The sequence below is a fragment of the Pseudomonas sp. PDM10 genome (assembly GCF_014852295.1).
Lineage (GTDB): Bacteria > Pseudomonadota > Gammaproteobacteria > Pseudomonadales > Pseudomonadaceae > Aquipseudomonas.
On the sequence record NZ_JACVBJ010000006.1, the window covers coordinates 287,660 to 403,002 of the forward strand.

Genomic DNA, 115,343 nt, shown 5'->3' on the forward strand with positions numbered 1-115,343 from the left:
AACACCGAGTTGGTCTCCGAGCTGAACACGGCCATCGACGGTATTCGCGCCAGCGGCGAGTACCAGAAGATTTCAGAGAAGTACTTCAAGTCTGATATCTACGGCGACTGATCAACCGCATCGCCAGCAGGCTGGCTCCCACAGTTGAATGCATTCCAATGGGCCAGCCTGTGAATGCATTCCAAAGTGGGAGCCAGCCTGCTGGCGATACGGTCGCGGAATCATGCAAATCTCTGGAAATAACCCGAAGTTAATCCCTTCTTAACCGGCTCGTCGTCTATTCCCCGATACCCCGCTGCGCGCGCCGGACTCTCAAAGGTCAGGGCCAGCGTGTAGACTTCTGGGCAATCGATATTTAGAAGGGAAACGCAATGAGCGAGGAAACGATGCGGTTGGGCCGTGAACGGCGCTATCTGGTGTTGCTGGGCATCATCTGCCTGGCGCTGATCGGTGGCGCGCTGTACATGCAAATTGTTCTGGGTGAAGCGCCATGCCCGCTGTGCATCCTGCAACGTTATGCGTTGCTGCTGATCGCGCTCTTCGCGTTCATCGGTGCGGCCATGCGCACCCGCCGCAGCATCACGGTATTTGAAACCCTGGTGGTGATCTGCGCCCTGGCAGGCGTCGGGGTGGCCGGGCATCACGTCTATACCCAGTTCTATCCGGCGGTCAGCTGCGGCATCGATGTACTGCAACCGATTGTCGACGGTTTGCCACTGGCGAAGATCTTCCCGCTGGGCTTCCAGGTCGACGGCTTTTGCTCCACGCCGTATCCGCCGATTCTCGGTCTGTCGCTTGCACAGTGGGCGCTGCTAGCCTTTGTGCTGGTCGTGGTGCTGGTGCCGCTGCTCACGTTGCGTAACCGTAAAGCGCTGCGCTGAAGTCCTCCGGCGCATCGCTGCCACACAAAAAACGCCCCGGCCCTCGTTGAGGGGGCCGGGGCGTTTTGCATTTCAGGGCACGGGTGAAATGACCTTGATGCGCGACAAGTCTGGGTGCGGCACGTGTGCGACATGTTGTCACAGCGGGAGTGTCGCAAGGCATTTCAGCGCGCCGAATTGGTACATGACTACGCAACAAAATCGGCCTGGTTCAGTGTCCGGCAACTTCAGTCTCAAAAATCCCGAACAGGCAGTTTTAACAGGTCCTGGCGAATTGGCGAAGCCCTTGTCACATGGGGGCTTTGGCAGGGTCGAAGGAGGGTGCAAAGCCTTCGATACTGTCTGAACTGCCTAAGGTAGACCTACAATTTTTGGTGTTTTTGTTGAGAATGAATTTCGATACCATGGCGCACTTTTACAAATACCGTTAATGATTGTTGCTGGAATGGATAAAAATTATTTCGGGATGAGACATGGTTTATAAAACGTTACATATCTACAATCGCCCGCACTGAATTCCCGGCACTGCTCATCCCTGAGCAGGAATAGGGCGTCGAGAGGCTCTTTGGCTTCATGCGACTCCCAGGTGTCGGTGCCTTCCAACTATCCGCACCAAATGGAATTGGTCTGTAACAAGGCCTTTGACCACGAATTCGAATAAGAACTCAACGCTGGCCCAGGATTTGTCGAACAGCGTCTGACGCGCGACGGGCAGCCACTTATTCAATCCAAGAAAAATGCCAACCCTTGGCAGGGTGAAGTGTTGGCGATCAAAACCCAACTGCATTGCGCAAGCTGCTTTAGAGGTCGTGAGATGAGTAAAAACAGGTACCCCAGACTACTAGGCTTATTGCCGCTGATCGGCACGTTGCTGCTGTCAGGCTGCAACATGACCTTGCTCGATCCCAAGGGCCAGGTCGGCCTGGACGAGCGAAACCTGATCATCACCGCAACGCTGCTGATGCTGTTGGTCGTGGTTCCGGTCATCATCATGACCTTCCTGTTCGCCTGGAAATACCGCGCGTCCAACACCGACGCCGTCTACACGCCGAAATGGTCGCACTCCACCAAGATCGAAATCGCGGTGTGGGCTGTTCCAGTGCTGATCATCATTGCCCTGGGTTATGTCACCTACAAGTCGACCCACGCGCTGGATCCTTACAAGCCGCTGGAATCCGACGTCAAGCCGATCACCATTGAAGTCGTCGCGCTGGACTGGAAGTGGATGTTCATCTATCCGGAGCAAGGCATCGCCACCGTCAACAAGATCGTGTTCCCGGCGCACACGCCGATCAACTTCAAGATCACTTCCGACTCCGTGATGAACTCGTTCTTCATCCCGGCCCTGGGCGGCCAGATCTACGCGATGGCCGGCATGCAGACCAAACTGCACCTGATCGCCAACCAGAACGCTGAAATGGACGGTATCTCCGCCAACTACAGCGGCGCTGGTTTCACCGGCATGAAATTCAAAGCTATCGCCACCTCTCAGGAAGATTTCGACGCCTGGGTCAGCGAAGTCAAAAAGGCACCTAAACAGCTTGAAAAAGCTGAATACGAAGCCCTTTCCAAGCCAAGCCAGAACAACCCAGTCGAGCTCTACTCCTCGGTCACGCCGAACCTGTTCCAGATCATCGTCGACAAGTACGAAGGTATGAATCCGGGCAAGCCGATGCACCACGAGAAGAAAGAGCACGAAATGGCCGCCATGGAAGGGATGGACATGAGTTCGCATTCAGCTGCCGGGGCAGAGGAGTAAACGATGTTTGGTAAATTAAGTTGGGAAGCGGTCCCGTTCCACGAACCGATCGTGATGATAACCATCGCCATGATCGCGATCGGTGGTCTGGCGCTGTTCGCTGCAATCACCTATTTCAAGAAGTGGACCTACCTGTGGTCCGAGTGGCTGACCTCGGTCGACCACAAGAAAATCGGCGTGATGTACATCGTCGTTGCCATGGTCATGCTGCTGCGTGGCTTTGCCGACGCCATCATGATGCGTACCCAGTTGGCCATGGCCACCGAGGGTTCGCCTGGCTACCTGCCGCCTGAACACTATGACCAGATCTTCACCGCTCACGGTGTGATCATGATCATCTTCATGGCGATGCCATTCTTCACCGGCCTGATGAACCTTGCAGTGCCGCTGCAGATCGGCGCACGTGACGTTGCCTTCCCGTTCCTGAACTCCCTGAGCTTCTGGCTGCTGGTGTCGGGCGTGGTGCTGATCAACCTGTCCCTGGGCGTCGGCGAATTCGCCAAGACCGGTTGGGTTGCCTATCCGCCGCTGTCGGGCCTGCAATACAGCCCGGGCGTGGGGATGGATTACTACATCTGGGCGCTACAGCTATCCGGTCTGGGTACGACGCTGACGGGGGTCAACTTCCTGGCCACCGTGCTGAAAATGCGTACCCCGGGCATGAAGCTGATGGACATGCCGATCTTCACCTGGACCTGCACCTGGGCCAACGTCCTGATCGTGGCTTCGTTCCCGATCCTGACCGCTACCCTGGCACTGCTGACGCTTGACCGTTACATGGATTTCCACATTTTCACCAATGAACTTGGTGGCAATCCGATGATGTACGTCAACCTGTTCTGGGCCTGGGGTCACCCCGAGGTTTACATCCTGATTCTGCCGGCGTTCGGGATCTTCTCTGAAGTCATCTCGACCTTCACCGGCAAGCGTCTGTTCGGCCACCACTCGATGGTCTACGCATCGGGCGCGATCTCGATCCTGGGCTTCATGGTCTGGCTGCACCACTTCTTCACCATGGGTTCGGGTGCCAGCGTCAACGCCTTCTTCGGTCTGGCGACGATGCTGATTTCGATCCCGACGGGGGTGAAGCTATTCAACTGGCTGTTCACCATCTACCAAGGGCGTCTGCGTTTCACCAGCCAGGTTCTGTGGACCCTGGGCTTCATGGTGACTTTCGCCATCGGCGGCATGACCGGCGTACTGCTGGCCATCCCGGGTGCGGACTTCGTCCTGCACAACAGCCTGTTCGTGATCGCTCACTTCCACAACGTGATCATCGGCGGCGCGGTATTCGGCTACATCGCAGGCTTTGGCTTCTACTTCCCTAAAGCGTTCGGCTTCAAGCTGCACGAAGGTTGGGGCAAGGCAGCGTTCTGGTTCTGGATCTCGGGCTTCTTCGTCGCGTTCATGCCGCTCTATGCACTGGGCTTCATGGGCATGACCCGTCGTCTGAACGCCACCACCAACCCTGAGTGGGTACCGTACCTGTACGTTGCCATGTTCGGTGCGGTGATGATCGCTGCGGGTATCGCCTGCCAGCTGATCCAGCTCTACGTGAGTATCCGTGACCGCAAGCTGCCGCAGAACATGTGCGAGCACGGCGACCCGTGGAATGCCCACACTCTGGAATGGTCGACCTCCTCGCCACCACCGTTCTACAACTTTGCCGTACTGCCAAAAGCAGAAGGCATCGACCCGTTCACCGAAGCCAAGGAAAACGGCACCGCGTACAAGGCTCCGGCCAAGTACGAGCCGATCCACATGCCAAACAACACCGCCACCGGTGTGGTCATGGGTGCTCTGTTGACTGTGTTCGGTTTCGCGATGATCTGGCACATCTGGTGGTTGGCCATCGTTGGCCTGGTTGGCACCGTGGGCTACTTCGTGATCCACGCTGCCCGCGATGATCAGGGCTATATGGTGCCGGTCGACGTGATCGAGCGCATCGAAGCCGAGCAGCACAAGCGTCTGGTAGCGGCCGGGAAAGTTCCAGCCACCGCCACCCGTGTTGAAACCTCGTTGGAACAGGCTTAAACCATGTCGAACTTAGTGACCACTGCTGGACACGCCCATGGCACGGACCATGGGCACGACGACCATCACCACGACTCGGGCGAGATGACCGTATTCGGTTTCTGGCTCTACCTGATGACCGACTGCATTCTGTTTGCGTCGATCTTCGCGGCGTACGCGGTACTGGTTAACAACGTAGCGGGTGGCCCGTCGGGCCACGACATCTTCGAACTGCCGTACGTACTGGGCGAAACCGCTCTGCTGCTGTTCAGTTCGATCACCTACGGCTTCGCCATGCTGGCGTTGTTCAAGGGCAAGAAGAGCCAGGTACTGGGCTGGCTGGGCATGACCTTCCTGTTCGGCGCCGGCTTCATCGGCATGGAGATCAACGAGTTCCACATGCTGATCTCCGAGGGCTTCGGTCCTAACCGCAGCGGCTTCCTGTCCGGGTTCTTCACCCTGGTCGGCACCCACGGTCTGCACGTGACCAGCGGTCTGATCTGGATGGCGATCATGATGTACCAGGTGCAGAAAAACGGCCTGACGGCGACCAACAAGACCCGTCTGAGCTGCCTGAGCCTGTTCTGGCACTTCCTGGACGTGGTGTGGATCTGCGTATTCACCGTTGTTTATCTGATGGGGACTATGTAAATGGCTAACGCTCATTCCCACGATAGCCACGACGCCAGCCACGGCAGCGTCAAGTCTTACGCTATCGGTTTCATCCTGTCGGTGATCCTGACCGTCATTCCTTTCGGCCTGGTGATGTACCCATCGCTGCCGAAAGCCCTGACCCTGTGGATCGTACTGGCCTTCGCAGTGATCCAGGTGCTGGTGCACCTGGTGTACTTCCTCCACCTGGACCGCTCCGCTGCCCAGCGTAACAACGTGATCGCGTTTGTCTTCGCTGCACTGGTCATTGTCCTGTTGGTAGGCCTGTCGCTGTGGATCATGTTCAGCATCCACAACAACATGATGGCGCACTGAGGAAAGTCCGGATGTCCTTTAAGCACTTTATCCAAATCACCAAACCGGGGATCATTTTCGGTAACGTGCTTTCTGTGGCAGGCGGATTTTTCCTGGCCTCGAAAGGGCATGTCGATCTGGCCATTTTCCTGGCCGCCATGATCGGCACGTCGCTGGTGGTGGCTTCCGGTTGCGTGTTCAACAACTGCATCGACCGCGACATCGACCTTAAGATGGAACGCACCAAAAACCGGGCGCTGGTCCAGGGCCTGATCTCCCTGAAACTGGCCCTGGTGTTTGCGACCGTCCTGGGTGTTTTTGGCGTTGCACTGTTGTACAAAGTGGCCAACCCGTTGGCCGCGTTGTTCGCGGTGATCGGCTTTGTCATCTACGTCGGCTTCTACAGCCTGTACCTCAAGCGCAAGTCGGTTCACGGCACGCTGGTGGGCAGTCTGTCGGGCGCCATGCCGCCGGTGATTGGCTACGTCGCTGTGACGAACAGCTTCGACATGGCCGCACTGACGTTGCTGGTGATGTTCAGCCTGTGGCAGATGCCGCATTCCTACGCCATCGCAATCTTCCGCTTCAACGATTACCTGGCTGCATCGATTCCGGTGTTGCCGGTGAAGCGCGGGATTGAAGTGGCGAAGAAGCACATCCTGCTCTACATCCTGGCGTTCCTCGTGGCGACCTTGATGCTGACCTTCAGCGGCTACGCCGGCATGAGCTACCTCGCCGTCGCCGCGGCCATGGGCATGTACTGGTTGTACATGGCCTGGACCGGTTACAAGGCAGTGGATGACACGGTCTGGGCACGCAAGCTGTTCGTGTTCTCGATCTTCACCATTACCGCGTTGAGCGTGATGATGTCGCTGGACTTTAAAGTGCCGAGTGAGCTGTTGCTGACGTACGCGCCTTAAGGTTTAGAGCTGCAAAGAAAAGCCCCGCCTTCGAGAGAAGCGCGGGGCTTTTTATTGGGTGTGCTCTGGTGGACCGAGTTGCCCCATTCGCGAGCAGGCTCGCTCCCACATTGGATCTGCGTTGCCGCCATTTATGAGTACGACGCTGAACCCCTGTGGGAGCGAGCCTGCTCGCGAAGGCCGCACCGCGGTTTATTCGAAAGAAAACTCAGCTACCGAGCCACCGGAAAAACCGCTCACGCACCTGGCTGTTATCGCTATGCGCCACGTTGAAACGCAGGAAGTGGCTAGCGTCCGGCGCTTTGCTGAATCCAAGGGACATCAATTTGATCCAAACTGATTTTCATAGGCCAGCCCCGGAATCGCGATCTTTGGGCTAATCTGTCAAAAAAAATGGATCCAATTTTTGATCGAGGGGGGAGAGATGACTGAACACATGACCTGTGATGAACGATTCATCGCGCTGGCAAAAGAGGTCGGTTACGACATCTACGGTGAGAATACGGCCGGCGGGCATTACGCGCTGTTGGTGCGGCATCACGATCAGCTTTACATCAGCGGTCTGGTGCCGCGGATGAATGGTGAAATTCAGTATCCGGGCAGGGTAGGCCTGGATCTGACGCTGACAGATGCACAGAACGCTGCCCGCATCAGTGCGTTGCGCGGTCTGGCATTGATTGTTGATTCCATCGGTTCGCTGGACAAAATCAAGTCGCTATTGCGCGTCACGGTATACATAAAGTCCACCGCGGATTTTGTCGATTTGAGCGAAGTGGCCAACGGTGCGTCGGACGTTTTCAGTCATGTACTGGGCGATGCCGGTAAACATACACGAACTACGATCGGCGTTTATCAACTGCCCAAAGACGCAGCCATTGAAGTTGACATGATCGTGGCGATACGGCCATCAACGCTCTAACGATGAACCAGGAGGTAATAGAAAGGCCCGCGCTGAATCTCAGTGCGGGCCTTTCAGTCATCGATGGCGTGTATTACTGCGCGGCGATGCTGTAGCCATCGAACGCGGTTTGCTGCTGAAGCGCGGTGATGATGTTCTTGCGGTTAACCGCTTGTTCGGCCCCGGCATTGTCCAGGAAGGTCTCGCTTTCCAGCTCCGCTTCTTCACCTTCGCCGACGAAGGTGAAGCCCAGGAACTCCAGCGCTTCACGGTCAACGTTCAGTCGCGAACGCGGGGTGCGCAGCGGCAACGTCACGCTGATGCCGTCTTTGCTGATGGTGAACACTTCGACATCTTTCTTGGCGCGAGCCGCTTTGCTTTTGCCACTGCTTGGGTTGCTGATGGCCTGGTGGGTCTGGTTCAGCACTTTCAGTGCGAGGCCATAGACCAACTCCTGAAATGCCGGGTCGTCCTTGAAGCTGGAGAGAATCCGGCTGATCGGGAATTTGCTGCTCAAGTCTTCCAGGGCTGCAATGTCGGCAGCCTCGGCGTCCTTGAGCTGCTTGAGTTCGCCCATCAATTCGTAGGCTTTATCGTCGTCGAAGCTGTCGTGAGCCTGGCGAATCGCGGCGCGCAGCTCGCGAATCTGGTCGCTTTCCCGGGTGGACTGGAAAGCGTCCAAGACCATCTCGCTGATGGTCTTGGCCTGGGGCACGTGCTGTGAAAGATTGATGGAGTTTTCGTATTCCGCTTTGGACGACAAGGTGACTACGGATTCAGCGGTATTGGAATCGGACATTGAAATTTCACTACTTCTTTTAACTTGGGTGGAGGCGAGAAAGCTCTGGGCCTTTTCAGGCCGCCTAATCTATTGGACCGAGGCGGCGTTGTCACGGATGAACAGGCGGCTGGTCATCATTTTTGGCACAGCGGCTTTTAACTGGCGGCTATTGGGGGGCGTTTTGCCTGAAGTGTCAGCAGCAGCCGATAAAGTTTCAATGCCCGACCGCTGATCAGTCCACAGACAAAGCCGGAAGCCGACGCCTTGAGCAGCGACATCTCAAGGGTGGCGGCCATTTCCGGGTGAACGTCATCCTGGTAGCCGAAGTAATAGTTCACCGCAAAAAACAGCAGATACAGCACCAGTGTTTTTGCTGTGCCCGGCACGATCAGGCCGGTTTGCGGATCATCCAGCTCGATGCCCTTGCGTGGGAAAATCAGCAACGCCGCGAGGCTGCCCAGGATGACGGCGGCCAACCAGCAACTGACCGATAGCTGCGGATTCAGCGTCAGATTCAGCGAATACAGGGACCAGCCCAGCAAGATCGGCGCTGTGACGAGCAATGAAGTTTTGCTTTCACGGGTCGGGGACAGGGCTTTGATGCCGTAGTAGCACAGCAGCAGAAATATCGCGTAAACCCACAATGGGGTGTTTTGCAGGGTATTGAGCATCGCGCAGCATCCTTGCCGAAATGGGAACCGGGATATTAGCCGTTGTTGTGGCCCAGGCAGTCGACTATTTTCCCAGCGAATTCAGATTCATCGACCGAACCGCCAATTGCTCAGCCGTTTGCTGATCCACCGGCAACGAAAAGCGGAAGGTCGCGCCGCGTCCGGGAACGTCAATCAGCTGGATCTCGCGGCCGTGCAATTGCAGGATCCGGTGCACGATCCGCAACCCCAGTCCGCCATCACGCCGTGCGCCGCCAATGTTGAATGGGCGCAGGAACAGACCTTCGCGCAGTTCGGCGGCAATGCCGGGGCCGGTGTCGCTGACGGTGACTTCGATAAACGGTCCTTGAGGACGCAGGGCGAGCTCGATTTCTCCTCCTGGCGGGGTGTGGCGCAGGGCGTTGTCGAACAGGTTGGTGAGCACCCGCTCGATCAATCCAAGGTCGGCGCAGGCCGCCGAAACATTGGGGGCAAAGGTGGCTTTCAGTTCGACCTGGCGCGCCTCGGCCGTCAGTTCGAATTTCTGGAAAATATCCTGCACCAGATCGGTCAGCGAGAAACGCTCCAGCACCGGTTGCACGAAGCCATGTTCCAGGCGCACCAGTTCCAGCAGCGATTGCGCCAGACCACCCACCTTGCGGCTTTGATCCAGCGCGATGCCCAGGTAACGGCGGCGGTCGGCGGGTGACAACGTGGTGTCCTTGAGCGACAAGGTTTCCAGGTAACCGTGCAGCGAGGCCAGAGGTGTGCGCAGGTCGTGGGAGATATTGGCCACCAGTTCGCGGCGTTCCTGATCCTGGCGGGTCAATGAACGCCATTGCTCACCGAGGCGCGCCTGCATCTGTCGGAAGGTCGCGTCGAGTATGGCAATTTCATCGTGGCTGGCGGCTTTTTCCACCGGGACGGATGCCGGCGGCGTTACCGGAGCACCATCAATGTCGAACCGGCTGACGGTTTCGGTCAAACGGCGCAAAGGTCGGGTGATGAGGGCGAATGCGGTGAGACCGGCAATCAGGCACAGCAACGCCACCAGCCCGATGGACAACAGCGCGGTATTCAGGGCAGCGCTGGTGGCGCCGCGTTCGGCGAAGCGGTCGTGCTCCTCGCTCAGCAGCACCACATAGAGATAACCCACCTGTTTGCCATTGACCTGCAATGGCGCGGCGCTGAACACTTTGCGGCCATCGACGCTACGCGGATCGTCGCCGAGAACCGGCAGGGCATCGCCCTTGAGCAGACGCTGGATCGGCGCCAGATCGACCCGCTCCCGGCGTATCCGACCCTCGGGCGCAGCACTGCCGACAATCCGGCCCTCGGGGTCGAGCAGATAGACCTCGACACTGGGATTGACCAGCATCAGTTGGCTGAACAGGTCGCGCACGGCGTCGGGCATCAGGCCTTTGGTGTCCATCAGCACGGTGTCATGGGCGATGTGCCGGGCCAGGTCCCGCGACAACCCTTGCACCACTTCCAGCTCATGCATCTTGTTGGACCGCACCTGCATCCAGGCCGACGTGCCGCAGCACACCAGCAGCAACACGGCGAACACCAGCGACAGGCGCTGAGTCAGGGTCAGTCTCACGGTTGTTCCTCCCTGGCCGCGAACTTGTAGCCGCGTCCCCACACCGTGAGGATGCGTGCCGGTTGCGCCGGATCGGCTTCGATCTTTGCCCGCAGGCGGTTGATGTGAGTGTTGACCGTGTGCTCGTAGCCTTCATGGCTGTAGCCCCAGACGGCGTTGAGCAGGTCCATGCGCGAGAACACTTTGCCGGGCTGACGGGCGAAGAAATACAACAGGTCGAACTCCCGTGGGGTGAGGTCGAGGCGGCGACCGTCAAGGGACACATCACGCGTGATCGGGTCGATGGAGAGGCCGTCCATGATCAGGCTGCCAGCGTCCATTTTCAGGTTGCGGGCCATGGCGTCGACCCGTCGCAACAACGCTTTGACCCGGGCCACCAGTTCGAGCATCGAAAAGGGTTTGGCCAGGTAATCGTCGGCGCCGAGTTCGAGCCCGAGAATCCGGTGCACTTCGCTGGAGCGCGCACTGGTAATGATGATCGGTGTGTAGCGGGCCATGGCGCGGGCGCGGCGGCAGATTTCCAGGCCGTCGACGCCGGGCAGCATCAGATCGAGGATCAGTGCGTCCCAGCTTCCTTGCTGCAGCAGGCGCATGCCTTCATCGCCGTCGGCGCAATGCACCACCTCGAACTGCTCATCGCGTAGATGCAGGCAGATAAGGTCGGCGATATGCAGGTCGTCCTCGACCACGAGGACGCGTTTGGTCTGTTCCATCAAGCTCAATCCTTCGGCGCAATGAGCGCATTGTGCGGGTTTTCCGGGGCCTGAGTTATCACGAATTGTTTAACTTCTCGTGAGGATTTGGCGATCAACCCAAGCCTAGGCTGTGTTCCATGACAGGCACCTGGAATTTTCGGAGACGACCATGTTTTCACGGCGACAGTTTCTCGTAGCAAGCGGCGGGCTAGGCGCTGCAGCCCTGGTCATCGGTGTATTGCCAAAATTTGCCGCCAGTTCTGCGCTGGTCAGTGACGCCAGCGCGGCGGAGGTGTTCGAGGTGACTCACAGCGACAGCGAATGGCGCGCCATGCTCAGCGCCGAGCAGTACGAAATCCTGCGCGAAGAGGGCACCGAACGGGCCTACAGCAGCCCGCTGAACAACGAGCACCGTGACGGTACGTTTGCCTGTGCCGGTTGCGACCTGCCGCTGTTTTCTTCCGCAACCAAGTTCGACAGCCGCACCGGTTGGCCGAGCTTCTGGGCACCGCTGGACAAGGCTGTGGCCACTCGTCAGGACCGCTCCTTCGGGGTACTGCGTGAAGAAGTCCACTGCCGGCGTTGTGGCGGTCATTTGGGCCATGTCTTCGACGATGGGCCCAAACCCACCGGTCTGCGTTATTGCATGAACGGCCTGGCGATGACTTTTGTGCCGCAGGCGACTTGATCCGCGGGTACTCCCTTTTACTCACTTTTGCAGGTCGATGTTATGTGGCTTCTGGTCCTCGCTTATCTCGGTGGTGTGCTGACGATTGTCAGCCCGTGCATCCTGCCGGTGCTGCCCTTTGTCTTCGCTCGCACCGGGCAGCCGTTCATGAAGAGCGGGTTGCCGCTATTGGCGGGCATGGCGCTGACCTTTGCACTTGTCGCTTCGCTGGCAGCGGTGGGCGGCGGTTGGGTGGTGCAAGTTAATCAGTACGGTCGCTGGCTCGCATTGCTGTTCGTTGCACTGTTCGGGCTGACGCTGTTGCTGCCTCAATTGGCGGAGCGTCTGACCCGGCCACTGGTGGCGGCCGGCAGCCGGTTATCGGAAGTCGCGGGCGCCGATGCACGGCCGCGTCCCGGCGCTTCGTTCCTGATCGGCGTCGCCACGGGCCTGCTCTGGGCTCCGTGCGCCGGGCCGATTCTGGGGCTGTTGCTGACTGGCGCCGCGTTGCAAGGGGCGAGCATCGCAACCACCTTGTTATTGCTGGCCTACGCCGCGGGTGCCGCAACCTCCCTCGCGGTGGCGCTGTTGCTGGGCGGTAAAGTCTTCGCGGCGATGAAGCGTTCCATCGGCGCTGGCGAGTGGCTGCGTCGAGGTCTGGGCGCCGCAATGCTGGCCGGTGTCGCGGCGATCGCCCTGGGGCTCGACACCGGGATTCTGGCGCGGATTTCGACGGCGTCCACCGGTGGTATCGAGCAGGCTTTGGTGGGACGGCTGGCCGGCCAATCACCGAACGTTAGCGGGGCGATGATGGCGCAGGTTCCAGCCTCGGGGAGTGCAATGAAAGCGGCTGACAAAGCGCCGGGCGCACTGCCGATTGAGGGCAACCTTCCACCGCTGGACGGCGCGGTGCAATGGCTCAACTCACCACCCCTCACCGCGCAGGCCTTGAAAGGCAAAGTCGTGCTGGTGGATTTCTGGACTTACTCCTGCATCAACTGCCTGCGCTCGCTGCCTTATGTGAAGGCTTGGGCCGAGAAGTACCGCGATCAGGGATTGGTGGTGATTGGCGTCCATGCGCCCGAGTTTGCTTTCGAACGAGACGTAGGCAATGTCACCAAAGCGATGAAGGACCTGGGCATCAACTACCCGGTGGCCATCGATAATGACTTCAAGGTCTGGCGAGCTTTCAACAACCAATACTGGCCGGCCCACTATTTTGCCGATGCTCAAGGTCGCATTCGTTATCACCATTTTGGTGAGGGCGAGTACGCCGAATCGGAACGGGTGATCCAGCAACTGCTGCGCGAAGCAGGTGCCGCGAAGGTCGCGGACGGTCTGATCAATGCCAGCGCCGAGGGTGTTCAACTGGCCCCGGACATGACCGAAGTGCAATCACCGGAAACCTATGTCGGCTACCAGCGTGCCGAGCATTTCGTGCCTGAAACCAGCCTGGTGCCGGACAAGGTGTCGGCCTATAGCGCTCCATCGCAATTAGCACTCAACGACTGGAGCCTGGACGGTCAATGGAATGTCGGCCCGGAACGGGCGACTTCAAGCGCGCCGGCCAGTCGCATCGTCTACCGCTTCCATGCCCGCGATCTGCACCTGGTGCTGGGGCCTGGCGCTGACCATAAACCGGTGCGCTTCAAAGTGTTGGTTGACGGAAAAGTCCCCGGCGATGCCCACGGCACTGACGTGGCGCCCGACGGCAGCGGTAGTGTGACTGCACAACGCTTGTACCAATTGGTGCGCCAAACCGGCGGCGTAACGGATCGGACCTTCAGCATCGAGTTTCTCGATCCCGGAGTGTCGGCGTATGCGTTTACGTTCGGTTGATCGTCATTCCATTCATTCAGGAATCAGCCTCATGAAAACCCTATTCACCTGGCGTCGCACCCTGTTGGGCCTGGCCGCTGCCGGCGTCATCGGCCAATGCCTGGCGTTCTCCTTCGGTGCGGCAGAAGACGCGGTCATCATTCCTCCACCCACCCTCGACGAAACCACCCAGGCCGACAGCGAAAGGGCGGTCTTTGCCGGCGGTTGTTTCTGGGGCGTCCAGGGTGTGTTCCAGCATGTCAAAGGGGTGAAGAAAGCGGTCTCCGGTTACGCCGGCGGCGCAGCCAACACTGCTCAGTACGAGCGGGTCAGCAGTGGCGATACCGGTCATGCGGAATCCGTCGAAGTCACCTTCGACCCCCGTCAGGTCAGCTACGGCACCTTGCTGCAAATCTACTTCTCGGTGGCTCACAACCCTACCGAACTCAACCGTCAGGGACCTGACAGCGGCACTCAGTATCGCTCGGCGCTTTTCCCGGAAAACAGCGATCAGCAACGCATCGCCCAGTCCTACATCGCCCAACTCGGCGCCGCCCATTCGTTCAATAAACCCATTGTCACCAAGCTGGAAACCTACAACGGTTTCTACCCGGCCGAGGAGGAACATCAGGACTTTCTGACCGAGCACCCGACCTATCCGTACATTGTGATCAACGATTTGCCGAAGGTCGCGCAGCTGAAAAAGCTTTATCCAGATCGGTATCAGGAGAAACCGGTATTAGTGAAGACCGGGTCATAGCGCGACGGGATATGGCAGGCGCCTTGATCAGGGATTTTCCTCCAGGCGTTTGCCCATCTCGAAGGCTCGCATTTCATAGCCCAACTCTTCGTACAGTCGAAGTGCCGGTGCATTGAATGCCCAGACGGTTAGACGCAGGTCCACAGCGTTGTGTTCGATGGCCCAGGTTTGAGCGCACTGCATCAACGCTCGTCCAATGCCTTGGCCCCGAATACGTTCATCAACACAGACCGAACCGACCCTGGCGATCCGCTGAGGTTGCATCAGCGGGCTGCTGAACTGAGTGACTTGCACGGTGATGAATCCAATCGTTCTACCTGCTTGTTCAGCGATAAAGGTCGCCTGATTCTCACCGTCGATGTACGGCCGCCAATGGGTACTGTCGCGCGCGAAATTCTCAGTTGCAGGCGCATAAGTATCCGGCCGCTGTTGATGGTGAAGACTGTTGAGTTGCTGACCCAGTTCGCAAATGGCGAGTAGATCGTCCGGTGTAGCCCGGCGATAGAGGAGGGGGGAAGTCATTGGCTTTCCTTGGCACATCTTGTTTCAGTTAAGGAGTGTTTGGCTATTTACGACGCGGGCGCTCCATCGCAATGGTCGACGTTTCAAAACCCAGGCTTGAAAAGAAATCCGAAGCGCCTTCCCGGCCTGCTCGCAGAGTCCAGGTAATGTCGGTGTTCTCGCCCATGACATGTTCAACCAACGCGCGCCCGATACCTTCACGTCGATGTTGTCCACAGACAACGACCATCGACAGATAACCGTTTGATAGGCCGTCCGTGATGCCTCGGGCAAAACCGATAATCCGGGAGTCCTTCATAGCAAGGGCTGTGCGTTGGGAGTTAGCGATCAACTGCGCAAAATGCTCAGCGGAACCTGTGCGGTGAGCCCATCCGTTCTGCCCCAGAAAAAGGCGTACAGACTCTACTTCCGAGGGCAGTACATCGCGAACATGCAAGGCATTGTTCATCCGGAAATCACATTCTTGCCCGCGATCTTCGACCGATACAGCGCCTGATCGGCCCTGGCCAGCAATCCGGTCTTTTGTTCTTCTTCAAAGCGCTGAACCACGCCAAAACTCATGGTCACTTGAAAGTCCCCCACTGGCAGCAGGCTTGCGAGGCCATGGCGGATGCGTTCGGCGAGGGTTCGGGCGTCGGCGAGTGGTGTATTGGGCAGGATCAGGATGAACTCGTCGCCACCCCAGCGTGCGAGCAGATTGCCCTCGCGTACGCAGTGCTTCACGCTCTCGACCACCTGCACCAATGCTGCATCGCCCAGCGCGTGGCCATAGTGATCGTTGATGTTCTTGAAGTCGTCGATGTCCATGGCGATCAACGACAGCGGTTGTCGAAAGCGTTCGGCGCGATCGCATTCCTGAGGCAGGGCTTTTTCCAGAAGATAGCGATTGGCGATTGAGGTCAGAGCGTCGGTTTCCGCCAGTTTGCGGTTTTCTTCGAGTTGGATTTGCAGTTGCTGATTGACGCGAGACAACTCTCGGGTGCGTTCTTCAACGATCGCTTCAAGGGATTGGTTGCGTCGCTCAAGCGCTTCGTACAGGCGCTTCTTGTCGTCGATGCTGCGGTGCGCGCCGACCATTCGCGCCACCGAGCCGTCGGCATTGCGTGCCAATACGTAGCCACGGTCTTCGATCCAGGTATAGCTGCCATCCTGCATGCGGCAGCGATACTCGGCCTGATAGCCAGGGGCGCGCTGATTCAGGTAGTCATCGAACAGCGCCATGACCTGTGGGTAATCGTCGGGATGGATCACGTTTTCCCAGGTCAACACGTTGTTATTCAGGGAATGAGGTGGGTAGCCGAGCATCTCGTACCACCGGGGGTTGCGATAGACGAACCCTGTGTTGGCGTTCCAGTCCCAGATGCCGTCGCTGACCAGTTCCAGAATGGTGTGCAGCATGTCTTCATTCAAATCCGACAGATTGAACTTCAACGGCTCGATATTCGACGCCTCACCCATCTTCGCACTCCCTGTCGCCCTGATAGCTACGTGACCCGCACGTCGAGGAGATTAGTCGATGGGGTATTCGGTCGGCTAGTGCTTGCCCCATCTCTGCAAGGCAAAGTCGACGAAACTACGCAGTTTTGGCAAACGGTAACGATCCTGGGCATACATCAGGTTCATCGGTCGGCTTGGCGGCAAGTAATTCTGCATCAAAGCCACTAGTTTTCCGTCCTTGAGATCCTGCTCCATCAACGCATCAGGCAGCACCACGATGCCCATACCGGTTCGCGCCGCTTGATGCAGTCCTGCCGAACTGTTGATCAACATCGGCCCATTGACCGCTACCGCCAATTCTCCCTCGGGACCGGTCAGGCGCCAGTGCTTTTCCACCGACTGCCAGTCATCCCCGGCCGGATAGGCAAAGGACAGGCAATCATGGTGTTGCAGATCATCAGGTTTTTCCGGTGTGCCTTTGCGCGCCAAATACTCCGGTGATGCACACATGGTCAGGCTGTAGTCGAGGAGTGGACGGGCGATCAGGTGGGTCTCCTCGGTATTGCCCAGGCGAAACGCCACGTCGAAACCGTTTTCGAGCAGGGCCGGACGGCGGTTGGTGAGGACCACATCCAATTTGACGCGTGGACACAGCAGGGCGAATTCACTCAGGGCCGGTGCCAGTTTTTCGCTGCCGAACGTCAGCGGCGCGGTGATGCGCAGGGTTCCACTCGGCTCGTCGAGGGCCTGCTCGGCCAACCGTTCGGAATCGGCCACCAGCCCCAGCACTTCAAGGCAACGCTGGTAATAAGCGGTGCCGAACTCCGTTAACCGCTGGCGTCGCGTTGTACGGTTGAGCAGGCGCACACCCAGGCGTTGCTCCAGGGCTCGCAGGTGATTGCCGACCATAGTGGTGGACATTTCGCACTGCAAAGCGGCAGCGGTCATGCTGCCGGTTTCCACCACCCTGACGTAAACGGTCATTGCCTGGAATAAATCCATTATCAAGCCCAGCTTTAAAATGATTGAAGTGTTGCAGCGTTTATCCAGCTCAGGTGGCTAACCATACTGCAAAAACACCGACTATTGATGGAGCTTGATGTCATGACCGCCGCCTGCCTGATGACCACTTACCAACCTTTGGCCTTGAGTTTCAGCAAGGGCCTGGGCACACGCCTGTGGGATCAGGCCGGTCGTGAATACCTGGACGCGGTGGCGGGCGTGGCAGTGACTAACGTCGGTCACTCCCATCCGAAAATCGTCTCGGCCATCAGCGAGCAGGCGGGGTTGCTGTTGCACACTTCCAACCTCTACAGCATCGATTGGCAACAGCGGCTGGCGCAGAAACTGACGCAATTGGCGGGCATGGAGCGAGCGTTCTTCAACAACTCCGGTGCCGAAGCCAACGAGACCGCGCTGAAACTTGCACGGTTGTACGGTTGGCACAAAGGCATCGAACAACCGCTGGTGGTGGTCATGGAGAACGCCTTTCACGGCCGCACTCTGGGCACCTTGTCCGCCAGTGATGGCCCTGCCGTGCGCCTGGGCTTCAACGAGTTGCCGGGGGACTTTGTCAAAGTGCCATTCGGCGACCTCAAGGCGTTGGACAAGGTGCAGCAAGCCCACGGCCCGCGCATCGTGGCGATCCTGATGGAGCCGATTCAGGGTGAAAGCGGAGTCCAAATGGCCCCACCCGGTTACCTGAAAGCTATTCGCGAACGCTGCACTCGGCACGCGTGGCTGCTGATGCTCGACGAAATCCAGACCGGCATCGGCCGCACCGGCCAGTGGTTTGCCTTTCAGCACGAAGGCATCGTTCCGGACGTCATGACCTTGGCCAAAGGCCTGGGCAACGGTATTCCCATTGGCGCCTGCCTGGCCCGGGGCAAAGCCGCCGACCTCTTCACCCCCGGCAGTCACGGCAGCACCTTCGGCGGCAATCCACTGGCCTGCCGGGTCGGTTGCACCGTGCTGGAGATCGTCGAAGAACAAGGGCTGCTGGAAAACGCCAAACTTCAGGGCGAGCGTTTGCTCGCCAGATTGCGCATCGAATTGGCGGACGACCCGAACATCCTGGAGATCCGCGGCCAGGGTTTAATGATTGGAATCGAACTCAAACAGCCGATTCGCGACCTGACCCTGATCGCCGCACGGGACCACGGCTTGCTGATCAACGTGACACGGGGCAAAACCATTCGCTTGCTGCCGCCGCTGACGATTGATGAGCGGGAAGTGGAGATGATTGTCAGAGGGGTTTGCCGGGCGGTGAAAGCGGCCTGATACGCCATTGATCGTTTGATCGTTCCCACGCTCCGCGTGGGAATGCAGCCCAGGACGCTCCGCGTCCCAAAAAGCGTGACGCAGAGCGTCACAAGAGGCATTCCCACGCAGAGCGTGGGAACGATCGATCTCTTTGTAGGGGCAGCCCTCGGCTTCTCCTACAGAATCGGGGTCTCCGTTTGTATCATTGGTTTCCGAGCGCTGGTTGTTCCTGCCCGCAAGTTATCGATCGAATTGAGCAGACGCTTCGCATTGGCTTTCGATTTTAGAAGGTAGGCGGTTTCATCGTCTGATTTGGAATTGGCCACAGAGCTCTTTCCAATGCATTCGGGACTATCTGTTTGGTTGACTGTGCGCATCGTATTCTCCGCATTCGATAGGTATTCAGTATCCATCGACTTCCCAAAAGACGTTTCCGTGATCGATGTAATCCCGATCTGATTTACTCGACATCCCCCGGCCCCCAAGTTTTTTGATCGTGCCCATGCTCCGAGTGGGAATGCTCGATGGTGAAATGCACACAGCCTAGGCATCGGCTCGGTGTCATACGGACGCAAACGGCCGCTCCCCCAAACTCTCCACCAAACGAACCAGATAACCGTCCGGATCCTGCACCAGAAATTCGCGTTGGCCGACTTCTACCGCATCGGCGCGATACCAGACATCAGCGCAAGGACGAAACAACGGCCATTCAAAGTCGGCCAGACGCTGGAGTATCGGCTCGACAACGTCGACCGTGATCTGAAAGTTTATGCCTCGGCCAAACGGCGCTTGCAGTACGCCGGTCATCCACTGGCTTTCGGCCGGGTCGTATTGCTCCAGCATGATCTGAACGCCGTTTTGATCGAGGTAGGCAAAACCGACTTCGGGGCGCTCATAGGCGATTTGAAAACCGATCAGGGATGTCCAGAAGTGAAGGCTTTTCTTGATGTCCGTGACCATTAATTCGGGGACTAATTTGCTCCGTGCAAACATACGTATCCTTGGTAAACAGTGTGAGTTAGTTGGCTTGTTTCGCGAAAGTTGTGATTTCGGTTCGATCCCTGAGCTTGAGTTTCGAACCGCCAAACCCTTCGAACAGTTGCTGATGCGGGGCAAATCCACTGGAATCTTCGCGCATACGATAGCTGCCGGCCCAGTCGAGCAACGCAATCAACAACTCGTCATTCTTGTCTCGCTGCGCCTCTCGCTGACGAACATTGGCAACACATTCCTCATCTTCAACGCACAGCCAGATCAGTGCTGTCGCCCGAGGCAAGAGTTCGCTGATGATCCAGCCGTAAACGCCTTCGATCACCCAGCGCTCTTCACTGGCCATCACCCGTGCCATGCCCAGCGCCTCGGCACGGGGGCGGGCGATGCTGTGTTCGTCGGACAACCAGTGAATCGAATCGAGATCGACCCACGGCACTTGCAGGTGCTTGGCCAGTCGTTCGGCCAGCCAGCTTTTGCCGGAACCGGAGTTGCCGATGATCAGGGTTCGGGTGAGGTTCATGAGCGACACCGATCACGTAAGGGGGCCGTTAACCGATCGTTCCCACGCTCTGCGTGGGAATGCAGCCCGGGACGCTCCGCGTCCCTTTCGAGAGTTGGAACGCGGAGCGTCCCTTGAGGCATTCCCACGCAGAGCGTGGGAACGATCAACGATCAGCCTTCAGCGTTCAGTCTTCGCTGTCAGGCGCAACCATCCGCGTCTTCGGCGAGCCGTTTGAGTTGTGCTGATAGATCTCCTGCGGCTGTCCTTTTTCATTAAAGAACACTTGCCCGATCCCCGCCGAATTCCACAGCCGTTCACCTGCTTCAGCATGTTCCGGGACATGGGGAACAATGCGCATACGTCGGCGTTTGGTCAGCCAGTTCAGCGGCGAGCGCGGCGAGTAGAGCCAGCGGTTGAGGCGGTCGAACCACTCCAGCAGCGCGGGCGGGAACTCGTTTTTGATGCCGCTGCTGGTGATCTGCCAGATGCGCGGGCCGGCCTTGCGGTGTCGGATCAGTACTTCGTAGACGAAGGAATAATGCACATCGCCCGACAGCACCACGTAGTTACCCGGCGTGCGCGAGTGTCGGAAAATGTTCAGGATCACCTGCGCCGCACCACGATGGGCCATCCAGTTTTCGGCGTCCACCAGCAGGGGATAACCGCACCAGCTGAAAACACGCTGCACGGTTTCGATCAGTTTGACGCCGAAGATCGGCGCCGGTGAAACGATGATGGCCGAAGGGTGATCGAGCAGCTCCTGTTGCAGTTCGCTGAGGGCTTCCCAGTCCAGCAGACCCGACGGTTGCTTGAGGTTCATCTCGCTGCGCCAGCGCCGGGTGCGGGTGTCGAGTACGACGATGGCCGGGCTGGTGGGCAGCACGTAATGCCAGTTCTGAAATCTCAGCAGTTCGTCAATCAGCTCGTCCTGAATGTCACTGTCGAGGTAGCGGTCATGCCCGGTGGCGCTCAATCCGACAGCCTTCTTCAGCACAGCGCCGAACGCATCCGGGTTGTTGCCCCAGCCTTGGCACAGCATATAAGCAAGCAGTGCGTTGCCGATGATGCGCCTGGAGAACGGATGGCCGTAGGCCGTTTCCTCCCATTGCGCGGAAAGATTCCAGTCATCGGTAATATCGTGATCGTCGAAAATCATCAGGCACGGCAGGTGCGCGAGTGCTCGGGCGACGCCTCCGAGACCGGCCTTGAAGCCATCGATGCGCGTCTGCTCAAGGGTATAACGCTCGCGTCTTGCAGGTGTCAGCGCCGGCGGTTGCGGGGCGATCAATGTCCAGGGTGTCGGCGACCAGACCAGCAGGTACATGGCCATGACTTCGGCGAACGTCACCAGATGGTTGTCGGCACTGCTGCTGGTGAAAATCGGCTTACGCGCCCCACCGAAAAATCGCTCGCGCAGGGTTTCGTTGCTCTCCAGCGCCGGTAACAAATCCGCACGATGGTAGTAGCTGGCGGGGTGCTCGTAGAGCTTGGCGCTGTCGCTGACTACCGCGCCTTCGAGGTGCTCTTCGAACAGCCCCAAGCGTTTGATCAAGGCATGGATGGCTCGCAGCATCGGCCCCGCGACATCGTCGGCATACACCTGATCGCCGCTCATCATCAACAGCGCCGGGCGTTTGTGTACATCCGGCTCGGCTTCCAGCAAACGATCGACGCACAGCAAACCGTCCGGGGCTGGGTGGTGAGGTTTGCGGCAAGAGCCGTGCAGTAGATGATCGGCCTTTTTACGCAGGACGAAGTTGGGGCAACGGGCGTCTCCGTACAGCAAGTGCGGGGCCCAATCGGCGATGCCTGTGCCTGCGTCGTCAATCAACAGGTCGTATTCGATTAACGTGTCGCAGGGCAGGGCGGCGTCCAGCGACACATCGATCAAATGAACAAAAGCCTGGGTGCCCACCGCAATGACTGTGCACTGACTCGCGTCGAGGTGGATCGCGTCGCGATCTTGCAGACGCAACGTCAGCGACAACGCCCGCGACCCCACCAGCCACATCACCAGCCGCGTGGGCTCCAGACGCCGCAACAGCGGCCCGACCAGGACAGGTGGCAGGGATTGGTGATTGTCAGGCAGCGGCAAAGACATGGACATCCGGGTTTCTGGAACAGAGAAGCGCGCGATGATAACGCAGCTGACGTCAATGAATGGCAACGGGCTCGAATCTGACAGTCAAGGCAACTGCTCGCTGCCCGCCGTCATTACATCGGTCTCGCCATTGGCCACAAGCCAGCGAAACAAGTCTGTCACGGACACCGTGTGGCTACGCTCGATCCATCGCACCAGCGCCGGGCCATAGTGTTCGGTGTAGCGGCTGAGCACCAGATGGCGACAGTCCTCTGACAGGCGCAGGGTAATTTCCCGACAGTGCAGAGTGGCCGGGTCGTGCTGGATGACCCGTTGTTGCAGCGTCAGGCTATTGCCTTCAGAAACCATCGGCCGGTGCTCCTGTGCATTGATGTTTGGTTGTCTGCGCCGAGCCTTGTTTGCCATCGGCGACGTAAGCGGCACGATGCTCGGCGACCACGTTGCGTAACGCGCTGTAGTAGTCCGGCAGTTTTTGCAGGCTATCGGTCAGCGGTAAGGCTTCTGCGCGGCCATCGACGAAGCCACCGACCGTGCTGATCGTGGCCAAGGTGTCCACGGTGTCGCTGTTGCTGCCAAACGGATCGACCACAAAACCGAGCACGCGGCCGACGGCGTCGCGGCTGTTGGAAGTGCCGAGCAAAGGCAGTTCGACGATCGGCCCGTTGCCGATGCCCCACACGCCGAACGTCTGGCCGAAGTCCGCGTCGTGACGCGGAATGCCGGCCATGCCGGAGACGTCGATCAAGCCCACCACACCGACCGTGGTGTTGAGCACGAAACGCCCCAGCGTATTGGCCGAGCGCATCGGGTTGCCTTGCAGCAGGTCATTGATGAATACCTTGGGCTCGCCGAAGTTCGCCACAAAGTTATGCACACCGGTCTGGAAAAAATCTGGCGAGTAGCGATAGCCGCGAGCGACCGGCGCCAGGGCATAGTCATCGACCACCCGATTGAACGCGAAGACCCCGCGATTGAACGGTTCGGCGGGGTCGTTCACCGAATAGGCGATGTCGGCGCAACTCACATCGGTGGACGGCGGCTGACTGCTGCAACCCGCCAACCCGGCGGCCAACACGGCAATCGAGGTGTTGCGGGTCAGCCAGGGAGCACAATTGAAAGGCAACATGGACGCGATTCTCGGGAGGAATTCGCCGAGATGCTGGGGCCCAAGCCTTGCGCAAAGATGTCTGGTTTATTGCGTCGCTGACGCTTTATTGCAGGATTGAAATAAATGACGCGCAGCCGTGAATGGTTTTAGATGGCGGTTCCATTCGCCCCTTAAGTGACCTTCGGTGAACAGCCTTTTAATTGTGGACGACGACCTTGAGGTTCTCGATCTACTGAAAAAATTCTTTGAGCAGCACGGCTACAGCGTCGAAGTCGCCACCGACGGCGCATCGCTGTGGGCGGCCATCGAGCGACAGCTGCCAGACCTGATCATTCTTGACGTGATGTTGCCCGGGGACAGTGGGCTGATCCTGTGCCAGCAACTGCGGATTCGATACGCAATACCGGTGATCATGCTCACCGCCATGGGTGAACTCAGTGATCGGGTCGTCGGCCTGGAACTTGGCGCCGACGATTACCTGACCAAACCCTTCGACGCCCGTGAGCTGCTGGCCCGAGTGCGCGCCGTGCTGCGCCGCGTGGACGAGCGCCGTCCGGTATTGCAGGAACGGCCACGGCCGCTGATCGACTTCGCCGACTGGCACCTGGACGTCACCCGTCGTGAACTGCGCTCGCCGGACAACGTGATGATTCCGCTGTCGGCCGGTGAGTTTGACTTGCTGCTGGTCTTCGTCGAACATCCCCAGCGCATTCTCACCCGCGAGCAATTGCTGGACCTGGCGCGTGGGCATTGTCATGAGGCATTCGATCGCAGCATCGACGTTCAAGTCAGCCGCCTGCGACGCAAACTCGAGTCCGACACCAAACGGCCGGCGATGATTCGTACCGTGCGCAATGGCGGTTACCTGTTCACGCCCAGCGTGACGCGGCGATGATCGGGTTGAAGCGGATACGCGCCCGAGACTGGCCGCAAGATACGGTGGCGCGCTGGATCGCGTTGACGATCATCCTGGCCATGCTCATTTCACTGGCGCTCAATGGGCTGTTTATCCAACTGGCCGGCGTGTGGGCGCGTCCGCCGCTGACCGAAACCGGCTTGCTGGAAAAAGCCGCTGCCATCACCCGTGTCGTCGAGGCCGCCCCGGCGCCCCTGCGCAACTCATTGGCGCAAGCCGCCAGCGAGAACGGCTTCACCGTCAGTTGGCATCCTGATAGGCACGATCTCAATTTGCCAGCCGTGGAAGATCCGAAGTCCGGCATCGGCTCGACCATTCTGCAGCCCATGCTCAAAACCCCTGACCGGCGCATCGAAGCCTATGAACCGGCCGACTGGACGGAACACACGGCGGAGGCGCATTACGCGCTGCTGATCGAGCTATCGGATTCGACATGGCTGATGTTCTCCGCGCCCTCGCGCAGTTGGGGGCTCGACGAAACGCCACGCTACCTGATCGTGATCCTGCTGGTGCTGATCTCCACCGCACTGGTCGCACTGATCGCCACCCGGCGCCTTGCCACACCGTTGCAGCACTTTGCCGAAGGTGCCCGACGCTTCGGCGTGGACTTCCGCGCACCGCCGATCGAACCGCTCGGCCCCCACGAAATCCGCCAGGCGATTCTCGCGTTCAATGCCATGCAGGCCCAGTTGCAGCACTTCATCCGCGACCGCACGCAAATGCTCGCCGCCATCTCCCACGACCTGCGCGCGCCCCTGACGCGGATGCGCTTGCGGGGGGAATTCATTGAAGACAGCGAGCAACAGCAGCGCTTGTTTCGTGACGTGGATGAAATGCAGGCGATGATCAACTCGGCGCTGGAGTTCTTCCGCGATGATGCGCGGCTTGAGCCGGCGACCCAGTTTGATCTGGCGGAACTGCTGCAAACGTTGCTGGATGATTATCGGGATCAGGGCGTCGAGATTGCTTTCAGTGGGCCGCTGCGGTGGGTGTATTTCGGGCGACCGTTGGGGCTTAAGCGGGTGATGACCAATCTGCTGGATAACGCGATCAAGTACGGCAGTGAGCCGGCGATTGAACTGATCCCCGGAGCTGGCGAGGTGAGGATCAACGTGCTGGATCGTGGGCCGGGGATTGCGGATGCCAGCCTTGAACAAGTGTTCGTGCCGTTCTTCCGGTTGGAAGGCTCGCGGAACAAAAGTACTGGGGGCGTTGGTTTGGGGTTGTCGGCGGCGCGGGCGATTGTGCTGGAACACGGAGGCGAGCTGACACTGCGCAATCGGTCGACGGGTGGGTTGGAGGCGTTGGTGGTGTTGCCGGTGCATCCGGGTTGAGGATTCGGACTACCACGGGACCGATGCTGATGAGTAGCCCTTGTGGGAGCGAGCCTGCTCGCGAAAGCGGAGTGTCAGGCGCCATATCGGTCGACTGACACTCCCTCATCGCGAGCAGGCTCACTCCCACAGGGTTTTTCGGTCAGGCTCAGGATCGTGTGAACCTAAGCCTCCCAACCCGCCCCACTGACCGCCGCTTGCGCCAGTGGATGCAAGTCTGCCCCTTGATGCTCCGTCTGCCAGGCCAGCAATTCCTTGCGCATGCCGGGCGTCCAGTACAGCTGCAGGTGATTACGCACGCCGAGCACGGCCTGTTGCTGGTCCGGTTCGCTGGCGAAGTACTGGGCGATCTGGTTGACCATTTTGATCAGGTTTTCAGTGCTCATCGGCGTACCTCGGCTTTTGCTCCGGCGGCGCGTGCCTGGCGGCGTTCGTCGAGCAGGCGTTGTTGGTTATCACTGAATTCCTGATAGCGTTTTTGCCACTCGGAAGGGTGGTAGACGCGGCTGACTTCCACGGCAGTTACCTTGTACTCCGGACAGTTGGTGGCCCAGTCGGAGTTGTCGGTGGTGATCACGTTGGCCCCCGATTCAGGGAAGTGGAACGTGGTGTACACCACGCCCGGGGCGACCCGTTCGGTGACCCGCGCACGCAGCACGGTCTGGCCGGCGCGGCTGCCGATACCGACCCAGTCGCCTTCGTTGATGCCACGGCTCTCGGCGTCGGTCGGGTGGATTTCCAGACGGTCTTCGTCGTGCCAGGCGACGTTGTCGGTACGCCGTGTCTGAGCGCCGACGTTGTACTGGCTGAGGATGCGTCCGGTGGTCAGCAGCAGCGGATAGCGATTGTTGACCTTCTCCTCGGTGGGCACGTAGCCGGTGAGCATGAAGCGCCCCTTGCCGCGCACGAATTCCTCGATGTGCATGGTCGGCGTGCCGTCCGGTGCCGCGGCGTTGCATGGCCATTGCAGGCTGCCGTGGCGGTCCAGTTCGGCGTAGCTGACGTTGGTGAAGGTCGGCGTCAGGCTGGCGATTTCATCCATGATTTCTGATGGATGCTGGTAGTTCATCGGGTAGCCCAGAGCGTTGGCCAGGGCCACGGTGCCTTCCCAGTCGGCCTTGCCGCCCAGAGGGTCCATGACCTTGCGCACCCGGGAAATGCGTCGCTCGGCGTTGGTGAAGGTGCCGTCTTTTTCCAGGAACGAGCTGCCCGGCAGGAACACGTGGGCGAACTTGGCGGTTTCGTTGAGGAAAATGTCCTGCACCACGATGCATTCCATGGCGGACAGGGCTGCGGTGACGTGCTGGGTATTCGGGTCGCTCTGGGCGATGTCTTCACCCTGGCAATACAAGCCCTTGAAGCTACCGCTCAACGCCGCCTCGAACATGTTGGGAATGCGCAGGCCCGGGTCGGGTTGCAGGGTGACATTCCAGGCTTGTTCGAATTCTGCGCGAACGACCTCGTTGGAGATGTGGCGGTAACCGGGCAGTTCGTGGGGGAAGGAGCCCATGTCGCAGGAGCCCTGAACATTGTTCTGCCCACGCAACGGGTTCACGCCCACGCCTTCGCGGCCGATGTTGCCGGTGGCCATGGCCAGGTTGGCGATGCCCATGACCGCGGTGCTGCCTTGGCTGTGCTCGGTGACGCCCAGGCCGTAGTAGATCGCCGCATTGCCGCCGGTGGCATACAGGCGAGCGGCGGCGCGGATGTCGGCAGGGTCTACGCCGCAGATGGGGCCGAGGGCTTCCGGCGAGTTGTCCGCGCGGCTGACGAATTCGCGCCAGTGGGCGAATTCGTTGTCCTCGCAACGGGCGTCGATAAAGGCTTGGTTCAACAGGCCTTCGGTGACGATGACGTGGGCCAGGGCGTTGAGCATGGCGACGTTGGTGCCCGGGCGCAGGGCCAGGTGCAGTTCGGCGCGGGCATGCACCGAGTCCACCAGATCAATGCGTCGTGGGTCGATGACGATCAGTCGCGCACCTTCACGCAAGCGGCGTTTGAGCTGGGAGGCGAACACCGGGTGGGCGTCGCTGGGGTTGGCGCCCATCACCAGGATCACGTCGGCTTGCATCACCGAGTCGAAACTCTGGGTGCCGGCGGACTCGCCAAGGGTTTGTTTCAGGCCATAGCCGGTCGGCGAGTGGCAGACCCGCGCACAGGTGTCGACGTTGTTGTTGCCGAAGGCGGCGCGCACCAGTTTCTGCACCAGGTAGGTTTCTTCGTTGGTGCAACGGCTGGAGGTGATGCCACCAATGGAATCGCGACCATATTTTTGCTGCAGCCGACGGAATTCGCTGGCGGCATAGGTCACCGCTTCATCCCAGCTGACTTCCTGCCAAGGGTCGTTGATGTTTTTGCGGATCATCGGTTTGGTGATGCGATCCGGGTGGGTGGCGTAGCCCCAGGCAAAGCGTCCTTTGACGCAGGAATGGCCGTGGTTGGCCTGGCCATTCTTGTCTGGAACCATGCGCACCAACTGGTCGCCTTTCATCTCGGCGCGGAACGAGCAGCCCACGCCGCAATAGGCGCAAGTGGTGATCACGCTGCGTTCTGGCTGGCCCAACTCGACCACGCTTTTTTCCATCAGCGTCGCGGTAGGGCAGGCTTGCACACAGGCGCCGCAGGACACGCATTCCGAGTCGAGGAAGTTCTCGCCACCGGCGGCCTCGACCCGGGATTCGAAACCGCGCCCGGTAATGGTCAGGGCAAAAGTGCCCTGGGTTTCTTCGCAGGCACGCACGCAACGGTTGCAGACGATGCACTTGCTCGGGTCGTAATCGAAATACGGGTTGGAGGTGTCCTTCACGTCGGCCAGATGGTTGTCACCTTCGTAGCCGTAACGCACTTCTCGCAGGCCGACCTGGCCGGCAACGGTTTGCAGCTCGCAGTTGCCGTTCGCGGAGCAGGTCAGGCAGTCCAGCGGGTGATCGGAGATGTACAGCTCCATGACGTTGCGGCGCAGAGTCGCGAGTTTCGGCGTCTGGGTGTGCACGGTCATACCTTCGGTGACCGGCGTGGTGCAGGACGCGGGGTAGCCGCGCATGCCGTCGATCTCCACCAGGCACATGCGGCAGGAGCCGAAGGCTTCCAGGCTGTCGGTAGCACACAGTTTCGGAATCGTGGTGCCCAGCAGCGCGGCGGCGCGCATCACTGAGGTGCCTTCGGGCACGCTGATGGTGCGGCCGTCGATGTTCAGCGTAACTTGCACGTCGCTGTCGCGGGCAGGAGTGCCCAGGTCGATATCGGTTTTCGGGTCGAAGAGAGTAATCATTGGTCGGCCTCCGAGGATTGCAGACCGAAGTCGGCGGGGAAGTACTTGAGGGCGCTGGCCACCGGAAACGGGGCCATGCCGCCCAATGCACACAGCGAACCGTATTGCATCGTGTCGCACAGGTCCTTGAGGATGATCACCTGCTCTTCGCGACCGCTCTGGTCTGGCGCGGCGAGCAGGCGGTCGATCACCTCCACGCCCCGGGTCGAGCCGATGCGGCACGGCGTGCATTTGCCGCAGGATTCCTCGGCGCAAAACTGCATGGCGAAACGCGCCATTTGGGCCATGTCCACCGTGTCATCCGCCACCACCACACCACCGTGGCCGAGCATCGCGCCAATGGCGGCGAACGCTTCGTAATCCAGCGGCGTATCGAATTGCGACGGCGGCACCCACGTGCCGAGCGGGCCGCCTACCTGCGCGGCCTTCAGCGGCCGGCCACTGGCGGTGCCACCACCGTAGTCTTCCACCAGTTCGCGCAGAGTCAGGCCAAAGGCCCGTTCCACCAAACCACCCTGACGAATATTGCCCGCCAGCTGGAAAGGCATGGTGCCGAGGGAGCGGCCCATGCCGTAATCGCGATAGAACTGCGCACCCTTGGCCAGAATCAGCGGCACCGAGGCCAGCGTCAGCACGTTGTGCACCAGCGTCGGCAAACCGAATAGCCCTTGCAACGCAGGGATCGGCGGCTTGGCACGGACAATCCCGCGCTTGCCTTCGAGCGAGTCCAGCAGCGCGGTTTCCTCACCGCAGATGTACGCGCCGGCACCGACCCGCACTTCCATATCGAAGGCCAGGCCGCTGCCGCCGACATTGGCGCCGAGGTAACCGGCGGACCGGGCGATGTCCAACGCTTCGCGCAATGTGGCCACGGATTGTGGGTATTCCGAGCGCACATAGATGTAGCCGTAACTGGCGCCAACGGTGATGCCGGCAATGGCCATGCCTTCGATCAGCAGGAAGGGGTCGCCTTCCATCAACATGCGATCGGCGAAGGTGCCGGAGTCGCCTTCATCGGCGTTGCACACAATGTACTTCTGCGCAGCCAGGGTGGCGCGCACCGTGCGCCATTTGATCCCGGCCGGGAAAGCCGCGCCGCCACGGCCACGCAGGCCTGAATCGAACACTTCCGTCGCGGTCTGCTCGCCGCCCACTGCGATGGCCCGGGTCAAGCCCTCGAAGCCACCGTGGGCCCGGTAATCATCCAGGGACAACGGCCGGGTAATACCGGCGCGGGCGAACAGCAGGCGTTGTTGAGTCTTCAGATAAGGTAATTCTTCCACCAGGCCCAAGGCCAGTGGATGGGTGAACGGCTCGCTTTGCAGGGCTTCGAGCACGGAGGGCACATCGGCGGCGGTCAGCGGGCCGAAGCCGATCCGGCCTTGCGGACTGTCCACTTCCAGCAGCGGTTCCAGCCAGTACAGGCCGCGCGAACTGGTGCGCTGCAAGTCCAGCGGCAAGTTGCGTTCCTGGGCCTGAGTGGCAAGGGCCACGGCGACTTCATCGGCGCCCACGGCGCGGGCCAGAGAATCACAGGGCAGATAGAGGCGCGGCATCATGCGTCCTCCCGGCAAGCGTCGAGCAAGGCATCCAGACGCTCAGCGCTGAGCCGCGCATGCACTTGGCCATCCAGTTCCAGAGCGGGCGAGCAAGCGCAAGCACCGAGGCAATACACCGGACGCAAGCTGATGCTGCCATCGGCGCTACTACCGTGATCGTCCAGTTGCAGACGCTCGCGCAACTGCGCCGCAAGCTGCTCGGCGCCGCGACTCTTGCACGACTCGGCGCGGCACAGCCGCAGGATATGCCGGGCCGGCGGCGCGGTACGGAAGTCATGGTAAAAGCTGATCACCCCGCGAACCTCGGCCTGACTCAGGTTCAGCGCGTGGGCAATCTCGGGGACGGCCGCATCGGGGATGTAGCCGATGCCCTCCTGAATCTCATGAAGAATCGGCAACAGTGCGCCCGCAGAGCCCTTGTGGCGCTCCAGCACGCTGTTGACCATCGGCAATTGCAACATCTCATCAGGCATTCAGCATTCCTCACGGTCACGGACAAACCAGAGGGTTGTCGGTCGTCCGAAAGTGTCGGCTGCGGCACTCACACCACGTCACGGAATCGTGGCAATTTCAGGCCGTCGGCCAGGGCACCCTGAGCGGGTATCTTGTAGTGCCCGGCACGGTCTTCGCCGCACCTTTTATAGGGCATTGAGGCAGCTTGCCACGCTGCTTTTGATTCGACTGCACCAAAGCGACGTGTTCAGTTCTGCCTACGACTATCCATTAAGTCTAGATGAGTGTGCGGCCAGAGGCGGCGTCCCGGAATGGTCGGGGACTATGGGCAGCGCTATCGCGAATCATGCTTGAACCACCCCCAGCCCGCTGCTGATGCACCGCGCCGTTTGGATGACGTCATGGGCGGGTTGGAAATCAAAGAGGTGATCAAGTCGGGAGGGGAGGGGCTCAGTTGGCCACCCGTTTCCAGCGCTTGTGCCAAGCTGAAGGGGTGTTAACACCCCTGCCGCTCAGGCAACCCTCAGGAAGCCCATGACATGAAGCCCACTCATGCATCGCACGTCCGTCGAGAATTCTTCAAAGCCATCGGGTTCTACCTGCGCGTTGTCTGGCCGATCTTTTCTGTACTGATTCTTCTGATCGTGCTGTTCGGCCTCATCATCAGCTACCTGGAGGGCTGGGATCTTTTTGACGGCATCTATTTCGGCTTCGTGACCGGTTTGACCATCGGCTATGGAGAGCTCGTGCCGAAACTTGGCATCTCGCGGATTCTGGCGATTTTGCTGGGGTTCAACGGAGTGCTGATGACGGCGATATTTGCGGCGATCAGCGTTCGGGCGATTGAGGTTGCAGTGCGGGCGACGGGGCGGGAAGAGTCGGGTAAGCCGACGGCGTGAAGTTATGCTTGGTTGCGACTGGAAGGGGAGGACGTCATCGACTCCTGAAAATCCATGCGCGAGGGCGTGATGTTTACCAACAGGTTTGAAAGCCCCGAAAGAACTCGGGGCTAACAATGCCAGTCAATTCACCACCTACCCTGTAGGAGCAAAGCTTGCTCGCGAAAGCGCCAGACCTGCCAACATCAATGCTGAAGGCCCTGGCATCATCCTAAGCCGTCCGATCCCCCAGTCCCTCAGACTTCGCCTCCGCCCGCCTGGACGCCAGCTCATTGTCCCGATCCCGATTCAGCACCTTCACCGCATCATCCACCACCGCCTTGCTCATCGCCGTCAAATAATGCGCGGCCCAGGCGTGACGGTCGGTGTCTCTGTCATAGGCCGCTTCTTTGGTCAACGCCTTGGCGAGGAAGAGGAAATCAGATGCCATGGCCAACGCATCGCCGAGGGGGACGTTGCAGGTGACATGGAACAGCGCTTGATCCCCGCAGTAGATCGCGGGTGTAAGACCGATGGTCTTGAGTTCGGGTTGTTCGGTCATTGGCCACCTCCGATGAGGGAGAGGCGGTCGGGGAGGGCGTTACGCGATTGGGAATTGCGTAGAGGGGAAAGCCAAATTTTGTACGGATTGATGCTGCGCATTATCAGACTCCTTGATATATGGAGCTGCCACATTCGTTTCCACACGAATGGGTGACAGCTGTGCGCAGGGTGGAAAACCGGGAATCAAGGAAACCGGCACGCCCGAAGACGTCCCACGCACAGCCGCCATAACTCACGCCGCAGGCATAAAAAAAGCGCCGGCAGACGTGATGGGGGCGCTGTTGCGCCTTGAATTACACGGGTTTCCACACCCGGTCGCTGAATTGGCAGCGACGGTGGGAGGGTATCGTGCAGGCCTCGTTCCTGCAACCCTCGAAATAACGGGGTAATTATCTGGTGGATCATCTAACAAGCCCGGGTAATAAGGGCACGGCGGCCGGCCGCACTTGTGTCCAGAAACGCATTGAAACAGGTCAATACCATCTGTCTGCGGGTTACATATTTGCGCTTCGGGTCGTTGCGAATTTACCTCATAATCCCGCGCTCTTACGTCGGTAGCTCCGCTTCTCGACTAATCTGTAGTCGCTGCAACCCGACCTTAAATAGCCAAGGAGAAAGGCAATGTCAGATAACCGGAATCAGCGTCAGTCGAATGCATCTGCGAAGCATGTCCTCGAACGTTTGCCGGCCCCATCTGATATGCCTGCGACCCTATGAGCCAAGCCGCCTTAGTCAATCCAAGCCTGCTCACCTGGTCTCGTGAGCGCGCAGGTCTCTCCACTGAACAGGTTGCTAAAAAGCTTCCAGTGAAACCTGATCGAGTAGAGGAATGGGAGGCAGGCGAGACCAAGCCCACATTCCTTCAGGCTCAAAAGTGGGCGAGTCTCGCTCACATTCCTTTTGGCTTCTTGTTTCTTCAGCAGCCTCCCGTCGAACAACTGCCTTTACCTGATCTGCGGACTGTCGGTGGGATTGCGCCTCAACGCCCCAGTCTGGAGCTGTTGGACACCGTCAGGGATTCCATACGTAAGCAGGACTGGTATCTGGAGTATCTGCAACACCAGGAGCGTCAGCCGTTAGCATTTGTAGGTCGCTTCAATAGCCGATCTCAAGTCGCAGAGGTGGTAGACGATATCCGCCGAACTCTCGGTGTGAATCCTGACGCTGCTCGATTGGATTACGACAAATACAGCCGTGCCTTGATCGAGGCCGCAGAAGCGGCTGGCGTTCTGGTTATGCGCAGTGGCATTGCTCTAGGGAACACTCATCGAAAACTTGAAGTTAGTGAGTTTCGGGGTTTTGCCATCAGTAATGCCTACGCCCCCGTTGTATTCATCAACAGTTCCGACGCACCCACTGCCCGGCTGTTCACTTTGCTCCACGAACTGGCCCATATCTGGATTGGTAGCAGCGGAGTGTCCGACGGGAACACCGCGAATGGTCGAGACGAGGAACGATTCTGCAATGCAGTAGCAGGTGAGTTTCTCGCTCCCGAAGCCCAATTCCGCGCTCTGTGGAACGCTGATGTTAACTGGGAAGACAATCTAGCTCCGCTGGCGACGCGGTTTCATATCAGTAAATTGGCGATCGGTCGCCGCGCATTGGATCTTGGATATATAAACCAGGCCCAATACAGCACTTACTATCGAATGATTCTCAAGGCTTTCCAGGATGACAAAGGTGGAGCAGGTGACTATTACCGTAACGCCACCGCGAAAAACAGCCCTCGCCTAAGCAAGGCAGTGCTGACTGAAGCAATGAGTGGCCGGATGCTGCTACGCGAGGCGGGACATTTGCTCGGCGTGCAACCTGCCAAATTAAGGACTCTCGCCAACAAGATTACGGAATGAATCATTTACTCGACGCTAACACGCTGATCGAAGCAAAGAACCGTTACTACGGAATGGCTATCTGTCCTGGATTTTGGCAATGGTTACTACTTAAGAATAAAACATTGGCTTTAGCCAGCATTGCACCTGTCATGGATGAACTAACAAAAGGGCATGACGATCTGGCGGGTTGGGCGAAGGGCAATTCTGATTTCTTTCACTCCACCACTGATCAGGGTACTCAGCTGGCATTCACACAGGTTGCGGGACTTGTGGCAGATCAAGCGCATAAGATGAAAGTAGGCGCAATGGACGAGTTTTTAGCGGGTGCTGACCCGTGGTTAATTGCGAAAGCAATGACTACAGGGGCTACAGTCGTTACTCATGAAGTACTGAATCTCCATGCTAAACGGAAATTTATTATTCCCAATATTTGTCAGGAGCTTAATGTTCCTTTTTTGAATACGTTTGAGTTGTTGCATAGGCTTGAAGCAAGGTTTGTGTTGTCTGCTTGAAATAAGTAATTTGTACAAATATTTTGAAGTTATGGTTTTTACCTGAGTGGTCTGTGTGCTTTTCGCCTGATCCTCGCAGAGTTCTTGCCAACTCCTCATCAAGTGCGGAGGGATAAGGGAATGGAGGTTGTATTCATCATGGCTTAGCTGGCCGTGATGGTAACCGCCACTTCGGTTATTGAATATCTTTCAGATAGTCCCTGAGCGCGATCAAACGAGTATCAAGCTGATCCATCGAGTAGGAAGCACTGAAATCCGCTGCCAACCGATGCAGCTCACGGCCGAGGACCGTATCGACACCGCCGACGGTGTTCAACGCCAGACTCGCACATTCAGCCACTTTCCTCTGAATCGCCTCAACATCCCCCCTGCGCACCAGCAACCCAAAAACCTCCCGCTCATAATCACTCATCATCAGATCATCCCGCAGAATCGGGCTTGAATCTTCAGTCTCATAAGCGAGCTTGAGGCAGAACAGGGCGACGGTTTCCAGCAGCAGTTCCATAGGGAGAATCCTTGTGAAATGTTCCGCGTGTGTCGGCTGCGTGGAAGAACAGCAAGATCAAAAGATCGCAGCCTTCGGCAGCCCCTACACGGGCAGGGCGGCTTTTCTACAGACGAAAAAAAAGGCCTTGCAAAGCAAGACCTTTCTTAATTTTGGTGCCCCGAGGGAGACTCGAACTCCCACTTCTTGCGAAAACGGATTTTGAATCCGCCGCGTCTACCAATTCCGCCATCAGGGCTCAATGGCGGCGAAGTATAGAGATGAGATAACCGTCGGTCAATCAGGTACATGGAGAATTTTTGATATTTCCGCTAGACTTCCCGGCCCTGCTAGACGAACCCCATCATGCGCGTTGCTGACTTTACCTTCGAGCTCCCTGATTCGCTGATCGCCCGCCATCCTTTGGCCGAGCGTCGCAACAGTCGCCTGTTGACCCTTGATGGGGTCAGCGGCGCCCTGGCACACCGTCAATTCACTGATTTGCTTGAGCATTTGCGCCCGGGCGATTTGATGGTGTTCAACAATACCCGGGTGATTCCGGCGCGGCTGTTTGGCCAGAAGGCTTCCGGCGGCAAGCTGGAAATCCTGGTGGAACGGGTGCTGGACAGTCATCGCGTGCTGGCCCATGTGCGTTCCAGCAAGTCGCCCAAGCCGGGTTCGAAGATCCTGATTGATGGCGGTGGCGAAGCCGAAATGCTGGCGCGCCATGACGCGTTGTTTGAGTTGGGGTTCGCCGAAGAGGTGTTGCCGCTGCTCGACCGCGTCGGGCACATGCCGTTGCCTCCTTATATAGACCGCCCGGATGAAGGGTCGGACCGCGAGCGTTATCAGACGGTCTACGCCGAGCGCCTGGGCGCGGTGGCGGCGCCGACGGCGGGGCTGCATTTCGATCAGCCGCTGATGGAGGCGATTGCCGCCAAGGGCGTCGAGACGGCGTTCGTGACCTTGCACGTCGGCGCTGGCACGTTCCAGCCGGTGCGCGTCGAGAAGATTGAAGATCACCACATGCACAGCGAATGGCTGGAAGTCGGTCAGGATGTGGTCGATGCCGTCGAAGCCTGTCGCGCTCGCGGTGGTCGCGTGGTGGCCGTGGGGACCACCAGCGTGCGTTCTCTGGAAAGTGCCGCGCGCGATGGCGTGCTCAAGCCGTTCAGTGGCGACACCGACATCTTTATCTACCCGGGCCGGCCGTTTCATGTGGTCGATGCCCTGGTCACCAATTTCCATTTGCCTGAATCCACGCTGTTGATGCTGGTTTCGGCGTTTGCCGGTTATCCCGAAGCCATGGCCGCTTATAAAGCCGCCGTGGAGCATGAATACCGCTTTTTCAGCTACGGTGATGCGATGTTTATCACCCGTAACCCAGCACCACGTGGCCCTGAGGAAACAGAATGAGTCGCCAAAGTCGTATGTCGTTTGAGTTACTTGCTACCGACGGCAAGGCTCGTCGCGGTCGTTTGACCTTTCCACGCGGTACCGTAGAAACCCCGGCCTTCATGCCGGTGGGCACCTACGGCACGGTCAAGGGCATGTTGCCGCGGGATATCACCGCCACAGGCGCGGAAATCATTCTGGGCAACACCTTCCACTTGTGGCTGCGTCCTGGCACCGAAGTGATCAAGAAGCACGGCGACCTGCACGATTTCATGCAGTGGAAAGGCCCGATTCTGACTGACTCAGGCGGTTTCCAGGTGTTCAGCCTGGGCGCCATGCGCAAGATCAAGGAGGAGGGCGTAACCTTCGCTTCTCCTGTCGACGGCGCCAAAGTGTTCATGGGCCCGGAAGAGTCGATGCAGGTCCAGCGCGATCTTGGCTCGGACATCGTGATGATCTTTGACGAATGCACTCCGTACCCGGCTGATGAAGACGTCGCGCGGGTATCGATGGAGCTGTCGTTGCGTTGGGCCAAGCGTTCGAAAGAAGCCCATGGCGACAACACGGCGGCGCTGTTCGGCATCGTTCAGGGCGGTATGCACCAGGATTTGCGCATGCGCTCCCTGGAAGGCCTCGACAATATCGGCTTCGATGGCCTGGCCATTGGCGGTCTGTCGGTGGGCGAGCCGAAACACGAGATGATCAAGGTCCTGGATTACCTGCCGGGTCAGATGCCGGCTGACAAACCTCGTTACCTTATGGGCGTTGGCAAACCGGAAGATCTGGTTGAGGGTGTGCGCCGCGGTGTGGACATGTTCGATTGCGTGATGCCAACCCGTAATGCCCGCAATGGGCATCTGTTCATTGATACAGGCGTGCTGAAGATCCGTAACGCGTTCCATCGCCATGATGATTCGCCGCTGGATCCGACCTGCGATTGCTACACCTGCCAGAACTTCTCCCGTGCTTATCTGCACCATCTGGACAAGTGCGGCGAAATGCTGGGTAGCATGTTGAATACCATCCACAATTTGCGCCATTACCAGGTGCTTATGGCTGGTTTGCGCGAGGCTATTCAACAGGGTACATTGGCCGCCTTTGTCGATGCCTTCTACGCCAAACGCGGGTTACCTGTTCCGCCTTTGGACTGAGTTTTCTGACCCCAAGATTCAACATTTGCAACTGGAGTGCTAAATGAGCTTTTTTATCTCTAATGCCATGGCTGACGCTGCTGCACCTGCTGCAGGCCCAATGGGCGGCGGCTTTGAGTGGATTTTCCTGGTCGGTTTCCTGGTCATCTTCTACCTGATGATCTGGCGTCCACAGGCCAAGCGCGCCAAAGAGCAGAAGAACCTGCTGAGCAGCTTGCAGAAAGGCGACGAAGTTGTGACCACCGGTGGTATCGCCGGCAAGATCACTAAAGTGGCCGACGACTTCGTTGTTCTGGAAGTTTCCGACACCATCGAAATGAAGTTCCAGAAAGGCGCCATCGCCGCCACGCTGCCAAAAGGCACGCTAAAAGCGATCTAAGTTTCAACTTCTACTCAATCGACGGGGCGCGCAAGGCGCCCCGCGTCATAAGCGGGCGGCGTGATGCTGAACAAATACCCTCTGTGGAAATACATTCTGATCCTGGCGGTGCTGGCGGTCGGTCTGATTTATTCCGCTCCCAATCTATATCCTGATGACCCGGCCATTCAGGTCAGCGGTGCAAGCACTGCGCTGTTGGTCAATCAGGCTGATCTGGATCGTGTGAGCACAGCGCTCAAGGAATCCGGGATCAACGTCAAGGCTGCCACCCTGGCAGCAAACGGCAAGGGCGGTCTGATTCGTCTGACCAAGGCTGAAGATCAGCTACCTGCCAAGGACGTCGTGCGCAAGGCATTGGGTGATGACTACGTCGTTGCACTGAACCTGGCACAAACCACCCCGCAATGGCTGCGCAGCCTGGCCGCGCACCCGATGAAGCTGGGTCTGGACTTGTCCGGTGGTGTGCACTTCCTGCTGGAAGTGGACATGGACAAAGCCCTCGACGCTCGCTTGAAAGTGTACGAAGGCGATGTGAAGAGCCTGTTGCGTAAAGAGAAACTGCGCTATCGCAGCCTGCCGCAACTCAACGGTGCCATTCAGCTGGGCTTCACTGATGAAGCAGCCCGCGAACAAGCCCGTGCGCTGATCCGCAAGAGCTTCAACGATTTCGACATTGTTCCGGCCGACCTCAATGGCCAACCGGTACTGCGTCTGGCGATGACCCCGGCCAAGCTGGCGGAAATCCGTGAATACTCCATCAAGCAGAACTTGACCACGGTACGTAACCGCGTCAATGAGCTGGGTGTTGCCGAGCCAATCGTTCAGCGTCAGGGCGCCAACCGCATCGTGGTTGAGCTGCCGGGCGTGCAGGACACCGCCGAAGCCAAGCGTATCCTCGGCAAGACGGCCAACCTTGAGTTCCGTCTGGCCGCTGAGCCAGGTGCTTCGAAAGCCACTTCCGAAACTTTCGAGTTCCGTGAAGGCAAGCGTCCGCCAGCACAGATCGAGCGTGGCTTGATCATCACTGGCGACCAGGTGACTGACGCCAAGGCTGGCTTCGGCGAGCACGGCACGCCAGAAGTGAACATTCGTCTGGATGGCCACGGCGGCGAGCTGATGAGTCGTGCGACTCGCAGCAACGTCGGTCGCAGCATGGCAGTGATCTTTATCGAGCAACGTCCGGTTACCACTTACGTCAAGCAAGTGGTTAACGGCGTCGAGAAAGACGTGCCGGTCCAGACGTTCAAGGAAGAGAAAAAGATCATCAGCCTGGCGACCATCCAGTCGCCGCTGGGTGCTCAGTTCCGCATCACTGGCCTGAACGGTCAGGGCGAGTCGTCCGAACTGGCGCTGCTGCTGCGTGCCGGTGGTCTGGCTGCACCGATGTACTTCGCTGAAGAGCGCACCATTGGCCCGAGCCTGGGTGCCGACAACATCGTCAAAGGTATCGATGCATCGCTGTGGGGCATGCTGTTTGTCTCGCTGTTTATCATGGCCATCTACCGCTTCTTCGGCATCATCGCCACCGTTGCTCTGGCAGTGAACATGGTGCTGCTGCTGGCCCTGATGTCGCTGCTGGGTGCAACGCTGACCCTGCCGGGTATCGCCGGTATCGTGTTGACCATGGGTATGGCGGTCGACGCCAACGTTCTGATCTTCTCGCGGATACGTGAAGAGATCGCGGCGGGCATGACCGTACAACGGGCAATCAACGAAGGCTTCGGCCGGGCATTCACCGCGATTCTCGACGCCAACCTGACAACCTTGTTGGTCGGCGGGATTCTCTTTGCGATGGGCACCGGCCCGGTCAAAGGCTTCGCAGTGACCATGTCCCTCGGGATCTTTACCTCGATGTTCACGGCCATCATGGTGACCCGCGCGATGGTCAACCTGATCTTCGGCGGTCGTGACTTCAAGAAGTTGTGGATTTAAGGGGCTGCCATGTTACGTACAATCAACTTCATGGGCGTTCGCAACTTTGCGTTCGGCGTCACATTGTTCCTCACGGCATTGGCATTGTTCAGTGTCGCCACCAAGGGCATGAACTGGGGCCTGGACTTCACCGGCGGTACGCTCATCGAGCTGACCTACGAGCGTCCGGCCGACGTCACCAAGGTGCGTGAGCAGCTGGTTACATCGGGTTATCACGAGGCGATCGTTCAGAGCTTCGGTGCGACTACCGATTTGCTGGTGCGTATGCCAGGTGAAGACCCGCAGCTGGGTCATCAGGTGGCTGAAGCGCTGCTGAAGGTCGGCGGCGATAACCCGGCGACGGTCAAGCGCGTCGAATTCGTCGGCCCTCAGGTCGGTGAAGAGCTGCGCGACCAGGGCGGCCTCGGTATGCTGATGGCGCTCGGGGGCATCCTGATCTACCTGGCTTTCCGCTTTCAGTGGAAGTTCGCGGTCGGTGCCATCGTTTCGTTGATTCACGACGTGATCGTGACCGTCGGTATCCTGTCGTTCTTCCAGATCACCTTCGACCTGACGGTGCTGGCGGCGGTACTGGCGATTATCGGTTACTCGCTCAACGACACCATCGTGGTATTCGACCGGGTTCGTGAGAACTTCCGTGTGCTACGCAAGGCGTCCTTGATCGAGAACATCAACATCTCGACTACCCAGACCCTGCTGCGGACCATGGCGACTTCGATCTCCACCTTGCTGGCGATCGCGGCCCTGCTGTTCTTCGGTGGCGATAACCTGTTCGGCTTCTCGATTGCTCTGTTCATCGGTGTACTGGCGGGTACTTACTCGTCGATCTACATCGCCAACGTCGTGCTGATCTGGCTGAACCTGAGCACCGAGGATCTGATTCCTGCGGTGGCTACCGATAAGGAAGTTGACGACCGCCCATAACGGCTATCGTTTTCCAGCTGTTGGCCGAAAAGGCGCGAGTGTTGAACTCGCGCCTTTTTTTATGCTCCAAGGCTAGGAGAAGCGCGGGCATGTCCCGCATGTGATGGTCAGGAGGTTCATGTGAACAAGTCGATGCTGGTTGGTGCAGTATTGGGTGCTGTTGGTGTGACGGCCGGGGGTGCTGTTGCCACCTACAGCCTTGTTAAAAAAAGCAGCCCTGAGTATGCGCAAGTTCTAGCCGTTGAACCGGTCAAGACGCAAATCAAGACGCCACGTGAAGTATGCAAGGACGTTGCAGTAACCCGGCAAGCGCCGGTGAAAGATCAACACCAGATCGCCGGTACGGTGGTTGGTGCGCTGGCGGGTGGTCTGTTGGGTAATCAGATCGGTGGCGGTACTGGCAAGAAGATCGCCACAGTGGCCGGTGCGGTCGGCGGCGGTTATGCGGGTAACAAGGTGCAAGAAGGCATGCAGGAACGTGACACCTACACCACGACCCAAACTCGCTGCAATACGGTGAATGACATCAGTGACAAGGTCGTAGGTTACGACGTGCGTTATTCGCTGGATGGCAAGGAAGGCAAAGTGCGGATGGATCGCGATCCGGGTAATCAGATTCCGGTCGACAAGGAAGGCAAACTGATCCTGGGGCAGAACGAAGAGAACCGCTAAATATTCAGGTTTGAGAGTCAAAAAGAAGCACCCTGCGGGGTGCTTTTTTTGTGTCCGGGATTTGCGCGCACGCATCCCTGTAGGAGCAAGGCTTGCCCGCGATGCGGGCGGCGCGGTTTCTCAGCCGGGTTGCGGTGATGCAATCGCGAGCAAGCTTTGCTCCTACAGGGGGTAGGTTCAGGAATTGAGGGCATAAAAAAGCACCCCGGAGGGTGCTTTTTCTTTCGCTGGAAGCTTAGCGCTTCAGCGAGGCCGGCAGGTGCGGCTGAATGGCCGTCAGTACTGCTTTGAAGCATTTGGTGTTACCGGCAACAACATGGCCTTTCTCAAGGAAGTCGTGACCGCCGGTGAAGTCGCTCACCAAACCGCCGGCTTCCTGGATCAGCAGGGCGCCTGCAGCCATGTCCCATTCGGACAGGCCCGACTCCCAGAAGGCGTCGAAACGGCCGGCCGCTACGTAAGCCAGGTCCAGGCTCGCCGAGCCAGCGCGGCGGATGCCGGCAGTCTGGCCAACCAGGGCGCGGAACATGCCCAGGTAGTTGTCGAGGTTGTCCATCTGGTCATCGCGGAACGGGAAGCCGGTACCCAGCAGGGCGCCGTCCAGGCTTGTGCGGCCGCTGACGCGCAGGCGACGACCGTTCAGTTGGGCGCCGCGACCACGGCTGGCGGTGAATTCTTCCTGGCGAACCGGGTCCAGAACAACAGCGTGTTCCAGGCGACCGCGGTATTTGCAGGCGATGCTGACAGCGAAGTGAGGAATGCCGCGCAGGAAGTTGGTGGTGCCGTCCAGCGGATCGATGATCCACAGGTATTCTTCGCCTTCGCCGCTGCCCGGGTGCATGCCGGTTTCTTCACCGAGAATGCCGTGGGTAGGGTAGGCCTTGCGCAGCGCGTCGATGATTTTTTGCTCAGCGGCGCGATCCACCTCGGATACGTAATCCTTGGCGTCTTTTTCGTCGACCTTGATGGTATCCAGGCGCTCGATGGAGCGGAAGATCAATTCACTGGCGCTGCGGGCGGCGCGCAGCGCGATATTCAGCATGGGCTGCATGGATGTGTCACCTAAGGTTGTTAAAGAAAGCCGGGCATTCTATCAGAAAGTTTCTACAGGAGAAGGTCGGTGTTCGCTTTCATAGCTTAACGGTAGGTTGAGCTGTAAGATTCTGCTCCCCATTAAAGTGTTCGAGAGCGCCTCCCTTGCTGCAAAACATTCGTGTCGTCCTGGTCAATACCAGCCACCCCGGGAATATCGGCGGTGCTGCGCGTGCCATGAAGAACATGGGCCTGTCGCGGCTGGTGCTGGTCGAACCGCGGTTATTCCCGCATCACGAAGCCGATGCTCGTGCTTCCGGTGCCGGTGACATCCTTGAAAACGCGCAAGTCGTCGCCACCTTGGAAGATGCCTTGGTTGGCTGCAATCTGGTGCTCGGCACCAGTGCCCGTGACCGTCGCATTCCCTGGCCATTGCTCGATCCCCGCGAATGCGGCGTGAAAGTGGTCGAGGAGGCGGCGCAGGGTGCCGAGATTGCCTTGATCTTTGGTCGTGAAGATTCCGGCCTGACCAATGAAGAGCTGCAGCGATGTCATTATCACGTGCACATCCCCTCAGACCCTGAGTTCAGCTCGCTGAACCTTGGGGCAGCGGTGCAGGTGTTGAGTTATGAAGTGCGCATGTCCTGGCTGGCGGCCCAAGGCCAGCCGAGCAAGGTCGAGAAGGAAGAAGTGGCCTCCGTCAAAAGCGCTGAGCTGGCGACCATGGATGAGCTGGAGCGATTCTATGAGCATCTGGAGCAAACCCTGGTGGCCATTGAATTCCTCGACCCGGAAAAGCCACGGCACTTGATGGCGCGCCTGCGCCGGTTGTACGGACGTAGCTCGGTCAGTCGGGCGGAAATGAATATATTGCGTGGCATCCTCACGGAAACCCAGAAAGCGGCCCGTGGTGAGCTTCTTAAGCGGAAGGATTAAAAATGTTCGAGCGTTTGCGTGAAGATATCCAGAGTGTTTTCCATCGTGATCCGGCAGCGCGCAACGCCTTTGAAGTTCTGACGTGCTACCCGGGCATGCACGCCATCTGGATCCACCGCTTGTCGTCGGCCCTGTGGGGCATGGGCTGGAAGTGGCTGGCGCGGCTGGTGTCGAACTTCGGTCGCTGGTTGACCGGGATCGAGATCCATCCGGGCGCCAAGGTCGGTCGTCGCTTCTTTATCGACCATGGCATGGGCATCGTCATCGGTGAAACCGCTGAGATCGGTAATGACGTCACCCTTTATCAGGGTGTGACTTTGGGTGGCACCAGTTGGAACAAGGGCAAGCGCCACCCGACGCTTGAGGATGGCGTTGTGGTCGGGGCGGGGGCCAAGGTGCTTGGTCCGTTCACGGTTGGCGCTGGTGCCAAGGTCGGCTCCAACGCCGTGGTCACCAAGGCGGTTCCGCCCGGGGCGACGGTGGTGGGGATTCCGGGGCGGATCATCGTCAAGTCCGATGAAGAGCAGGACGCCAAGCGCAAGGCAATGGCCGAGAAGATTGGTTTCGATGCCTACGGTGTCGGTGAAGACATGCCGGACCCAGTGGCTCGAGCCATTAACCAGTTGCTCGATCATTTGCAGGCTGTAGATGGTCGACTTGAAGGGATGTGCGGGGCGCTGAAGGATCTGGGTAGCAATTACTGTGCGAAAGATCTGCCTGAACTGCGCGAAGAAGACTTTGCCTGTGTGAAGGACAAGGATCAGAGTCAGGCCAGCTAAACCGAGTCAACTTCATCGCGAGCAGGCTCGCTCCCACATTGGACTTGTGGTGTGTATGGGTTTCTTGTGGGAGTGAGCCTGCTCGCGAAGAGCGATAACGCGCATTTGCTGGCTGTACGCCGCCAGCCTTTGCTATGATGCGCCCGCTCTTTTGCGGGTAATCCCGAGTAAAGCACTAGGTCTTATAGTTGACTTAAATACTCGGGAATTGCATACTCGCCCCATTCCGAACTCCGTGGTAATTGTCCATGCGACTGACTACAAAAGGCCGATACGCCGTAACCGCCATGCTTGACCTGGCGTTGCACGCGCAGCACGGGCCGGTGTCCCTGGCCGATATCTCCGAGCGCCAAGGCATCTCCCTGTCCTACCTCGAACAGCTCTTCGCCAAATTGCGCCGCAGCAATCTGGTGTCCAGCGTCCGTGGTCCGGGCGGCGGCTATCAGCTGTCGCGCGACATGCAGGGCATTCAGGTCGCCCAGGTGATCGATGCGGTAAACGAATCGGTCGATGCAACCAAATGCCAGGGCCAGGGTGATTGCCATCAAGGCGACACCTGTCTGACCCACCACTTGTGGTGCGATCTGAGCCTGCAGATTCACGAATTTCTCAGCGGTATCAGCTTGGCTGACCTTGTCACTCGCCGTGAGGTACAAGAAGTAGCCCAGCGTCAGGATCAACGCCGTTGCAACAGCAAGGCGCCACGCCTGGACAAGATTGAAGCGTCCGCCGTCGAATGACAGCCAAAGAGCTAGCGGCACGCCAGCCAGCCTGATTTAGGAGATAGTCCATGAAATTGCCGATTTACCTTGATTACTCTGCGACCACCCCGGTTGATCCGCGTGTAGCGCAAAAAATGAGTGAATGCCTGCTGGTTGACGGAAACTTCGGTAACCCGGCGTCCCGTTCCCACGTGTTCGGCTGGAAAGCTGAAGAGTCCGTCGAAAACGCTCGTCGTCAGGTCGCTGACCTGGTCAACGCCGACCCGCGCGAAATCGTCTGGACCTCCGGTGCCACCGAGTCCGACAACCTGGCAATCAAGGGTGCGGCGCATTTCTATGCCACTAAAGGCAAGCACCTGATCACCACCAAGATTGAGCACAAGGCTGTCCTCGACACCATGCGCCAACTGGAGCGTGAAGGCTTCGAAGTTACCTACATCGAGCCTCGCACTGATGGTCTGGTCACCCCAGAGATGATCGAAGCGGCCCTGCGCGACGACACCATCCTGGTTTCGGTCATGCACGTGAACAACGAAATTGGCACCATCAACGACATCGCAGCCATCGGCGAACTGACCCGTTCCAAGGGCATCCTGTTCCACGTCGATGCTGCTCAGTCCACCGGCAAGGTCGAAATCGACCTGTCGAAGCTGAAAGTCGACCTGATGTCGTTCTCGGCTCATAAAACCTACGGCCCTAAAGGCATCGGCGCGCTGTACGTCAGCCGCAAGCCGCGTGTTCGCATCGAAGCGACCATGCACGGCGGCGGTCACGAACGTGGTATGCGTTCCGGCACCCTGGCGACCCACCAGATCGTCGGCATGGGCGAAGCCTTCCGTGTAGCCAAGGAAGACATGGTTGCCGAGAACATCCGCATCAAGGCCCTGAGTGACCGCTTCTTCAAGCAGGTCGAAGGCCTGGAAGAGCTGTACATCAACGGCAGCATGACCGCTCGTGTTCCGCACAACCTGAACCTGAGCTTCAACTACGTTGAAGGCGAGTCGCTGATCATGGCGCTCAAGGACCTGGCGGTTTCGTCCGGTTCGGCCTGCACCTCGGCTTCCCTTGAGCCTTCGTACGTACTGCGCGCCCTGGGCCGCAACGACGAACTGGCACACAGCTCGATTCGCTTCACCTTCGGCCGTTTCACCACCGAAGAAGAAATCGACTACGCCGCGCAGAAAGTCTGCGAGGCCGTTACCAAGCTGCGCACCCTGTCGCCGCTGTGGGACATGTACAAAGACGGTGTCGACATTTCGAAAATCGAGTGGGCGGCACACTGATTTCAAGTCGCCGCAAACCGGCCCTGTGAACCTTCGGGCGCAGGGCTTCAAGAGCGACTCTCTGATGAGTGAGGATTAAGAATCATGGCTTACAGCGAAAAGGTCATCGACCACTACGAGAACCCGCGCAACGTCGGCAAGATGGACGCGGAAGACCCTGATGTCGGCACCGGCATGGTCGGCGCTCCGGCGTGCGGCGACGTGATGCGTCTGCAGATCAAGGTCAACGAGCAAGGCATCATCGAAGACGCCAAGTTCAAGACCTATGGTTGCGGTTCGGCTATCGCCTCCAGCTCCCTGGCGACCGAGTGGATGAAAGGCAAGACTCTGGATGAAGCAGAGACCATCAAAAACACTCAGCTGGCTGAAGAACTGGCTCTGCCGCCAGTAAAAATTCACTGCTCCGTACTTGCTGAAGACGCTATCAAAGCGGCCGTTCGCGACTACAAGCAGAAGAAAGGCTTGATCTGACTTTCAGGTTTTGGCGACGAGTAAGGAGTCACCGATGGCTATCAGCATGACAGAAGCGGCTGCTCAACACGTGCGACGCTCCCTCAACGGGCGCGGCAAAGGTGAAGGGATTCGTCTGGGTGTTCGCACCACAGGCTGTTCCGGCCTTGCCTACGTGCTGGAGTTTGTCGACGAGGTGGTTGCAGAGGATCAGGTGTTCGAAAGTCACGGCGAGAAAGTGATCATCGACCCGAAAAGCCTGGCCTACCTGGACGGCACCGAACTCGATTTCGTCAAGGAAGGGTTGAACGAAGGCTTCAAGTTCAACAACCCCAACGTGCGCGGTGAATGTGGCTGCGGCGAAAGCTTCAATATCTGAGGCTGCTCGTGGGTACTCCTTGTCATTTCGCTTTATTTGAGCTGAAACCGAGCTTCCGTCTGGATCTCGATCAGTTGGCCACGCGCTACCGTGAGTTGGCGCGCGGTGTTCATCCGGACCGCTTTGCAGACGCTTCCGAGCGCGAGCAGCGGCTGGCGCTAGAGCAATCCGCGAGCCTCAACGAGGCCTACCAGACGCTCAAAAGTCCCCCAAAGCGCGCGCGTTACTTGCTCGCCATGGGCGGTCGCGAGCTGCCGCTGGAGGTCACGGTGCATGATCCGGAGTTTCTTCTGCAGCAGATGGAGCTGCGTGAAGAGCTCGAAGACCTGCAAGACAGCGCCGACCTGGCGGGTGTTGCAGTGTTCAAGCGTCGCCTGAAGACTGCGCAGGATGAACTGAACGAAAGCTTCGCGGCCTGTTGGGATGATGCAGCGCAACGTGAACAGGCCGAGCGCCTGATGCGACGCATGCAGTTCCTCGACAAGCTCACCTACGAAGTGCGCCAGTTAGAAGAGCGCCTCGACGATTAACCCAGTGCCGCTCCGGTCGCACGCCTGATATACAGATAAGTCCTGATAACGATGGCCCTACTGCAGATCGCCGAACCCGGCCAAAGTCCTCAACCGCACCAGCGTCGTCTGGCTGTGGGGATCGACTTGGGCACTACCAATTCGCTGGTCGCTGCGTTGCGCAGTGGTCTTTCCGAACCTCTGGCTGACGCAGATGGGCAGGTCATTCTGCCGTCTGCCGTGCGCTATCACGCTGATCGCGTTGAAGTCGGCGAGTCGGCCAAGCTGGCTGCCGCCACCGACCCTTTGAACACTGTGCTGTCGGTCAAGCGCTTGATGGGTCGTGGTCTGTCCGACGTCAAGCAGTTGGGCGATCAACTGCCGTACCGCTTTGTCGGCGGCGAGTCGCACATGCCGTTCATCGACACGATTCAGGGCCCGAAAAGCCCGGTCGAAGTCTCCGCCGATATCCTTAAGGTGCTGCGTCAGCGCGCCGAAGCGACGTTGGGTGGCGAACTTGTGGGCGCGGTAATCACCGTTCCGGCCTATTTCGACGATGCTCAGCGTCAAGCCACCAAGGATGCGGCCAAACTGGCCGGTCTGAATGTGCTGCGTCTGCTTAATGAGCCGACCGCTGCCGCTGTGGCTTACGGTCTGGATCAGCACGCTGAAGGCCTGGTCGCGATTTATGACCTGGGTGGTGGCACCTTCGATATTTCGATTCTGCGCCTGACCGGCGGTGTGTTTGAGGTTTTGGCCACCGGTGGCGACAGCGCGCTGGGCGGCGATGACTTCGACCATGCAATCGCCGGCTGGATCATCGAGAGCGCCGGTCTGTCCGCCGACCTCGATCCGGGTGCGCAACGCAATCTGCTGCAAACCGCTTGTGCGGCCAAAGAAGCGCTGACCAATGCCTCGTCCGTTGAGGTCGCTTATGGCGACTGGAAAGCCGAGCTGACCCGTGAAGCCTTCAATACGCTGATCGAACCAATGGTTGTCCGCAGCCTGAAAGCCTGTCGCCGCGCTGTGCGTGATTCCGGCATCGAGCTGGACGAAGTGCACGCGGTGGTCATGGTCGGCGGCTCGACTCGCGTACCTCGCGTCCGCGAAGCCGTCGCTGAAGCCTTCGGCCGCGAACCGCTGACCGAAATCGATCCGGATCAAGTGGTGGCCATCGGTGCCGCGATCCAGGCCGATACCCTGGCTGGCAACAAGCGCGATGGCGATGAGTTGCTGTTGCTTGACGTGATTCCGTTGTCCCTGGGGCTGGAAACCATGGGCGGCCTGATGGAGAAGGTGATTCCACGCAACACCACCATCCCTGTCGCCCGCGCTCAGGACTTCACGACTTATAAAGATGGCCAGTCGGCCATGGCGATCCACGTATTGCAGGGCGAGCGCGAGCTGATCAGCGACTGCCGCTCCCTGGCACGCTTCGAATTGCGCGGCATTCCGGCGATGGTGGCCGGTGCGGCGAAGATTCGCGTGACCTTCCAGGTCGATGCCGACGGTCTGCTCAGCGTTTCTGCCCGCGAACTGGGCTCGGGCATTGAGGCCAGCATCCAGGTCAAGCCGTCCTACGGTCTGACGGATGGCGAAATTGCCAAGATGCTCAAGGATTCGTTCCAGCACGCCAACGACGACAAGGTCGCGCGTGTCTTGCGTGAACAGCAGGTCGATGCCCAGCGCCTGATCGAAGCGGTGCAGGGCGCCCTCGATGTCGATGGCGAGCGCTTGCTCGACGCCGAAGAGCGCATGGTCATCGAATTGCAGATGCAGGAACTGACCGAACTGATGAAAGGTACTGATGGTTACGCCATCGAGCAGCAGACCAAGCGTCTGTCGCAAGTGACCGACGCCTTTGCCGCCCGCCGCCTGGACTCGACGGTGAAAGCCGCGTTGGCGGGGCGCAACCTGAATGAGATTGAGGAATAACGATGCCGCAGGTCATTTTTCTGCCACACGAGAAGTTCTGCCCGGAAGGTATGGTTGTGGAGGCTGAGCCCGGCATATCCATTCTCGAGCTGGCCCACGAACACCATATCGAGATGGAAAGCGCCTGTGGCGGCGTCTGCGCCTGCACCACCTGTCATTGCATCATTCGTGAAGGCTTTGACTCGCTGGAAGAGGCGGACGAGCTGGAAGAAGACTTTCTGGATCGTGCCTGGGGTCTGGAGGCGCAATCGCGTCTAGGCTGTCAGGCGATCGTCGGGACTGAAGACCTGACTGTCGAAATCCCGAAATACTCGGTCAACCATGCGGCTGAAGCGCCGCACTGATTCAAGGAACTGAAATGAGTCTGAAATGGGTTGATGTGCTGGAAATCGCGATCCAGCTGGCTGAATCCAAGCCGGATGTGGATCCGCGTTACGTGAACTTCGTCGATCTGCACAAATGGGTGCTGGCATTGCCGGAGTTCAGTGATGATCCGACCCGCGGTGGCGAGAAGGTGCTTGAAGCCATTCAGGCCGCCTGGATCGAAGAAGCAGACTGAGTCTGCACCGTATGCAGTTAGGCAATACCCAAGAACCCGCGTATAATTCGCGGGTTTAATTTTTCGCAAATTACCGTTTCTGGAGTTACACCATGGCTGTTCAACGTACTTTCTCCATCATCAAGCCTGACGCTGTTGCAAAAAACGTTATCGGCGAGATCACCACTCGTTTCGAAAAAGCTGGCCTGCGCGTTGTAGCTTCGAAACTGAAGCAACTGTCCAAAGCTGAAGCTGAAGGCTTCTACGCTGAGCACAGCGCTCGTGGTTTCTTCAACGACCTGGTTGCTTTCATGATCTCCGGTCCGGTTGTCGTTCAGGTTCTGGAAGGCGAAAACGCTATCGCTCTGAACCGTGAGCTGATGGGCGCTACCAACCCTAAAGAAGCTGCTGCCGGTACCATCCGCGCTGACTTCGCTGATTCGATCGACGCCAACGCTGTACACGGTTCGGACTCCGAAGCCGCTGCTGCTCGCGAAATCTCGTACTTCTTCGCAGCTACTGAAGTAACCACTCGCTAAGCATTGGCTTAAGAGTGAAGGTGAATCCATGACTACATCGACTGTAAAAACCAACCTGCTGGGTCTGACTCAGCTGGAAATGGAAAAATTCTTCGACTCAATCGGGGAGAAGCGTTTCCGTGCCGGTCAGGTAATGAAATGGATTCACCACCTTGGCGTCGATGATTTCGACGCCATGACGAACGTCAGCAAGGCCTTGCGCGACAAGCTCAAGGTTATTGCCGAAGTTCGCGGTCCTGAAGTGGTCAGCGAGGACATTTCCACCGACGGCACCCGTAAGTGGGTGGTGCGCGTGGCGTCCGGCAGCTGCGTCGAGACCGTGTACATTCCCCAGGGCAAACGCGGCACTTTGTGCGTTTCGTCCCAGGCAGGCTGTGCCCTGGATTGCAGTTTCTGCTCCACCGGCAAGCAAGGATTCAACAGCAACCTCACCGCCGCCGAAGTCATCGGCCAGGTGTGGATTGCCAATAAATCGTTCGGCAGCATCCCGGCGACCGCCGACCGTGCCATCACCAACGTGGTGATGATGGGCATGGGTGAGCCGCTGCTGAACTTCGACAACGTCGTGGCCGCCATGCATCTGATGATGGATGACCTGGGCTACGGGATCTCCAAGCGCCGCGTAACCCTGTCTACATCGGGTGTGGTGCCGATGATCGATGAGCTGTCCAAGTACATCGACGTCTCCCTGGCGTTGTCCCTGCACGCACCGAACGACGCATTGCGTAACCAATTGGTGCCGATCAACAAGAAGTATCCGCTTAAGATGCTGCTCGAGTCGTGCCAGCGCTACATGTCGTCCCTGGGCGAGAAGCGCGTGCTGACCATTGAGTACACGTTGCTCAAGGACATCAACGACAAGGTTGAACATGCCGTTGAGATGATCGAGTTGCTCAAGAACATCCCGTGCAAGATCAACCTGATTCCGTTCAACCCGTTCCCGCATTCCGGTTACGAGCGCCCGAGCAACAACGCGATTCGTCGTTTCCAGGATCAGCTTCACCATGCCGGTTTCAATGTCACCGTACGCACCACCCGCGGTGAAGACATCGATGCCGCGTGTGGCCAATTGGTAGGACAGGTGCTGGATCGCACCCGTCGCAGCGAACGTTATATCGCCGTGCGCGAGTTAAGCGCCGAAAACGATATCGCAACAAACGCTGCGAACAATAATTAAGAGAGGATCTCTATGTCCCTGCGCTTCGCGCTGCTTTTGCTGTTGGCCAGCCTGTGTGCTGGCTGTGTCCTGTCGGGCGATTTCAACCCGATGAAGACCAGCAAGGGCCGCGATGAAGCGCGTGTTGCCTATGTGCAGCTGGGCTTGGGGTACTTGCAGCAGGGCATGACCGAACGGGCGAAAGTACCGTTAAAGAAAGCGCTGGATCTGGATGACTCGGATCCGGATGCCAACGCTGCGCTGGGTCTGGTATTCCAGGCCGAGATGGAGCCGGAGCTGGCGGATCAGCATTTTCGCAAGGCGCTGTCTTCCCGCCCCAACGATGCGCGAATCCTGAACAACTACGGCAGTTTTCTTTTCGAAGAGAAACGCTACAAAGAAGCTTACGAACGCTTTGAACAGGCCGCCGCCGATACCTTGTACCCTGAGCGTTCGCGGGTGTTCGAGAACCTCGGAATGACCGCTTCGAAGCTGGGGCAGCGTGATCTGGCCCAGCAGCAGTTGGAAAAAGCCCTGCGTTTGAATCGCCAACAGCCACGTGCATTGCTGGAAATGGCTGAGTTGTCCTTCGAAGACAGGCATTATGTGCCCGCGCGTGACTATTACGATCGTTTTAGCCTGCTCACCGAGCAAAATGCACGTAGTCTATTGCTCGGCGTTCGGCTGGCAAAAGTGTTTGAAGATCGCGACAAGGCCGCCAGTTTTGGCCTGCAACTAAAACGACTCTATCCCGGTACGCCGGAATATCAGCAATACCTGTCGGAGCAATGATGAAAGCGGCGCATCCCGAAGTTGTAGCAGCGAATCGCGTTAATCCCGGTGAGACTTTACGCCAGGCCCGCGAAAGCAATGGCTGGTCGCTGGCCGAAGTGGCCCTCAAGCTCAACCTCACCGTCAATTCCCTGAGCAATCTGGAAGCCGGCGCTTTCGACAAGCTGCCTGGGCATACCTTTGCTCGCGGTTATATTCGCGCCTACGCGAAATTGCTCGGCATGGATCAAACCGTACTGGTCCAACAGTTCGACCAATCCACCGGCACCGACTCCCAGGGCAGCAACGTTCATAGCCTGGGGCGTATCGAAGAGCCGGTTCGGGTTTCCCACACCATTTTGCGAATTGTCAGCCTGCTGTTGCTGATCGCAGTGATTGGTGGTGGTTTTGTCTGGTGGCAGGATCAAACCTCACTGCGTACCAAAGACCTGATCAGCCTGAGCCCGGAACACGTTGAAGTCGAAGGCGCTGACGGCACCACCCAGATCCATCCGCTGGATGAGCCGGAAGACCAGGCCGTCGCGCAAGGTCAGGCTGAAGGCACAACCGCTCTTGCGTTGCCGCAAGCCGAGACGTCGGCTGAAGCGCCGGCCGAAGCTGAAGCGACTGCGCCCGCTGCACCCGCGCCAACGCCTGTTGCACCGGCTCACAGCACCGCTCCGGTTGTCTCGACTCCAGTCGCGCCAGCCCCGACGGCTCCTGTTGTATCAACCCCGCCTGCGAGCGCTTCGGTTACTCCGACCATTCCCGCTCCAGCAGCGGCTGCTTCGGTTGCCGGCCAAGGTCAGGTTCAACTGCAGTTCACTTCTGATTGCTGGACGCAAGTGACCGATGGCACCGGCAAGGTGTTGTTGAGCGGTCTCAAGCGTAAAGGCGAAAACGTTTCCGTCAGCGGCAAACCACCGTTTTCCGTGCGTCTGGGCTTCGCCCGTGGCGCGCAGGTCAGCTACAACGGGCAGGTGGTTGATGTCGCTCCGTTCACCAGTGGCGAGACTGCTCGCCTGAAGTTGGGTCAATAAGTCATGCACGGCGAATCTCCAATCAAACGTCGCGAATCCCGCAAGATCTGGGTCGGTAACGTGCCCGTTGGCGGCGATGCGCCTATCGCTGTGCAGAGCATGACCAACAGCGACACCAACGACGTCGCCGCCACCGTGGCCCAGATCAATCGTCTGGAAGCCGCTGGCGTCGATATCGTGCGTATTTCCGTGCCCGACATGGATGCCGCTGAAGCCTTCGGCAAGATCAAGCAACTGGTCAAGGTGCCGTTGGTTGCCGACATCCATTTCGACTACAAGATCGCTCTGCGCGTAGCCGAACTGGGCGTTGACTGCCTGCGCATCAACCCGGGCAACATCGGTCGCGAAGACCGCGTGCGTGCGGTAGTCGATGCCGCCCGTGATCGCGGGATTCCGATCCGCATCGGCGTGAACGCCGGTTCCCTGGAAAAAGACCTGCAAAAGAAATACGGCGAGCCGACTCCGGCTGCGCTGGTTGAATCTGCCCTGCGTCACGTCGAGCACCTTGAACGCCTGAACTTCCAGGACTTCAAGGTCAGTGTGAAAGCTTCTGACGTGTTCATGGCCGTCGCCGCTTACCGCTTGCTGGCCAAGGAAATCGTTCAGCCCCTGCACTTAGGGATCACCGAAGCCGGTGGTTTGCGTTCAGGCACGGTGAAATCCGCCGTGGGCCTCGGTATGCTGCTCGCCGAAGGGATTGGCGATACTATTCGCATCTCGTTGGCGGCCGACCCGGTCGAGGAAGTGAAAGTCGGCTACGACATTCTCAAATCCCTGCATCTGCGTTCCCGTGGCATCAACTTCATCGCCTGCCCGAGCTGCTCGCGGCAGAACTTCGATGTGGTCAAAACCATGAACGAGCTGGAAGGGCGCCTCGAAGACCTGCTGGTGCCGCTGGATGTCGCGGTCATCGGTTGCGTGGTCAACGGACCGGGCGAAGCCAAGGAAGCCCATATCGGCTTGACCGGCGGCACGCCAAACCTGATTTATATCGACGGCAAGCCGTCGCAGAAACTGACGAATGACAATCTGGTGGATGAGCTTGAACGCTTGATCCGCCAGAAAGCGGCCGAAAAGGTCGAAGCTGACGCTGCCGTTATCGCGCGTGGCTGAGCCGACTAAAGAGCCGAACGAATTTAAGGATTTATAGTGAGCAAGTCTCTGCAAGCCATACGTGGCATGAACGACATCCTGCCCGAGCAGACTCCCCTGTGGCGTCATTTCGAGGGCACCGTCTCGCGTTTGCTGGATAACTACGGTTACAAGCAGATCCGCATGCCGATCGTCGAGTTCACCGAGCTGTTCAAGCGCTCCATCGGTGAAGTGACCGACATCGTCGAAAAAGAGATGTACACCTTCGACGACCGCAACGGCGACTCCCTGACCCTGCGCCCCGAAGGCACAGCGGCCTGCGTGCGTGCGGTGCTCGAGCATGGCATCACCGGCGGTGGCCAGGTGCAGAAACTTTGGTACATCGGCCCGATGTTCCGCCACGAACGTCCGCAGAAAGGCCGTTATCGCCAGTTCCACCAGATCGGTTGCGAAGTCTTCAACCTCGACGGTCCGGACATCGATGCCGAGCTGATCGTACTGACCTGGCGCCTGTGGGGCGAGCTGGGCATCCGTGATGCGGTCAAGCTCGAACTCAACAGCCTGGGCACTGCCGAATCCCGCGGTCGTTATCGCGAAGCGCTGGTCGAGTTCCTTTCGGCCCGCCTGGACAAGCTGGACGAAGACAGCCAGCGCCGTCTGAAAACCAACCCGCTGCGGGTTCTTGATACCAAGAACGCCGACACTCAAGCGGTCCTGGTCGACGCGCCGAAAATGGCCGACTACCTCGACGAAGAATCCCGCGTGCACTTCGAGGGCCTCAAGGCTCGCCTGGACGCCGCCGGCATTCCTTACGTGATCAACCCGAAGCTGGTTCGCGGGCTGGATTACTACAGCAAGACCGTTTTCGAATGGGTCACCGACAAGCTGGGCGCCCAAGGCACCGTGTGTGCCGGTGGTCGTTACGACGGTCTGGTGGAGCAAATGGGCGGCAAGCCGACCCCGGGCGTTGGTTTCGCCATGGGCATCGAGCGCTTGGTATTGCTGCTTGAAACCCTGGAGCAGATCCCGGAAGAGATTTCCCGTCAGGTCGACGTCTACCTCTGCGCCTTCGGTGAAGCCGCCGAGCTGGCCGGTCTGGCCCTGAGTGAACGTGTTCGTGATCAATTGCCCAACCTGCGCCTGCAAGTGAATGCCGGCGCCGGCAGCTTCAAAAGCCAGTTCAAGAAGGCCGACAAGAGTGGTGCGTTGTACGCGCTGATCCTCGGTGACGACGAAATGGCCCAGCAAGTGGTAGGTTTCAAACCCCTGCGTGGCCAGGGCGAACAACAAAGCATTGCCTGGGATGCGCTTGCTGCACACCTGGCCACCTGCGTCGTGCAGGGTTGAAGCTGTCAAACAGCCGATTTAGCGATTAAGGAGTATTGGGGTGTCGAGTACCGAAGACGAACATCTGGCGGAGTTTAAGGACTGGTGGACACGCAACGGCAAGCCCCTGGTCACTGGCGGCCTGTTGGCGCTGGTCATCGTGTTCGGCTGGCAGGCCTTTCATAAGTATCAGAGCAATCAGTCGCAAGGCGCCTCGATGCTCTATCAGCAACTGCTGGAAACCACGCTGACGCCAGACGGCAAGCCTGATGCCGCCCGTGTTGCGGACCTGGCCGGCAAGCTCAACAGCGAGTTCGGCGGTAGCGCTTACGCGCAGTACGGCAGCCTGTTCGTGGCAAAAGTTGCGGTCGACAGCGGCAAGCTGGATGACGCAGCCAGCGAGCTGAAAGCCATTGTTGCCAAACCGGCCAACCCGGCGCTGGGCGAAATTGCTCGTCAGCGTCTGGCTCAGGTGCTGGCCGCGCAGAACAAGGCCGATGAAGCCCTGAAGCTGCTCGAAGGCGATGCCGATAAAGCATTCCTGGCCACTCGCGAAGAACTCAAAGGCGACCTGCTGGTGCAGTTGGGTCGTACCGACGAAGCGAACACGGCGTATCAAAAAGCCAAGGCGGCACTGTCGGATGAAGCGGCAGTGGGTGGCCTACAAATCAAGCTGGACGACCTGGCCAAAGGGGATGCGTGACGTGATTCGTTGGAAACATGCAGCATTGCTGGCTCTGGCCATATTGGCCGCGGGTTGCAGCAGCAACAGCAAAAAAGAACTGCCACCGGCCGAGTTGACCGACTTCAAAGAAGAAGTGGTTCTGCAAAAGCAGTGGAGTCGTTCGATCGGTGACGGTCAGGGCGAGTCGTACAACATGCTGGTTCCGGCGATCGATGGCGATACCATCTATGCCGCCGACGTCACCGGTGTGGTGATGGCGATGGATCGCAGCAATGGCGACGTCAAATGGAAGAAAGATCTCGAATTGCCCGTTTCCGGCGCTGTCGGCGTCAGTTACGGTCTGCTCCTGATCGGTACGATCAAGGGTGAAATCGTTGCCCTGGACGCCATCAACGGTGAAGAGAAATGGCGCGCTCGCGTGTCCAGTGAAGTCCTCGCACCGCCGGCCAACAACGGTGATGTCGTTGTCGTTCAGACTCAGGATGACCGTCTGATCGGTCTGGATGCCACTACCGGCAACCAGCGCTGGTTGTATGACAGTACTCCGGCGGTATTGACCCTGCGCGGCACCAGTGCGCCGATCGTCACCAACCGCCTCGCGGTGGCTGGCCTGTCGACCGGTAAAGTGGTCGCTCTCGATATTTCCAACGGCGTGCCGGTTTGGGAACAACGTGTAGCCATTCCACAGGGTCGTTCGGAACTGGAGCGCGTTGTCGATATCGACGGCGGCCTGCTGCTTTCCGGCGAAACGCTGTACGTCGCCAGCTACCAGGGTCGCGTTGCGGCACTGGACCTGCAAAGCGGTCGTCAGCTTTGGCAGCGTGATGCTTCCAGCTATGCCGGTGTCGCCCAGGGTTTTGGCAACGTCTACGTGAGCCTGTCTTCGGGCACCGTTGAAGGCGTCGACGAACGTTCCACCACAGCCTTGTGGAGCAACGATTCGCTGGCTCGCCGTCAACTGTCGGCTCCGGAAGTGTTCTCCAGCTACGTTGCAGTCGGCGACATGGAAGGCTACCTGCACCTGCTGAGCCAGGTGGACGGTCGTTTCGTCGGCCGCGAACGCATTGACAGCGCTGGCCTGCGTGCCCGTCCGCTGGTGGTGGGTGACACGATTTATCTGTATGGCAACAGCGGCAAACTGGAAGCCCTGACCATTAAGTAAAGGTTTGACTATGCTTGGGGTTTAACCCCCAAGCGGCTTCACCTGTGGGAGCGGGCTTGCTCGCGAAGGGCGTCAACGATGACGCGTACAGCCTGAATAAACGCGGTGCTGCTACGTTTTTTCGCGAGCAAGCCCGCTCCCACAGTGCTGCCCCGAGCACCAGCCGCTGCCTCGCAGCGGCTTTTGTATTTTCTGAAATAACGAAGTGGAGAGCCGCATGGTTCCCGTAATCGCCCTGGTGGGCCGACCGAACGTCGGCAAGTCCACCTTGTTCAACCGCCTGACCAGGACTCGCGACGCCATCGTTGGCGACTTGTCCGGTCTGACCCGTGATCGCCAATACGGTGAGGCCAAGTGGCAAGGGCGTTCCTACATTCTGGTCGACACCGGCGGTATCTCCGGTGACGAGCACGGTATGGACGAAAAAATGGCCGAGCAGTCGCTGCTGGCCATTGAAGAAGCGGATGTCGTTCTGTTCCTGGTAGATGCCAAGGCCGGTTTCACCGCCGCCGACCAGATGATCGCCGAGCATTTGCGCAAACGTAACAAGCGTTCTTACGTGGTTGCCAACAAGGTCGACAACATCGACCCTGAAATGGCCCGCGCCGAATTCGCCCCGTTGGGCATGGGCCACGCGATCCCGATCGCCGGTGCTCATGGTCGTGGCATCACCCAGATGCTGGAAATCGCCCTGAGCGACTTCCCGAAAGACGATGACGAGCTGGAAGAAGGCGAAGAAGAGATCGTTGCCGAAGGCGAGGAAGCCAAGCGCATTCCTGGCCCTAGCGAAAAAGACGGTATCAAGATCGCGATCATCGGCCGTCCGAACGTCGGCAAGTCGACCCTGGTCAACCGTATGCTCGGTGAAGACCGGGTAATCGTCTATGACGAGCCCGGCACCACCCGCGACAGTATCTACATCCCGTTCGAGCGTAACGACGAGAAGTACACGCTGATCGACACCGCTGGTGTGCGCAAGCGCGGCAAGATCCACGAAGAAGTTGAAAAGTTCTCCGTGGTCAAAACCCTTCAAGCGATCAAAGATGCCAACGTGGTGATCTTTGTGATGGACGCCCGCGAAGGCGTGGTCGACCACGACCTCAACCTGCTGGGCTTCGCCATTGAGTCGGGTCGTGCGCTGGTGATCGCGATCAACAAGTGGGACGGCATGACGCCGAGCGAGCGCGACTTCGTGAAGGTCGAGCTGCAACGTCGACTGTTCTTCGTTGACTACGCCGACATTCACTTCATCTCGGCCCTGCACGGCACGGGCGTGGGCAACCTCTACGCCTCCGTACAGAACTCGTTCAAGTCTGCGGTCACCCGCTGGCCAACCAACCGCCTGACCACGATTCTGGAAGATGCGGTCGGTGAGCACGCGCCGCCGATGGTCAACAACCGCCGGATCAAGCTGCGTTATGCCCACTTGGGTGGCGCGAACCCGCCGATCATCGTGATTCACGGTAACCAGATCGAGAAGGTGCCGAAGTCTTACGTGCGCTATCTGGAAAACACTTATCGCCGTGTCTTGAAACTGGTCGGTACGCCGATCCGCATCGAGTTCAAGGGCGGCGAGAACCCGTACGAAGGCAACAAGAACTCGCTCACCGACCGTCAGGTCAACAAGAAGCGTCGGATGATGTCGCACCACAAGAAAGCCGACAAGAAGCGCCGCGACAAGCGCTGATTCAGGTGGATATTGATCGTTCCCACGCTCTGCGTGGGAATGCCGCCATGGACGCTCTGCGTCCACCGCGAATGTGACGCAGAGCGTCACGGGATGCATTCCCACGCGGGAGCGTGGGAACGATCAGATTAGAGAAGGGCGCCAATTGGCGCCCTTTTTTTATGGGCGTCGTTTGGGCTATTCTCGGGCTCTCCCGCGCCGCCGTAGAGCCGGGTGTAGAGCAGGGAAACACCGATGATCACCAGTAAGCTGCCGAATGTCGGCATCACTATCTTCACTCAGATGTCTCAGCTCGCGACGCAAACCGGGGCGCTGAACCTGTCCCAGGGTTTTCCTGACTTCGACGCCCCGCAGGCCCTGTGTGATGCGGTCGGACGGCATATCGCCAATGGCCATAACCAATATTCGCCGATGACCGGCCTTCCGGTATTGCGTCAGCAGATTGCGGCGAAGATCGCCCGCAGCTACGGCGTCAATGTGGATGTCGACCATGAAGTGACCGTCACGCCCGGCGCAACCCAGGCGATTTTCTGCGCTATTCAGGCGGTTATCCACAGCGGCGACGAAGTGATCGTGTTCTACCCGGCCTACGACAGTTATGAACCCTCGGTTGAGCTGGCCGGTGGTCGTTGTGTCCATGTGCAGTTGGGCCTGAATGACTTCGCCATCGACTTTCAGAAGCTGGGTGAAGCCATTACGCCGCGCACGCGGATGATCATCCTCAACTCTCCACATAACCCAAGTGGCGCACTGATCAGTCGTGCCGAGCTGGATCAGCTGGCAGCGTTGATCCGAGATCGCGACATCTACATCGTCAGCGACGAAGTCTACGAACACCTGGTCTTCGATGGCGTGCCTCACGCCAGCGTGCTGAATCACGAAGAGCTGTATCAGCGCGCTTTCGTGGTCAGCTCCTTTGGCAAGACCTATCACGTCACTGGTTGGAAAACCGGCTACGTGGTCGCACCGCCGGCCCTCACAGCGGAGCTGCGCAAGGTTCACCAATACGTCAGTTTCTGCGGTGTAACGCCGCTGCAATATGCTTTGGCCGATTACATGGCCGAGCACCCGGAACACGTTGAAGAACTGCCGGCTTTCTATCAGGCCAAGCGCGATCTGTTCTGCGATCTGCTAACACCGTCGCGCTTCAGTTTCACCCGAGTGGCCGGCACGTATTTCCAACTGGTCGATTACTCGCAGATTCGCCCGGACCTCAACGACGTCGAGATGGCATTGTGGATGACCCGCGAACATGGCGTGGCGAGCATCCCGATCTCGGTGTTCTACCAGACCCCACCCGAAGGCCAGCGCCTGGTGCGCCTGTGCTTCGCCAAACGCGAGGAGACCCTGCGTGAAGCAGCGGCAAAACTATGCGTGATCTGAGTGCGCTACCCAATCTGAACATCGCGCTGATCCAGACCACCCTGGCCTGGCACGATCGACAGGCTAATCTGGAGCATTTCGAGCCATTGCTGGAACAGGCTCGCGGCGCTGACCTGATCATCCTGCCGGAGATGTTTACCACCGGTTTTTCCATGGAATCGGAAACGCTCGCCGAATCGGAAAACGGTCCCACCAGCAAATGGCTGCGGGTTCAGGCGGCGAAACTGGATGCGGTGATCACCGGCAGCATCATCGTCCAGGTGGCTGACGGCAGTCATCGCAATCGCCTGTTGTGGGCGCGACCGGACGGGGAGGTGTGGCACTACGACAAGCGCCACCTGTTCCGCATGGCCGGCGAGCACAACCACTTCACCCCCGGTGAGCGTCAGGTGCAGTTCGAACTCAAGGGTTGGCGCGTGCGGCCGCTGATTTGCTACGACCTGCGCTTCCCGGTCTGGAGCCGCGATGCTCAAGACACTGATTTGCTGCTGTACACCGCCAACTGGCCGGGGGCGCGGCGTCAGCACTGGAACCGTTTGCTGCCAGCGCGGGCGATCGAGAATCTCTGCTACGTGGCGGCGGTGAATCGCGTTGGTACTGACGGCAAAGGTTTTGCCTACACCGGTGACAGTCAGGTGCTGGACTTCCAGGGTGAGACATTGCTCAGTGCAGGCGAGGCGGATGGGGTGTTTCAGGTTGTTCTGAATGCTGCTGACCTTCAAGCTTATCGCACGCGGTTTCCGGCAAACCTGGATGCCGATACTTTCCAGTTCACGTAACCGATCGTTCCCACGCTCTGCGTGGGAATGCCTCTACGGACGCTCTGCGTTCGGCTTCTGATGGGACGCGGAGCGTCCCGGGCTGCATTCCCACGCAGAGCGTGGGAACGATCAACAAAAAAGGCCCCGAGGTTTTCACCCCGGGGCCTTTTGCATTGCAGCGAAGGCTTACGCCGCTTTCGCTTCCGGCTGGCTCAGCGAGCGGTTAAGCGCGCTGAACAAAGCCTTGAAGCTGGCGGTGGTGATGTTTTCATCGATACCGACGCCGTGCACCGCACGCTCGCCGTTCACACGCAGCTCGATGTAGGCGGCCGCCTTGGCATTGGTGCCCGAACCGATGGCGTGTTCGTTGTAGTCCATGATTTCAACCGGAATCGGCAGACCGGCCACCAGCGCTTCCAGGGCGCCGTTGCCCTTGCCGCGCCAGTGCAGGTTGGTTTCACCCTGGCCTTTGCCCGAGACTTCCACTTCGACGGCGCTATGACCGTTTTCTTCCTGCAAGCGATGGCTGACCAGCGCGTACGGGGTGTTGGCCTGCAAGTACTCGCTGTGCAGCAGGGCATGGATCTGCTGAGCCGTCATCTCAAGGCCCAGGCGATCGGTTTCACGCTGCACCACCTGGCTGAACTCGATCTGCATGCGACGCGGCAAGCTGATGCCGTATTCCTGTTCCAGCAAGTAAGCGATACCGCCCTTGCCCGACTGGCTGTTGACGCGGATCACCGCCTCGTAGCTGCGGCCGATGTCGGCCGGGTCGATCGGCAAGTACGGTACTTCCCACAGGGCGTCCGGTTTCTGCTGGGCGAAGCCCTTGCGGATGGCGTCCTGGTGGGAGCCGGAGAACGCGGTGTGCACCAGGTCGCCGACGTACGGGTGACGTGGGTGCACCTGGATCTGGTTGCATTCTTCGACGACTTTGCGCACGCCGTCGATGTCGGAGAAGTCCAGCTCAGGGTGAATGCCCTGGGTGTAGAGGTTCAGCGCCACGGTCACGAGGTCGACGTTACCGGTACGTTCGCCGTTGCCGAACAGGCAGCCTTCGACACGGTCGGCGCCGGCCATCAGGCCCAGCTCGGTAGCCGCAACGCCAGTGCCACGGTCATTGTGGGTGTGCAGGCTGATGATCACGCTGTCACGACGGTTGATGTGACGGCCGAACCATTCGATCTGGTCGGCATAGATGTTCGGGGTCGCGCATTCGACGGTGGCTGGCAGGTTGAGAATCACCTTGTGCTCAGGCGTCGGGTTCCAGACTTCGATGACGGCGTCGCAGACTTCCTTGGCGAACTCGAGTTCTGTGGCGCTGAAGGTTTCTGGCGAGTATTCGAAGGTCCACTCGGTGTTTGGCTGCTGGGCGGCATATTTGACGAACAGCTTGGCCGCGTTCACGGCGATGGCCTTGACCCCTTCCTTGTCCTGGTTGAAGACAATGCGACGGAAGGAAGGGGAGGTGGCGTTGTACAGGTGAACGATGGCTTTCTTCGCTCCGCGCAGGGATTCGAAGGTGCGCTCGATCAAATCTTCACGGCCCTGGGTCAGCACCTGAATGGTGGTGTCGTCCGGGATGTGGTTGCCTTCGATCAGGGTGCGCACGAAGTCGAAGTCGGTTTGCGAAGCCGCCGGGAACGACGCTTCGATTTCTTTCACGCCGACCGACACCAGGGTTTTCCAGAAACGCAGTTTCTTGACCGCGTCCATTGGCTCGATCAGCGACTGGTTACCGTCACGAAGGTCGGAGCTGCACCAGATCGGCGCGGCGGTAATGGTCTTCGACGGCCAGGTGCGGTCCGGAATGTCGATGGTCGGGAACGCGCGGTATTTCGAAGACGGGTCTTTGAGCATGCTCATCGGGAAATCCTTATTGTGTGGGCCGAAAAAAGGCGGCCTGCCGGTGGATCAAATGTTCTGGGGATAAAGCGTAGGACGAGGCACCGCGATTCAGCCTGGCAGTCGTGCACTGACAAGGCACAGGCTGCGGTGCTGGCGAAGCTGAATGAGGGTGTGAGAGGTTTTCATGCCTTCAACCCTAACCGCGAGGGTGAAGGATGGCAAGCGGTCGAAAAAAATTGAGAGGAATCCTCGAAAAGTCGTGGTTATCGAGATTTTATTGCGGTGAACGGCGGTGATCGTTTTTATGTTTGCGCGAGGTTTGAGCGATGCGCAATTGAAGGCTTTCGGTGATGGGGCGTGTCAGCGCGGCTATTCTTAAAGCCTCACCAAGGACTACTGTCAGGCAGGAGTCGGCAATGAACGAGTCGGATTGGAAACTTTATAGCGCACTGCGTCCGCTGGCCCATGAGCGGCTGTGCATCCGGATCATGGAAGAAGTCGAGCGCATCGTGCTGGATAAAAGCATTGCGCCTTACGAGCGGATTGAAGCCAGTGAGGAAAGGCTGAAGGCGGGTCAACAGGAGCTGTATTGGGCGTTTGGCGTGTTCAGTCATTCACGCAATGAGGCGCCTGCTCACTTGCTGGGGCTGTGTACGCATGAGTTGATCAGCGCTGAAGAGTTGGCGGGCTTCTCGGAGGAAACCCAGGCGTGGATCAAAGAGTGCCTGGCACACAGGGAGATTCATGGGATTGAGGACTTGGAGGCGGAATAGATGGTGTCTGTTATTCCGCCATCGCGAGCAGGCTCACTCCTACAGTTGATCTATGGTGAACACAAATCCAATGTGGGAGTGAGCCTGCTCGCGATGAGGCCAGCCGCGTCACCGCATATTCAGGGCTGAAATGCACCTATAAAGATGGCCGGATCAACCCGCGCATCATTCAGGCTGACGTTCCAGTGCATATGCGGCCCGGTCGCCCGTCCGGTGGCCCCCACTTTCCCGACCACCCCGCCACGGGCCAATTGCTGGCCAACCGTCACGTCGATTTTCGACATGTGGCAGAACATGCTGATAAACCCCTGCCCATGGTCGACAAACACCGTGTTGCCATTGAAAAAGTAGTTGCCGATCAGAATCACCTTGCCGGCAGCCGGGGTCTTGATCGGCGTACCGGCAGGCACGGCGAAGTCCAGGCCGGCGTGCGGGTTACGCTCTTCACCATTGAAGAAGCGGCGCACGCCGAACTTGCTCGACAGCGGGCCGTTGACTGGTTTGTCCAGCAACAGATTGCTCGGGGTGTTGGGGCTGAAGCTGCGGTAAGCCTGGATCTGTTCGGCCAACTCACCTTCGATGCGCTTGAGATTCTCCGGGTTCGGATTGACCTGCTGGGTGTTCTTCAATGTGATGTGTTGTTCCGGGTATTTCTTGTTGCCGACCGTGAAACTCAGATTCCGCCCGTCACTGCTGACCTGCTGCGTGCCCGGTTTAACCGTCAGCGGCACACCGACAATCGCCAGCCAGTTGTTCTGTTCCTTGACCACCAGCACAGGCTTGCCTTGATAACTGGCCTTCGGCGCCTGCGCAGAGGCACCCAGATCCACCACGGCCACGCCGCCCGGAACCGGTTTGTTCAACAGGCGGGTGATGTAACTGTCGGCGTGGGCATTGAAGGTCAGGCACAGCAACAGCAGCGGAGCTAAAAAACGCGGCATGGATCAATCCAGTAAAGAAAGGGTGACGGGCGTCAGGTGGTTATCTTCGACCCGCACTTGCAGTTCGCCTTCGCCAAGTCTGGCTTTCAGGCGCTGACCGTTGTGGGTTTGCGCGGCGTTGCGGATCGCGTTGCCGCGTTCGTCCAGCAAGATGCTGTAGCCACGGCCAAGGGTCGCCAACGGGCTGACCACATGCAGGGTCTGCATCTGGCTTTGCAGCTGCAGGCGACGGGATTTGAGCCCTTCGCGCATGGCACGGGGCAAGCGTTCGGCAAGGCTGTCGAGGCGCTGACGGAGCATCGCCAGTTGCCGTCCCGGATGTTGCCCGGCGAGGCGGGTTTCCAGGCGGATCAACCGTTCGCGACGGGTATTGAGGCTGCGTTCGAACGCGCGGCGCATGCGCATGTCCAGATCGTCCAGGCGCTGCGCTTGCTGGCGCAGACGTTCGCCGGGATGACGCAAGCGGCGAGACATGCCTTCCAGGCGCAGTCGATCACGCATCAAGCGGTCGCGAATACGCATCACCAGCCGTCGATGCAGGCTTTCGAGCCGACGGACCAGGTCACTGGAGTCCGGCGCGAGCAGTTCGGCAGCGGCGGAAGGCGTCGGGGCGCGGACGTCGGCTACGAAGTCGCTGATCGACACGTCGGTTTCATGGCCAACGGCGCTGACAATCGGCGTCACACAGGCATCCACGGCGCGCGCTACGGCTTCTTCGTTGAAGCACCAAAGGTCTTCCAGCGAGCCGCCGCCACGGGCCAGGATCAACGCATCGAAACCGCGGGCGTCCGCCAGTTTCAATGCGCGGACAATCTGCGCAGTGGCTTCGCGGCCCTGCACGGCAGTGGGGATCAACGTCAGTTGGATCTGCGGCGCACGACGGCGGAATACGCTGATGATGTCGCGAATCACCGCGCCGGTGGGCGAGCTGATGATGCCGATGCGTTGCGGATGCGCGGGCAGCGGCACTTTGCGCTCGGCGCTGAACAGGCCTTCGGCGCTGAGTTTTTCCTTCAGTGCATCGAAGGCCAGACGCAGCGCACCGTCACCGGCCGGCTCCACGGTATCGAGGATCAACTGATAGTCGCCACGGCCCTCGAACAGCGAAACCTTGCCGCGGACCTTCACCGCCAGGCCATCCTTCAATGCCTGGCGCACTCGTGCGGCGTTCTGCCGGAACAGTGCGCAACGTACCTGGGCACCGCTGTCCTTGAGGGTGAAGTACACATGACCGGACGCCGGGCGGGCGAGGTTGGAGATTTCGCCTTCGACCCAGATGTTGCTGAACACGTCTTCGAGCAACACCCGCGCGCGGCCGTTGAGCTGGCTGACAGTCAGGACTTCACGGTCCAGGCCGAGTCTTGCAAAGGGATCTTTAATCATGGGGCGCAGTTTAAAGGCATTCGGCGATCAATCTCCATGACCCAACGAAAATCCCCTTGTGGGAGTGAGCCTGCTCGCGATAGCGGTACATCAGTCGACAACAGTATTGAATGTTAAACCGCTATCGCGAGCAGGCTCACTCCCACAGGGGTAAAGTCAGCTCCGGGATTCAGGGAAGATGGGGGAATGAGCGTGTTTGAGTTGTTGAACCAATGGCCATTCGGCGCTACGGATTGGCTGGTAATCGCGCTGGGCATTGCCCTGGCCTACATCGTGTTCGGCATAGCCGGTTTCGGCACGGCGCTGGTGGCGGGGCCGATTCTGATCATGTTTATGCCGTTGTCGAAAATCGTACCGCTGTTGGTGCTGCTGGATTTCGTCGCGGCGTTCGGCAATCTGCTGCCTTCGCGACGGGATGTGGCAAAGCCTGAGTTGCTGCGGCTGCTGCCGTGCATGGCGGTGGGCTGCACGCTGGGGGTGATTTTTCTACTGAATCTGAAATCCGATGTGTTGTTGCTGTTGATGGGGCTGTTTATCAGCGCATATGCGATTTACAGCTTGTGGGTCAAAACCCGTCCGACCCAATTGTCCGCCGCTTGGGCCGTGCCAATGGGCACGGTGGGCGGGATGTTCGGGGCCTTGTTTGGCAGTGGCGGTTTTTTATATGCGATCTATTTGAACAGTCGTCTGCCCAAAGAGGCGGCCCGGGCGACCCAGAGTGCGCTGATCAGTTGCAGCACGGTGGTGCGCTTGAGCCTGTTTGCCGTCGCAGGTGTGTACGCCGAGCTACCCTTATTGGTATTGGCGCTGTGTTTATTGCCGGCGATGGCAGTGGGGCTGTGGATTGGCCGGCGGTTGACCATGAGATTGTCCCGCGAGGCGTTTGTGCGGCTGGTGACCTGGTTGGTGCTGGCTAGCGGAATTGCCTTGATCGGACGTTATTTGAGTGCTTGACCGGATTTCGTCAGGGATTAAGCTGCCGGCCGCAATCCTGTGGGAGTGAGCCTTTGTGGCGAGGGGATTTATCCCCGTTCGGCTGCGAAGCAGACGTCAGCTCATTAATGCGATTGGACTTTGAAGTGCTGGGGCCGCTTCGCGACCCAACGGGGATAAATCCCCTCGCCACAAAGGCTCACTCCCACAAGGGTAATCTTCAGTATTTGCAGTAGGCTTGCATCATGAATTCGCAAAGCATCATCGTCCCGAAAATTTCCACCCTGCCGGTGCACGAACCCCGGGCCCGGGCGGTCGTGCGTTGGCTGGTACGCAAGAACATCATTAAAGAAGAACTGACCACCTGTGGTCGCACTGGCAACCGCATGGCTCATGCCATCGCCGACGGTGCCCGCGCTGTCGTGCTGCATCCTGAAGCGCTGCCGTTCGGCGAACCGATCAATGGCCTGGAAATCATCACCAAGCGCTGCATCTACACGCCCGCCAAGGGTTTCCTTGAAGAGGCGGGCTGCGCCGAGTGCCGCAAGGAAGTCGGCGAAGCGCTGTTCGAAAGCCTGGAAGACTGGATGCCGGGGCGCACCGATAACTTCACGTGTCCGGAATGCGGGCATGAAGACGACATCAACGGGTTTCTTTTCCTGCAGGAATGCGGCTTTTCCAACCTGGGCTTTATCTTCAACAACTGGGCCGAGGCCGGGTTCAAACAGAGCTTTATCGACGAATTTGCCGATTGGCTCGATCAACCTGTCAGTTGGGTGAAAGTCGAACTGTAGGAGCACAGCTTGCTGGCGATGGCGGACTTAAGGGCGCCATCGCCAGCAAGCTGTGCTCCTACAGAATTCGGCGTTAAATACCCGTCGATCGACCGTGTCGAAATAGACAGAGTTTTACATTGAACCCGAGGGGGTGTCTGACTATAATGGCGCGCTTCCATTTTCCCGCTCGGGAGCCCCCGCGATGCTGCGTATCAGCCAAGAAGCTCTGACATTCGACGACATTCTCCTAGTGCCTGGTTATTCCGAGGTGCTTCCTAACGAAGTCAGTCTCAAGACCCGCCTAACCCGTGGCATCGAGCTGAATATTCCTCTGGTTTCTGCCGCCATGGACACCGTTACTGAAGCCCGTCTGGCAATTGCCATGGCTCAGGAAGGTGGCATCGGCATTATCCACAAGAACATGACCATCGAGCAGCAAGCTGCCGAAGTGCGCAAGGTCAAGCGTTATGAGGCCGGCGTGGTCAAGGACCCGATCACCATCGAGGCTGACGCCACGGTTCGTGAACTGTTCGAACTGACCCGCATGCACAACATCTCCGGCGTTCCGGTTTTGCACGATGGCGACCTGGTCGGCATCGTCACTTCCCGTGACGTACGTTTCGAAAACCGTCTGGACGCCACCGTCCGTCAAGTGATGACGCCTAAAGAGCGTCTGGTCACGGTCAAGGAAGGCGCCGACAAGAACGACGTCCGCGAGTTGTTGCACAAACACCGCATCGAACGCGTGCTGATCGTCGACGACAAATTCGCCCTCAAAGGCATGATGACCGTCAACGACATCGAAAAAGCCAAGGCATACCCGCTGGCCAGCAAGGACGATCAAGGTCGTCTGCGTGTTGGTGCTGCAGTCGGTACCGGTAAAGACACCGGTGATCGCGTAGCCGCCCTGGTCAATGCCGGCGTTGACGTGGTGGTGGTCGACACCGCTCACGGTCACTCCAAAGGTGTGATCGACCGCGTTCGCTGGGTCAAACAGAATTTCCCTGAAGTGCAGGTCATCGGCGGCAACATCGCCACCGGCGCTGCCGCCAAGGCTCTGGCCGAAGCAGGCGCCGATGCAGTCAAGGTCGGTATCGGCCCAGGCTCGATCTGCACCACCCGTATCGTCGCCGGTGTCGGCGTCCCGCAAATCAGTGCCATCGCCAACGTCGCCGCTGCCCTCGAAGGCACAGGCGTTCCGTTGATCGCCGACGGCGGCATCCGTTTCTCCGGTGACCTGTCCAAGGCCATCGTTGCCGGTGCCTCCTGCGTGATGATGGGCTCGATGTTCGCCGGTACTGAAGAAGCGCCAGGCGAGATCGAACTGTTCCAGGGTCGTTCGTACAAGGCTTACCGCGGCATGGGTTCGCTGGGCGCCATGTCCCAGGCTCAAGGTTCCTCCGACCGTTACTTCCAGGACTCCTCGGCAGGCGCCGAGAAGCTGGTTCCGGAAGGGATCGAAGGGCGTGTTCCTTACAAGGGCACATTGAGCGCCATCATCCATCAACTGATGGGCGGCCTGCGTTCCTCGATGGGTTACACCGGCAGTGCCGACATCGAAGAAATGCGCACCAAGCCTGAGTTCGTGCGGATCACCGGCGCTGGCATGGCCGAATCCCACGTTCACGACGTGCAAATCACCAAAGAAGCGCCAAACTACCGCGTAGGTTGAGCCTTCCAGCAAAAAGTTAAGTAACCGGGGCTGTTTTATTCAGCCCCGAGTTGTTTCTGAATCACGACTGTTTCTGAATTACTTAGACGAGACTGAATCATGGCCCTCGACATTCACGCTCACCGCATCCTGATCCTCGACTTCGGTTCCCAGTACACCCAGCTGATTGCCCGCCGCGTGCGTGAAATCGGCGTGTACTGCGAACTGCATCCGTTCGACATGGACGACGAAGCGATTCGCGAATTCGCTCCAAAAGGCGTCATTCTCGCCGGTGGCCCCGAGTCCGTGCACGTCGCCGACAGCCCTCGCTGCCCGCAAGCGGTGTTTGACCTGGGCGTACCGGTCTTCGGTATCTGCTACGGCATGCAAACCATGGCTGAACAGCTGGGTGGCAAGGTCGAAGGTTCCGAGCTGCGTGAGTTCGGTTACGCCCGTGTCGACGTGGTCGGCAAGAGCCGTCTGCTCGACGGCATCGAAGACCACATCGACGCCGACGGCCTGTTCGGCCTCGACGTGTGGATGAGTCACGGTGACAAGGTCACCAAGATGCCTCAAGACTTCCACATCCTGGCCAGCACCCCAAGCTGCCCGATCGCCGGCATGTTCGACGACGCGCGTGGCTACTACGGCGTGCAGTTCCACCCGGAAGTGACCCACACCAAGCAGGGCGGTCGCATCCTCTCGCGCTTTATCCTCGACATCTGCGGCTGCGAAGCCTTGTGGACGCCTTCGAAGATTGCTGAAGACGCCATCGCCAACATTCGCGCCCAGGTCGGCACCGACAACGTACTGCTCGGCCTGTCCGGCGGTGTGGATTCCTCGGTGGTTGCCGCGCTGCTGCACAAAGCCATTGGCGACCAGCTGACCTGCGTCTTCGTCGACAACGGCCTGCTGCGTCTGCACGAAGGTGAGCAAGTGATGGCCATGTTCGCCGAGAACATGGGCGTCAAGGTGATCCGCGCCAATGCCGAAGATCAGTTCCTCGACAACCTGGCTGGCGAGTCCGACCCGGAGAAGAAGCGCAAGATCATCGGCCGTACCTTCATCGACGTCTTCGATGCCCAGTCCAACAAACTGGACAACATCAAGTACCTCGCCCAAGGCACCATCTACCCGGACGTGATCGAGTCGGCTGGCGCCAAAAGCGGCAAGGCACACGTGATCAAGTCGCACCACAACGTGGGCGGCCTGCCGGAAGAAATGAACCTCAAGCTGGTTGAACCCCTGCGCGAGCTGTTCAAGGACGAAGTCCGTCGTCTGGGCCTGGAACTGGGCCTGCCGTACGACATGGTCTACCGTCACCCGTTCCCGGGCCCGGGCCTGGGCGTGCGGATCCTCGGTGAAGTGAAGAAGGAATACGCCGACCTGCTGCGTCGCGCCGACCACATCTTCATCGAAGAACTGCGCAAGGCCGACTGGTACCACAAGGTCAGCCAGGCATTCGTGGTGTTCCAGCCAGTGAAATCGGTTGGCGTTGTCGGCGATGGCCGTCGTTACGCTTGGGTCGTTGCCCTGCGTGCCGTTGAAACCATCGACTTCATGACCGCGCGTTGGGCGCACCTGCCTTACGAACTGCTGGAAACCGTTTCCGGTCGGATCATCAACGAAATCGAAGGCATCTCCCGCGTCACCTACGACGTGTCGAGCAAGCCGCCGGCGACGATTGAGTGGGAGTGATCCCGCACTAGCCTTGATGGCTTGATCGCAGGTAACTGAAAAGGCCGTGTGAACACTGTTCACACGGCCTTTTTACGTTTTAGACGCCGGGTAGCCGAATGGGGGCCATGCCCATTCTGTGCAGCGCTGAGCTCAAGCCCTCGGTCGTTGGAAAACGTCGTCCGCTGATCTGCCAGGAATCCCGTTCGATGTAGTAGCCGTTTGCATCTTGTTTTATGGGCGTGCGAACGAGTTTCCCCCAGGTCACGATGCCGTTTTTGGTGACGGTTCTGCTGCGATGAACCAGTATGGGTTCACCGGTACTGGTGCTGAGGGTGTACATGCCAGGCCTGGGCAGGCCATCTTCCAGCCTTTGCGCAAGGGCCACGCTTTTCGGCGTCGGGATCTGCAGCAACAAGTCATTTTTGACAAAACTGACCGCTTGCCCCGGGCGCGCCACATCGGAGACCCCGGGGTCGACCTTGATACCGCCGAGCTCATCCGGGCCCACACTCTCGATACGCAGGCCGATGCTGCCTTCAAGCTCACTGACACCCGCCACGTCGGCATAGGTATTGGCGTGGCTGTTACCGACCAGTGCCACCCAGCGATGGGAGCCTCTGGCTGTCTGGTCGGCGCCGATGACTTGTTGGGCGAAGAAATTCATCATTTTTTGCCGGAAATTGATATCAGGCCTCTGAATACCGGCGCTGCGGTAACTGGCCAGGCAGTCGATGGCTTGCACGCGGATGTTATTTTTTTGCGCTGTCCTGACGACCTGTTCAAACGTGAATTGTTTGCTGGGGTCGGTCGAAAAAGTTGCATCAAGATCCTGGAGGTAGCTTTCCAGATCCTCGGACATCACCCCGGTGCGGTTGAACACATCCAGGTCCGCTTGATGGAAATCGGTCAGCAGATGCTCCATGTACAGGGTTTTGACCTTCTGTTTGCGCAGCACGCTCATGTTCTCGATCAAAAATTGTTTGCTGCCCACGCTGGAGTGACTTTCACCGACGACCAGGCTTTGTGAGCGCTTGAACAGGGTCTTGATGATGTCCTTGAGCTTCGCATTCGCGATGAACGATGGAATGGCAGGCCTGGGTGGCAGCTGTGGTTGCGGCTGCGAATAAAAGGACACGGCGTCGTCGTGTAGTCTTCGGCGTAGTCTTTTGAAGGCTTCGAGCTCATCGGCTGGATTGTTGGGATTGATAAAGCCGTCCTTCAAATCGCCCTTTGTTTCCGAACCATTGGCTGCCTTTTTGAGGGCCGGCTTGATGTCCTGAGGAACATCGTATGCAGTCGCCGGGGCGTCGAAGTCGGGCAGTGGCGGCTCGGCCCTGGCGAACAGATCGGAAAACTTGCCGCCTCCCGCCAGACCGGGGCGCGTGAGGGGCATCCACTCACCCATTTCATCCAGGCGCACCGGTATGTTGCGGTAAAAGGAGTGGGGATCGACCGGATCAATGATCGTCCAGGTCTTCAGTTCGTTGCTGTAGCGCACCTGGTAGTAACTGTCACCCATGGCGATGTAATTACCACCTGTCTCGGGCTGATAGATGCCTTGAAACTTGCCTTCCTCGTTGATGGGGGAATAGCCATCGAGAATTTCATTGGTTTCAAAAGGCGCCAACAGGCTGGCTTCTCCCGGGTCGGGTTTGACGGATTCGAAGGGCAGTTGCACTGGGGGGCTCGGCGACTTCAAATCTTCCCCAGGGATGATTGCCTCCTCTGCTTCCGATGCTTGCGCGAACTCGCTTGCTCCTCTCAGGAACGGCAAGTTGAACAGGATGTCCACGCTGCCAAGGATGGCCCCTTTGATCGCGGCCTTGCGTTCCGCAGGGGTCGTGGCGTTGATGGCTTGATCGATGTGCAAGCCGACATTGGCAATGCCCGCGCCTATGACAACCAGCGCTGCTGGCCACGCCGCTGCAGCCATTGGCCCAAAGACGCGGTTGAAGGCATTGAGGTAGCCGATCCACAGCTTTTTGCGTAGCTCGCCATTGGAATGCAGCAGGTAATTGGCGTCGCTGAGCATGCGCTCATGGGTGGACTGGCTCAAATGGGTGAACGCATCACCGCTGATTATCTCGCCACGGTAGTGAAGCAAGTGATGGTCGGCGGCGGTGTCTTCATCCGGTAATACCTCGTACGTATGGGTGAGGCCGACATTTTCATATTCGGTGTTCTCCAGAAAGTGAAAGATCAGGCCAACGCCGGTGAAATTGGCGAGCTTGTGCCCCAGCGAAGTGGGCTTTTCCTGAACGATGTCGCGCTCTTCCTGCTTGAAGTGCATGAGCATGCTTTCGCGGCCTTCAGCATCCTTGACCTCATTGACCAGCCATTCGTGCAGCTCTTCGACCTTGTTAAAACAGTGAAATCCTCTGAGCTCGCCCGGAATGTAGAGAATGTTCAGGTCACTGTCGTCAGTGATGCTGAGGATGTCCGTCGACACGAAGTGGTCAATGCAAAACTTGCGAATCGATAAACCGCTGGGTGTGGTCGCCTCGTCCAGCAGCATTTGCCGAGTGAGCGGCCTGCTGACATTACCGGCGCAGGCGCTGAACACCGTGCTGAAGTGTTCTTGGGTCAAGTAACCCTTCTCGTAGTCTTCAATCGCTTTGGCGATGAAGGTGCACTTGGCCAGCGCACGGAAGTTGGCGCTGTGTTTTTCCCAGAATGTCGCGATGGCCGTTTTGTAGCGATCAGCGAAATTGATGTCCCAGAAGGCTTTCAGCACGTCGCTGGCATGCAGGCGCACTTCGTTGGTTTCGTCGTAACTCTCGGCGTCATCACCGATCCGGTAAAAGCCGCCATAGAGATCCAGCAGGTCGGCATTGTCCTGGTCGTGGACGCTGAAACGGTGCATGACCAGTTGCGGGAAGGTCATGGATTCCTTGGGTTTTTCAAGGATGTGCTGCCAGCCGGTAAAGGCCGTGGAGCTGCTTTGGGCACCATGGAACCGGTGCCACCAGACTTTGTCCGGTGTGATGTCGGTGATGTGATGTCGGGTGAGGATGTCCTGGGCGATTTCGTACGCCATGGCGTACAGGTCGGGGCAGTCGTCGACCAGACCGGGGACCAGGGCCTGGAGGGCCTGGGCATCGGCGGAGTTGGTCAGGATGAGGTCTTGGGTATCGTCCATGATGCTTTCCTTGGTATGCAGTGAATTCGCGAGCAAAACTGTTGTTACATACAACTGATCAAGTGGGAATGCGCATCTGCAGCCTCATACCTGAGTTGTTCAGCGAGCTCGACAGCGCTTCGATGCTGGGGAAAGGAAGCCTGTTTTGTGGCCAGGATGGTCGGTCGATAACAAAACTGCCGTTGGCGAGTCGCTCGACCGGCGTGCGATTGATCAGTTCGTTTCTGCCGCGGTGAATCAGGGTGTAGCTGTCACCGGTTTTCTCGAACAGGTATTTGCTGGGTACATCGAGTAGCTTCTCCATTTGCTGCTCGGTTCGGATCGCCGGCATCGCTTCCATTTGTATGCGAAGGTCTGCATAGAATGGGTCGAAAGTTCCGCGCATGGTCTCGTTCTGCATGATCGGTCCGCGATCGATTTCGATGCCGGGATCCAAGGTGATGCCCAGGCTTTCGCCTGGATTGACCTCTTCGATCCGCAGGCCGATACCGCCTTGCAGTTCACTGATGCCGGCCATCCCGCGGAAGGTATTGATGTTTTCCTGTCCGGTTAACACCACCCATTTGGTCGGCTGGTTCAAGGCCTTATCGGCAAGCATGATTTCGTTCGTCAGGCTGTTAGTGATCATTTGCTCTTCAACCGGCCTGAAAAAAAGCGGTTTTTTAAAGCTTGTTGCGCAGTCGGTGGCCTGGATCCGGATGTTGTTTTGTCTTGCGCTCTTGACTAGTTCCAGTTCGTTGAAACGCCCGGCGGGATCCTGGCCGAGCTCGGTCAGGTATTCGCGCAGATCCTTGGGCATGCTTCCTGTGTTGAAAAAGGCATTCAGATCTTGCTGGGCAAAATCACTGAGCAAGCCGCGCATGTAAATCGTATTGACACCCCGCCGAGCGAATTCAGGCATGTTTTCAATCATGAAGCGCATGCTGCTGATGCGATCCAGGGTTTCACCCACGACCAGCCCCGGTGCTGTTTCGAACACTCTCTCAATCAATTCGGCACTGGTCATGGACTCACTGACGGCAGGAATCATTGGCCGAGACGGCAGGTTGCGCCACTGCAACTCGTTGAAGAAGCGTCCGGCCGTGGACCTCAGCAGGTTTAGCTTGTCGGTGAAGTGACTTACGTAGCGGTCTTCCACCGTGAACACCGGCAAGTGACGCATTGTAAGGCGGACATGGGTTTCGAATAGGTTCAATGCCCATTTTTTTAGTGATGCCTGGAGTCGCGGCTGAACATCGTATGGCGTTCTCAGAGTACGAAGGGGCTGCATTGTGGGGTGGGGGGAGGTAGAAGCTACTGGTTCAAGGGGGACAGGGGCTGGTGGCGCGGAGTTGCTGGTGCTCTGGCCGGGCTTCGGTGTCGCCGGTTTAGAGAGATTTTTGCCACCGCCCTTCAAACCCTGTCGCGAGAACATTTCCCATTCATCTGCTTCATTCAGACGTACCGGAATGTTGCGGAAAAAGGAGTAGGGATTGGTGGGGTCGACGATTGCCCAGGACCGCAGTTCATTGCTGTAACGCACCTGAAAAAAGCGGTCGTCGATAGTAATGTAGTGACCCCCGGTTGCGGGTTGATAGATGCCTTGAAATTTACCTTCAACACTCACCGGGAATTCGCCGTCGAGAACCTCATTGGTTTCAAAGGGCGCCAGTATGTCCATGTCTGAGGGGCCAATAGCCTCGGCGTCGACGGAAAGGGAAGGTATCGCGGGCGATTCTATGTCTGTCTTCGGCGCTTCCCCGGAGGCAAGCGCCTCTTCTGTCTCGGCGGCCTCTGCGATCTCGGCGGCATCTGCCAGTTCAACTGCGCCGCGCAGAAATGGCAAATTAAACAGTACATCCACACTGCCAAAAATCGCAGCTTTGACCGCGGCCTTGCGTTCCATCGCAGTGGTGCCGTTGATGGCCTGGTCGATGTGCAGGCCGACATTGGCGATGCCGGCACCGATGACGACCAGCGCTGCCGGCCATGCAAGGGCGGCCATCGGTCCGAACGTGTGGTTGAAGGCATTGAGGTAGCCGATCCACAGCTTTTTCCTGATCTCGCCGTTGGAGTGCAGCAGGAAATTGGCGTCGCTGAGCATGCGCTCATGGGTGGACTGATTCAGATAGGTGAACGCATCACCGGCAATTTTCTCGCCACGATAGTGGAGCAAATGAACGTTCCCGGCTTCATTGTCACTGGGTAGAACGTCATAGGCGTGGGTGAGGCCGACATTTTCATGTTCCGTGTTTTCCAGGAAATGAACGATCAGACCAATGCCGGTGAAGTTGGCCAGTTTGTGCCCTAGGGAAGTGGGCTTTTCCTGAACGATGTCGCGCTCTTCCTGCTTGAAGTGCATGAGCATGCGTTCGCGGCCTTCAGCATCCTTGACCTCATTGACCAGCCATTCGTGCAGCTCTTCGACCTTGTTGAAACAGTGAAATCCTCTGAGCTCGCCCGGAATGTAGAGAATGTTCAGGTCACTGTCGTCAGTGATGCTGAGGATGTCCGTCGACACGAAGTGGTCAATGCAAAACTTGCGAATCGATAAACCGCTGGGTGTGGTCGCCTCGTCCAGCAGCATTTGCCGGGTGAGCGGCCTGCTGACATTACCGGCGCAGGCGCTGAGCACCGTGCTGAAGTGTTCTTGGGTCAAGTAACCCTTCTCGTAGTCTTCAATGGCTTTGGCGATGAAGGTGCACTTGGCCAGCGCACGGAAGTTGGCGCTGTGCTTTTCCCAGAATGTCGCGATGGCCGTTTTGTAGCGATCAGCGAAATTGATGTCCCAAAAGGCTTTCAGCACGTCGTTGCCGTGCAGGCGCACTTCATTGGTTTCATCGTAGGATTCGGCGTCCGCCCCCACACGATAAAAGCCGCCGTAGAGGTCCAGCAGGTCGGCATTGTCCTGGTCGTGGACGCTGAAACGTTGCATGACCAGTTGCGGGAAGGTCATGGATTCCTTGGGTTTTTCAAGGATGTGCTGCCAGCCGGTAAAGGCCGTGGAGCTGCTTTGGGCACCATGGAACCGGTGCCACCAGACTTTGTCGGGTTCGATATCCGTGATGTCGTGCTGGACGAGAATGTCCTTGGCGACCTGATATGCCAACGCGTGCAGGTCGGGGCAATCGGCAACGAGATCAGTGATCAGGGGCTGGAGGGCCAACACATCGGCAGCGTCGGGCAGGGTAATTTCTTGGGTATCGTCCATGATGTCTTCCTTGAGAGGTGGTCGGGGCGCTCACTATCTCAAGGGGCATCGGTTCCAGCTGTAAGGCACTGGGTCGCTGGCGGTGGTCAATTGCTGACGCAAGACGTAGGAAATGATGAGTACCAGAGTCAGGCTCAGCGCCGCGCAATGTCAGAAAAGTAAAACTTGTCCAGCGTATGCCGCGACTCGGTGTACTCGAACTGCCGACCATCCTGCAAAAACGTCTGGTTGCTGACCACGATCACATGGCTCTGGCCGTCGAGGTCCAGGTGTTGCTGGTCGTCCTTGCTGCGGGGCACCGCTTCGATGGTGCGCTGGGCATAGGCGATTTGCAGTTGCAGGGTCTGCTCGATGAAGGCGTAGATCGAGTGCTCGGCAATGTCCCGGGACAGGCCGGGGATCACGTCGCTGACGAAATGGTTGATGTCCAGGATCACCCGTTTGCCGTCAATCCGCCGTACTCGTTTGATTCGCGTGATCAGGCTGCCGGCTTCAGCCTTGATGTGTTCGATCAATGGACCTTCGAGGGGGATTTGAGTGAACTCGACCACCTCGGTGCTGACGTCGTTACCCAGGCGTGGATACGTTTCCTGAAAGCTGACGATCCCGCCGAGCTGGAATTCGATCGGGTTGGTCGACAGCACGAACGTGCCTTTGCCGTGGACCTTCTGCGCGAAACCGCGCTCCTGCAATTGCTCGATCGCCTTGCGCACGGTGCCGCGACTGGCCTGGTAGCTGTCCATCAGTTCGGTTTCGGAAGGCAACCGGGCGCCGCGTTCCAGACGTTCGGTCGTGATGCTGGCAAGCAGATCGCTGTAGATCTGGTTGTATTTACTCATGGGGATGGCTCTATGCCGCGCTGTACTCAAGGCTTCGAACCTTAAGGGCAGGGTAGGGGTTTGTCCATGCGGCGTTAGGTTTCTTTGACTTTGGAGGTAGGAAACATCGCCACCTGTCGGGTTCAGGATAAACAAAATCAAACTCGTCTGTACGAGTTGTTGCTTTAACTCGTACAGACGAGTACTTTTCGTTTCGGCGTGCTGCCAATAACAAAAAACTACAGCGCAAGGACAATCATGAGCCACGACTATCCGAATATCGCCAGCGAGCTGCTGCAAAGCCTCGGTGGCAGCGACAACCTCGAGCAGGCCGCGCACTGTGTCACACGGCTGCGCCTGGCCCTCAAGGACCCGAGCCTGGTCAACAGCGCCACGCTGAACCAGATTGATCTGGTCAAAGGCTCGTTCTTCACTGGCGACCTGTTCCAGGTGGTCATCGGTCCCGGTGAAGTGGAAAAGGTCTACGCCGAACTGCGTCGTCAAACCGGTCTCGCCGCCTCGACCATCGCCGACGTCAAACAGAAAAGCGTCGAGAAGATCAATCCCATGCAGCGTCTGGTGCGGGTGTTTTCCGACGTCTTCATGCCGATTCTGCCGGCGTTGATCATTGCCGGCCTGCTGATGGGCATCAACAACCTGATCGGCGCCAAGGGCATGTTCATCGAGGGCAAGACCCTGCTGGACGCCTATCCGAAGCTTGACGGGCTCTGGAGCCTGATCAACCTCATGGCCAATACCTCGTTTGTGTTCCTCCCGGCGTTGGTGGGCTGGTCGGCGGCCAAACGCTTTGGCGGCAGCGAAATCCTCGGCATCGTGCTTGGCCTGATGCTGGTGCACCCCGATCTGCTCAATGCCTGGAACTATGGCAAGGCCGTTGCGGGTCTCGACGGGCAGAGCCTGCCGTACTTCGACATCCTCGGTTTGTTCCAGATTGAGAAGGTGGGTTACCAAGGGCAGATCCTGCCGATCCTGATGGCAGCCTACGTGATGAGCGTCATCGAAAAATGGCTGCGGGCGCGGGTGCCTAACGCGGTGCAATTGCTGGTGGTGCCGATCACCACCATCGTTGTGACCGGCGTGCTGGCGCTGGCGGTGATCGGCCCGGTGACCCGTCATCTGGGGATTCTCATCACCGAAGGCGTGGTCATGCTGTTTGACCTGGCGCCGATGGTCGGCGGGGCGATTTTTGGTTTGCTCTACGCGCCACTGGTGATCACCGGCATGCACCACATGTTCCTCGCGGTCGACTTGCAGCTGATCTCCACCCAGGGCGGCACTTTCATCTGGCCGATGATCGTCATGTCCAACCTGGCCCAGGGCAGCGCGGCATTGGCGGTGTTCTACATGACCCGCAACGTGCGGGATAAAAGCATGGCCTCGACCTCGGCGATTTCCGCTTACTTCGGCATCACTGAACCGGCCATGTTCGGGGTCAATCTGCGCTACAAATTTCCGTTTTATGCGGCCCTGATCGGGTCGGCCCTGGGCTGCATTTTCCTGTCGCTGAACAAGGTCCAGGCCTCGGCGATCGGCGTCGGTGGGCTGCCCGGTTTTATCTCGATCATTCCGCAGTTCATTCCGATGTTCGTGATCGGGATGGTGATTGCCATGGTCGTGCCGTTTGTTCTGACCTGTGGGTTGAGCATGAAGATTGTTCGGCCTGGGTATCGGGTTGCCTGATAGATCGCTATCGCGAGCAAGCTCGGCTCCTACAGGGTTACGCATTTCATTGTAGGAGCCGGGCTTGCCCGCGATGAGGCCCTAAGGGCCGCTACAAAACTTATTGAAGGAATAGCGCCATGCAAGACTGGCAACGTTCGGTGATCTACCAGATCTACCCGAAGAGTTTTCACAGCCACGCCGGCAACCCCACGGGTGATTTGCTTGGCGTTGTGGCCAAGCTCGATTACTTGCACTGGCTGGGTGTCGATTGCCTGTGGATCACGCCGTTCCTGCGTTCGCCCCAACGCGACAACGGCTACGACATCAGTGATTACTACGCCATCGACCCGAGTTACGGGACCATGGCCGATTGCGAATTACTGATCGCCGAGGCCGGCAAGCGCGGGATCAAGCTGATGCTCGATATCGTGGTCAACCACACCTCCATCGAGCACACCTGGTTCCAGCAGGCCCGTAGCAGCCTCGACAACCCGTACCGGGATTTCTACATCTGGCGCGACCAGCCGAACAACTGGGAGTCCAAGTTCGGTGGCTCTGCATGGGAGTATGAAGCCCAGACCGGTCAGTACTTCCTGCACCTGTTCGACCACACTCAGGCCGACTTGAACTGGGACAACCCAAAGGTGCGTGCCGAAGTCTTCAAGATGATGCGTTTCTGGCGCGACAAGGGCGTCGGCGGGTTCCGTCTGGATGTGATCAACCTGATCTCCAAACCGGCGGACTTCCCGGAGGACAACACCGACGGTCGACGTTTCTACACCGATGGCCCGAACGTCCACGAGTACTTGCAGCAAATGCACCGTGAAGTGTTCGAAGGTCATGACCTGATCAACGTCGGCGAGATGTCTTCCACCAGTCTGGAGCACTGCATTCGTTACTCGCGACCAGAGTCGAAAGAACTGTCGATGACCTTCAATTTCCATCACCTGAAGGTCGATTACCCGAACCTGCAGAAGTGGATTCGCGCCGACTTCGACTTCCTCGAACTCAAACGCATCCTCTCCGATTGGCAAATCGGCATGCAGGCCGGCGGTGGCTGGAACGCGCTGTTCTGGTGTAACCACGACCAGCCACGGGTGGTCTCGCGTTTTGGTCATGACGGCGAATATCGCGTGCTCTCGGCGAAGATGCTCGGCACGGCATTGCACTTCCTCCAGGGCACGCCGTTCGTGTACCAGGGCGAGGAACTGGGCATGACCAATCCGGGCTTCGATCACATCGATCAGTACCGCGATGTCGAGACGCTGAACATCTTCCGGCTCAAGCGCGAGGCGGGTGCGAGCGATGCCGACAACATGGCGGCGATCATGCAGAAGTCCCGGGACAACGGCCGTACGCCGATGCACTGGAATGCCGAGCCCAACGCGGGTTTCAGCGCTGTCGAGCCGTGGATCGGGGTGCCGGCGAACGCCGGGCAGATCAACGTTGCCGCTCAGCTCGATGACCCGGATTCGGTGCTGCATCACTACCGTCAGTTGATCGCTCTGCGCCGCAGTGAAGCGCTGATGTCCGACGGTGTCTATCGGCAATTGTTGCCCGAGCACACGCAAATCTGGGCGTACGTGCGTGAGGGCAATGGCGAACGCTTGCTGGTGCTGAACAACTTCTACGGCATGCCATGCGAAGTCGAACTGCCAGATCACGTGATCAGCGAAACCATGGCCCAACGTCTGGTCATCAGCAATTACCCGGACTGTCCGACGCGAAATCGGCAGGTCCGCTTACGGCCTTATGAGTCGTTCGTGCTGCATATGACCGACTGACCGACCGCAAAAAAACACCGACTCAAAAAAACACGCAGAACGCTGCGCGGGGGAGTTTTGCGCGCCGATTTTGCTGCTGCACACAATAAAAATAATGGGGTAGCTCTTGAAAACAACAATAAATCGCAGCCTTGCAATGGCGGGCGTGTGCCTGGCCTTGCCTCTTTCGGCCCAGGCGCTGGAGTTCGCCGGTTACTTGCGCAGCGGCGTCGGCACCTCGGTCAACAGCGGTAAACAGCAGTGCTTCCAGCTGCCGGGTGCGCAGACCAAATATCGCTTGGGCAACGAATGCGAGCAGTACGCGGAACTGGAGTTACGCCAGGATCTTTACACCCTGGATGACGGCTCGGTACTGAGCGTCGACGGCATGGCTTCGTTGTACAACCAGTACGACAAGGACCTGACCTTCAACGGTGACAACGGCTCGGTGCGCCTGCCGCAGGCGTATGCGCAGTGGTCGAACATGCCAAGCCTCAACGGCGGCTCGCTGTGGGCCGGCCGGCGTTACTACAAACGGAACGATATTCACATTTCCGACTTCTACTATTGGAACCAGAGCGCCACCGGCGGCGGTATCGAGGACGTGCTGATCGGCGATCTGAAATACAGCTACGCCTTCTCGCGCAAGGACAACCTGTACCAGAAGGACTACATCAACCGCCATGACTTCAACGTTGCCGGCTTCAACACCAACCCCGGCGGTGCGTTGGAATTCGGGCTGAGCTACATCGACAAACCCGACAGCCGCGACGCTCACCGTGGCTGGGCGATCACCACCCAGCATGTGCAGAAGGGCTTTTTGGGCGGCAAGAACAAACTGGCTTTCCAGTACGGCGAAGGTCCCGGCACCGGGTTGGGTTATACCGGTAACGTGAAGCTCGACGACAGCAACAAAAGTTATCGGGTGGTGGAGTTCTTCGACTGGCAGGTGACGCCGCGATTTGGCGGGCAGATCGAGGCGGTTTACCAGAAAGACATTCGCTCCGACGGCAGTGATCAGAACTGGATTTCCCTGGGTGTTCGCCCGACCTATGCGCTCACCGAGCAATTCAAACTGGTGACCGAACTGGGTCACGATCAGGTCGACGCCACGGGCGGCACGCGCAAGCTGAGCAAGTTCACCTTCGCCCCGACCTGGTCGCCCAAGGGGCCGGAATTCTGGGCACGGCCCGAGGTGCGATTGTATTACACCTATGCGAGCTGGAACGAGGCGGCCAAACGGGCCGCCAATGAACAGGCGCAGGGTTCGGCGTTGTCCGACACCGGCGCCTTCGGCACGGCGCGACACGGTTCGAACGTCGGATTGCAGGTCGAGTACTGGTGGAAATAAGCGATGCTGTCGGAGCCTCGCGCTCCATCGGCACTTCAAAGAACAAAACAGCAGGTGATGTCATGGCCACACCCCAACAATTGCAACTGCACGCGCCCCTGTCCGGCGTATTGATGCCACTGGACCTTGTGCCCGATCCGGTGTTTTCCAGCCGCGTGATCGGCGATGGCCTGTGCATCGATCCGACTTCAACGACGTTGTGCGCGCCGCTGGCAGGGGTTGTCAGCAACGTGCAGGCCAGCGGGCATGCGATCAGCATCACCAGCGAAAATGGCGTGCAGGTATTGATGCACATTGGCCTCGACACGGTGAACCTCGCCGGGAAAGGCTTCACGCGGTTGGTGGAGGAGGGCCAGCAGGTTGACGTTGGGCAGTCGCTGATCGAGTTCGATGCCGATTTTGTGGCATTGAATGCCCGCAGTCTGCTGACGTTGATGCTGGTGGTCAGCGGTGAGCCGTTCACTTGGCTGACGCCGGAAACGGGTGTGGTCGACAGTGGCCAGCCGTTACTGAGCTTGAAGCCCATCGAGCAGGCAACGGATGAGCCAGTGCCGGAAGCGGGCGAAGCAGTGTTTTCCAAACCGGTGACACTCGCCAATCCGAACGGTTTGCACGCCCGTCCGGCAGCGGTGTTCGCTCAGGCGGCGAAAGGTTTTTCGGCGAGCATTTACCTGCATAAACAGCAGGCGAGTGCGAACGCGAAATCCCTGGTGGCGATCATGGCGTTGCAGACGGGGCACGGTGACGTTGTGCAAGTCAGCGCGGCCGGCCCGGATGCTGAAGCGGCGATCAAAACACTCGCTGAATTGCTGGCGACTGGATGCGGTGAAGCGGGGGCGGCCTCGGCGCCGATCGAGGCGAAGGCGACCGAGGTTTCATCGCTGACGGTGTTGCGTGGGGTGTGCGCATCGGCCGGGTCGGCGTTTGGCCAAGTGGTGCAGATAGCCGAACAACACCTGGAAGTGAATGAATTCGGCGCCACACCACAGGTTGAACGCGATCATCTGTCCCGCGCCCTGGCCGAGGCGCTGCTGGCCCTGCAACAACTGCGTGATAACGCCATGGGCAGCGCGCAGGCAGAGATCTTCAAGGCCCATCAGGAACTGCTCGAAGACCCGGGTTTGCTGGAGGTGGCTCACGTGCTGATCAACGAAGGCAAAAGTGCCGGGTTCGCCTGGCGCGCGGCCACCGAGTCGGCGGCAACCTTGTTCAAAAGCTTGGGCAATGCCTTGCTGGCGGAGCGGGCGGCGGACCTGGCCGATGTTGGCCAGCGAGTGCTCAAGCTGATCCTCGGCGTACAGGATCAGGCGATGGAGCTGCCGGAAGCGGCGATCTTGATCGCCGAACAACTGACGCCGTCACAGACCGCCGGGCTCGATACCCGCAAGGTACTGGGTTTCGCCACGGTCGGTGGTGGCGCTACCAGCCACGTTGCGATCCTCGCTCGGGCGTCCGGTTTGCCAGCGATCTGCGGGTTGCCCGTTCAGGTGCTGGGGCTGGCCAACGGCACTCAAGTGTTGCTCGACGCCGACAAGGGCGAGCTGCATCTGGACCCGGATCTGGCGGCCATCGAGCAGCTGCAAGCCAATCGTCAGCGCCAGCAGAAACGCCATCAACATGAGTTGGCGCACGCAGCGCTGGCGGCGTGTACCCGCGATGGACACCACTTTGAAGTGACGGCCAACATCGCCTCGCTGGCTGAAGCGGAGCAGGCCATGACGCTGGGCGGAGAAGGCGTCGGACTGTTGCGTTCGGAGTTTCTTTATCTGGATCGCAATCATGCGCCGAGCCATGAAGAGCAGGCCTGCACCTATAGCGCCATCGCCCGCGCCCTGGGGCCGGCGCGCAATCTGGTGGTGCGGACGTTGGATGTCGGCGGCGACAAACCGTTGGCTTACGTGCCGATGGACAGCGAAACCAACCCGTTCCTCGGCATGCGCGGGATTCGTTTGTGTCTGGAGCGCCCGCAGCTGTTGCGCGATCAGCTCAAGGCGATCCTGAGCAGCGCCGGGCTGGCCCGTCTGCACATCATGCTGCCCATGGTCACGCAGCTGTCGGAGTTGCGCCTGGCCCGGGAGATGCTTGAGGAAGAGGCGCTGGCATTGGGCCTCACTGAACGGCCGAAACTGGGGATCATGATCGAAGTGCCGGCAGCGGCGCTGATGGCCGATCTGTTTGCGCCCGAAGTGGATTTCTTCTCGATCGGCACCAACGACCTGACCCAATACACCCTGGCCATGGACCGCGATCACCCGCGCCTGGCCAGTCAGGCCGACAGCTTTCATCCGTCGGTGCTGCGTTTGATTGCCAGCACCGTGAAGGCCGCCCATGCCCACGGCAAATGGGTCGGTGTGTGTGGCGCCATGGCGTCGGAAACGCTAGCGGTGCCGTTGTTGCTGGGACTTGGGGTGGATGAACTGTCGGTGAGCGTGCCGTTAATTCCGGCGATCAAAGCGGCGGTTCGCGAAGTGGATCTGCTGGACTGCCAGGCCATCGCCCAACAAGTGCTGGGCCTGGAAAGCGCCGAGCAAGTGCGCGAGGCGTTGCGGCTGTATCACGAGGCGACGGTCGATACTTCACTGGTACTGGAGAACTGAGCATGTTCGAGAAAATGCAGCGAGCGTTCTGGAAAGCGTTGACCCCGGACCTGGTGGTGGATGAGCCGAAAGTGGTGGCTCAGCCTGTTTCTGGTCTGGCTCCGGATATCGTGGCCGCTCTGGGCGGTGTGGATAACCTCAAGGCGCAGCAGCCGGTGGCGCTGACCCGGGTTCGGGTGGAGTTGCGGGATGTGGGGCGGATGGATCGGCAGGCATTAAATACGGCGGGGGTACCGGGGGTGATGATGTTGGACGGAGGTGTTGTGCATTTGTTGATGGGGTTGGTGATTGCCGGGCGTTAGGTGATCAGATTCAAGAGCCACCCCTCACCCCAGCCCTCTCCCCACGGGGGAGAGGGGGAAAGGGAGCCGATCTTCAAGCTTTTCAAACCTGAGTTCGACTCGATTTTTCAGGTCGATGTAGCTCCAAGAACAACTCGGTCAGTCCCCTCTACCCCCTGGGGAGAGGGTTAGGGTGAGGGGCGGCCTCTGCGGCCATCCGCCGCGTCACCCTTACTGTTTCTCATCCGCAGGTGTATCGTATTCGCCTTTTACAGGCTCCATGCCTGTCGCTGATACGTGAGGTAGTTGAGTTCATGTCCTTTACCCGTCGCCAAATCCTCGGTGGCCTGGCCGGTCTTGTTGTCGTTGGTGTCGGAGCGGGGGGCGCGTCGCGGTACTGGTTGGGCAAGATGGCCGACGCCGACGCGGGCCACGACTACGAGCTGATCGCCGCACCGCTGGACGTTGAACTGGTGGCCGGGCACAAGACCGAAGCCTGGGCGTTCGGCCCGTCGGCGCCGGGCACCGAGTTGCGCGTGCGTCAGGGCGAATGGCTGCGGGTACGTTTCATCAACCACCTGCCGGTTGCCACCACCATTCACTGGCACGGCATTCGCCTGCCGCTGGAAATGGACGGCGTGCCCTACGTCTCGCAGCTTCCAGTGCTGCCAGGCGAATATTTCGACTACAAATTCCGCGTGCCCGACGCCGGCAGCTACTGGTATCACCCGCATGTGAACAGCAGCGAAGAACTCGGTCGCGGGCTGGTCGGCCCGTTGATCATCGAAGAGCGCGAGCCTACCGGCTTCAAGTACGAAAAGACCTTGAGCCTCAAGAGCTGGCACGTCGATGAAGAGGGCGCTTTTGTCGCGTTCAGCATTCCTCGCGAAGCGGCCCGTGGTGGCACGGCGGGGCGCCTGTCGACCATCAACGGTGTCGCGCAAGCGGTGATCGAATTGCCCGCCGGGCAGATCACCCGGGTGCGCCTGCTCAATCTCGATAACACCCTGACCTACCGACTCAACATTCCTGGCGTCGAAGCGCAGATCTACGCGCTGGACGGCAACCCCATCGAACCGCGCCCGTTGGGCAAGGAATACTGGCTCGGCCCGGGCATGCGCATTTGCCTGGCGATCAAGGCACCACCGGCCGGTGAAGAACTGTCCCTGCGCAATGGCCCGGTACGCCTGGGCACGTTCCGTTCGGTGGCGAGCACCGATGCACCGACCGAGTGGCCACCCGCACTGCCCGCCAACCCGGTGGCCGAGCCGGACCTGGCCAATGCCGAGAAACTAAACTTCAATTTCGAATGGGTAGGCTCAGTGTCGGTGAATGTCGATAATGGCAAGCCGCCAAGCCTGTGGCAGATCAACGGCAAGGCCTGGGACATCACCGACAAGACTTGCGCCGACCGCCCGATTGCCAAGCTCGAGAAGGGCAAGAGCTACATTTTCGAATTGAAGAACATGACTCAGTATCAACACCCGATTCACCTGCACGGCATGAGCTTCAAGGTCATCGCCTCGAACCGGCACAAGGTTATTCCGTACTTCACGGACACCTACTTGCTGGGCAAGAACGAGCGCGCGCAAGTGGCGCTGGTGGCGGATAACCCAGGGGTCTGGATGTTTCATTGCCATGTGATCGACCACATGGAAACCGGCCTGATGGCCGCCATCGAGGTGGCCTGATGCGTCAGATACGCCCCGCCGCAATCATCGACCGCAGCCGTGATCGTGACTTCATGCGCGAAGCCCTGGCCTTGGCCGCCCAAGGCGCGGCCCTGGGTGAGGTGCCGGTGGGCGCAGTGCTGGTGCAGGACGGTGAAATCATCGGTCGGGGTTTCAACTGCCCGATCAGCGGCAACGACCCGAGTGCTCATGCCGAGATGGTGGCGATCCGCGCTGCCGCGTTGGCCGCCAGCAATTATCGTCTGCCCGGCAGCACGCTGTACGTGACGCTTGAACCGTGCAGCATGTGCGCCGGGCTGATCGTGCATTCGCGGATTGCACGAGTGGTGTATGGGGCGCTGGAGCCGAAGGCCGGGATTGTGCAGAGTCAGGGGCAGTTTTTTACCCAGGGATTCTTGAATCACCGGGTGCTTTACGAAGGTGGGGTGTTGGCTGAGGAGTGCGGGGCGGTGTTGAGCGAGTTCTTCAAGGCCAGACGCGCCAAACCCACAGAATAAACACCGAATTACTGTGGGAGTGAGCCTGCTCGCGATAGCGGACTAACATCCAACATCTTCGTTGGCTGAAAGGTCCTCATCGCGAGCAGGCTCGCTCCCACAGGTTTATCTCGAGTGTCTGGGGGATTGGGGGTTAACTACGGGCCGGCCCGAAGAGCCAAATCCACAGAATAAACACCGAATTACTGTGGGAGTGAGCCTGCTCGCGATAGCGGACTAACATCCAACATCTTCGTTGGCTGAAAGGTCCTCATCGCGAGCAGGCTCGCTCCCACAGGTTTTTCTGGTGTTTGGGCGATTGGGTTTATTTGCGGGCGACGATGACGGCGCGCATCGGCGCGGGCAAGCCCTCGATGGTCTTGCTGTGATCTTGCGGGTCAAGAAAGTCGCTCAGCGACTGATACTTCATCCACTCCGTCCCGCGCTGTTCCTCGACCGTCGTCACGCTCACATCCACACAGCGAACATCCGTGAACCCGGCGCGGCGCAGCCACAGCTCCAGCGCCGGTACTGACGGCAGGAACCACACGTTACGCATCTGCGCATAACGGTCTTCCGGTACCAGCACCTGCTGCTGATCGCCTTCAATCACCAGCGTCTCCAGCACCAATTCGCCGCCCTTGACCAGGCAATCCTTCAGCGCCAGCAAATGCTCGATCGGCGAGCGGCGGTGATAGAACACCCCCATGGAAAACACCGTGTCGAAGCCTTCCATGTTCGGCGGCAGGTCTTCGAACGGGAACGGCAGGTGCCAGGCATTGGGTTCGGACAGGTAACGCTGCACCGCCTGGAACTGACAGAAGAACAGCCAGTTCGGGTCAACACCAATCACGCTGTCGGCCCCGGCACCGAGCATGCGCCACATGTAATAGCCATTGCCGCAGCCGACATCGAGGATGCGTTTACCCTTCAGATCCAGATGCGGTGCAACCCGCGACCACTTCCAGTCCGAACGCCATTCGGTGTCGACATGCACGCCAAACAGATCGAACGGCCCTTTGCGCCACGGCGACAAACCCATCAGCGCGGTGCGCATTTGCGCACGGGTTTGGTCATCGCAATCGGTGTCCAGCGTCAGGCCGTCAAGCAGATCGACGACACTCGGCTGAATCTTCGGCAAAGCGTCCAGCGCACTTTGCCAACGCTCCAGATCGCCGTGACCTTTTTCCATTTTTTTGTCGAGTTGCGCCTGCAGGGTGTTCGCCCAGTCGGCCAGCGGAGTACCGGCCAGACGGCGGGCGAGGGGGGAGAGATCAATCATGGCAAGGCAATCAACGAGGCAAAGTTAAGACACTGGAACCACGGCACGACTTTCGAGAACCCGGCGGCCAGCAGGCGCTCGCGGTGTTCTTCGAGGCTGTCGGGCTTCATGACGTTTTCGATGGCGCTGCGCTTCTGGGCGATTTCCAGTTCGCTGTAGCCATTGGCGCGTTTGAACGCGACATGCAGGTCTGTGAGCAGCGCCTGTTCTTCGGGGTCGTTGAAGCGCAGCTTCTCCGACAGAATCAGCGCGCCACCGGGCAGCAGCGATTGGCGGATGCGCGAAAGCAAGGCGGTGCGCTGCTCCGGGGCGATGAATTGCAGGGTGAAGTTCAGCGCCACCACCGAGGCTGGCTGGAATTCGAGGGCCAGGATGTCGCCTTCGATCACTTCCACTGGCAGCAACTCCTGGAACATCGAGTCCTGACCGTTGAGGTATTCGCGGCAGCGTTCGACCATTGCCGCCGAGTTATCCACAGCGATGACGCGGCAGCCGTCAGTGCGCACGTGACGGCGCAAGGCCTGGGTCACCGCGCCGAGGGACGAACCGAGGTCGTAAAGCACGCTATTGGGCTGGGCGAACTGCGCGGCAAGTACGCCCAGGTTTTCAACGATGGTCGGATAACCCGGCACCGAGCGCTTGATCATGTCCGGGAACACCCGCACCACGTCCTCGTTAAAGGCGAAGTCAGGCACCTGGGCCAGAGGCTGGGCGAAAAGGCGATCGGATTCTTTGCTCACGGCGGTTCCAGCGGCATAGGTGGAAAAGGCCAGCATTTTAGCCAAATTGACGGGGGGATGCGCGGGTTGTCTGATAAACCGTGAGTGATGCCGGGCGGGGATTCTCAGCAGTGAAGGTCGGGGAGCAGCATGTAGAGAGGAAACGCTAAACGAAAAATGATTGGCCACGTCCCAATACCGAGACGTGGCCATCCATTACTTAGATGTGATTACTGCGGTTTAATCAGCACGATATAGGTAGATTTGCCAGCGACTTTGAGCTCTTCATTCTTATCATTTACCCCTTTGAAATCAAAGTTGATTTGATAGTGCAATTTCTCAGAGCTGCTCTCGACTGCTTCTACCGTGAAAGAACCGATCTTTGGCTTATATACAAAAGAGGTGGTAAGGCCTGGGATGGTTCCCGTTTCAAAGTAATAGACATTTTCGAAGGGGAAGTTTTGATCTGTGACTGAATAGGTGCCGGATTTGATGTTTCTATCAAATATCAGCACCAGACCTTTTTTACTTCTATGCGAGTAGTCTTGTGTATTCGCCCGAGTGACCAGCGCAATTAGATTGCTATTGGGGTCTGCTTCGAATTCGACAATTTGACTATCAAGCTTCACCCTGTTTGAAACTGCGGCTTGAGTTTCCGCACTAACGGTGATAATTGGATCTGCAGAAGCGATTGTGTTATTGCCTTTAAAAAAGCTCATATAATTCTTCCTTGCTTAGATGTGTGATGGGTTAACGCCACGCAAATATAAGTTCGGAAGAAACCCTGATGCTACTGTCAAATGTGACAGTTGTTTATAACGATTGGCAATGAGTAATATTTTTTATGCTATTACGAAAAACAGCTTATTCCGTTCTGACTGCGGTACTTTTCTTGCCAAACGCCGACGCCGCAATCCCCCATTGCCCCAACCAGTAGCTGAGGATGATCACGTAAGGCGCGGCATGAAACGGTGCGACGAATCGATTGATGCCAATCACGCTGTCCGAAAACACAAACGCCAATGCACCGCCAGCCGCCAGCAGCGCCGAGCGTTTGGGCACATCGGTGCCGAGTCGAGCCAGCGCCCGCCAAAGCATGGCGCTGATGGCCAGGCCGTAGACGATCACCGGGATGAGCAGCGGACCCAGCCCATTGGAAATCAAGATCCCCAATAACACCGCGCCGACGCCCAACGCGATGATCAGCGGTAACAGCGCCAACCGCCGGCAATCACTCAAGTAGGCCTTCAGATACGCCAGGTGGGCGACCAGAAACGCCCCAAGACCAAACACAAACAAATCCCCCGGCCATGCCAGCAACACATCGCCGAGCAGGGAGAAAATCAATCCAAGGCTGATCCAGCGCCGATATTCGCTGGGCGCTGCGTCATGCAACCAACCGAGCAGCGCCAATACCGGCAGCGGTTTGACCAGCAGGCAGAGCAACGCCGCATGCACACTGACGCCGTAGAGGAACGTCACCGCGCCCATCAGCGCCAGAATCAGCCAGCCCACGATCAGTTAACCGAGATCGCACAGTCGAACGTTTCCACTGCCGGTACTTCCGGTGCCCATGGCTGTGAGTAGGTCAGACGCAAACGGCCAGTGCCCGCGGCGAAGGACTGGAAGCGCCAGGTGGAGAGGCCGGCGCTGCCGACGATCCCCGCATCTTGCGGGTTGCTGTAGACCTCGGGGCTGAGCGCGCGCAATACGCCACCGGCCGAATCCTGGATCGCCCAGCGGTAACCCGTGGTCGGGTTGCTTGGCAGGGTCAGGATCAGGTTTTGCCCGTTGTGCAATTGCACTGGGCATTCGCTTTGTTTTTCCACGGTCACGTTCTGTTTCGGTTGCGTGGCGCACGCGGCCAGCAAGGAGAGGGCGAGGGGGACAAACAGGCGAGTGGGGGACATAAGGTCAGTGGCTCCGGCATTCACGACGAACGGCGAGCATAACTGAAGATGAGACAAAGTGTGACGGCGTTGCGGGAGATGATCGTTCCCACGCTCTGCGTGGGAATGCCGCCCGGGACGCTCCGCGTCCCTTCACCAGCGTGACGCAGAGCGTCACAGGATGCATTCCCACGCAGAGCGTGGGAATGATCGGTTGCGGGGGTTAGAACAGGATTTTCGCCACATCCGCAAAGCGCTTGGCAAAGTGCACGGTAATCCCTTCCTTCAGATAATCCGGCAATTCCTCAAAGCTGCCGCGGTTAGGCTCGGGCAGGATCAACTCGAAGATCTTCTGCCGCCGCGCCGCAATCACCTTTTCACGCACGCCGCCAATCGGCAGTACATGCCCGGTCAGCGTCAGTTCGCCGGTCATGGCGATGCCTTTTTTCGGTGGCTGGTTTCGGGCGAGCGAAAGCAGGGCGCTGGCCATGGTCACGCCGGCACTCGGGCCGTCTTTCGGGGTGGCGCCTTCCGGGACGTGCAGGTGAACGAAGGCTTCGTCGAAGAACTTCGGATCACCGCCGAACGACTTCAGGTTGGAGCTGACGTAGCTGTAGGCGATTTCCGCCGACTCCTTCATCACATCGCCCAGTTGCCCGGTGAGTTTGAAGCCGCGGTTCAAGGTGTGAATCCGCGTGGCTTCGATCGGCAAGGTCGCGCCGCCCATGCTGGTCCAGGCCAGGCCCGTGATCACGCCAGTCCCCGACAGCACTTGTTCATTACGGAACACCGGATGGCCGAGTGAAGCTTCCAGGTCTTTCGGCCCGAGCTTGATCACCGCTTTCGGATCGTCGATCAGTTTCACAACGGCTTTGCGCACCAGTTTGCCCAGTTGTTTTTCCAACTGTCGCACCCCGGCTTCGCGAGCGTAGCCATCGATCAACGCCTTCAACGCGCTGTCGCTGATCGACAGGCTGCCTTTGGACACACCGGCCTTCTCAAGTTGCTTGGGCCACAGGTGTCGTTTGGCGATGGCGATTTTTTCTTCGGTGATGTAACCCGACAGGCGAATCACTTCCATCCGGTCCAGCAACGGGCCGGGGATCGAGTCCAGGGTGTTGGCGGTGCAGATGAACAGCACTTTCGACAGGTCCAGACGCAAGTCCAGGTAGTGGTCGAGGAATTCGACGTTCTGTTCCGGGTCAAGGGTTTCCAGCAGCGCCGAGGCCGGGTCGCCCTGGTAGCTCTGGCCCATCTTGTCGATCTCGTCGAGCATGATCACCGGGTTCATCACTTCGACATCTTTCAGCGCATGGACGAGTTTGCCCGGCTGCGCGCCGATGTAGGTGCGGCGGTGGCCCTTGATCTCGGCTTCGTCGCGCATGCCGCCGACGCTGAAGCGGTAGAACGGCCGACCGAGGGATTCGGCGATGGATTTGCCGACACTGGTTTTACCAACGCCCGGCGGGCCGACCAGCAGCACGATGGAGCCGCTGATCTCGCCTTTGTAGGCGCCGACCGCGAGGAACTCGAGGATGCGGTCCTTGATGTCGTCGAGGCCGGCATGGTGTTTGTCCAACACCTTGCGTGCGTGCTTGAGGTTGAGTTTGTCCTCGCCGTACACGCCCCACGGCACCGAGGTTGCCCAGTCGAGGTAGTTGCGGGTGACCGCATACTCCGGCGAACCGGTTTCGAGGATCGACAGTTTGTTCATTTCCTCTTCGACGCGTTTTTGCGCCTGAGCCGGAAGAACCTTGCCGGTCAGCCGTTGCTCGAACTGCTCGATGTCGGCGCTGCGGTCGTCTTTGGTCAAACCCAGCTCTTGCTGGATGACCTTGAGTTGCTCCTTGAGGAAGAACTCGCGCTGATGCTCGCCGATCTTGCGGTTAACTTCAGCGGAAATCTCTTTTTGCAGGCGCGCGACTTCGACTTCCTTGCGCAGCATCGGCAGGACTTTTTCCATGCGTTTGAGCATGGGCACGCAGTCGAGCACTTCTTGCAGCTCGCTGCCGGTGGCCGAGGTCAGGGCGGCGGCGAAGTCGGTCAGCGGCGACGGGTCATTGGGGCTGAAGCGATTGAGGTAGTTTTTCAGCTCTTCGCTGTACAGCGGGTTGAGCGGCAGCAGTTCCTTGATCGCGTTGATCAGCGCCATGCCGTAGGCCTTGACCTCGTCGGTCGGCTCAGTGGGCTGGTGCGGGTATTCGACTTCCACCAGGTACGGCGGGCGATGGTGCTTGAGCCAGGTCTTGAGGCGTACGCGGGTCAGGCCCTGGGCGACGAATTGCAGTTTGCCGTTTTCGCGACTGGCGTGATGCACCTTGACCAGCGTGCCGTAGAGCGGCAGGGCCGAGGTGTCGAAATGACGCGGGTCTTCCTGGGGCGTGTCCATGTAGAACAGGGCCAGGGAGTGGTGATCGGATTTGCTTACCAGGTCCAGCGTTTCAGCCCACGGTTCTTCATTGACGATGACCGGCAGCACTTGGGCCGGGAAGAACGGGCGGTTGTGGATCGGGATGATATAGACCTTGTCCGGCAGGTTCTGGCCTGGCAGGGCGAGGCCTTTGCCGGTGGAGTGGTGTTCGGCGTTCTCTGGGTCGGCGTAGTCGCTCGGGTCTTCGGGGAATTCTTGCTGGTCGGTCATGGGGCACCTGCGCAATAGGGTATGGGTCTTAGATGGGGCAGGTGGGGGGTGGTTTCAATGGCTCGGGATATTTCTGGGTGTGTGTTCAGGGTTCGGACAGGTGTGCTTGACTTGGCGGCCGCAAGCTTCAGTTCGAATATTCGCCTGGGAATTTCAGTGGCTTGTGTAATACGTTGGAAGAAGCAAAACAGGTTATCGATTCTCAAGTGGCAGCGGCGCGAGACAGCAATAGGGGCGGGCAAGGATATTAATAGAAAGGCAGGATGTTCAGCTGTGCGTTGTTTTTTTTGAAGGAGCGAGCCTGCGTGGACCGACAGCGTGTCAGGCAACCTCACTGTTGGATGTGAGAAAGCCTTCGCGGGCGGCCTCGCTCCTACAGGGATTTTGGATGTGTAAGTATTGTGTATGCACAAAAAAAGGCGACCCCTCACAGGGTCGCCTTTTCTTTAATCGCCGCTAAAACTAACTAGTAAATAAGTCCGTCATCATTTTTCATGTCGATACCTGCTGCGCCTTCCGGGCATGAAGCGACAGACCACGATAGATATTGTGGTCTGTCCCCGGATTTCTTCCTTCAGTTATCGAGTTAGTTTAATAATAGATAGAGTTTCAATTGCTCCAGGTAATCCGATCAATAATCATCCCACTCATCATTATATTTTCAGTAGCTGTTACTTCAAAATAGTCGCAATGCCTTGACAAATCAAACTCCACTATACCCTTGAATGGGCTAAAAAAATGCTCAATAATCACCGTTCCAAAATTATCAAAAAAAACGACTTTACAAGCATTCGAAGTATAAACATAGTCGTATGTTATCGTGATTTTATTAGGTTTTATAGGTGGTTCGATTCGATGTAAGTTCCCTCTTCCAGCATTGAAAGCCACTGCGCCGTACTCTGTTCCCCACCGAGCAAACTTTGAATCAAAGCCGCTGTCCTCCCACTTTCGGATCGTTAGCGTGAGTCCACTTGCACAGGTGATAGGCGTATTATAAGGTAAAGTTCTAATCGACTCCTTTTCCCAATCTTCAGATCCCGATCCGCGTGCCGTTACGGTCAATGTTCGCTCTGCCGACACCACCCCAGTGCCATACAGCGCCTTGGCTTTGAAACTGTGCAACGCCTCGCTCAGCCCCGAAACCAGCAACGTCCAGACCCCGGTGCTCTTGTCCGCCATGGCTTGACCTTTGGAGGTGGTGCCGTCGAATACTTCGACGTTATGCCCCTTGCTCGCTGTACCGCTTAGGGTCACCGCAGTTTCCACGGTATAGCCGTTGTCAGGAATCTCTTCCCCGCTGGGTGAGCCTTTGACCGAGTCGAGGGTCGGCGCAACAATGGCCACGGCTTTGATCGTGTACGTGCGCACAGGAAAAGTTACCGCCGTGCTTTCATCGGTGCTGCCATCAAAGGTCACCTTGAATTCGACCCGCAGCGTCGAACCGTCCTTCAAGTTGCGTAGTTTGGCCACTGGCGCATGCGGCAGCATGCCATTGGGCAGACCGTCCGTGGGAATCGGGGCCGCGTTGTAGGTCTGGTCGGTAAATGCCGAGCCATCGGCGTTGGTTCCCGAATAGCGGAGCCAGAGTTTCTGGCCTAGAGCGATAAACGGCCATTTCGCGATCCGCGTCCGCGCCCCGTCGAGCAGTGTGCTGATATTCAGCTCATTACCCACGGCGCCATCGATAACCGGCGTCGGCAACGCACCATCCTCGTTGGGGATGGCCTGCACGGCCAGGTTCAGTGGTTGCGAGGGGGGATAGGCTGTGCCGTTGCGAGTCACCGTGTAGGTCACCGTTACCGCTTTGCCCAAGTTGAAGGCCACCACACTGGTGGGGATCGGGATCTCCCGACCGATGTTGCTGATCGGGGCCGGTGTGGTGGTGTGTGAACCGTCGGCCGGGGTGCCGGCGGCGCCGGTCCAGGTCACGCTCAACTGGTCGGAAGGCAGCAGATCGCCCTGAGGCACGACCACGGTCAGGCTGTCCCTGGCCGCAATCGGGTTCAGCCTGTCGCCCGGGGCTTCTTTCACGCTCGGCGGTTTTAGCTCCAGCTGCGCACGCACCCACAGATCCCGCTTGAACGAATGCCCCAAGGTCACACCGTCGCGAGTGATGACGTAATCGATGCTCAGGGTGCCATCCAGATTGTTCGTCACGTACTGTTTGGGCACGGTGAACTTCACCGCCTTGCCGGCCGTTTGTGAGGTCAGGTCCACATAATTGCTGGTGCCGATGGCCGAACCCCGCCAGTGATAGGTCACCCGGTCCTTGTCCCGGGTTCCGAGAAACGGCATGACCAGCGTGGCCCCGGTAGACGGGACTTTTACCGGGTCCAACACGTCGCTGCCGGCCTCGACCTCTTCGACTTCCGGCCGAGGGAATTGCGGGAGCGCCACCCCCACCTGCATGAGGTAATGCTCCGATTCACGCACGCTGCGCAGGGCCACATCGTCGTTGGCCACCTTGTAATAGACGTTCACCTTCAGCCCATTGAACTCCCGGATCACGCTATTGCTCACGCTGCGCTGGATAGGCTGGTTCTCCGGCAGGTTGCCGGCCGGCCGCGCGTCTTCGTGATAGGGCGGTTCGCCACCGGGGCGAGGGGCTTCCCAGATCAGGGTCACCAGGTCGCTGTTCTGGCGGCCAGGGTAATAAGGAATATTCACCGTTGCCCAGGGCTCGTTCGGGTTGAGGATGGCGTCCGGGGCCTCGTCCACGCTGGGCGGCCGCAATGGGCTGATCTTGCCCTCGACACTGACGCTGGTGTTTTTCGAGGGGCGGTCCGCCACGCCTTGGCTTTTCAGCACATAGGACACGCTGGCCCGACCTTTGGCGATGGCCCTGACCTTGGCGTTGGGGATGCTGAATGTCACCGCGACCCCGACCCGACTGACCGGTCGCTCGATCGGCCCTTCGATGACCGGCGCGCCTTCGGCGGGCGTGCCGATCCAGGTCATGACGATGGTGTCGTTGACCTTGAAGTGCCCCCCCGTGGTATTGACCAGCACCGTCACGTCGGCATCACCCAGGGTCTCAAGGTCGATCACGTGAGTGCCGGGATCCGCCTCCAGCACCAGCGGTGCATCGAGCCGATTGCCCCCCAGATCGACCAGGATGTAGCTGATCGCCGACCAGGGCGAACGCTCGTCCGGGTAGTTGCCGACTTCATCCACCACCTGATAGGCCACGGCCACCCCGGCGCTGTCGCCGGCGAATTCAATCATGGCTTTGTCGAGGGTGATGATCAGCGGGTAAGTGACCGGATCTTTTGCCTGATCCTCGGTGACGGTGACGATTTTTGTTGCACTGCCCCAGGCGAGGCGCACACGGTCGTTTTTTCTCATGAAGGGGTAAGGCAGGATCGTGATCGGTACACCGGCTTCGGCCTCCCCCGGGCCCACGCCATTGTCGATGATCGCTTGCGGGATCCGGTACTTGAGGTGCGAATGGCCGGGGGTCGCCTGGTCCTCATCGTAGCCGCCGGGGCGATCGAGTTTGACCAGCAGCTTGAGCAGCGGCTGCGAGTCCTCCGGCTGCGGCTGGCTCCTGCGCTTCACGCGGTAGAACACCGGGTAGGCGTCACCGCGCACGATATGCCCGGCGTCGAGGGTCCCCCGCACCGGCTTGTCCACCTCGTCGGTTTCGATGGTTTTTGTCCAGACCGACTCCAGTGTGCTGCCCCAGAACATCTCAACGTGGTCATCGACGTCCATGTTCAACCAAGGGGCGATGACAAACCGCAAACCACCTTCGACCGCCCGGACCGGAATGCCACCGTGGTAACCCTCAACCGGTGTGGTCCACTCAGTCAGGCTCGGCTGGTAGAGCGCCAGAGGGGCAAGGTCCTGAAGTTCGGCATCGGTCAGTTGGGTGGTCATTGGGAACTCTCCATCGTTGAAAGACTTCGCAGGCCTTCGATTGCCGGGCGATGGAGGTATCACACAGGTTTTGCGGGGGACTGGCTACTGTCATAAATAACAGGTAGACGTGGTTTCCAGACGAACGGCAAGGACCTGCGGGTGTTCAAATCGACTCGTAAAGCCCAAAAGTCGCAGGCTCCGCCAGGTAATCATTCGCAAAAAAAGGCGACTCCCCAAACAGGAGTCGCCTTTTACTTTGCTGCCGCTAAAACTTACTCGGACAGTTTGTACGCAATCACATAGTCACCTTGCTTGGTGCCCAGCGACCCATGACCACCTGCAACAACAAGCACGTATTGCTTGCCGTCCTTGCCGGTGTAGGTCATCGGCGTGGTTTGCGCGCCGGCTGGCAGGCGGCCTTCCCACAGTTGCTTGCCGTTTTTCACGTCGTAGGCGCGCAGGTACTGGTCGAGGGTGCCGCTCAGGAAGGCCACGCCACCGGCAGTGGTGAAGGTGCCGCCCAGGCTAGGCACGCCCATGCTCAGCGGGATCGGAACCGGCGAGCTGTCGCGCACGGTGCCGTTTTTGTGTTTCCAGATGATTTTGCTGGTGGTCAGGTCGACCGCTGTCACGTAACCCCAGGCCGGTGCCTGGCACGGCAGGCCCAATGGCGAGAGCAGAGGTTCGAGGATGACGCCGTAGGGCGCGCCTTTGTTCGGCTGCACGCCTTCGGTTTCGCTTTTACGCGGGCCTTGGGCAGCGATTTCGGCGGCCGGGATCAGTTTCGATTTGAACGCCATGTAGTCCGGGTTCATGAAAGCGATCTGACGCACCGGGTCAACCGAGATGCCGCCCCAGTCGAACACGCCGAAGTTGCCTGGATACACGATCGAACCTTGCAGCGATGGCGGCGTGAACGGGCCGTCGTAGCGCATGGATTTGAAGCCGATCCGGCAGATCAGTTGGTCGAACGGTGTCACGCCCCACATGTCGCGTTCTTTCAGCGGCGGCGGCATCAGGTTCAGGTCGGATTTCGGTTGGGTTGGCGAAGTGTGATCACCTTCGACAGCGCCTTGAGGCACCGGCACTTCGTTGATCGGTACGATCGCTTTACCGGTGCTGCGGTCCAGCACGTAGATGCTGCCTTGCTTGGTGGACGCGAGTACCGCTGGCTTCACGCCGTCAGCGGTTTTCAGGTCCATCAGGGTTGGCTGGCCGCCGACGTCCATGTCCCAAAGGTCATGGTGGGTGAACTGGAAGTGCCAGCGCACTTTACCGGTGGCGATGTCGAGGGCGGTCAGGCCGGCGGCGTGCAATTCCGATTCAGGGGTGCGCGCACCACCGAACTGGTCCGGGGTCTGGTTGCCCATCGGCAGGTAAAGCATGCCGAGTTTTTCGTCGACCGCGAACATGGACCACATGTTCGGCGAGTTGCGGGTGTAGATCTTGCCTTCGGCAATCGGCGTGGTGTCGTCCGGGTTGCCACTGTCCCAGTTCCACACCAGTTTGCCGCTGTGCACGTCGAACGCGCGGATCACGCCGCTAGGCTCGTCGGTGGAGACGTTGTCGGTGACGTGGCCGCCAATCACTACCAGGTCTTTAGTGACCGCTGGAGGCGAGGTGGAGTAGTAACCGCCCGCCGTGAAGCCGCCGATGTTGGCGCGCAGATCAACCTGGCCCTTGTCGCCGAAGTCTTCGCACATCTTGCCGGTGTCGGCGTCGAGGGCGATCAGGCGGGTGTCGGCAGTCGGCAGGAAGATCCGGCGTGGGCAGACGCTGCTGACCGGCGCAGGGTTGGCGGTGCCGGTCGGGCTTTGTTCGGACGCATAAACGGCGTCATCGTGATAGGTCACGCCACGGCAGGTCATGTGTGCCCAACCCTTGAAGTTCGCCGCGTTTTGCGTGGAGAGCTTCGGATCGAAACGCCAGATTTCCTTGCCGGTGTCCGGGTCCAGCGCGATCACCTGGCTGTGCGGCGTGCAGACATAGAGCATGCCGTTGACTTTCAGCGGGGTGTTTTCAGCCGTGGTTTCACCCGGGTCGTTCGGCCCTGGCAGGTCGCCGGTGCGGAAGGTCCAGGCCGGAACGAGTTTGTTCGCGTTCTGCGGGGTGATCTGGGTCAGTGGCGAGTAACGATCGCCATGGGCGCTGCGGCCGTAGGAGTTCCAGTCACCGTCGGGCATGGCCGGGGCGGTGTTGGTCATGCCCGGCACGCTGTCGCGGTCCAGTTGGCCTTTGATTTCACCCGGGTGGGTGAACAGGCTGGCCAGCGCGGCGATACCAGTGATGACCACGGCAGCGCTCAGTACGCCGGTGCCGACCGGATTGAATTCACCACTGCGCAACGGGCGACGAAACCACGGCAGCAGCATGACGACCCCGAGGGTAAAGAGCAGCGCCAGACGTGGCACCAGTTGCCACCAGTCCAGGCCGACTTCCCACAGTGCCCAGACCGTACTGGCGAACAACACCACGGCGTACAGACTCAGCGCTGCATAACGGTCGGCAATCAGCAGCACGCCGGTCAGCGCCAGGCCGATACCGGCCAGCAGGTAATACAGCGAGCCGCCGAGCATGCTCAGCTTGATCCCCCCGGCCAGCATGGCCAGGCCCATTAGCAGAAGCAGGATACCGAGCAGGCTCGGCAGCAGACGGCTTCGACTCAAAGCACCATCAGTGCTCATAGTGTGGTTCTCCGTGACGTTTTAAGTAGTCCCGCGCAAGTTCACTGTAGATGATGATCCGGTGCGGGCAGGGTTCAGATAAAAACTGTTGGGTTGACGCAGTCCCTGTAGGAGTGAGCCTGCTCGCGATGGCGGCTTAACGTTCAGCATTGATGTCGACTGACACACCGCCATCGCGAGCAGGCTCGCTCCCACAGGTTTTTTGCATGAGTCTTAAAAGGACGACTGGATCTTGATCCCGCCAATCAGCGCGTCATCGACCTGGTCCACGCCACCGGGGTGGCGGATGTATTGCAGGTTCGGGCGCACGGTCAGCCAGTTCGTGACGTGCACGCCGTAATAGAGTTCGGCGCTGTATTCGGTGTCCTGCGGTGGCAGGAAGGACGGGGCGTTGTAGTCGAACACGGCGCGGGCCTGATTGGTTGCCTCGGCGTTCTTGCGATAGGCCGGGTTGACGTGGACGCGAGCCAGGGCGAAACCGATATCGTCCCTGGCGCGTGCATCGAACAAGCCTTTGTAGACGACGCCTGCCTGGACATAGTTGTCGATGGCGTTGGTCTTCTTGTCGTGCATCGTGCCGTTGGCGAACACGCTCAGGCCGCGGGAGTTGTCGCTGGCGCGGCTGGTCAATTGCTGCTGCACACCGAGCCACACACCGTGTTTGCTCGACGCGCTGCGGTAAGCCTCGCCACTCAGGGCGGCCGGCTGACCGTTGCTGTCCTTGTATGCGTCGGTGGCGTTAGCACTGCTGTAGTAATAGCCGGCGCGGTATTCACCCGGCAGGCCGTTGAGCTTCGGCGACCAGACCAGTTCCACCGGCAGGATCGCACCCTGGGTGCCACTGCCGCTGAGCTTGAAACCATTGTCGCGATCAAGGTTCGACGGGTTTTGCTCGTAGGCGCCGACCTGCGCGTACAGCTCAGGCGTCAGGTGATATTTGACCCGCATCGCCCATTGGCTGACCGGCCAGTTGTACCAGATACCACCGACCCAGTTGCCGACCTGCGAGCCGCAGAACGCCAGGTTCTGGAAGTCGCAGGGGAAGCTGTTGAAGTCTTCGCCTTCGCCGAAACGGCCGACTTTGATATCGAGCTTCTGATCGAAGAATTTCTGCTGATACCACATCTGCGTCAGGCGCCAGGTCTGGCCACGGCCCCAGACTTCCTGAGCCGAGGTGAATCCGCCCACACGCGGATCATTGATGCGGTCGTTGCTGATGTTGTTGCCGTTGCGCTCGGTGATGGTCAGCTGAAATTCGGCGTCGTCCCAGCCCAGAATCTTCTGCAGGTCCAGGTGCGTGCCGAGGCCAAACTGATCGCTGTAGCGAGCGGTGCGGTCATGGTCGTAACCGCCGTGCAGATTGCTTCCCATTTCGCCGGTGTAATCGACTTTGAAGTCGTAGCCTTTTTCCGAAAGTTCGGTGCGCGTGCCGTTCCAGTCGCCGAGCATCCACGGCGACTCACTGTCGAAAGCCGGAGCGGCCTGGGTGCAAGTGGCGAGGCCCAACGCGGTGAATCCGCCGATCAGGTTCAGGGCTTTTCGATGAGCAATAGGGGTGCAGACAGCGCTGTCTCGCGGAGTTGGGAAGTCGGACATATAAGTAGAAATTCTGATCTTTTTCTGGGGGTGAACTGAAGGCAACGAGATGGATCGGGCAGTGAAGCGTTTCAGCTTAAGGGCGGCAGGATAATGATCTGTTACAAAGAGAGAAAGCGCTTTTACTGACATGCAGCTTTTCGGAATTGGTAACAGTGCATTAACCGGCAAAAAAATGCACAACCTGTAGGAGCAAAGCTTGCTCGCGATGGCGCCGGCTCAATCCAACATCTATGTTGACTGGCAAGACGCCATCGCGAGCAAGCTTTGCTCCTACAGGGTTCTATTTGCTCCTACAAATCGCTGTCGTTGGCCTACAGTTAACTGAGTCCTTCCCCCCATCGAAGCCCTCGGCTAAGGTGCGCGGCTTCTTTATTCTTTCTTCGCGCAAAGGCCCGGCATGACCGAACAGAACAACAACCCGCTGCACGGCGTGACGCTGGAGCAAATCCTCAACGCCCTGGTTGATCACTACGAATGGTCGGGGCTGGCCGAGCGCATCGATATCCGCTGTTTCAAGAGTGATCCAAGCATCAAGTCGAGCCTGACATTCCTGCGTAAAACCCCGTGGGCGCGGGAGAAGGTCGAGCGCTTGTACGTGAAGTTGATGCGCACCAAGCGCCCGGTCTGAGCATGGTTAGCCTCTCGACGCCGGGGTCTGCCGCGAGGCGTCGTTTTGTGGCCGTGGCGGCGGTGCTTGGCTGGGCGGGACTGGGCATTCAGCTGTACCTGATTTTCTACTCACGCTGGACGCTGGAGGCCAGCCTGCTCGGCGGGCTGGTCAGCTTCTTCAGCTATTTCACCGTGCTGAGCAATACGCTGGTGGCGACCGTGCTGACCTGTGAACTGACGTCCCGCGAGTCGGCGGCGCGCCGCTGGTTTTTGCAGCCGTGGGTGAGTAGCGGTATTGCCGTGAGCATCGCCGTGGTCGGCCTGGCCTACAACGTGTTGTTGCGCCATTTATGGCATCCACAAGGCTGGCAATGGCTGGCCGATGAGCTGATGCATGACGTCATGCCCCTGCTGTTTCTGGCGTATTGGTGGTGCTGTGTGCCGAAAGGCGCGTTGCGACTGCGGCATATCGCTGCGTGGGTGATCTATCCAGTGGTGTACTTCGCATATTCGTTGTGGCGCGGGCATCTGCTGGCGGTTTATCCCTATCCGTTCATAGATGTCGAGAAGCTGGGTTATCCACAGGTGTTTGTGAATGCCGGGGGGTTATTGGTGGGGTTTGTGGTGATTGCGCTTGTGTTGATTGGGCTGGATCGCTGGCACGCGGGTCGAAAGTGAGCATCCACTGTGGCTAGGGTGGCTAGGGTGGCTTCTGTGGCCAGAGGGTCTGTGGTCAGAGGGCCTTTGTGGCGAGGGGACTTGTCCCCGTTCGGTCGCGAAGCGGCCGCAAGACCATGCGACTCGGTTCAGCAGATTTCAGGTCTGCTTCGCAGCCCAACGGGGACAAGTCCCCTCGCCACAAAAGCCCCTGACCGCAGAAGTCCTCTGACCACAGAAGCCCCCGGGCCACAGAAAACTCGGCAGCGCAAAAGTCGCGGTCACTCTTCGTCGCTGTCATCCAGTCGCCAGTAACCCACGGCTTTGACGAACTTTTCATCCAGTCCATGCTCATCGAGCAACACCCGGCGTATCTGCCGCGACACTTTGCTTTCGGTCGCCACCCAGGCGTACAGGTTGCCGCTGGGCACTTGCAGTTGTTTAACGGTGTTGAGCAAGTTGTTCTTCCCGCCTTCGCGCAAGACCCAGATCACATTCACCTGCGCAGCGCTTTCCAGCTTTTGTTGCTCGGCACCGTTCTCCACTTCGATGACCGCCAGCACCCGGCGATTGGCCGCCAGGCTTTCCAGGCGTCGAGCGATCGCAGGCAGGGCGGTTTCGTCACCGATCAGCAAGTAGCTGTCGAAGATGTCCGGCACGACCATCGAGCCCCGTGGCCCGCCGATGTGCAGGAATTGGCCGGGTTTGGCTTGCTCGGCCCAGGTCGAGGCAGGGCCGTCGCCGTGCAGCACGAAGTCGATGTCCAGTTCCAGCGTGTTCAGGTCGTAACGACGCGGTGTGTAATCGCGCATGGCCGGCATCGGCTGATCGGTTTTGCCGGCACCGAGCACCAGGGTTTCCAGCGCCGCTTGTTCCGCCGCGGTTTGTGGAAACAGCAGTTTGACGTGGTCGTCCGTGCCGAGGCTGACGAAGCCTGCGAGTTCCGGTCCACCCAGCGTGATGCGGCGCATGCGCGGCGTCAGGTCGACTACCCGCAACACTTCCAGACGACGGCGTTTGATCTCGTGGCTGACACGGTGGATGGTTTGCACGATCACTTCGGTCATTCGGCTTGCTCCTGAGCGGGTTGAACGACAGGGCCATCGACGATGGCTTTGGCGGTGTTGTTGAGCAGGTCGCGCACCCGCAGGATTTCTTCCGGGCTCCAGCGGCCGTGATGCATCTGCAAGGCATGACGCAAGTTGTGCACTGCTTCGTGAATCTCGGCGGGGCGATCATGGCCGCGCAATGAGCGCTTGCTGACTTCGATGCGCATCCGCACGCCGTCCAGTGCGATCGCCTGATCGCTTAATGACAGACGTCCGGCCTCGGTGATGGTGTAGCGTTTTTTCCCGCCCTCGGCGTCGCCCAGGATCATTTCGCTTTCTTCAAGGAAGGTCAGGGTCGGGTAGATCACACCGGGGCTGGGGCAGTAGGCGCCGTCGAACATGCTTTCGATCTGGCGGATCAGGTCGTAGCCGTGGCAAGGCTGTTCGGCGATCAGCGCCAACAGCAGCAGTTTCAGGTCACCGGGGGCGAAAACCCGGGGACCGCGTCCACCGCGTTCGCGGCCGGGGCGTTTCTCGAAGCCGTCGTGGCTGTCACCGTGTTCACGGTGGGGGGAATGATGGTCTCTCATTTTTTGCTTTCTCTCGTCGTGTTTAGATACAACTTAAGATATATCTTAACGAGAGCGCAAGGACTCCCGACCAGTGGCCACCCCGAGCGTCGCGTCGGGTCGAAGCCTGCAATATCAAAAAAATGGTGGTTTTTAATTCAGTGAAAAGCCAGAAATTAGTGTTAACTCTCTAATGTTATGTGCGTGCCTAATGTTTGCTGGGTATGTAGTGTTAGTCCTACAGAAGTGACTTCCTTAATATCTCGTTGTTATCGCGGATAGAGCAAGAATTGTAGTCTGTGTCTTACAGCCAGACAGTCACTTTTATGTTATTTCAGGTTTTTTCTTTCCTCGCTAATGCACTCTGGCTACGCGGTTGTCGGAACTTGCCTGCTTACTTTCCAGAATAATTGGCCGATCATCTTTCGGCGTTGAAAGTTCATCTGAATAAAGGGTTGCTCGTGACGGTTCCACTTATCCAGTAACGTTCAACGAATCGATTATTTTAAAACGACAGGTACTGACTAATGTTCAAGAAAATCGCGTTTGCTGCTCCTTTGGCTGTTCTGGCACTGAGCTCCTCGATGGCGTTTGCCGCTACCGAGGCCAAGCACTCCATCAACATTGTGGCCCACGTTCCGGCCGACGATTTCTACGCGGTGCCGGTCGATGCGGACCTGGTCAACAAGGACCAGGACATGAGCTACAACCCGTCTACCGACTCCATGAGAACAGTTGACGGGCACTTTGACGTGCTGCACACCGCCGGCAAGGTTCACGCCCGCCTGGAAGGCGTGCCGAAGCTGATTGCCGGTAACAAGACCATCGACCTGAAAGTGGAGCTCAACGGCAAAACGCTGACAACCACTTCGCAGGAAGTTGTTGGCGAAACCGAGTCCAACGTCCGCTATCGCGCACCGTTCAAAATCAGTGCAACAGGCGGCAAGCCTGATGCAGGTGATTACACCGGCGTTGTCCTGCTGGTAGTTGAACCTTCCGTCTAAGTAAGACTCGCGGCAGAACGTTTACTTATTCAAAGTAACGTAACCGGTCGGCAAACGTTCGGTTTGTCGGCCGGGTTTTGACTTCCTTGTAATCAGAGTACTTGTTCATGTTCCCGATGACGCCCATCGCGGCAGCGCTTGCGTTGCTGTTATGTAGCAGCGCATTTGCGGCGCCGACTTCTATTGATAATACCCCCAGAAGTTTGCTGGCCCAGGCCAAGGGTCTGCCGGCGGATTTCGAGGAGCATTTCTTCGATGTGCCGTTGGCCGTTCGGGTCGAGCTCGATCAACAGCCCCTCGGCGAGGCGATGATTGTGTTGTCCCGCGACGACCGGGTGACGTTGCTCGATTTCACCGATACCAGCGAAAGCCGCTTTGACGCCAGTGAGCGCCAAACCTGGGCCGATGTGCTCAAGCCCGGCGTGGCGCTGGGTGCCTGTACCGGCCAGTGCCCGGAACAGATGCTGGCGGTTCACTACAACCTGGAAAGCTCATTGCTGTCGATCGTCACCGAAAATGCCGAGCGCGACACTCAAGCCAAGCGCTTTTACGAACAGCCCGAAGGCGGCAGCAGCGGCTTGATGGTGCGCAACCAGCTCAACCTCAACGGCGGCCAGGATCAGGATCTGGGCGGGCGTTTCGGCCTCGAAGCCAGTGGTAGCCTTGGCAACTGGAGCCAGACCATCAACATGCAACTGGCACGTCTTGGCGGCCCGGACACCAAGACCTACCACGCGGTGCATGAGCTCTACACCCAGCGCGAACTGCAAGGCAGTTTTTTTCGACTGGGTTATTTCACCCCCAATTCCGAAGGCCTCACTCGTCAGCCGCGCTCGTTTGGCACCAGCCCTGATATCGCCGTGGGCGTGATGTACGGCAGTTCTGACAGCCTGGCGATCGACAGCCCGAAACCCAGTGTTTATCCGATTTATGTCACCGCCAATCGCCAGGCCTCGGTGGAGATTTTTCGCGATGGTTTACTGATCCACACCCAGTCAGTCCCGGCAGGTTTGCAAACCCTTGACACCCGGCCATTGCCCGGCGGTATTTACGAAGTGGAAGTGCGATTGATCGAAGACGGTCAAACCACCACGACCACCCAGGAACTGATCTACAAACCGATCAACTGGCGCAATCTCGATGAGCGCTGGCGCTACAACCTGTTCGCCGGGCAGGAAAACAAACTGCTCAGCAACTGGGATCAACAGAACGACGGTGACGCGACGGCGGGAGCTGCGATCAATTACCTGCTGCATCCTCGAGCGATTCTAGGGTTGTCGGCACGTCAGGTCCGCAACACGCTTCAGTACGGCAGTTCCATCGACTGGAGCCTGGCCAACAGCATCAACCTCTACGCCAATCTGTACCAAACCGAAGACCACGGCAGCGGCGCCGATCTGCAAGCGCTCTACAACTATGGTTCCGGCAGCCTGGTAGTGAGCCATAACCGCAGCTGGCTCGACACCACCAACACCTACGACACGTTGCCCGACGGCACCCGCGTGCGCCAACGTAACGTGTTCATCGGCGAGACCAGCAATTCATCGCTGGCATTGAACCACCGGATCAGCCGCAAAAACTCGCTCAACGCGCGGGTGTCTCACAGCGACGGCAACGTTGAAGGCGTCGGTCTGGATCTGGGTTGGACGCAACGCATGACGCTGCTGGGCAGCGATGCCAACTGGCGACTGTCGCTGTTCGATCGTCCGGGCAGCTACAGCAGCGGCGATGCGCGTAATCGCGGGGTTGATCTAAGCATCAACATGGCATTGGGCGGACCTGGCCAGCAAGTATCCGGCAGCATCGGCTCGCGTACGGCCCGTGACGGCAGCCGCGACAACAACGCGTCACTCGGTTACCGCAAAGACCTGCAAGACCATGTGCTGCAAAGTGTCTCGGTAACCGCGCTCACCGACACCTACGGCGTCGGCTTGTCGAGCCTGACGAACTTTCGCACCGATGCGATCAACGGCGACGGTTTTGTTCAGCGTTCATCCTTCAATGGCAACTTCACTGGCGGCGTAAACCTCGACAGCACGGTGGTCGTTGGTGGTCAGCGCATGGCCCTGACCAGCCAGCATCAGGGGCGCGGCGCCGGGATGATTGTCGACATCGAGTCCGATATCGACGGCATCGCCCTGCGCGCCGACGACCTCAGTGGCGGCAGCGTGGCGTTGCGCCCGGGGCGCAATTTCATTCCGTTGACGGCCTACAGGAACAGCTCGGTGAGCTTTGATTTCGAAGGCAACCATGTGCCGGCGGCGAGCATCGAACCTTCCCGTACCCGCTATCACCTCAACAAGGGCGGCGTGGATTATCGCCAGGTGCGGGTGATGAAAACCCTGACCGTGCTCGGGCGCTTGCTCGACGCACAAGGAAAGCCGCTCAAGGGGCATCACGTGATCAACCATGCCAGCCGTGGGGTGACTGAAGTCGACGGGTTTTTCTCGATGGAAATGAACGCCGGTTCACCGACCCTGGAGGTGCGTTACGCCAATCAGCTGTTGTGCTGTTTCCGCCTCGATGCCAATCGTCATCGCAGTGAAAACAACGTGTTGATGATCGGTGATCTGCAGTGCACGCCGGACACGCTGGCTGATGCCAGTTCCTTTGATCAGAAGGCAGGTTGAAGCCATGAAAATCTCTACTATCGGCCTGGCGCTGGCGATGACACTGGTGGCTCCATCGGTCGGGGCGGTTAATCAGGAGATCCGGGCGCTGTTCACCCCCGATCCCTCGCAGCCGCAAAAAAACGTATTCATCAACAAGACCCCGAACAGCGGCTATTGCGCGACTTACCCGGACCAGTGCCAGGACAACAATATGTTCAGCATTCGTTTGCCGATTCGCTTCGGACCGAGGGCAAACATCGGGCGTCTGGATCTCATCCCTGTGAAAGTACCGGCCAACTGGCGGCAACTGACGGTGACGAACAGGCAAACACTGGAAACCGAAACGGTCGAGGTGCGCATTACCGGTGTTGGTTCCGAATACGTCCTGAGTCATTCGGCCGCCAGCCTGGTCGGTGTGACAGACATTCTCGAGGGACATCAGAAACTGTGGTACGGCAGCAGCTGGGTATACGCGCCACCTCCTTGCGAGTACAGCGGTGTAGGGGCGTACTCACCCAATACGTATCGATTCTTCTGGAAAACCCCGGCAGAGGCGGCCTGCAACAAAAGAACCTACTTTGCTATCCCGCACATGTCCTTCGAAAATCTGGATATTGCCTATGAACTGCGCACGCCTAACCCGTTGGGGATGTCGAGCGGCCTCTATACCGGTTCGATGAGCTATCGGGTCGGCCAAGGCGCCGATTTCGACTTGGGAAGCATGCCTGCGAACGACAGTAACCTGACCCTGGACTTCGTGCTGGACGTACAACACACGCTGAAGGTCGATCTTCCTCCTGGCGGGGAAAAAATTCGGTTGACCCCGGCAGGTGGCTGGCAAAGCTGGTTGCAGGAAGGGCGCAAGCCTGTACGGCTGTTCCGGGATCAGAGTTTCAATATCTCGGCGTCGACGCGTTTCAAAATGCACCTGGAATGCGAAATCGCCATAAACCCTTTCGAGTGCATGATCCAGGACCGCAGGACCGGGCGTGCGGTTGAGGTACAGGTCAGTACCACGCTGCCAAATGGCCTGACCGACCTCGCCGGCCAACCGGTCAAGCAACGCCGGCTACGTACCGGTGCAGCGAATGCCCAGCAGTTTCAACCGAGCTTTTATGTGGAAAGGCGTCCAGGCGTACTGCACTTCGAAATTCCATCCAGTCAGATGGGTTTCATGCTCAGCCCCGGTCAGGCGGGCTACTACGCCGGCAACGTCACGGTGATCTGGGATTCGGATCTTTGATGGGCTGCGTATCGCCAGGTGCCATCCGTGTTGTGTTCAATGTCATGAGGTTCAAGGGTATGAAACGTCTGTGGTTGCTGTTGGGTTTGAGCGGTTTTTCATTGGGTCTTCAGGCCGGGCCGCAGATTAACGTCGGAACGGTTTACGACTATCTGGATGGTGACAAGAGCACCTACCTCAAGCGTGTGTTCAACCGCGGTGACAGCACCGCGTTCGTCAAAGTCAACATCCTGGAGATCCTCTACGACGACGATGGCACGTCCCGTGAAGTGCCGGTCAAGACACAAGCGGATGAGAGTGGCCGTGATGGCTTGATGGCCAGTCCCGCGCGCTTGATCGTGCCGGCCAATGGCATGCAAGGCACACGCTTGCTGCTGATGGGCAATCGGGACACCGAACGATATTTTCGCGTGCGCTTTGTGCCGGTGGTGCCGGAAAAGGAAGACGACTTTGCGGTGTCCAGCGAGGAACGTGATGAGTACAAAAAGAATCTGTCGGCGGGGGTCAACGTCATGACCGGGTTTGGCACGGTGTTCTTCGTGCGGCCAAAGGACACTCGTTTCGACAGCGTGATCAATGACGCAGCCGAGCGTTACACGCTGCGCAATAACGGCAATACGGTCGTGGTGGTCGACGAGTTTCGCAACTGCTCGCTGAAGGATGAGACCGAGTGCGAGCCGACTACCAAGCACCACATCCTTGCGGGCAAGACGTTCGAATTCGAGAAAAAGCCCGGTCGCGAGTACCGCTTCACTCTGGTCGAGGGCAACGCGAAAAAAACGCTGCGCATCGCCAGCAAGCAATGAAGAGGTGATCGGTGATGCAACAGATAACTGACATGATCAAGCAAGCGACCGTCGCCGGATGCGTGGGTGCCTTGACGCTGATAAGTGCTTGCGCTTTCGCGGCGCGGGAGGAGCAACGTTCGAAGTGTCGGCGGATATTCCGACCCTTGGGTTTTATGTAATCCCGGCCGAGTCGGACTGGATTCACCGACCGCAGCGGTTGAACTGGAACCCTTCCACAAAAACCCTGAGCAGCGTGCGCAAGTATTTCGATGTGCGGCATGACACCAGCGCCATTGAAGCGCGCCTGGAGGCCACCCCCTACCTGTCGAACGGCAGGCCGAGTGACAACATGGCATTGCGGGTCAGTTTCAACGGGGTGGAGTTGAGCCCGGACCTTTCTTCACGGCTGGTGGTGTCAGCGGCTGAAGCGGCGGCAGGCACGCGGGTGTTGCTGGAAATCGCGCCAGTGAAGCCGCCCGGGGGATACCGCCCGGGGGATTACGACGGCAACGTACTGTTGTTGTTCAACGCCAGGGCGCCGGGGGAGTGAGCGCAAGCAGGCGCTTCGGTTTTCAAGGCGCTCGGGTATCGGCCGCCACTATTGAACTGAATGTCTGAAACTCACAGTCGCGATGTCGGAACCGGCGCACACGCGACACTGCTACCCGGTTGCAGGTACGGCATCAGAATCGGCGCCATCCCTTTGAGCACTTGCACTGGCAAGGCCGAAGTGAACTTGAACGCTTCGGCCGATTGCCCGGGCACGAACGCCGTCATTGTGCCGAAGTGACGATCGCCGATGTAGAACACAAAGGTCGCGGTGCGGTTAATGGATTTCGAACTCAGAATTCGCCCACCCGAACCGAAGGCTTCGATGCGGTTATCGCCCGTGCCGGTTTTGCCGCCCATGGCCAACGGTTTGCCATCAGGCGTTACGAAACTGCCGGAGATACGTTTGGCTGTACCGGCATCTACCACTTGCGACAACGCTTCGCGCATGGCTGTGGCTACCTCGGAAGGCATCACCCGTTTACCGACATCCGGGTTATTGATCAGTTTGGTTTCATACGGCGTGTTCGCCGCGAAGTGCAGGCTGTCGATGCGCAGTGTCGGCATGCGCACGCCGTCGTTGAGGATGGTACCGATCAGCTCCGCCAAGGCTGCCGGACGATCGCCGGAACTGCCGATGGCGGTGGCCAGCGACGGTACCAGGTGATCGAACGGATAGCCGACTTTCTGCCAGCGCTGGTGAATGTCGAGGAACGCCTCGATCTCCAGCATGGTGCGAATGCGGCTGTCGCGGGCAAGCTTGTGACGGCTTTTGAACAGCCAGCTGTAGACTTCCTGGCGTTCGAACTGGCTGGCTTTGACGATCTGGCTGAACTTGGCATCCGGGTTGTTCAGCAGGTAGCCCATCAACCACAAATCGAGCGGGTGGACCTTGGCGATGAAGCCTTGGTCCGGCAAGTCGTAGGCCCCAGGGCCGTAGCTTTCGTAAAGCCGTTGGAGACGTTCGTCGGTCAGCTTTTCGGTGAGCTTGGCGCCTTTGAGGTGCGAGCGCACGAACATGTTGAAGCTTTCCTGACTGGCCTGCGGCAACAGATACCGATGCACCGCGGCCATGCGAATCGGGGTCGGGCGCATGCTGTCGAGGAAGGTTTCGAGCCGCGCCTGGGTGTCCTTGTTCTTGTACTTCTTCCAGAATTTCAGGAGGAACGATGTGCCTTCGCGGTCGGCAAACGAAGCCAGGTATTCCTGACGCCGAGGGTCGCGGTCGTCCTTGAGCAATTCGGCGCTGCTGTTGGGGCCTGAATAGGTGGTATAGCGCACCAGATCACGCATCAGCCGAATGAACGGCAGGTTGATCGACTCACGTATTGCATCGCGTAGCGTCGGCATGCGGCCGTTGTCTTCCTTGCGAAAGTTATGGAACACATGCAACCCGCCACCGGTAAAAAAGGCTTCGCCGGGGCTGGCGGAGTATTTGCGGTCCAGCGCGGCGCCAAGCATGGCTGGCAGGTTGCGGTCTTTATTCTGGATCAGGTAATCGACGGCCCAGCGACTCAGATGGTCCTGCTCCGGGACCTCGACTTTCTTCAGTTCCGGGACGGTCATCGTTGCGTATTTATCGTGCAGCTCGGCCATGATCTGCAAATAGGTGGTCAGCACACGCATCTTGGCGGTGGAGCCCAGCTCCAGCTTGCTGCCTTCATTGATATCGAACGGCTGGTCGGTGCTGTCGGTCTGCACCCGCACCCGCGAGCCGTCCGGGGTCAGTTCGAACAGCGTGAAGCTGTAGCGCACCTGGGCGGTACTGGTGGGGGTCAGCAGGCGTTCGCCCATCAAGCCGATTTGCGTTGCAAACACAGGGTCGGCCAGATGCTTCAGGTACTCGGTAGCCTGGGTTTGCAACTCGCCTTGCAGGGTGCTGGTGGCGGAAAGATCAAGGCGATCGAGGTCGTACAGCGGACGGTTGAGCAACCCGCCCAGACGACTGCGTGCCACGCTGATGCCCTTGTTGGTTTCGATCGGCTGAATGGTTGGCTGTGTCTGCCAGTCGCGATAGGTCACTTTGCTGGCCAATGCCGCTGCCGCGAGTGGCGCATCGATCACGTCATTCTGTGCCAGCAGGCGAATGTGGCTGTCGGTGAGGTCGGCCAGTTCCTCGCGCCCCTTGGTCAGGTAGTGGGAAGGGCGGCGCTGGGCAATCATCAAAGACAGCATCTCCCGCAGGGCCAGACCTTTTTCCGACATGCTTTTCGGATCTGTCTCCTTGCTGGCCAGCCGCTCGTTGGCCTGGTTGAAATCGGCGCCGTACCAGACGCGCAAACCTTCGGCCATGCCATGCACTTCACCGTGACCCGGTACTGCCGACAGGGGCACGCTGTTGAGGTAATCGCGAATCACGTTCTGCCGGGCTTCGAGGGTCTCCGGTCCGGCCTGATAGGCGCGCACACTGGCAGAAATCATCTGCCGGATTTTTTCCGCGCCCGACACGGTCAGGCCATCGGGCGAATGCCGGTACTTCTCAAGTTGCGTTGCCAGGGTACTGCCGCCCGCCGACTGGCCCGGCAGGTGCATTAACTTGGCGACCTGGGACCACGCTGCCATGCCGAACCGAGGCCAATCCACGGCAGGGTTGGCCCGGGGCTGACGGGGATCGAGCAGAAAGCGGTTTTCGATGAACAGCAAACTGTTGACCACCACAGGGGGGATCGCCGCAAAGCTTGAATACAGTTGTTGTGGGTACTTGTACTGGTAAAGCGGTGCCGCACGGCAATCGGTGATCACCAATCCAGCCTGGATTTTCTCCGCGTAGGGCACGAAAAAGCCCTTGTCGGTGTAGTCCATCAACTTTTGCGAAAACCGGGTCTGTGACGCCACAACGTAATCACGCTTGATCAAA

General features: G+C 58.8%; 100 protein-coding genes, 1 tRNA gene and 1 pseudogene (2 of these 102 running past the window's edge). 63 read left to right on the forward strand and 39 right to left on the reverse strand.

Annotation, left to right across the window (positions count from 1 at the left end):
• The 8 genes from IB252_RS21745 to IB252_RS21780 all read left to right on the forward strand — a co-directional run.
• Positions 1 to 111, forward strand: the 3' portion of a protein-coding gene (locus IB252_RS21745) for an ABC transporter substrate-binding protein (RefSeq protein WP_123365366.1). Its footprint begins 666 nt before the window's first position; the window shows 111 of its 777 coding nt (coding positions 667–777); the start codon falls outside the window, past its left edge; its stop codon occupies positions 109 to 111.
• Positions 112 to 371: 260 nt separating this feature from the next.
• Positions 372 to 881 (forward strand): disulfide bond formation protein B, encoded by a 510-nt coding sequence (locus IB252_RS21750; RefSeq protein WP_111450319.1) that lies wholly within the window; start codon positions 372 to 374, stop codon positions 879 to 881.
• An 814-nt stretch (positions 882 to 1,695) separates the two neighbouring features.
• Complete coding sequence (cyoA, locus tag IB252_RS21755; RefSeq protein ID WP_111450318.1) at positions 1,696 to 2,640, forward strand: ubiquinol oxidase subunit II; 945 nt, start codon at positions 1,696 to 1,698, stop codon at positions 2,638 to 2,640.
• 3 nt (positions 2,641 to 2,643) lie between these two features.
• Positions 2,644 to 4,674, forward strand: coding sequence for a cytochrome o ubiquinol oxidase subunit I (cyoB, locus tag IB252_RS21760; RefSeq protein ID WP_111450317.1), 2,031 nt, complete (start codon positions 2,644 to 2,646; stop codon positions 4,672 to 4,674).
• Between the two features lie 3 nt (positions 4,675 to 4,677).
• Positions 4,678 to 5,304, forward strand: a complete 627-nt coding sequence (locus tag IB252_RS21765) for a cytochrome o ubiquinol oxidase subunit III (RefSeq protein WP_111450316.1) — start codon at positions 4,678 to 4,680, stop codon at positions 5,302 to 5,304.
• Positions 5,305 to 5,640, forward strand: a complete 336-nt coding sequence (gene cyoD / locus IB252_RS21770) for a cytochrome o ubiquinol oxidase subunit IV (RefSeq protein WP_046045955.1) — start codon at positions 5,305 to 5,307, stop codon at positions 5,638 to 5,640.
• Between the two features lie 11 nt (positions 5,641 to 5,651).
• Positions 5,652 to 6,539, forward strand: coding sequence for a heme o synthase (gene cyoE, locus IB252_RS21775; protein WP_192410210.1), 888 nt, complete (start codon positions 5,652 to 5,654; stop codon positions 6,537 to 6,539).
• A 424-nt stretch (positions 6,540 to 6,963) separates the two neighbouring features.
• Positions 6,964 to 7,458 (forward strand): RidA family protein, encoded by a 495-nt coding sequence (locus IB252_RS21780; protein ID WP_192410211.1) that lies wholly within the window; start codon positions 6,964 to 6,966, stop codon positions 7,456 to 7,458.
• Positions 7,459 to 7,531: 73 nt separating this feature from the next.
• Here the strand turns inward: IB252_RS21780 and IB252_RS21785 are convergent, their stop codons facing one another.
• The 4 genes from IB252_RS21785 to IB252_RS21800 form a co-directional block, all read right to left on the reverse strand.
• Positions 7,532 to 8,236, reverse strand: coding sequence for a hypothetical protein (locus IB252_RS21785; RefSeq protein WP_076028557.1), 705 nt, complete (start codon positions 8,234 to 8,236; stop codon positions 7,532 to 7,534).
• Positions 8,237 to 8,373: 137 nt separating this feature from the next.
• Positions 8,374 to 8,889, reverse strand: a complete 516-nt coding sequence (locus IB252_RS21790) for a hypothetical protein (RefSeq protein ID WP_192410212.1) — start codon at positions 8,887 to 8,889, stop codon at positions 8,374 to 8,376.
• Between the two features lie 64 nt (positions 8,890 to 8,953).
• Entirely contained in the window at positions 8,954 to 10,471 is a 1,518-nt protein-coding gene (locus IB252_RS21795; protein WP_192410213.1) for an ATP-binding protein, read from the reverse strand.
• On the reverse strand, positions 10,468 to 11,184 hold the full coding sequence (locus IB252_RS21800; protein ID WP_074873916.1) for a response regulator transcription factor: 717 nt from the start codon (positions 11,182 to 11,184) through the stop codon (positions 10,468 to 10,470). Before IB252_RS21800 ends, IB252_RS21795 begins: the two co-directional genes overlap by 4 nt.
• Before the next feature lie 151 nt (positions 11,185 to 11,335).
• Between IB252_RS21800 and msrB the strand changes: the two genes are divergently transcribed.
• The 3 genes from msrB to msrA are packed head-to-tail and all read left to right on the forward strand — an operon-like array spanning position 11,336 to position 14,411.
• Positions 11,336 to 11,854, forward strand: a complete 519-nt coding sequence (gene msrB / locus IB252_RS21805; RefSeq protein WP_192410214.1) for a peptide-methionine (R)-S-oxide reductase MsrB — start codon at positions 11,336 to 11,338, stop codon at positions 11,852 to 11,854.
• Positions 11,855 to 11,896: 42 nt separating this feature from the next.
• Positions 11,897 to 13,672, forward strand: coding sequence for a cytochrome c biogenesis protein DipZ (locus IB252_RS21810; RefSeq protein ID WP_192410215.1), 1,776 nt, complete (start codon positions 11,897 to 11,899; stop codon positions 13,670 to 13,672).
• 31 nt (positions 13,673 to 13,703) lie between these two features.
• Complete coding sequence (gene msrA / locus IB252_RS21815; protein WP_192410216.1) at positions 13,704 to 14,411, forward strand: peptide-methionine (S)-S-oxide reductase MsrA; 708 nt, start codon at positions 13,704 to 13,706, stop codon at positions 14,409 to 14,411.
• A gap of 27 nt (positions 14,412 to 14,438) precedes the next feature.
• Here the strand turns inward: msrA and IB252_RS21820 are convergent, their stop codons facing one another.
• From IB252_RS21820 to IB252_RS21835, 4 genes are all read right to left on the reverse strand, one after another.
• Positions 14,439 to 14,933: a GNAT family N-acetyltransferase gene (locus tag IB252_RS21820; RefSeq protein ID WP_192410217.1), complete on the reverse strand. Its 495-nt coding sequence runs from the start codon at positions 14,931 to 14,933 to the stop codon at positions 14,439 to 14,441.
• Positions 14,934 to 14,976: 43 nt separating this feature from the next.
• Positions 14,977 to 15,381, reverse strand: coding sequence for a GNAT family N-acetyltransferase (locus IB252_RS21825; RefSeq protein WP_192410218.1), 405 nt, complete (start codon positions 15,379 to 15,381; stop codon positions 14,977 to 14,979).
• Positions 15,378 to 16,391, reverse strand: coding sequence for a sensor domain-containing diguanylate cyclase (locus IB252_RS21830; protein WP_192410219.1), 1,014 nt, complete (start codon positions 16,389 to 16,391; stop codon positions 15,378 to 15,380). The genes IB252_RS21825 and IB252_RS21830 overlap by 4 nt, the downstream gene beginning before the upstream one ends.
• Before the next feature lie 75 nt (positions 16,392 to 16,466).
• On the reverse strand, positions 16,467 to 17,372 hold the full coding sequence (locus IB252_RS21835) for a LysR family transcriptional regulator (RefSeq protein ID WP_192410220.1): 906 nt from the start codon (positions 17,370 to 17,372) through the stop codon (positions 16,467 to 16,469).
• 102 nt (positions 17,373 to 17,474) lie between these two features.
• On the opposite strand from IB252_RS21835, the gene IB252_RS21840 reads away from it, so the two are divergent.
• Positions 17,475 to 18,650 carry an aspartate aminotransferase family protein gene (locus IB252_RS21840; RefSeq protein ID WP_192410221.1) on the forward strand — a complete coding sequence of 392 codons (1,176 nt, stop codon included), beginning with the start codon at positions 17,475 to 17,477 and terminating at the stop codon, positions 18,648 to 18,650.
• Positions 18,651 to 19,193: 543 nt separating this feature from the next.
• Here the strand turns inward: IB252_RS21840 and IB252_RS21845 are convergent.
• The 5 genes from IB252_RS21845 to IB252_RS21865 all read right to left on the reverse strand — a co-directional run bounded on the left by IB252_RS21845 (position 19,194) and on the right by IB252_RS21865 (position 23,354).
• Complete coding sequence (locus IB252_RS21845) at positions 19,194 to 19,625, reverse strand: bleomycin resistance protein (protein WP_192410222.1); 432 nt, start codon at positions 19,623 to 19,625, stop codon at positions 19,194 to 19,196.
• 25 nt (positions 19,626 to 19,650) lie between these two features.
• Positions 19,651 to 20,145, reverse strand: coding sequence for an adenylate kinase (locus IB252_RS21850; protein WP_192410223.1), 495 nt, complete (start codon positions 20,143 to 20,145; stop codon positions 19,651 to 19,653).
• Between the two features lie 166 nt (positions 20,146 to 20,311).
• On the reverse strand, positions 20,312 to 22,234 hold the full coding sequence (locus IB252_RS21855; RefSeq protein ID WP_192410224.1) for an alkaline phosphatase D family protein: 1,923 nt from the start codon (positions 22,232 to 22,234) through the stop codon (positions 20,312 to 20,314).
• A gap of 78 nt (positions 22,235 to 22,312) precedes the next feature.
• Complete coding sequence (locus IB252_RS21860; protein ID WP_192410225.1) at positions 22,313 to 22,576, reverse strand: hypothetical protein; 264 nt, start codon at positions 22,574 to 22,576, stop codon at positions 22,313 to 22,315.
• The gene (locus IB252_RS21865; RefSeq protein ID WP_192410226.1) at positions 22,566 to 23,354 is read right to left on the reverse strand and encodes a VacJ family lipoprotein; all 789 of its coding nucleotides are present in this window, start codon (positions 23,352 to 23,354) and stop codon (positions 22,566 to 22,568) included. The genes IB252_RS21860 and IB252_RS21865 overlap by 11 nt, the downstream gene beginning before the upstream one ends.
• A gap of 166 nt (positions 23,355 to 23,520) precedes the next feature.
• On the opposite strand from IB252_RS21865, the gene IB252_RS21870 reads away from it, so the two are divergent.
• Together IB252_RS21870 and IB252_RS21875 are read left to right on the forward strand one after the other, a co-directional pair.
• Entirely contained in the window at positions 23,521 to 24,231 is a 711-nt protein-coding gene (locus IB252_RS21870; RefSeq protein ID WP_192410227.1) for a response regulator, read from the forward strand.
• Entirely contained in the window at positions 24,228 to 25,586 is a 1,359-nt protein-coding gene (locus tag IB252_RS21875) for an ATP-binding protein (RefSeq protein ID WP_192410228.1), read from the forward strand. Before IB252_RS21870 ends, IB252_RS21875 begins: the two co-directional genes overlap by 4 nt.
• A 164-nt stretch (positions 25,587 to 25,750) precedes the next feature.
• Here the strand turns inward: IB252_RS21875 and IB252_RS21880 are convergent, their stop codons facing one another.
• The 4 genes from IB252_RS21880 to IB252_RS21895 are packed head-to-tail and all read right to left on the reverse strand — an operon-like array spanning position 25,751 to position 30,889.
• A complete protein-coding gene (locus tag IB252_RS21880) occupies positions 25,751 to 25,972 on the reverse strand; it encodes a formate dehydrogenase subunit delta (RefSeq protein ID WP_192410229.1) in 222 nt (73 codons plus the stop codon).
• The gene (gene fdhF / locus IB252_RS21885) at positions 25,969 to 28,857 is read right to left on the reverse strand and encodes a formate dehydrogenase subunit alpha (RefSeq protein WP_192410230.1); all 2,889 of its coding nucleotides are present in this window, start codon (positions 28,855 to 28,857) and stop codon (positions 25,969 to 25,971) included. The genes IB252_RS21880 and fdhF overlap by 4 nt, the downstream gene beginning before the upstream one ends.
• Positions 28,854 to 30,416: a formate dehydrogenase beta subunit gene (locus IB252_RS21890; RefSeq protein ID WP_192410231.1), complete on the reverse strand. Its 1,563-nt coding sequence runs from the start codon at positions 30,414 to 30,416 to the stop codon at positions 28,854 to 28,856. The genes fdhF and IB252_RS21890 overlap by 4 nt, the downstream gene beginning before the upstream one ends.
• Positions 30,413 to 30,889, reverse strand: coding sequence for a formate dehydrogenase subunit gamma (locus IB252_RS21895; RefSeq protein ID WP_074873929.1), 477 nt, complete (start codon positions 30,887 to 30,889; stop codon positions 30,413 to 30,415). Before IB252_RS21895 ends, IB252_RS21890 begins: the two co-directional genes overlap by 4 nt.
• Before the next feature lie 519 nt (positions 30,890 to 31,408).
• Here IB252_RS21895 and IB252_RS21900 point away from each other — a divergent pair.
• Positions 31,409 to 31,768 (forward strand): potassium channel family protein, encoded by a 360-nt coding sequence (locus IB252_RS21900; protein WP_111450297.1) that lies wholly within the window; start codon positions 31,409 to 31,411, stop codon positions 31,766 to 31,768.
• 211 nt (positions 31,769 to 31,979) lie between these two features.
• Here IB252_RS21900 and IB252_RS21905 read toward each other — a convergent pair whose 3' ends face one another.
• Entirely contained in the window at positions 31,980 to 32,309 is a 330-nt protein-coding gene (locus IB252_RS21905; protein WP_192410232.1) for a DUF3077 domain-containing protein, read from the reverse strand.
• 715 nt (positions 32,310 to 33,024) lie between these two features.
• On the opposite strand from IB252_RS21905, the gene IB252_RS21910 reads away from it, so the two are divergent.
• Positions 33,025 to 34,161 carry an ImmA/IrrE family metallo-endopeptidase gene (locus IB252_RS21910; protein WP_192410233.1) on the forward strand — a complete coding sequence of 379 codons (1,137 nt, stop codon included), beginning with the start codon at positions 33,025 to 33,027 and terminating at the stop codon, positions 34,159 to 34,161.
• Positions 34,158 to 34,655: a DUF4411 family protein gene (locus IB252_RS21915; protein WP_192410234.1), complete on the forward strand. Its 498-nt coding sequence runs from the start codon at positions 34,158 to 34,160 to the stop codon at positions 34,653 to 34,655. The genes IB252_RS21910 and IB252_RS21915 overlap by 4 nt, the downstream gene beginning before the upstream one ends.
• A gap of 175 nt (positions 34,656 to 34,830) precedes the next feature.
• Here IB252_RS21915 and IB252_RS21920 read toward each other — a convergent pair whose 3' ends face one another.
• Both IB252_RS21920 and IB252_RS21925 read right to left on the reverse strand, forming a co-directional pair.
• Positions 34,831 to 35,160 carry a hypothetical protein gene (locus IB252_RS21920; protein WP_192410235.1) on the reverse strand — a complete coding sequence of 110 codons (330 nt, stop codon included), beginning with the start codon at positions 35,158 to 35,160 and terminating at the stop codon, positions 34,831 to 34,833.
• Between the two features lie 153 nt (positions 35,161 to 35,313).
• A tRNA-Leu gene (locus tag IB252_RS21925) sits at positions 35,314 to 35,398 on the reverse strand.
• A gap of 107 nt (positions 35,399 to 35,505) precedes the next feature.
• On the opposite strand from IB252_RS21925, the gene queA reads away from it, so the two are divergent.
• From queA to IB252_RS21955, 6 genes are all read left to right on the forward strand, one after another.
• Complete coding sequence (queA, locus tag IB252_RS21930) at positions 35,506 to 36,555, forward strand: tRNA preQ1(34) S-adenosylmethionine ribosyltransferase-isomerase QueA (RefSeq protein WP_008147713.1); 1,050 nt, start codon at positions 35,506 to 35,508, stop codon at positions 36,553 to 36,555.
• Positions 36,556 to 36,569: 14 nt separating this feature from the next.
• Positions 36,570 to 37,685 (forward strand): tRNA guanosine(34) transglycosylase Tgt, encoded by a 1,116-nt coding sequence (gene tgt / locus IB252_RS21935; RefSeq protein WP_161990833.1) that lies wholly within the window; start codon positions 36,570 to 36,572, stop codon positions 37,683 to 37,685.
• A 43-nt stretch (positions 37,686 to 37,728) separates the two neighbouring features.
• A complete protein-coding gene (yajC, locus tag IB252_RS21940) occupies positions 37,729 to 38,064 on the forward strand; it encodes a preprotein translocase subunit YajC (protein ID WP_008147715.1) in 336 nt (111 codons plus the stop codon).
• Positions 38,065 to 38,127: 63 nt separating this feature from the next.
• Positions 38,128 to 39,996 carry a protein translocase subunit SecD gene (gene secD, locus IB252_RS21945; protein ID WP_111450287.1) on the forward strand — a complete coding sequence of 623 codons (1,869 nt, stop codon included), beginning with the start codon at positions 38,128 to 38,130 and terminating at the stop codon, positions 39,994 to 39,996.
• A gap of 9 nt (positions 39,997 to 40,005) precedes the next feature.
• The gene (gene secF / locus IB252_RS21950; RefSeq protein WP_111450286.1) at positions 40,006 to 40,920 is read left to right on the forward strand and encodes a protein translocase subunit SecF; all 915 of its coding nucleotides are present in this window, start codon (positions 40,006 to 40,008) and stop codon (positions 40,918 to 40,920) included.
• A 120-nt stretch (positions 40,921 to 41,040) separates the two neighbouring features.
• Entirely contained in the window at positions 41,041 to 41,592 is a 552-nt protein-coding gene (locus IB252_RS21955; RefSeq protein ID WP_111450285.1) for a glycine zipper 2TM domain-containing protein, read from the forward strand.
• A 235-nt stretch (positions 41,593 to 41,827) separates the two neighbouring features.
• On the opposite strand, the gene suhB is transcribed toward IB252_RS21955, so the two are convergent.
• Positions 41,828 to 42,643 (reverse strand): inositol-phosphate phosphatase, encoded by an 816-nt coding sequence (gene suhB, locus IB252_RS21960; protein ID WP_008147729.1) that lies wholly within the window; start codon positions 42,641 to 42,643, stop codon positions 41,828 to 41,830.
• 146 nt (positions 42,644 to 42,789) lie between these two features.
• On the opposite strand from suhB, the gene trmJ reads away from it, so the two are divergent.
• The 21 genes from trmJ to IB252_RS22065 all read left to right on the forward strand — a co-directional run bounded on the left by trmJ (position 42,790) and on the right by IB252_RS22065 (position 61,775).
• Positions 42,790 to 43,560 carry a tRNA (cytosine(32)/uridine(32)-2'-O)-methyltransferase TrmJ gene (gene trmJ / locus IB252_RS21965; protein WP_192410236.1) on the forward strand — a complete coding sequence of 257 codons (771 nt, stop codon included), beginning with the start codon at positions 42,790 to 42,792 and terminating at the stop codon, positions 43,558 to 43,560.
• A gap of 2 nt (positions 43,561 to 43,562) precedes the next feature.
• Positions 43,563 to 44,339, forward strand: coding sequence for a serine O-acetyltransferase (gene cysE / locus IB252_RS21970; RefSeq protein ID WP_007903579.1), 777 nt, complete (start codon positions 43,563 to 43,565; stop codon positions 44,337 to 44,339).
• A gap of 248 nt (positions 44,340 to 44,587) precedes the next feature.
• Positions 44,588 to 45,079, forward strand: coding sequence for a Fe-S cluster assembly transcriptional regulator IscR (gene iscR, locus IB252_RS21975; RefSeq protein ID WP_007903581.1), 492 nt, complete (start codon positions 44,588 to 44,590; stop codon positions 45,077 to 45,079).
• Positions 45,080 to 45,129: 50 nt separating this feature from the next.
• Complete coding sequence (locus IB252_RS21980; protein ID WP_192410237.1) at positions 45,130 to 46,344, forward strand: IscS subfamily cysteine desulfurase; 1,215 nt, start codon at positions 45,130 to 45,132, stop codon at positions 46,342 to 46,344.
• An 84-nt stretch (positions 46,345 to 46,428) separates the two neighbouring features.
• A complete protein-coding gene (iscU, locus tag IB252_RS21985; RefSeq protein ID WP_003443374.1) occupies positions 46,429 to 46,815 on the forward strand; it encodes a Fe-S cluster assembly scaffold IscU in 387 nt (128 codons plus the stop codon).
• Positions 46,816 to 46,849: 34 nt separating this feature from the next.
• Positions 46,850 to 47,173 carry an iron-sulfur cluster assembly protein IscA gene (gene iscA / locus IB252_RS21990; RefSeq protein WP_007903589.1) on the forward strand — a complete coding sequence of 108 codons (324 nt, stop codon included), beginning with the start codon at positions 46,850 to 46,852 and terminating at the stop codon, positions 47,171 to 47,173.
• Between the two features lie 8 nt (positions 47,174 to 47,181).
• On the forward strand, positions 47,182 to 47,703 hold the full coding sequence (hscB, locus tag IB252_RS21995; RefSeq protein ID WP_008070981.1) for a co-chaperone HscB: 522 nt from the start codon (positions 47,182 to 47,184) through the stop codon (positions 47,701 to 47,703).
• Positions 47,704 to 47,754: 51 nt separating this feature from the next.
• The gene (gene hscA / locus IB252_RS22000) at positions 47,755 to 49,617 is read left to right on the forward strand and encodes a Fe-S protein assembly chaperone HscA (RefSeq protein ID WP_192410238.1); all 1,863 of its coding nucleotides are present in this window, start codon (positions 47,755 to 47,757) and stop codon (positions 49,615 to 49,617) included.
• Between the two features lie 2 nt (positions 49,618 to 49,619).
• Positions 49,620 to 49,961: an ISC system 2Fe-2S type ferredoxin gene (fdx, locus tag IB252_RS22005; protein WP_111450280.1), complete on the forward strand. Its 342-nt coding sequence runs from the start codon at positions 49,620 to 49,622 to the stop codon at positions 49,959 to 49,961.
• A 14-nt stretch (positions 49,962 to 49,975) separates the two neighbouring features.
• Entirely contained in the window at positions 49,976 to 50,176 is a 201-nt protein-coding gene (iscX, locus tag IB252_RS22010) for a Fe-S cluster assembly protein IscX (protein ID WP_008147746.1), read from the forward strand.
• Positions 50,177 to 50,268: 92 nt separating this feature from the next.
• Positions 50,269 to 50,694 carry a nucleoside-diphosphate kinase gene (ndk, locus tag IB252_RS22015; RefSeq protein WP_007903599.1) on the forward strand — a complete coding sequence of 142 codons (426 nt, stop codon included), beginning with the start codon at positions 50,269 to 50,271 and terminating at the stop codon, positions 50,692 to 50,694.
• 28 nt (positions 50,695 to 50,722) lie between these two features.
• Positions 50,723 to 51,871: a 23S rRNA (adenine(2503)-C(2))-methyltransferase RlmN gene (rlmN, locus tag IB252_RS22020; protein WP_192410239.1), complete on the forward strand. Its 1,149-nt coding sequence runs from the start codon at positions 50,723 to 50,725 to the stop codon at positions 51,869 to 51,871.
• 12 nt (positions 51,872 to 51,883) lie between these two features.
• A complete protein-coding gene (gene pilW, locus IB252_RS22025) occupies positions 51,884 to 52,642 on the forward strand; it encodes a type IV pilus biogenesis/stability protein PilW (protein ID WP_111450278.1) in 759 nt (252 codons plus the stop codon).
• Entirely contained in the window at positions 52,642 to 53,661 is a 1,020-nt protein-coding gene (locus tag IB252_RS22030; protein ID WP_111450277.1) for a helix-turn-helix domain-containing protein, read from the forward strand. Before pilW ends, IB252_RS22030 begins: the two co-directional genes overlap by 1 nt.
• Before the next feature lie 3 nt (positions 53,662 to 53,664).
• Positions 53,665 to 54,774, forward strand: coding sequence for a flavodoxin-dependent (E)-4-hydroxy-3-methylbut-2-enyl-diphosphate synthase (gene ispG, locus IB252_RS22035; RefSeq protein ID WP_010457850.1), 1,110 nt, complete (start codon positions 53,665 to 53,667; stop codon positions 54,772 to 54,774).
• 36 nt (positions 54,775 to 54,810) lie between these two features.
• On the forward strand, positions 54,811 to 56,100 hold the full coding sequence (hisS, locus tag IB252_RS22040) for a histidine--tRNA ligase (protein ID WP_095131570.1): 1,290 nt from the start codon (positions 54,811 to 54,813) through the stop codon (positions 56,098 to 56,100).
• Positions 56,101 to 56,140: 40 nt separating this feature from the next.
• On the forward strand, positions 56,141 to 56,782 hold the full coding sequence (locus IB252_RS22045; protein WP_111450276.1) for a tetratricopeptide repeat protein: 642 nt from the start codon (positions 56,141 to 56,143) through the stop codon (positions 56,780 to 56,782).
• The gene (bamB, locus tag IB252_RS22050; RefSeq protein ID WP_192410240.1) at positions 56,775 to 57,926 is read left to right on the forward strand and encodes an outer membrane protein assembly factor BamB; all 1,152 of its coding nucleotides are present in this window, start codon (positions 56,775 to 56,777) and stop codon (positions 57,924 to 57,926) included. Before IB252_RS22045 ends, bamB begins: the two co-directional genes overlap by 8 nt.
• Positions 57,927 to 58,143: 217 nt before the next feature.
• On the forward strand, positions 58,144 to 59,613 hold the full coding sequence (gene der / locus IB252_RS22055; protein ID WP_046046039.1) for a ribosome biogenesis GTPase Der: 1,470 nt from the start codon (positions 58,144 to 58,146) through the stop codon (positions 59,611 to 59,613).
• A gap of 234 nt (positions 59,614 to 59,847) precedes the next feature.
• The gene (locus IB252_RS22060) at positions 59,848 to 60,996 is read left to right on the forward strand and encodes a pyridoxal phosphate-dependent aminotransferase (protein ID WP_192410241.1); all 1,149 of its coding nucleotides are present in this window, start codon (positions 59,848 to 59,850) and stop codon (positions 60,994 to 60,996) included.
• Positions 60,984 to 61,775 carry an amidohydrolase gene (locus IB252_RS22065; protein ID WP_192410242.1) on the forward strand — a complete coding sequence of 264 codons (792 nt, stop codon included), beginning with the start codon at positions 60,984 to 60,986 and terminating at the stop codon, positions 61,773 to 61,775. The genes IB252_RS22060 and IB252_RS22065 overlap by 13 nt, the downstream gene beginning before the upstream one ends.
• Positions 61,776 to 61,943: 168 nt before the next feature.
• Here IB252_RS22065 and leuA read toward each other — a convergent pair whose 3' ends face one another.
• Complete coding sequence (gene leuA / locus IB252_RS22070) at positions 61,944 to 63,623, reverse strand: 2-isopropylmalate synthase (protein WP_008147766.1); 1,680 nt, start codon at positions 63,621 to 63,623, stop codon at positions 61,944 to 61,946.
• A 398-nt stretch (positions 63,624 to 64,021) separates the two neighbouring features.
• On the opposite strand from leuA, the gene IB252_RS22075 reads away from it, so the two are divergent.
• Positions 64,022 to 64,378: a hypothetical protein gene (locus tag IB252_RS22075; RefSeq protein WP_134096579.1), complete on the forward strand. Its 357-nt coding sequence runs from the start codon at positions 64,022 to 64,024 to the stop codon at positions 64,376 to 64,378.
• A gap of 119 nt (positions 64,379 to 64,497) precedes the next feature.
• On the opposite strand, the gene IB252_RS22080 is transcribed toward IB252_RS22075, so the two are convergent.
• Together IB252_RS22080 and xseA are read right to left on the reverse strand one after the other, a co-directional pair.
• The gene (locus IB252_RS22080; protein ID WP_192410243.1) at positions 64,498 to 65,319 is read right to left on the reverse strand and encodes a peptidoglycan DD-metalloendopeptidase family protein; all 822 of its coding nucleotides are present in this window, start codon (positions 65,317 to 65,319) and stop codon (positions 64,498 to 64,500) included.
• A gap of 3 nt (positions 65,320 to 65,322) precedes the next feature.
• Positions 65,323 to 66,702: an exodeoxyribonuclease VII large subunit gene (gene xseA / locus IB252_RS22085; RefSeq protein ID WP_111450271.1), complete on the reverse strand. Its 1,380-nt coding sequence runs from the start codon at positions 66,700 to 66,702 to the stop codon at positions 65,323 to 65,325.
• Between the two features lie 186 nt (positions 66,703 to 66,888).
• Here xseA and IB252_RS22090 point away from each other — a divergent pair, with 186 nt between their 5' ends.
• From IB252_RS22090 to guaA, 4 genes are all read left to right on the forward strand, one after another.
• Positions 66,889 to 67,656, forward strand: coding sequence for a sulfite exporter TauE/SafE family protein (locus tag IB252_RS22090; protein ID WP_192410244.1), 768 nt, complete (start codon positions 66,889 to 66,891; stop codon positions 67,654 to 67,656).
• A gap of 224 nt (positions 67,657 to 67,880) precedes the next feature.
• Positions 67,881 to 68,429 (forward strand): hypothetical protein, encoded by a 549-nt coding sequence (locus IB252_RS22095; RefSeq protein ID WP_046046046.1) that lies wholly within the window; start codon positions 67,881 to 67,883, stop codon positions 68,427 to 68,429.
• A gap of 184 nt (positions 68,430 to 68,613) precedes the next feature.
• On the forward strand, positions 68,614 to 70,083 hold the full coding sequence (gene guaB, locus IB252_RS22100; protein ID WP_102616756.1) for an IMP dehydrogenase: 1,470 nt from the start codon (positions 68,614 to 68,616) through the stop codon (positions 70,081 to 70,083).
• 99 nt (positions 70,084 to 70,182) lie between these two features.
• On the forward strand, positions 70,183 to 71,760 hold the full coding sequence (gene guaA / locus IB252_RS22105) for a glutamine-hydrolyzing GMP synthase (protein ID WP_074873964.1): 1,578 nt from the start codon (positions 70,183 to 70,185) through the stop codon (positions 71,758 to 71,760).
• A 79-nt stretch (positions 71,761 to 71,839) separates the two neighbouring features.
• On the opposite strand, the gene IB252_RS22110 is transcribed toward guaA, so the two are convergent.
• The 3 genes from IB252_RS22110 to treR form a co-directional block, all read right to left on the reverse strand.
• Positions 71,840 to 74,881, reverse strand: a complete 3,042-nt coding sequence (locus tag IB252_RS22110; RefSeq protein WP_192410245.1) for a membrane-targeted effector domain-containing toxin — start codon at positions 74,879 to 74,881, stop codon at positions 71,840 to 71,842.
• A 58-nt stretch (positions 74,882 to 74,939) separates the two neighbouring features.
• Positions 74,940 to 78,071, reverse strand: coding sequence for a membrane-targeted effector domain-containing toxin (locus IB252_RS22115; protein ID WP_192410246.1), 3,132 nt, complete (start codon positions 78,069 to 78,071; stop codon positions 74,940 to 74,942).
• 134 nt (positions 78,072 to 78,205) lie between these two features.
• On the reverse strand, positions 78,206 to 78,910 hold the full coding sequence (gene treR / locus IB252_RS22120) for a trehalose operon repressor (RefSeq protein WP_076028522.1): 705 nt from the start codon (positions 78,908 to 78,910) through the stop codon (positions 78,206 to 78,208).
• A 237-nt stretch (positions 78,911 to 79,147) separates the two neighbouring features.
• On the opposite strand from treR, the gene treP reads away from it, so the two are divergent.
• From treP to tadA, 7 genes are all read left to right on the forward strand, one after another.
• A complete protein-coding gene (treP, locus tag IB252_RS22125; RefSeq protein WP_192410247.1) occupies positions 79,148 to 80,590 on the forward strand; it encodes a PTS system trehalose-specific EIIBC component in 1,443 nt (480 codons plus the stop codon).
• A gap of 119 nt (positions 80,591 to 80,709) precedes the next feature.
• A complete protein-coding gene (gene treC / locus IB252_RS22130) occupies positions 80,710 to 82,356 on the forward strand; it encodes an alpha,alpha-phosphotrehalase (RefSeq protein ID WP_192410248.1) in 1,647 nt (548 codons plus the stop codon).
• A gap of 106 nt (positions 82,357 to 82,462) precedes the next feature.
• Positions 82,463 to 83,686: a maltoporin gene (locus IB252_RS22135; RefSeq protein ID WP_192410249.1), complete on the forward strand. Its 1,224-nt coding sequence runs from the start codon at positions 82,463 to 82,465 to the stop codon at positions 83,684 to 83,686.
• Positions 83,687 to 83,748: 62 nt separating this feature from the next.
• Entirely contained in the window at positions 83,749 to 86,283 is a 2,535-nt protein-coding gene (ptsP, locus tag IB252_RS22140) for a phosphoenolpyruvate--protein phosphotransferase (protein ID WP_192410250.1), read from the forward strand.
• Between the two features lie 2 nt (positions 86,284 to 86,285).
• Positions 86,286 to 86,585 (forward strand): PTS transporter subunit EIIB, encoded by a 300-nt coding sequence (locus IB252_RS22145; RefSeq protein ID WP_192410251.1) that lies wholly within the window; start codon positions 86,286 to 86,288, stop codon positions 86,583 to 86,585.
• Between the two features lie 293 nt (positions 86,586 to 86,878).
• Positions 86,879 to 88,255, forward strand: a complete 1,377-nt coding sequence (locus IB252_RS22150; RefSeq protein ID WP_192410252.1) for a multicopper oxidase family protein — start codon at positions 86,879 to 86,881, stop codon at positions 88,253 to 88,255.
• Positions 88,255 to 88,752: a tRNA adenosine(34) deaminase TadA gene (gene tadA, locus IB252_RS22155; RefSeq protein ID WP_192410253.1), complete on the forward strand. Its 498-nt coding sequence runs from the start codon at positions 88,255 to 88,257 to the stop codon at positions 88,750 to 88,752. The genes IB252_RS22150 and tadA overlap by 1 nt, the downstream gene beginning before the upstream one ends.
• Positions 88,753 to 89,056: 304 nt before the next feature.
• On the opposite strand, the gene cmoB is transcribed toward tadA, so the two are convergent.
• From cmoB to IB252_RS22200, 9 genes are all read right to left on the reverse strand, one after another.
• Entirely contained in the window at positions 89,057 to 90,013 is a 957-nt protein-coding gene (gene cmoB / locus IB252_RS22160) for a tRNA 5-methoxyuridine(34)/uridine 5-oxyacetic acid(34) synthase CmoB (protein WP_192410254.1), read from the reverse strand.
• Positions 90,010 to 90,789 carry a carboxy-S-adenosyl-L-methionine synthase CmoA gene (cmoA, locus tag IB252_RS22165; protein WP_192410255.1) on the reverse strand — a complete coding sequence of 260 codons (780 nt, stop codon included), beginning with the start codon at positions 90,787 to 90,789 and terminating at the stop codon, positions 90,010 to 90,012. The genes cmoB and cmoA overlap by 4 nt, the downstream gene beginning before the upstream one ends.
• 173 nt (positions 90,790 to 90,962) lie before the next feature.
• A complete protein-coding gene (locus IB252_RS22170) occupies positions 90,963 to 91,451 on the reverse strand; it encodes a hypothetical protein (RefSeq protein ID WP_192410256.1) in 489 nt (162 codons plus the stop codon).
• 145 nt (positions 91,452 to 91,596) lie between these two features.
• Positions 91,597 to 92,247 (reverse strand): lysoplasmalogenase, encoded by a 651-nt coding sequence (locus tag IB252_RS22175; RefSeq protein ID WP_192410257.1) that lies wholly within the window; start codon positions 92,245 to 92,247, stop codon positions 91,597 to 91,599.
• Positions 92,248 to 92,249: 2 nt separating this feature from the next.
• Complete coding sequence (locus tag IB252_RS22180) at positions 92,250 to 92,642, reverse strand: protease inhibitor I42 family protein (RefSeq protein ID WP_111450258.1); 393 nt, start codon at positions 92,640 to 92,642, stop codon at positions 92,250 to 92,252.
• A 202-nt stretch (positions 92,643 to 92,844) separates the two neighbouring features.
• Positions 92,845 to 95,262 carry an endopeptidase La gene (lon, locus tag IB252_RS22185; protein ID WP_192410258.1) on the reverse strand — a complete coding sequence of 806 codons (2,418 nt, stop codon included), beginning with the start codon at positions 95,260 to 95,262 and terminating at the stop codon, positions 92,845 to 92,847.
• A gap of 609 nt (positions 95,263 to 95,871) precedes the next feature.
• Complete coding sequence (locus IB252_RS22190; protein ID WP_192410259.1) at positions 95,872 to 99,141, reverse strand: hypothetical protein; 3,270 nt, start codon at positions 99,139 to 99,141, stop codon at positions 95,872 to 95,874.
• 254 nt (positions 99,142 to 99,395) lie between these two features.
• Complete coding sequence (locus IB252_RS22195; RefSeq protein WP_192410260.1) at positions 99,396 to 101,807, reverse strand: glucose/quinate/shikimate family membrane-bound PQQ-dependent dehydrogenase; 2,412 nt, start codon at positions 101,805 to 101,807, stop codon at positions 99,396 to 99,398.
• Between the two features lie 213 nt (positions 101,808 to 102,020).
• Positions 102,021 to 103,403 (reverse strand): carbohydrate porin, encoded by a 1,383-nt coding sequence (locus tag IB252_RS22200; protein ID WP_192410261.1) that lies wholly within the window; start codon positions 103,401 to 103,403, stop codon positions 102,021 to 102,023.
• A gap of 400 nt (positions 103,404 to 103,803) precedes the next feature.
• Between IB252_RS22200 and IB252_RS22205 the strand changes: the two genes are divergently transcribed.
• Both IB252_RS22205 and IB252_RS22210 read left to right on the forward strand, forming a co-directional pair.
• Positions 103,804 to 104,034, forward strand: coding sequence for a VF530 family DNA-binding protein (locus tag IB252_RS22205; RefSeq protein ID WP_111452034.1), 231 nt, complete (start codon positions 103,804 to 103,806; stop codon positions 104,032 to 104,034).
• Positions 104,035 to 104,036: 2 nt separating this feature from the next.
• Positions 104,037 to 104,693 (forward strand): Pr6Pr family membrane protein, encoded by a 657-nt coding sequence (locus IB252_RS22210; RefSeq protein ID WP_192410262.1) that lies wholly within the window; start codon positions 104,037 to 104,039, stop codon positions 104,691 to 104,693.
• Positions 104,694 to 104,953: 260 nt separating this feature from the next.
• Here the strand turns inward: IB252_RS22210 and IB252_RS22215 are convergent, their stop codons facing one another.
• Complete coding sequence (locus IB252_RS22215) at positions 104,954 to 105,739, reverse strand: siderophore-interacting protein (protein WP_192410263.1); 786 nt, start codon at positions 105,737 to 105,739, stop codon at positions 104,954 to 104,956.
• The gene (locus IB252_RS22220; RefSeq protein ID WP_192410264.1) at positions 105,736 to 106,311 is read right to left on the reverse strand and encodes a PadR family transcriptional regulator; all 576 of its coding nucleotides are present in this window, start codon (positions 106,309 to 106,311) and stop codon (positions 105,736 to 105,738) included. The genes IB252_RS22215 and IB252_RS22220 overlap by 4 nt, the downstream gene beginning before the upstream one ends.
• A gap of 506 nt (positions 106,312 to 106,817) precedes the next feature.
• Here IB252_RS22220 and IB252_RS22225 point away from each other — a divergent pair.
• The 5 genes and pseudogenes from IB252_RS22225 to IB252_RS22245 all read left to right on the forward strand — a co-directional run bounded on the left by IB252_RS22225 (position 106,818) and on the right by IB252_RS22245 (position 112,487).
• Entirely contained in the window at positions 106,818 to 107,294 is a 477-nt protein-coding gene (locus tag IB252_RS22225; RefSeq protein ID WP_192410265.1) for a CS1 type fimbrial major subunit, read from the forward strand.
• 107 nt (positions 107,295 to 107,401) lie between these two features.
• Positions 107,402 to 109,924, forward strand: coding sequence for a CS1-pili formation C-terminal domain-containing protein (locus tag IB252_RS22230; protein WP_192410266.1), 2,523 nt, complete (start codon positions 107,402 to 107,404; stop codon positions 109,922 to 109,924).
• A 4-nt stretch (positions 109,925 to 109,928) separates the two neighbouring features.
• The gene (locus IB252_RS22235) at positions 109,929 to 111,149 is read left to right on the forward strand and encodes a hypothetical protein (RefSeq protein WP_192410267.1); all 1,221 of its coding nucleotides are present in this window, start codon (positions 109,929 to 109,931) and stop codon (positions 111,147 to 111,149) included.
• A 59-nt stretch (positions 111,150 to 111,208) separates the two neighbouring features.
• Entirely contained in the window at positions 111,209 to 111,955 is a 747-nt protein-coding gene (locus tag IB252_RS22240) for a molecular chaperone (protein WP_192410268.1), read from the forward strand.
• A 32-nt stretch (positions 111,956 to 111,987) separates the two neighbouring features.
• Positions 111,988 to 112,487 (forward strand): annotated as a pseudogene (locus tag IB252_RS22245) (CS1 type fimbrial major subunit).
• 71 nt (positions 112,488 to 112,558) lie between these two features.
• On the opposite strand, the gene IB252_RS22250 reads toward IB252_RS22245, so the two are convergent.
• Positions 112,559 to 115,343, reverse strand: partial view of a transglycosylase domain-containing protein gene (locus IB252_RS22250; RefSeq protein ID WP_192410269.1) — the 3' portion only. It continues 332 nt past the right edge of the window; 2,785 of the gene's 3,117 nt are visible here — the last part of the coding sequence; its start codon lies off the right edge, out of view; it ends in the stop codon at positions 112,559 to 112,561.

Coding starts and splice junctions, on each gene's coding strand:
- IB252_RS21825 (WP_192410218.1), bottom strand. CDS start 15,381: ATGAACAATGCCTTGCATGTTCGCGATGTACTGCCCTCGGAAGTAGAG.
- IB252_RS21830 (WP_192410219.1), bottom strand. CDS start 16,391: ATGGGTGAGGCGTCGAATATCGAGCCGTTGAAGTTCAATCTGTCGGAT.
- cysE (WP_007903579.1), top strand. CDS start 43,563: ATGTTCGAGCGTTTGCGTGAAGATATCCAGAGTGTTTTCCATCGTGAT.
- IB252_RS21880 (WP_192410229.1), bottom strand. CDS start 25,972: ATGAGCACTGAAAACCTGATCAAAATGGTCAACCAGATCGCCCAGTAC.
- iscR (WP_007903581.1), top strand. CDS start 44,588: ATGCGACTGACTACAAAAGGCCGATACGCCGTAACCGCCATGCTTGAC.
- fdhF (WP_192410230.1), bottom strand. CDS start 28,857: ATGATTACTCTCTTCGACCCGAAAACCGATATCGACCTGGGCACTCCT.
- cyoE (WP_192410210.1), top strand. CDS start 5,652: ATGTCCTTTAAGCACTTTATCCAAATCACCAAACCGGGGATCATTTTC.
- IB252_RS21810 (WP_192410215.1), top strand. CDS start 11,897: ATGTGGCTTCTGGTCCTCGCTTATCTCGGTGGTGTGCTGACGATTGTC.
- guaA (WP_074873964.1), top strand. CDS start 70,183: ATGGCCCTCGACATTCACGCTCACCGCATCCTGATCCTCGACTTCGGT.
- IB252_RS21835 (WP_192410220.1), bottom strand. CDS start 17,372: ATGGATTTATTCCAGGCAATGACCGTTTACGTCAGGGTGGTGGAAACC.
- suhB (WP_008147729.1), bottom strand. CDS start 42,643: ATGCAGCCCATGCTGAATATCGCGCTGCGCGCCGCCCGCAGCGCCAGT.
- IB252_RS21780 (WP_192410211.1), top strand. CDS start 6,964: ATGACTGAACACATGACCTGTGATGAACGATTCATCGCGCTGGCAAAA.
- cyoD (WP_046045955.1), top strand. CDS start 5,305: ATGGCTAACGCTCATTCCCACGATAGCCACGACGCCAGCCACGGCAGC.
- IB252_RS21890 (WP_192410231.1), bottom strand. CDS start 30,416: ATGATGCCGCGCCTCTATCTGCCCTGTGATTCTCTGGCCCGCGCCGTG.
- treC (WP_192410248.1), top strand. CDS start 80,710: ATGCAAGACTGGCAACGTTCGGTGATCTACCAGATCTACCCGAAGAGT.
- IB252_RS21750 (WP_111450319.1), top strand. CDS start 372: ATGAGCGAGGAAACGATGCGGTTGGGCCGTGAACGGCGCTATCTGGTG.
- lon (WP_192410258.1), bottom strand. CDS start 95,262: ATGACCGACCAGCAAGAATTCCCCGAAGACCCGAGCGACTACGCCGAC.
- fdx (WP_111450280.1), top strand. CDS start 49,620: ATGCCGCAGGTCATTTTTCTGCCACACGAGAAGTTCTGCCCGGAAGGT.
- IB252_RS21910 (WP_192410233.1), top strand. CDS start 33,025: ATGAGCCAAGCCGCCTTAGTCAATCCAAGCCTGCTCACCTGGTCTCGT.
- IB252_RS22215 (WP_192410263.1), bottom strand. CDS start 105,739: ATGACCGAAGTGATCGTGCAAACCATCCACCGTGTCAGCCACGAGATC.
- IB252_RS22065 (WP_192410242.1), top strand. CDS start 60,984: ATGCGTGATCTGAGTGCGCTACCCAATCTGAACATCGCGCTGATCCAG.
- IB252_RS21765 (WP_111450316.1), top strand. CDS start 4,678: ATGTCGAACTTAGTGACCACTGCTGGACACGCCCATGGCACGGACCAT.
- IB252_RS21855 (WP_192410224.1), bottom strand. CDS start 22,234: ATGTCCATGTCTTTGCCGCTGCCTGACAATCACCAATCCCTGCCACCT.
- IB252_RS21850 (WP_192410223.1), bottom strand. CDS start 20,145: ATGAACCTCACCCGAACCCTGATCATCGGCAACTCCGGTTCCGGCAAA.
- xseA (WP_111450271.1), bottom strand. CDS start 66,702: ATGATTAAAGATCCCTTTGCAAGACTCGGCCTGGACCGTGAAGTCCTG.
- IB252_RS22090 (WP_192410244.1), top strand. CDS start 66,889: ATGAGCGTGTTTGAGTTGTTGAACCAATGGCCATTCGGCGCTACGGAT.
- msrA (WP_192410216.1), top strand. CDS start 13,704: ATGAAAACCCTATTCACCTGGCGTCGCACCCTGTTGGGCCTGGCCGCT.
- IB252_RS21785 (WP_076028557.1), bottom strand. CDS start 8,236: ATGTCCGATTCCAATACCGCTGAATCCGTAGTCACCTTGTCGTCCAAA.
- IB252_RS22225 (WP_192410265.1), top strand. CDS start 106,818: ATGTTCAAGAAAATCGCGTTTGCTGCTCCTTTGGCTGTTCTGGCACTG.
- ispG (WP_010457850.1), top strand. CDS start 53,665: ATGCACGGCGAATCTCCAATCAAACGTCGCGAATCCCGCAAGATCTGG.
- iscX (WP_008147746.1), top strand. CDS start 49,976: ATGAGTCTGAAATGGGTTGATGTGCTGGAAATCGCGATCCAGCTGGCT.
- IB252_RS22220 (WP_192410264.1), bottom strand. CDS start 106,311: ATGAGAGACCATCATTCCCCCCACCGTGAACACGGTGACAGCCACGAC.
- IB252_RS21920 (WP_192410235.1), bottom strand. CDS start 35,160: ATGGAACTGCTGCTGGAAACCGTCGCCCTGTTCTGCCTCAAGCTCGCT.
- IB252_RS21800 (WP_074873916.1), bottom strand. CDS start 11,184: ATGGAACAGACCAAACGCGTCCTCGTGGTCGAGGACGACCTGCATATC.
- IB252_RS21820 (WP_192410217.1), bottom strand. CDS start 14,933: ATGACTTCCCCCCTCCTCTATCGCCGGGCTACACCGGACGATCTACTC.
- IB252_RS22150 (WP_192410252.1), top strand. CDS start 86,879: ATGTCCTTTACCCGTCGCCAAATCCTCGGTGGCCTGGCCGGTCTTGTT.
- bamB (WP_192410240.1), top strand. CDS start 56,775: ATGCGTGACGTGATTCGTTGGAAACATGCAGCATTGCTGGCTCTGGCC.
- treP (WP_192410247.1), top strand. CDS start 79,148: ATGAGCCACGACTATCCGAATATCGCCAGCGAGCTGCTGCAAAGCCTC.
- IB252_RS22235 (WP_192410267.1), top strand. CDS start 109,929: ATGAAAATCTCTACTATCGGCCTGGCGCTGGCGATGACACTGGTGGCT.
- iscU (WP_003443374.1), top strand. CDS start 46,429: ATGGCTTACAGCGAAAAGGTCATCGACCACTACGAGAACCCGCGCAAC.
- IB252_RS22080 (WP_192410243.1), bottom strand. CDS start 65,319: ATGCCGCGTTTTTTAGCTCCGCTGCTGTTGCTGTGCCTGACCTTCAAT.
- IB252_RS22030 (WP_111450277.1), top strand. CDS start 52,642: ATGAAAGCGGCGCATCCCGAAGTTGTAGCAGCGAATCGCGTTAATCCC.
- iscA (WP_007903589.1), top strand. CDS start 46,850: ATGGCTATCAGCATGACAGAAGCGGCTGCTCAACACGTGCGACGCTCC.
- IB252_RS22195 (WP_192410260.1), bottom strand. CDS start 101,807: ATGAGCACTGATGGTGCTTTGAGTCGAAGCCGTCTGCTGCCGAGCCTG.
- ndk (WP_007903599.1), top strand. CDS start 50,269: ATGGCTGTTCAACGTACTTTCTCCATCATCAAGCCTGACGCTGTTGCA.
- IB252_RS22145 (WP_192410251.1), top strand. CDS start 86,286: ATGTTCGAGAAAATGCAGCGAGCGTTCTGGAAAGCGTTGACCCCGGAC.
- cmoA (WP_192410255.1), bottom strand. CDS start 90,789: ATGCTGGCCTTTTCCACCTATGCCGCTGGAACCGCCGTGAGCAAAGAA.
- IB252_RS21790 (WP_192410212.1), bottom strand. CDS start 8,889: ATGCTCAATACCCTGCAAAACACCCCATTGTGGGTTTACGCGATATTT.
- rlmN (WP_192410239.1), top strand. CDS start 50,723: ATGACTACATCGACTGTAAAAACCAACCTGCTGGGTCTGACTCAGCTG.
- tadA (WP_192410253.1), top strand. CDS start 88,255: ATGCGTCAGATACGCCCCGCCGCAATCATCGACCGCAGCCGTGATCGT.
- pilW (WP_111450278.1), top strand. CDS start 51,884: ATGTCCCTGCGCTTCGCGCTGCTTTTGCTGTTGGCCAGCCTGTGTGCT.
- IB252_RS22240 (WP_192410268.1), top strand. CDS start 111,209: ATGAAACGTCTGTGGTTGCTGTTGGGTTTGAGCGGTTTTTCATTGGGT.
- der (WP_046046039.1), top strand. CDS start 58,144: ATGGTTCCCGTAATCGCCCTGGTGGGCCGACCGAACGTCGGCAAGTCC.
- IB252_RS22205 (WP_111452034.1), top strand. CDS start 103,804: ATGACCGAACAGAACAACAACCCGCTGCACGGCGTGACGCTGGAGCAA.
- IB252_RS22180 (WP_111450258.1), bottom strand. CDS start 92,642: ATGTCCCCCACTCGCCTGTTTGTCCCCCTCGCCCTCTCCTTGCTGGCC.
- IB252_RS21860 (WP_192410225.1), bottom strand. CDS start 22,576: ATGGTTTCTGAAGGCAATAGCCTGACGCTGCAACAACGGGTCATCCAG.
- guaB (WP_102616756.1), top strand. CDS start 68,614: ATGCTGCGTATCAGCCAAGAAGCTCTGACATTCGACGACATTCTCCTA.
- yajC (WP_008147715.1), top strand. CDS start 37,729: ATGAGCTTTTTTATCTCTAATGCCATGGCTGACGCTGCTGCACCTGCT.
- IB252_RS22060 (WP_192410241.1), top strand. CDS start 59,848: ATGATCACCAGTAAGCTGCCGAATGTCGGCATCACTATCTTCACTCAG.
- IB252_RS22075 (WP_134096579.1), top strand. CDS start 64,022: ATGAACGAGTCGGATTGGAAACTTTATAGCGCACTGCGTCCGCTGGCC.
- IB252_RS22230 (WP_192410266.1), top strand. CDS start 107,402: ATGTTCCCGATGACGCCCATCGCGGCAGCGCTTGCGTTGCTGTTATGT.
- IB252_RS22170 (WP_192410256.1), bottom strand. CDS start 91,451: ATGAGCTTTTTTAAAGGCAATAACACAATCGCTTCTGCAGATCCAATT.
- cyoA (WP_111450318.1), top strand. CDS start 1,696: ATGAGTAAAAACAGGTACCCCAGACTACTAGGCTTATTGCCGCTGATC.
- leuA (WP_008147766.1), bottom strand. CDS start 63,623: ATGAGCATGCTCAAAGACCCGTCTTCGAAATACCGCGCGTTCCCGACC.
- IB252_RS21900 (WP_111450297.1), top strand. CDS start 31,409: ATGAAGCCCACTCATGCATCGCACGTCCGTCGAGAATTCTTCAAAGCC.
- IB252_RS22200 (WP_192410261.1), bottom strand. CDS start 103,403: ATGTCCGACTTCCCAACTCCGCGAGACAGCGCTGTCTGCACCCCTATT.
- queA (WP_008147713.1), top strand. CDS start 35,506: ATGCGCGTTGCTGACTTTACCTTCGAGCTCCCTGATTCGCTGATCGCC.
- msrB (WP_192410214.1), top strand. CDS start 11,336: ATGTTTTCACGGCGACAGTTTCTCGTAGCAAGCGGCGGGCTAGGCGCT.
- IB252_RS22190 (WP_192410259.1), bottom strand. CDS start 99,141: ATGACCACCCAACTGACCGATGCCGAACTTCAGGACCTTGCCCCTCTG.
- IB252_RS22095 (WP_046046046.1), top strand. CDS start 67,881: ATGAATTCGCAAAGCATCATCGTCCCGAAAATTTCCACCCTGCCGGTG.
- IB252_RS21905 (WP_192410232.1), bottom strand. CDS start 32,309: ATGACCGAACAACCCGAACTCAAGACCATCGGTCTTACACCCGCGATC.
- IB252_RS21845 (WP_192410222.1), bottom strand. CDS start 19,625: ATGTTTGCACGGAGCAAATTAGTCCCCGAATTAATGGTCACGGACATC.
- cmoB (WP_192410254.1), bottom strand. CDS start 90,013: ATGATTGATCTCTCCCCCCTCGCCCGCCGTCTGGCCGGTACTCCGCTG.
- IB252_RS21895 (WP_074873929.1), bottom strand. CDS start 30,889: ATGCCTGATGAGATGTTGCAATTGCCGATGGTCAACAGCGTGCTGGAG.
- secD (WP_111450287.1), top strand. CDS start 38,128: ATGCTGAACAAATACCCTCTGTGGAAATACATTCTGATCCTGGCGGTG.
- IB252_RS21915 (WP_192410234.1), top strand. CDS start 34,158: ATGAATCATTTACTCGACGCTAACACGCTGATCGAAGCAAAGAACCGT.
- IB252_RS21980 (WP_192410237.1), top strand. CDS start 45,130: ATGAAATTGCCGATTTACCTTGATTACTCTGCGACCACCCCGGTTGAT.
- tgt (WP_161990833.1), top strand. CDS start 36,570: ATGTCGTTTGAGTTACTTGCTACCGACGGCAAGGCTCGTCGCGGTCGT.
- hscA (WP_192410238.1), top strand. CDS start 47,755: ATGGCCCTACTGCAGATCGCCGAACCCGGCCAAAGTCCTCAACCGCAC.
- treR (WP_076028522.1), bottom strand. CDS start 78,910: ATGAGTAAATACAACCAGATCTACAGCGATCTGCTTGCCAGCATCACG.
- IB252_RS22210 (WP_192410262.1), top strand. CDS start 104,037: ATGGTTAGCCTCTCGACGCCGGGGTCTGCCGCGAGGCGTCGTTTTGTG.
- IB252_RS21840 (WP_192410221.1), top strand. CDS start 17,475: ATGACCGCCGCCTGCCTGATGACCACTTACCAACCTTTGGCCTTGAGT.
- IB252_RS22115 (WP_192410246.1), bottom strand. CDS start 78,071: ATGGACGATACCCAAGAAATTACCCTGCCCGACGCTGCCGATGTGTTG.
- ptsP (WP_192410250.1), top strand. CDS start 83,749: ATGGCCACACCCCAACAATTGCAACTGCACGCGCCCCTGTCCGGCGTA.
- secF (WP_111450286.1), top strand. CDS start 40,006: ATGTTACGTACAATCAACTTCATGGGCGTTCGCAACTTTGCGTTCGGC.
- IB252_RS21865 (WP_192410226.1), bottom strand. CDS start 23,354: ATGTTGCCTTTCAATTGTGCTCCCTGGCTGACCCGCAACACCTCGATT.
- IB252_RS22110 (WP_192410245.1), bottom strand. CDS start 74,881: ATGGACGATACCCAAGACCTCATCCTGACCAACTCCGCCGATGCCCAG.
- cyoB (WP_111450317.1), top strand. CDS start 2,644: ATGTTTGGTAAATTAAGTTGGGAAGCGGTCCCGTTCCACGAACCGATC.
- IB252_RS21875 (WP_192410228.1), top strand. CDS start 24,228: ATGATCGGGTTGAAGCGGATACGCGCCCGAGACTGGCCGCAAGATACG.